111 protein-coding genes, 4 tRNA genes and 1 pseudogene (1 of these 116 only partly in view) are annotated in these 112,458 nt (G+C 66.3%); 61 read left to right on the plus strand and 55 right to left on the minus strand.

Features of this window, described 5'->3' with window-relative positions; all coding sequences use genetic code 11:
- From FHY18_RS10400 to FHY18_RS10455, 12 genes are all read right to left on the minus strand, one after another.
- Positions 1 to 413: GTP-binding protein (locus FHY18_RS10400; RefSeq protein ID WP_259154082.1), on the minus strand; the 413-nt coding region annotated here is incomplete at its 3' end.
- Between the two features lie 47 nt (positions 414 to 460).
- Positions 461 to 536, minus strand: a tRNA-Thr gene (locus tag FHY18_RS10405).
- A 33-nt stretch (positions 537 to 569) separates the two neighbouring features.
- Positions 570 to 643, minus strand: a tRNA-Gly gene (locus FHY18_RS10410).
- Positions 644 to 672: 29 nt separating this feature from the next.
- Positions 673 to 758: transfer RNA gene (locus FHY18_RS10415), tRNA-Tyr, on the minus strand.
- Positions 759 to 911: 153 nt separating this feature from the next.
- Positions 912 to 2,003 (minus strand): redox-regulated ATPase YchF, encoded by a 1,092-nt coding sequence (ychF, locus tag FHY18_RS10420; RefSeq protein ID WP_259154087.1) that lies wholly within the window; start codon positions 2,001 to 2,003, stop codon positions 912 to 914.
- Between the two features lie 77 nt (positions 2,004 to 2,080).
- Positions 2,081 to 2,665: an aminoacyl-tRNA hydrolase gene (pth, locus tag FHY18_RS10425; protein WP_259154091.1), complete on the minus strand. Its 585-nt coding sequence runs from the start codon at positions 2,663 to 2,665 to the stop codon at positions 2,081 to 2,083.
- A 50-nt stretch (positions 2,666 to 2,715) separates the two neighbouring features.
- On the minus strand, positions 2,716 to 3,351 hold the full coding sequence (locus tag FHY18_RS10430) for a 50S ribosomal protein L25/general stress protein Ctc (protein WP_259154092.1): 636 nt from the start codon (positions 3,349 to 3,351) through the stop codon (positions 2,716 to 2,718).
- 110 nt (positions 3,352 to 3,461) lie between these two features.
- The gene (locus FHY18_RS10435; protein WP_055851346.1) at positions 3,462 to 4,421 is read right to left on the minus strand and encodes a ribose-phosphate diphosphokinase; all 960 of its coding nucleotides are present in this window, start codon (positions 4,419 to 4,421) and stop codon (positions 3,462 to 3,464) included.
- Positions 4,422 to 4,549: 128 nt separating this feature from the next.
- Positions 4,550 to 4,626, minus strand: a tRNA-Gln gene (locus tag FHY18_RS10440).
- Between the two features lie 3 nt (positions 4,627 to 4,629).
- The gene (ispE, locus tag FHY18_RS10445) at positions 4,630 to 5,514 is read right to left on the minus strand and encodes a 4-(cytidine 5'-diphospho)-2-C-methyl-D-erythritol kinase (protein WP_259154106.1); all 885 of its coding nucleotides are present in this window, start codon (positions 5,512 to 5,514) and stop codon (positions 4,630 to 4,632) included.
- Positions 5,496 to 6,149 (minus strand): lipoprotein insertase outer membrane protein LolB, encoded by a 654-nt coding sequence (gene lolB / locus FHY18_RS10450; RefSeq protein WP_259154110.1) that lies wholly within the window; start codon positions 6,147 to 6,149, stop codon positions 5,496 to 5,498. Before lolB ends, ispE begins: the two co-directional genes overlap by 19 nt.
- On the minus strand, positions 6,146 to 7,834 hold the full coding sequence (locus tag FHY18_RS10455; protein WP_259154111.1) for a tetratricopeptide repeat protein: 1,689 nt from the start codon (positions 7,832 to 7,834) through the stop codon (positions 6,146 to 6,148). The genes lolB and FHY18_RS10455 overlap by 4 nt, the downstream gene beginning before the upstream one ends.
- Positions 7,835 to 7,899: 65 nt before the next feature.
- Between FHY18_RS10455 and hemA the strand changes: the two are divergent.
- From hemA to ppk2, 5 genes and pseudogenes are all read left to right on the plus strand, one after another.
- Positions 7,900 to 9,199, plus strand: a pseudogene (hemA, locus tag FHY18_RS10460) (glutamyl-tRNA reductase).
- Positions 9,177 to 10,262, plus strand: coding sequence for a peptide chain release factor 1 (gene prfA, locus FHY18_RS10465; RefSeq protein WP_259154112.1), 1,086 nt, complete (start codon positions 9,177 to 9,179; stop codon positions 10,260 to 10,262). The pseudogene hemA and the gene prfA overlap by 23 nt, the downstream one beginning before the upstream one ends.
- Positions 10,259 to 11,965: a tetratricopeptide repeat protein gene (locus FHY18_RS10470; protein ID WP_259154113.1), complete on the plus strand. Its 1,707-nt coding sequence runs from the start codon at positions 10,259 to 10,261 to the stop codon at positions 11,963 to 11,965. Before prfA ends, FHY18_RS10470 begins: the two co-directional genes overlap by 4 nt.
- Before the next feature lie 638 nt (positions 11,966 to 12,603).
- Positions 12,604 to 13,122 carry a molybdenum cofactor biosynthesis protein B gene (gene moaB, locus FHY18_RS10475; protein WP_259154114.1) on the plus strand — a complete coding sequence of 173 codons (519 nt, stop codon included), beginning with the start codon at positions 12,604 to 12,606 and terminating at the stop codon, positions 13,120 to 13,122.
- Between the two features lie 30 nt (positions 13,123 to 13,152).
- Positions 13,153 to 13,935: a polyphosphate kinase 2 gene (ppk2, locus tag FHY18_RS10480; protein WP_259154116.1), complete on the plus strand. Its 783-nt coding sequence runs from the start codon at positions 13,153 to 13,155 to the stop codon at positions 13,933 to 13,935.
- Here the strand turns inward: ppk2 and FHY18_RS10485 are convergent.
- From FHY18_RS10485 to FHY18_RS10500, 4 genes are all read right to left on the minus strand, one after another.
- A complete protein-coding gene (locus FHY18_RS10485; protein WP_259154118.1) occupies positions 13,917 to 15,146 on the minus strand; it encodes a hypothetical protein in 1,230 nt (409 codons plus the stop codon). The two genes, ppk2 and FHY18_RS10485, sit on opposite strands and share 19 nt — an antisense overlap.
- 84 nt (positions 15,147 to 15,230) lie before the next feature.
- Positions 15,231 to 15,497: an acylphosphatase gene (locus tag FHY18_RS10490; protein WP_259155952.1), complete on the minus strand. Its 267-nt coding sequence runs from the start codon at positions 15,495 to 15,497 to the stop codon at positions 15,231 to 15,233.
- Entirely contained in the window at positions 15,497 to 16,105 is a 609-nt protein-coding gene (locus FHY18_RS10495) for a TlpA disulfide reductase family protein (RefSeq protein ID WP_259154123.1), read from the minus strand. The genes FHY18_RS10490 and FHY18_RS10495 overlap by 1 nt, the downstream gene beginning before the upstream one ends.
- The gene (locus FHY18_RS10500; protein ID WP_259154126.1) at positions 16,102 to 17,379 is read right to left on the minus strand and encodes a YihY family inner membrane protein; all 1,278 of its coding nucleotides are present in this window, start codon (positions 17,377 to 17,379) and stop codon (positions 16,102 to 16,104) included. The genes FHY18_RS10495 and FHY18_RS10500 overlap by 4 nt, the downstream gene beginning before the upstream one ends.
- Before the next feature lie 110 nt (positions 17,380 to 17,489).
- Between FHY18_RS10500 and wrbA the strand changes: the two genes are divergently transcribed.
- From wrbA to ybaK, 4 genes are all read left to right on the plus strand, one after another.
- Positions 17,490 to 18,086, plus strand: coding sequence for an NAD(P)H:quinone oxidoreductase (wrbA, locus tag FHY18_RS10505; RefSeq protein ID WP_259154128.1), 597 nt, complete (start codon positions 17,490 to 17,492; stop codon positions 18,084 to 18,086).
- The gene (locus FHY18_RS10510) at positions 18,083 to 18,427 is read left to right on the plus strand and encodes a DUF2069 domain-containing protein (RefSeq protein ID WP_259154136.1); all 345 of its coding nucleotides are present in this window, start codon (positions 18,083 to 18,085) and stop codon (positions 18,425 to 18,427) included. Before wrbA ends, FHY18_RS10510 begins: the two co-directional genes overlap by 4 nt.
- An 86-nt stretch (positions 18,428 to 18,513) precedes the next feature.
- A complete protein-coding gene (locus FHY18_RS10515; protein WP_259154139.1) occupies positions 18,514 to 18,999 on the plus strand; it encodes an asparaginase domain-containing protein in 486 nt (161 codons plus the stop codon).
- A 4-nt stretch (positions 19,000 to 19,003) separates the two neighbouring features.
- Positions 19,004 to 19,477, plus strand: coding sequence for a Cys-tRNA(Pro) deacylase (ybaK, locus tag FHY18_RS10520; protein WP_259154146.1), 474 nt, complete (start codon positions 19,004 to 19,006; stop codon positions 19,475 to 19,477).
- Between the two features lie 30 nt (positions 19,478 to 19,507).
- On the opposite strand, the gene FHY18_RS10525 is transcribed toward ybaK, so the two are convergent.
- The 5 genes from FHY18_RS10525 to sufT form a co-directional block, all read right to left on the minus strand.
- Positions 19,508 to 21,205 carry a S8 family peptidase gene (locus FHY18_RS10525; RefSeq protein WP_259154149.1) on the minus strand — a complete coding sequence of 566 codons (1,698 nt, stop codon included), beginning with the start codon at positions 21,203 to 21,205 and terminating at the stop codon, positions 19,508 to 19,510.
- Between the two features lie 341 nt (positions 21,206 to 21,546).
- Complete coding sequence (locus tag FHY18_RS10530) at positions 21,547 to 22,956, minus strand: S8 family peptidase (RefSeq protein WP_259154150.1); 1,410 nt, start codon at positions 22,954 to 22,956, stop codon at positions 21,547 to 21,549.
- A gap of 260 nt (positions 22,957 to 23,216) precedes the next feature.
- Entirely contained in the window at positions 23,217 to 24,962 is a 1,746-nt protein-coding gene (locus FHY18_RS10535) for a S8 family peptidase (protein ID WP_259154151.1), read from the minus strand.
- Between the two features lie 316 nt (positions 24,963 to 25,278).
- Positions 25,279 to 26,364 carry a branched-chain amino acid aminotransferase gene (locus tag FHY18_RS10540; RefSeq protein ID WP_259154152.1) on the minus strand — a complete coding sequence of 362 codons (1,086 nt, stop codon included), beginning with the start codon at positions 26,362 to 26,364 and terminating at the stop codon, positions 25,279 to 25,281.
- Between the two features lie 66 nt (positions 26,365 to 26,430).
- Positions 26,431 to 26,985, minus strand: coding sequence for a putative Fe-S cluster assembly protein SufT (sufT, locus tag FHY18_RS10545; RefSeq protein WP_029219190.1), 555 nt, complete (start codon positions 26,983 to 26,985; stop codon positions 26,431 to 26,433).
- Positions 26,986 to 27,168: 183 nt separating this feature from the next.
- On the opposite strand from sufT, the gene FHY18_RS10550 reads away from it, so the two are divergent.
- Complete coding sequence (locus FHY18_RS10550; protein ID WP_259154153.1) at positions 27,169 to 27,588, plus strand: hypothetical protein; 420 nt, start codon at positions 27,169 to 27,171, stop codon at positions 27,586 to 27,588.
- Positions 27,589 to 27,735: 147 nt separating this feature from the next.
- Here the strand turns inward: FHY18_RS10550 and FHY18_RS10555 are convergent, their stop codons facing one another.
- The 3 genes from FHY18_RS10555 to FHY18_RS10565 are packed head-to-tail and all read right to left on the minus strand — an operon-like array spanning position 27,736 to position 29,952.
- Entirely contained in the window at positions 27,736 to 28,146 is a 411-nt protein-coding gene (locus FHY18_RS10555) for a DUF6714 family protein (RefSeq protein WP_259154154.1), read from the minus strand.
- A 49-nt stretch (positions 28,147 to 28,195) separates the two neighbouring features.
- Positions 28,196 to 29,653, minus strand: a complete 1,458-nt coding sequence (locus FHY18_RS10560) for an NAD(P)(+) transhydrogenase (Re/Si-specific) subunit beta (protein WP_259154157.1) — start codon at positions 29,651 to 29,653, stop codon at positions 28,196 to 28,198.
- Entirely contained in the window at positions 29,650 to 29,952 is a 303-nt protein-coding gene (locus tag FHY18_RS10565; RefSeq protein WP_259154160.1) for an NAD(P) transhydrogenase subunit alpha, read from the minus strand. The genes FHY18_RS10560 and FHY18_RS10565 overlap by 4 nt, the downstream gene beginning before the upstream one ends.
- 113 nt (positions 29,953 to 30,065) lie before the next feature.
- Between FHY18_RS10565 and FHY18_RS10570 the strand changes: the two genes are divergently transcribed.
- Genes FHY18_RS10570 through FHY18_RS10580 form a run of 3 tightly spaced genes read left to right on the plus strand, consistent with a single transcriptional unit; the run spans position 30,066 to position 31,476 of the window.
- Positions 30,066 to 30,629 (plus strand): RNA polymerase sigma factor, encoded by a 564-nt coding sequence (locus FHY18_RS10570; RefSeq protein WP_259154161.1) that lies wholly within the window; start codon positions 30,066 to 30,068, stop codon positions 30,627 to 30,629.
- On the plus strand, positions 30,626 to 30,979 hold the full coding sequence (locus FHY18_RS10575) for a hypothetical protein (RefSeq protein ID WP_259154162.1): 354 nt from the start codon (positions 30,626 to 30,628) through the stop codon (positions 30,977 to 30,979). Before FHY18_RS10570 ends, FHY18_RS10575 begins: the two co-directional genes overlap by 4 nt.
- A 5-nt stretch (positions 30,980 to 30,984) precedes the next feature.
- The gene (locus tag FHY18_RS10580; RefSeq protein WP_259154169.1) at positions 30,985 to 31,476 is read left to right on the plus strand and encodes a DUF3106 domain-containing protein; all 492 of its coding nucleotides are present in this window, start codon (positions 30,985 to 30,987) and stop codon (positions 31,474 to 31,476) included.
- 185 nt (positions 31,477 to 31,661) lie between these two features.
- Here FHY18_RS10580 and FHY18_RS10585 read toward each other — a convergent pair whose 3' ends face one another.
- Positions 31,662 to 32,753, minus strand: a complete 1,092-nt coding sequence (locus FHY18_RS10585) for an NAD(P) transhydrogenase subunit alpha (RefSeq protein WP_259154170.1) — start codon at positions 32,751 to 32,753, stop codon at positions 31,662 to 31,664.
- A 156-nt stretch (positions 32,754 to 32,909) separates the two neighbouring features.
- Positions 32,910 to 33,509 (minus strand): TetR/AcrR family transcriptional regulator, encoded by a 600-nt coding sequence (locus FHY18_RS10590; RefSeq protein ID WP_259154172.1) that lies wholly within the window; start codon positions 33,507 to 33,509, stop codon positions 32,910 to 32,912.
- A gap of 120 nt (positions 33,510 to 33,629) precedes the next feature.
- Between FHY18_RS10590 and FHY18_RS10595 the strand changes: the two genes are divergently transcribed.
- A complete protein-coding gene (locus tag FHY18_RS10595) occupies positions 33,630 to 34,493 on the plus strand; it encodes an alpha/beta hydrolase (RefSeq protein WP_259154173.1) in 864 nt (287 codons plus the stop codon).
- Between the two features lie 183 nt (positions 34,494 to 34,676).
- Here the strand turns inward: FHY18_RS10595 and FHY18_RS10600 are convergent, their stop codons facing one another.
- Together FHY18_RS10600 and FHY18_RS10605 are read right to left on the minus strand one after the other, a co-directional pair.
- Entirely contained in the window at positions 34,677 to 37,034 is a 2,358-nt protein-coding gene (locus FHY18_RS10600; protein WP_259154174.1) for a DUF1631 domain-containing protein, read from the minus strand.
- A gap of 222 nt (positions 37,035 to 37,256) precedes the next feature.
- Entirely contained in the window at positions 37,257 to 39,491 is a 2,235-nt protein-coding gene (locus FHY18_RS10605) for a DUF1631 domain-containing protein (protein ID WP_259154176.1), read from the minus strand.
- A 133-nt stretch (positions 39,492 to 39,624) separates the two neighbouring features.
- Between FHY18_RS10605 and FHY18_RS10610 the strand changes: the two genes are divergently transcribed.
- From FHY18_RS10610 to FHY18_RS10625, 4 genes are read left to right on the plus strand one after another with little or no spacing between them, the layout of a single operon-like run.
- Positions 39,625 to 40,200, plus strand: a complete 576-nt coding sequence (locus FHY18_RS10610) for a nitroreductase (RefSeq protein WP_259154177.1) — start codon at positions 39,625 to 39,627, stop codon at positions 40,198 to 40,200.
- Entirely contained in the window at positions 40,197 to 41,177 is a 981-nt protein-coding gene (locus FHY18_RS10615; RefSeq protein WP_259154178.1) for a 5'-3' exonuclease H3TH domain-containing protein, read from the plus strand. The genes FHY18_RS10610 and FHY18_RS10615 overlap by 4 nt, the downstream gene beginning before the upstream one ends.
- A gap of 2 nt (positions 41,178 to 41,179) precedes the next feature.
- Positions 41,180 to 41,731 carry an NUDIX hydrolase gene (locus tag FHY18_RS10620; protein WP_065466011.1) on the plus strand — a complete coding sequence of 184 codons (552 nt, stop codon included), beginning with the start codon at positions 41,180 to 41,182 and terminating at the stop codon, positions 41,729 to 41,731.
- Positions 41,712 to 42,509: an N-formylglutamate amidohydrolase gene (locus FHY18_RS10625; RefSeq protein ID WP_259154181.1), complete on the plus strand. Its 798-nt coding sequence runs from the start codon at positions 41,712 to 41,714 to the stop codon at positions 42,507 to 42,509. The genes FHY18_RS10620 and FHY18_RS10625 overlap by 20 nt, the downstream gene beginning before the upstream one ends.
- 178 nt (positions 42,510 to 42,687) lie before the next feature.
- Here the strand turns inward: FHY18_RS10625 and pip are convergent, their stop codons facing one another.
- Together pip and prmC are read right to left on the minus strand one after the other, a co-directional pair.
- The gene (pip, locus tag FHY18_RS10630) at positions 42,688 to 43,629 is read right to left on the minus strand and encodes a prolyl aminopeptidase (protein ID WP_259154183.1); all 942 of its coding nucleotides are present in this window, start codon (positions 43,627 to 43,629) and stop codon (positions 42,688 to 42,690) included.
- Between the two features lie 135 nt (positions 43,630 to 43,764).
- Complete coding sequence (prmC, locus tag FHY18_RS10635) at positions 43,765 to 44,619, minus strand: peptide chain release factor N(5)-glutamine methyltransferase (protein ID WP_259154189.1); 855 nt, start codon at positions 44,617 to 44,619, stop codon at positions 43,765 to 43,767.
- Between the two features lie 202 nt (positions 44,620 to 44,821).
- On the opposite strand from prmC, the gene ahpC reads away from it, so the two are divergent.
- The 6 genes from ahpC to FHY18_RS10665 all read left to right on the plus strand — a co-directional run bounded on the left by ahpC (position 44,822) and on the right by FHY18_RS10665 (position 51,059).
- Complete coding sequence (gene ahpC / locus FHY18_RS10640) at positions 44,822 to 45,385, plus strand: alkyl hydroperoxide reductase subunit C (RefSeq protein ID WP_259154190.1); 564 nt, start codon at positions 44,822 to 44,824, stop codon at positions 45,383 to 45,385.
- 189 nt (positions 45,386 to 45,574) lie between these two features.
- The gene (gene ahpF, locus FHY18_RS10645; RefSeq protein ID WP_259154191.1) at positions 45,575 to 47,167 is read left to right on the plus strand and encodes an alkyl hydroperoxide reductase subunit F; all 1,593 of its coding nucleotides are present in this window, start codon (positions 45,575 to 45,577) and stop codon (positions 47,165 to 47,167) included.
- A gap of 90 nt (positions 47,168 to 47,257) precedes the next feature.
- On the plus strand, positions 47,258 to 48,199 hold the full coding sequence (locus FHY18_RS10650; RefSeq protein ID WP_046964394.1) for a LysR substrate-binding domain-containing protein: 942 nt from the start codon (positions 47,258 to 47,260) through the stop codon (positions 48,197 to 48,199).
- Positions 48,200 to 48,608: 409 nt separating this feature from the next.
- On the plus strand, positions 48,609 to 49,049 hold the full coding sequence (gene rnk, locus FHY18_RS10655) for a nucleoside diphosphate kinase regulator (protein WP_055851460.1): 441 nt from the start codon (positions 48,609 to 48,611) through the stop codon (positions 49,047 to 49,049).
- 53 nt (positions 49,050 to 49,102) lie between these two features.
- Positions 49,103 to 50,071, plus strand: a complete 969-nt coding sequence (tal, locus tag FHY18_RS10660) for a transaldolase (RefSeq protein WP_259154202.1) — start codon at positions 49,103 to 49,105, stop codon at positions 50,069 to 50,071.
- A gap of 418 nt (positions 50,072 to 50,489) precedes the next feature.
- A complete protein-coding gene (locus tag FHY18_RS10665) occupies positions 50,490 to 51,059 on the plus strand; it encodes a type 1 glutamine amidotransferase family protein (protein ID WP_259154205.1) in 570 nt (189 codons plus the stop codon).
- A gap of 320 nt (positions 51,060 to 51,379) precedes the next feature.
- On the opposite strand, the gene msrA is transcribed toward FHY18_RS10665, so the two are convergent.
- On the minus strand, positions 51,380 to 52,030 hold the full coding sequence (gene msrA, locus FHY18_RS10670; RefSeq protein ID WP_259154214.1) for a peptide-methionine (S)-S-oxide reductase MsrA: 651 nt from the start codon (positions 52,028 to 52,030) through the stop codon (positions 51,380 to 51,382).
- Positions 52,031 to 52,126: 96 nt separating this feature from the next.
- Entirely contained in the window at positions 52,127 to 52,642 is a 516-nt protein-coding gene (locus FHY18_RS10675) for an SgcJ/EcaC family oxidoreductase (RefSeq protein WP_259154217.1), read from the minus strand.
- A 125-nt stretch (positions 52,643 to 52,767) separates the two neighbouring features.
- Between FHY18_RS10675 and FHY18_RS10680 the strand changes: the two genes are divergently transcribed.
- Genes FHY18_RS10680 through FHY18_RS10690 form a run of 3 tightly spaced genes read left to right on the plus strand, consistent with a single transcriptional unit; the run spans position 52,768 to position 55,843 of the window.
- Positions 52,768 to 53,475, plus strand: coding sequence for a response regulator transcription factor (locus FHY18_RS10680; protein ID WP_259154223.1), 708 nt, complete (start codon positions 52,768 to 52,770; stop codon positions 53,473 to 53,475).
- Complete coding sequence (locus FHY18_RS10685; RefSeq protein ID WP_259154225.1) at positions 53,472 to 55,382, plus strand: ATP-binding protein; 1,911 nt, start codon at positions 53,472 to 53,474, stop codon at positions 55,380 to 55,382. Before FHY18_RS10680 ends, FHY18_RS10685 begins: the two co-directional genes overlap by 4 nt.
- Positions 55,379 to 55,843 carry a response regulator gene (locus FHY18_RS10690; protein WP_104614945.1) on the plus strand — a complete coding sequence of 155 codons (465 nt, stop codon included), beginning with the start codon at positions 55,379 to 55,381 and terminating at the stop codon, positions 55,841 to 55,843. The genes FHY18_RS10685 and FHY18_RS10690 overlap by 4 nt, the downstream gene beginning before the upstream one ends.
- A 91-nt stretch (positions 55,844 to 55,934) precedes the next feature.
- Here FHY18_RS10690 and FHY18_RS10695 read toward each other — a convergent pair whose 3' ends face one another.
- Complete coding sequence (locus FHY18_RS10695) at positions 55,935 to 56,165, minus strand: DUF2007 domain-containing protein (protein ID WP_259154235.1); 231 nt, start codon at positions 56,163 to 56,165, stop codon at positions 55,935 to 55,937.
- Positions 56,165 to 56,806, minus strand: a complete 642-nt coding sequence (locus FHY18_RS10700) for a glutathione S-transferase family protein (RefSeq protein ID WP_259154238.1) — start codon at positions 56,804 to 56,806, stop codon at positions 56,165 to 56,167. The genes FHY18_RS10695 and FHY18_RS10700 overlap by 1 nt, the downstream gene beginning before the upstream one ends.
- Before the next feature lie 303 nt (positions 56,807 to 57,109).
- Here FHY18_RS10700 and FHY18_RS10705 point away from each other — a divergent pair, with 303 nt between their 5' ends.
- The 6 genes from FHY18_RS10705 to rlmM all read left to right on the plus strand — a co-directional run bounded on the left by FHY18_RS10705 (position 57,110) and on the right by rlmM (position 62,674).
- Entirely contained in the window at positions 57,110 to 58,849 is a 1,740-nt protein-coding gene (locus FHY18_RS10705) for a glutamine--tRNA ligase/YqeY domain fusion protein (RefSeq protein ID WP_259154240.1), read from the plus strand.
- 364 nt (positions 58,850 to 59,213) lie between these two features.
- A complete protein-coding gene (locus FHY18_RS10710; protein ID WP_259154243.1) occupies positions 59,214 to 60,143 on the plus strand; it encodes a DMT family transporter in 930 nt (309 codons plus the stop codon).
- Positions 60,144 to 60,183: 40 nt separating this feature from the next.
- A complete protein-coding gene (locus FHY18_RS10715) occupies positions 60,184 to 60,456 on the plus strand; it encodes a hypothetical protein (protein WP_259155987.1) in 273 nt (90 codons plus the stop codon).
- Between the two features lie 176 nt (positions 60,457 to 60,632).
- A complete protein-coding gene (locus FHY18_RS10720; protein ID WP_259154245.1) occupies positions 60,633 to 61,049 on the plus strand; it encodes a hypothetical protein in 417 nt (138 codons plus the stop codon).
- Positions 61,049 to 61,609, plus strand: coding sequence for a nucleoside deaminase (locus FHY18_RS10725; RefSeq protein ID WP_259154247.1), 561 nt, complete (start codon positions 61,049 to 61,051; stop codon positions 61,607 to 61,609). Before FHY18_RS10720 ends, FHY18_RS10725 begins: the two co-directional genes overlap by 1 nt.
- A 21-nt stretch (positions 61,610 to 61,630) precedes the next feature.
- Positions 61,631 to 62,674 (plus strand): 23S rRNA (cytidine(2498)-2'-O)-methyltransferase RlmM, encoded by a 1,044-nt coding sequence (gene rlmM / locus FHY18_RS10730; protein ID WP_259154249.1) that lies wholly within the window; start codon positions 61,631 to 61,633, stop codon positions 62,672 to 62,674.
- Between the two features lie 224 nt (positions 62,675 to 62,898).
- Here rlmM and FHY18_RS10735 read toward each other — a convergent pair whose 3' ends face one another.
- On the minus strand, positions 62,899 to 64,008 hold the full coding sequence (locus FHY18_RS10735) for a Gfo/Idh/MocA family oxidoreductase (protein WP_259154250.1): 1,110 nt from the start codon (positions 64,006 to 64,008) through the stop codon (positions 62,899 to 62,901).
- 256 nt (positions 64,009 to 64,264) lie between these two features.
- Here FHY18_RS10735 and FHY18_RS10740 point away from each other — a divergent pair, with 256 nt between their 5' ends.
- The 7 genes from FHY18_RS10740 (at position 64,265) to FHY18_RS10770 (ending at position 71,262) form a co-directional block, all read left to right on the plus strand.
- Positions 64,265 to 65,170 carry an SMP-30/gluconolactonase/LRE family protein gene (locus tag FHY18_RS10740; protein WP_259154256.1) on the plus strand — a complete coding sequence of 302 codons (906 nt, stop codon included), beginning with the start codon at positions 64,265 to 64,267 and terminating at the stop codon, positions 65,168 to 65,170.
- An 82-nt stretch (positions 65,171 to 65,252) separates the two neighbouring features.
- Positions 65,253 to 65,975 carry a hypothetical protein gene (locus FHY18_RS10745; RefSeq protein WP_259154257.1) on the plus strand — a complete coding sequence of 241 codons (723 nt, stop codon included), beginning with the start codon at positions 65,253 to 65,255 and terminating at the stop codon, positions 65,973 to 65,975.
- A gap of 176 nt (positions 65,976 to 66,151) precedes the next feature.
- On the plus strand, positions 66,152 to 66,547 hold the full coding sequence (locus FHY18_RS10750) for an EF-hand domain-containing protein (protein ID WP_259154258.1): 396 nt from the start codon (positions 66,152 to 66,154) through the stop codon (positions 66,545 to 66,547).
- Between the two features lie 144 nt (positions 66,548 to 66,691).
- Positions 66,692 to 67,165, plus strand: a complete 474-nt coding sequence (locus FHY18_RS10755) for a MarR family transcriptional regulator (RefSeq protein WP_259154261.1) — start codon at positions 66,692 to 66,694, stop codon at positions 67,163 to 67,165.
- Positions 67,166 to 67,197: 32 nt separating this feature from the next.
- On the plus strand, positions 67,198 to 68,025 hold the full coding sequence (locus FHY18_RS10760) for a p-hydroxycinnamoyl CoA hydratase/lyase (RefSeq protein WP_259154262.1): 828 nt from the start codon (positions 67,198 to 67,200) through the stop codon (positions 68,023 to 68,025).
- Between the two features lie 83 nt (positions 68,026 to 68,108).
- Entirely contained in the window at positions 68,109 to 69,578 is a 1,470-nt protein-coding gene (locus FHY18_RS10765; protein ID WP_259154272.1) for an aldehyde dehydrogenase, read from the plus strand.
- A 205-nt stretch (positions 69,579 to 69,783) separates the two neighbouring features.
- Positions 69,784 to 71,262: an AMP-binding protein gene (locus tag FHY18_RS10770; protein ID WP_259154274.1), complete on the plus strand. Its 1,479-nt coding sequence runs from the start codon at positions 69,784 to 69,786 to the stop codon at positions 71,260 to 71,262.
- A 257-nt stretch (positions 71,263 to 71,519) separates the two neighbouring features.
- Here FHY18_RS10770 and FHY18_RS10775 read toward each other — a convergent pair whose 3' ends face one another.
- From FHY18_RS10775 to FHY18_RS10785, 3 genes are all read right to left on the minus strand, one after another.
- Positions 71,520 to 72,521 carry a LysR substrate-binding domain-containing protein gene (locus FHY18_RS10775; protein WP_259154284.1) on the minus strand — a complete coding sequence of 334 codons (1,002 nt, stop codon included), beginning with the start codon at positions 72,519 to 72,521 and terminating at the stop codon, positions 71,520 to 71,522.
- A 63-nt stretch (positions 72,522 to 72,584) separates the two neighbouring features.
- A complete protein-coding gene (locus tag FHY18_RS10780; protein ID WP_259154287.1) occupies positions 72,585 to 72,944 on the minus strand; it encodes a protocatechuate 3,4-dioxygenase in 360 nt (119 codons plus the stop codon).
- 10 nt (positions 72,945 to 72,954) lie between these two features.
- Positions 72,955 to 73,851: a gallate dioxygenase gene (locus tag FHY18_RS10785; RefSeq protein ID WP_259154297.1), complete on the minus strand. Its 897-nt coding sequence runs from the start codon at positions 73,849 to 73,851 to the stop codon at positions 72,955 to 72,957.
- Between the two features lie 231 nt (positions 73,852 to 74,082).
- Here FHY18_RS10785 and FHY18_RS10790 point away from each other — a divergent pair, with 231 nt between their 5' ends.
- Complete coding sequence (locus tag FHY18_RS10790) at positions 74,083 to 74,757, plus strand: GntR family transcriptional regulator (RefSeq protein ID WP_259154303.1); 675 nt, start codon at positions 74,083 to 74,085, stop codon at positions 74,755 to 74,757.
- 165 nt (positions 74,758 to 74,922) lie between these two features.
- On the opposite strand, the gene FHY18_RS10795 is transcribed toward FHY18_RS10790, so the two are convergent.
- The 5 genes from FHY18_RS10795 to ubiH form a co-directional block, all read right to left on the minus strand.
- The gene (locus FHY18_RS10795) at positions 74,923 to 75,957 is read right to left on the minus strand and encodes a transporter (RefSeq protein ID WP_259154305.1); all 1,035 of its coding nucleotides are present in this window, start codon (positions 75,955 to 75,957) and stop codon (positions 74,923 to 74,925) included.
- A 118-nt stretch (positions 75,958 to 76,075) separates the two neighbouring features.
- Positions 76,076 to 76,504 (minus strand): nuclear transport factor 2 family protein, encoded by a 429-nt coding sequence (locus FHY18_RS10800; protein ID WP_259154307.1) that lies wholly within the window; start codon positions 76,502 to 76,504, stop codon positions 76,076 to 76,078.
- 83 nt (positions 76,505 to 76,587) lie between these two features.
- Positions 76,588 to 77,307: an alpha/beta hydrolase gene (locus FHY18_RS10805; RefSeq protein WP_259154309.1), complete on the minus strand. Its 720-nt coding sequence runs from the start codon at positions 77,305 to 77,307 to the stop codon at positions 76,588 to 76,590.
- Between the two features lie 122 nt (positions 77,308 to 77,429).
- The gene (locus FHY18_RS10810; protein WP_259154310.1) at positions 77,430 to 78,611 is read right to left on the minus strand and encodes a UbiH/UbiF family hydroxylase; all 1,182 of its coding nucleotides are present in this window, start codon (positions 78,609 to 78,611) and stop codon (positions 77,430 to 77,432) included.
- A complete protein-coding gene (ubiH, locus tag FHY18_RS10815) occupies positions 78,608 to 79,816 on the minus strand; it encodes a 2-octaprenyl-6-methoxyphenyl hydroxylase (protein WP_259154314.1) in 1,209 nt (402 codons plus the stop codon). The genes FHY18_RS10810 and ubiH overlap by 4 nt, the downstream gene beginning before the upstream one ends.
- 194 nt (positions 79,817 to 80,010) lie before the next feature.
- Between ubiH and FHY18_RS10820 the strand changes: the two genes are divergently transcribed.
- The 9 genes from FHY18_RS10820 to FHY18_RS10860 all read left to right on the plus strand — a co-directional run bounded on the left by FHY18_RS10820 (position 80,011) and on the right by FHY18_RS10860 (position 89,392).
- Positions 80,011 to 80,589 (plus strand): hypothetical protein, encoded by a 579-nt coding sequence (locus tag FHY18_RS10820; protein WP_259154315.1) that lies wholly within the window; start codon positions 80,011 to 80,013, stop codon positions 80,587 to 80,589.
- Between the two features lie 4 nt (positions 80,590 to 80,593).
- Positions 80,594 to 81,151 (plus strand): cob(I)yrinic acid a,c-diamide adenosyltransferase, encoded by a 558-nt coding sequence (locus tag FHY18_RS10825; protein WP_259154321.1) that lies wholly within the window; start codon positions 80,594 to 80,596, stop codon positions 81,149 to 81,151.
- Positions 81,152 to 81,189: 38 nt separating this feature from the next.
- Entirely contained in the window at positions 81,190 to 82,098 is a 909-nt protein-coding gene (locus tag FHY18_RS10830; protein WP_259154322.1) for a histone deacetylase family protein, read from the plus strand.
- A 125-nt stretch (positions 82,099 to 82,223) separates the two neighbouring features.
- Complete coding sequence (lptD, locus tag FHY18_RS10835; protein ID WP_259154324.1) at positions 82,224 to 84,647, plus strand: LPS-assembly protein LptD; 2,424 nt, start codon at positions 82,224 to 82,226, stop codon at positions 84,645 to 84,647.
- Positions 84,644 to 86,035, plus strand: a complete 1,392-nt coding sequence (locus tag FHY18_RS10840) for a peptidylprolyl isomerase (RefSeq protein ID WP_259154326.1) — start codon at positions 84,644 to 84,646, stop codon at positions 86,033 to 86,035. The genes lptD and FHY18_RS10840 overlap by 4 nt, the downstream gene beginning before the upstream one ends.
- Before the next feature lie 7 nt (positions 86,036 to 86,042).
- Positions 86,043 to 87,011: a 4-hydroxythreonine-4-phosphate dehydrogenase PdxA gene (gene pdxA, locus FHY18_RS10845; RefSeq protein ID WP_259154327.1), complete on the plus strand. Its 969-nt coding sequence runs from the start codon at positions 86,043 to 86,045 to the stop codon at positions 87,009 to 87,011.
- Between the two features lie 115 nt (positions 87,012 to 87,126).
- Positions 87,127 to 87,915: a 16S rRNA (adenine(1518)-N(6)/adenine(1519)-N(6))-dimethyltransferase RsmA gene (rsmA, locus tag FHY18_RS10850; protein ID WP_259154330.1), complete on the plus strand. Its 789-nt coding sequence runs from the start codon at positions 87,127 to 87,129 to the stop codon at positions 87,913 to 87,915.
- A 36-nt stretch (positions 87,916 to 87,951) separates the two neighbouring features.
- Positions 87,952 to 88,335 carry a Co2+/Mg2+ efflux protein ApaG gene (gene apaG, locus FHY18_RS10855; RefSeq protein ID WP_259154333.1) on the plus strand — a complete coding sequence of 128 codons (384 nt, stop codon included), beginning with the start codon at positions 87,952 to 87,954 and terminating at the stop codon, positions 88,333 to 88,335.
- A 28-nt stretch (positions 88,336 to 88,363) separates the two neighbouring features.
- Positions 88,364 to 89,392, plus strand: coding sequence for a symmetrical bis(5'-nucleosyl)-tetraphosphatase (locus FHY18_RS10860; protein ID WP_259154335.1), 1,029 nt, complete (start codon positions 88,364 to 88,366; stop codon positions 89,390 to 89,392).
- 34 nt (positions 89,393 to 89,426) lie between these two features.
- On the opposite strand, the gene sfnG is transcribed toward FHY18_RS10860, so the two are convergent.
- Entirely contained in the window at positions 89,427 to 90,548 is a 1,122-nt protein-coding gene (gene sfnG, locus FHY18_RS10865) for a dimethylsulfone monooxygenase SfnG (RefSeq protein WP_259154336.1), read from the minus strand.
- 849 nt (positions 90,549 to 91,397) lie between these two features.
- Here sfnG and msuE point away from each other — a divergent pair.
- The 7 genes from msuE (at position 91,398) to FHY18_RS10900 (ending at position 98,274) form a co-directional block, all read left to right on the plus strand.
- A complete protein-coding gene (msuE, locus tag FHY18_RS10870) occupies positions 91,398 to 91,961 on the plus strand; it encodes an FMN reductase (RefSeq protein ID WP_259154339.1) in 564 nt (187 codons plus the stop codon).
- Positions 91,962 to 92,008: 47 nt separating this feature from the next.
- Complete coding sequence (gene ssuD / locus FHY18_RS10875) at positions 92,009 to 93,172, plus strand: FMNH2-dependent alkanesulfonate monooxygenase (RefSeq protein ID WP_259154341.1); 1,164 nt, start codon at positions 92,009 to 92,011, stop codon at positions 93,170 to 93,172.
- A gap of 11 nt (positions 93,173 to 93,183) precedes the next feature.
- Positions 93,184 to 94,188, plus strand: coding sequence for an aliphatic sulfonate ABC transporter substrate-binding protein (locus FHY18_RS10880; protein WP_259154352.1), 1,005 nt, complete (start codon positions 93,184 to 93,186; stop codon positions 94,186 to 94,188).
- Between the two features lie 8 nt (positions 94,189 to 94,196).
- Positions 94,197 to 95,051, plus strand: coding sequence for an ABC transporter permease (locus FHY18_RS10885; protein WP_259154354.1), 855 nt, complete (start codon positions 94,197 to 94,199; stop codon positions 95,049 to 95,051).
- On the plus strand, positions 95,048 to 95,803 hold the full coding sequence (locus FHY18_RS10890) for an ABC transporter ATP-binding protein (protein WP_259154356.1): 756 nt from the start codon (positions 95,048 to 95,050) through the stop codon (positions 95,801 to 95,803). The genes FHY18_RS10885 and FHY18_RS10890 overlap by 4 nt, the downstream gene beginning before the upstream one ends.
- Before the next feature lie 120 nt (positions 95,804 to 95,923).
- Entirely contained in the window at positions 95,924 to 97,111 is a 1,188-nt protein-coding gene (locus tag FHY18_RS10895) for an acyl-CoA dehydrogenase family protein (protein ID WP_259154366.1), read from the plus strand.
- An 89-nt stretch (positions 97,112 to 97,200) separates the two neighbouring features.
- Positions 97,201 to 98,274 (plus strand): sigma-54 dependent transcriptional regulator, encoded by a 1,074-nt coding sequence (locus FHY18_RS10900; protein ID WP_259154367.1) that lies wholly within the window; start codon positions 97,201 to 97,203, stop codon positions 98,272 to 98,274.
- Between the two features lie 91 nt (positions 98,275 to 98,365).
- Here FHY18_RS10900 and FHY18_RS10905 read toward each other — a convergent pair whose 3' ends face one another.
- The 8 genes from FHY18_RS10905 to FHY18_RS10940 all read right to left on the minus strand — a co-directional run bounded on the left by FHY18_RS10905 (position 98,366) and on the right by FHY18_RS10940 (position 104,291).
- On the minus strand, positions 98,366 to 98,860 hold the full coding sequence (locus tag FHY18_RS10905; RefSeq protein WP_259155953.1) for a dihydrofolate reductase: 495 nt from the start codon (positions 98,858 to 98,860) through the stop codon (positions 98,366 to 98,368).
- Between the two features lie 2 nt (positions 98,861 to 98,862).
- Positions 98,863 to 99,411 (minus strand): hypothetical protein, encoded by a 549-nt coding sequence (locus tag FHY18_RS10910; RefSeq protein ID WP_259154369.1) that lies wholly within the window; start codon positions 99,409 to 99,411, stop codon positions 98,863 to 98,865.
- A 25-nt stretch (positions 99,412 to 99,436) separates the two neighbouring features.
- Complete coding sequence (locus tag FHY18_RS10915) at positions 99,437 to 100,231, minus strand: thymidylate synthase (protein WP_259154370.1); 795 nt, start codon at positions 100,229 to 100,231, stop codon at positions 99,437 to 99,439.
- Entirely contained in the window at positions 100,228 to 101,118 is an 891-nt protein-coding gene (gene lgt, locus FHY18_RS10920; protein WP_259154374.1) for a prolipoprotein diacylglyceryl transferase, read from the minus strand. The genes FHY18_RS10915 and lgt overlap by 4 nt, the downstream gene beginning before the upstream one ends.
- A gap of 53 nt (positions 101,119 to 101,171) precedes the next feature.
- The gene (locus FHY18_RS10925; protein ID WP_259154376.1) at positions 101,172 to 101,663 is read right to left on the minus strand and encodes a TPM domain-containing protein; all 492 of its coding nucleotides are present in this window, start codon (positions 101,661 to 101,663) and stop codon (positions 101,172 to 101,174) included.
- Positions 101,663 to 102,559 carry a TPM domain-containing protein gene (locus tag FHY18_RS10930; RefSeq protein WP_259154379.1) on the minus strand — a complete coding sequence of 299 codons (897 nt, stop codon included), beginning with the start codon at positions 102,557 to 102,559 and terminating at the stop codon, positions 101,663 to 101,665. Before FHY18_RS10930 ends, FHY18_RS10925 begins: the two co-directional genes overlap by 1 nt.
- Positions 102,560 to 102,875: 316 nt before the next feature.
- Positions 102,876 to 103,511, minus strand: a complete 636-nt coding sequence (locus FHY18_RS10935; protein ID WP_259154386.1) for a LemA family protein — start codon at positions 103,509 to 103,511, stop codon at positions 102,876 to 102,878.
- Positions 103,512 to 103,910: 399 nt separating this feature from the next.
- Positions 103,911 to 104,291 (minus strand): diacylglycerol kinase, encoded by a 381-nt coding sequence (locus FHY18_RS10940; protein WP_259154388.1) that lies wholly within the window; start codon positions 104,289 to 104,291, stop codon positions 103,911 to 103,913.
- 183 nt (positions 104,292 to 104,474) lie between these two features.
- On the opposite strand from FHY18_RS10940, the gene FHY18_RS10945 reads away from it, so the two are divergent.
- Positions 104,475 to 105,185: an SGNH/GDSL hydrolase family protein gene (locus tag FHY18_RS10945; RefSeq protein ID WP_259154392.1), complete on the plus strand. Its 711-nt coding sequence runs from the start codon at positions 104,475 to 104,477 to the stop codon at positions 105,183 to 105,185.
- Positions 105,186 to 105,495: 310 nt separating this feature from the next.
- On the opposite strand, the gene FHY18_RS10950 is transcribed toward FHY18_RS10945, so the two are convergent.
- The 3 genes from FHY18_RS10950 to FHY18_RS10960 all read right to left on the minus strand — a co-directional run bounded on the left by FHY18_RS10950 (position 105,496) and on the right by FHY18_RS10960 (position 108,380).
- The gene (locus tag FHY18_RS10950; protein WP_259154393.1) at positions 105,496 to 106,767 is read right to left on the minus strand and encodes a HAMP domain-containing sensor histidine kinase; all 1,272 of its coding nucleotides are present in this window, start codon (positions 106,765 to 106,767) and stop codon (positions 105,496 to 105,498) included.
- Between the two features lie 142 nt (positions 106,768 to 106,909).
- A complete protein-coding gene (locus FHY18_RS10955; protein ID WP_005408123.1) occupies positions 106,910 to 107,623 on the minus strand; it encodes a response regulator transcription factor in 714 nt (237 codons plus the stop codon).
- A gap of 88 nt (positions 107,624 to 107,711) precedes the next feature.
- Positions 107,712 to 108,380 carry an arylesterase gene (locus FHY18_RS10960; protein ID WP_259155954.1) on the minus strand — a complete coding sequence of 223 codons (669 nt, stop codon included), beginning with the start codon at positions 108,378 to 108,380 and terminating at the stop codon, positions 107,712 to 107,714.
- A 103-nt stretch (positions 108,381 to 108,483) separates the two neighbouring features.
- Between FHY18_RS10960 and FHY18_RS10965 the strand changes: the two genes are divergently transcribed.
- The 3 genes from FHY18_RS10965 to FHY18_RS10975 all read left to right on the plus strand — a co-directional run.
- Complete coding sequence (locus FHY18_RS10965) at positions 108,484 to 109,089, plus strand: ATP-binding cassette domain-containing protein (protein WP_023902758.1); 606 nt, start codon at positions 108,484 to 108,486, stop codon at positions 109,087 to 109,089.
- Complete coding sequence (locus FHY18_RS10970) at positions 109,086 to 111,569, plus strand: FtsX-like permease family protein (RefSeq protein ID WP_259154408.1); 2,484 nt, start codon at positions 109,086 to 109,088, stop codon at positions 111,567 to 111,569. Before FHY18_RS10965 ends, FHY18_RS10970 begins: the two co-directional genes overlap by 4 nt.
- Before the next feature lie 247 nt (positions 111,570 to 111,816).
- Positions 111,817 to 112,458: the 5' portion of a TauD/TfdA family dioxygenase gene (locus FHY18_RS10975; RefSeq protein WP_259154411.1), read on the plus strand. It continues 276 nt past the right edge of the window; only the first 642 of its 918 coding nucleotides appear in the window; its start codon is at positions 111,817 to 111,819; its stop codon lies off the right edge, out of view.

A 112,458-nucleotide genomic window follows, 5' to 3' on the forward strand; every position in this document is an offset into this window, starting at 1 on the left:
GCCTTGTTCAGGAACACGACGATGTGCGGCACACCGACCTGACGCGACAGCAGGATGTGCTCACGGGTCTGCGGCATCGGGCCGTCAGCGGCCGAGCACACCAGGATCGCGCCGTCCATCTGCGCCGCACCGGTGATCATGTTCTTGACGTAGTCGGCGTGGCCGGGGCAGTCAACGTGGGCGTAATGGCGGTTCGGGGATTCGTATTCGACGTGTGCGGTCGAAATCGTGATGCCGCGCGCCTTCTCTTCCGGCGCTGCGTCGATCGCGTCGTACGCCTTGAACTCGCCACCGAAACGCTCTGCACCGATCTTGGTCAGCGCAGCGGTCAACGTGGTCTTGCCATGGTCAACGTGACCGATGGTGCCGACATTGACGTGCAGCTTGGTGCGCTCGAATTTAGCTTTTGCCATGGGTGCAAGTTCTCGGTAATCGTTTGGAGTTTAAGACGATTGAGTAATGGTGCTCACGAAAGGAATCGAACCTTCGACCTCCTCCTTACCAAGGAGGTGCTCTACCGACTGAGCTACGTGAGCGAGTTTTGCATTATGCCATGCATTTGCGTTCAATGGAGCGGGAGACGGGAATCGAACCCGCACCATCAGCTTGGAAGGCTGAGGTTCTACCGTTGAACTACTCCCGCGCCGGGAACTGCATACCACAACGTGAAACTGGTGGAGGGAGGTGGATTCGAACCACCGAAGGCGTAAGCCAGCAGATTTACAGTCTGCCCCCGTTGGCCGCTTGGGTATCCCTCCAGCTTTTACTACCGGACCGTGGCGCGGTGAGGCGATTCGGTTCGGGGTGAAGCAGCCCGTTATTTTGTTGTGGGACGCACCCGGTGTCAACAAATATTTTGAACTCTTCGTCACTACTGAATGCGCGCGACGATCAGCGCCGCGCACACCGGATCAGACGTTGAAACGGAAGTGCAGCACGTCGCCTTCCTGGACCCGATATTCCTTGCCTTCCAGACGCAGACGGCCCGCATCGCGCGCACCGGCTTCGCCGCGATACTTGATGAAGTCATCGAAGCCGATCGTCTCGGCGCGGATGAAGCCCTTCTCGAAATCGGTATGGATGACTGCCGCCGCCTGCGGTGCGGTGGAGCCCGCCCTGACCGTCCAGGCACGCACTTCCTTGACGCCTGCGGTGAAGTAGGTCTGCAGGCCCAGCAGCGTGTAGGCCGCGCGGATGACGCGATTCAGGCCGGGCTCGCTCAGTCCGAGATCGGCCAGGAAGGTGTCACGATCTTCGTCGTCGAGCTGGGACAGCTCCTCCTCAATCGCAGCCGAGACCGGCACCACTTCGGCGCCTTCGGTCGCGGCGTGCGCGCGCACCGCGTCCAGGTGCGGATTGTTTTCAAAACCATCCTCCAGCACGTTGGCGATGTACATCACCGGCTTGAGCGTCAGCAGGAACAGATCGCGTATCAGCGCCTTTTCCTCTTCATCCAGCCCGGCCGCACGGCCGGCCTTGCCGTCGGCCAGCGCAGCCTGCAACTTGACCAGCACCGGCTTGCGTGCCGCCGCGTCCTTGTCGCCGCCCTTGGCGCTGCGTTCGGCGCGATTGAGCGCCTTTTCCACGCTATCCAGGTCGGCCAGCGCCAGCTCGGTATCGATAGTTTCGATATCGGCGATCGGGTCGACCTTGTTGTTGACGTGGATGACGTCGTCGTTCTCGAAGCAGCGCACCACATGGGTGATCGCATCGACTTCGCGGATGTGCGCCAGGAACTTGTTACCCAGGCCTTCTCCGCTCGCCGCACCGGCCACCAGGCCGGCGATGTCGACGAACTCGACCGCGGTAGGGATCAGCTTCTGCGGCTTGACGATCTCGGCCAGCTGATTGAGACGCGGATCCGGCACCGGCACGATGCCGACGTTCGGCTCGATGGTGCAGAACGGGAAATTGGCCGCAGCGATGCCCGCCTTGGTCAGCGCGTTGAACAGGGTCGACTTGCCGACGTTGGGCAGGCCGACGATGCCGCATTTGATACCCATGGGTTACATCCGGGATTTGGGATTCGGGATTGGAGATTCGTCATGCAGCATGGCCGCGGCGAATCCCCAATCCCCAATCACGCACCCCTACTTGTATGCAGGCGCTTCATCGCTTCGTTGAAATTGCCGTCCATCGCCAGCGGCAGGACATCGATGGCCGCATCCACCGCAGCACCGATCGCAGCATCGTCCTCGCGCCCTGCCCGCCCCAGCACCCACGGCACCACGCGATCCTTGTGACCGGGATGGCCGATGCCGACCCGCAGGCGGTGGAATTTGCCGTGCCCCAGCAGGTGAATGGTATCGCGCAGACCGTTCTGGCCGCCGTGGCCGCCATCGAACTTGAGCCGCGCCGTGCCCGGCGCCAGATCCAGTTCGTCGTGTGCGACGAGCAGTTGCTCCGGCTCGATCTTCCAGAACCGCAGGGCGGCGGTGATCGATTTGCCACTGAGATTCATGAAGGTGGCCGGCTTGAGCAGCCAGACCGATTGTCCTGCGATATCGACCTTGGCCGTTTCACCGAACAACTTGCTGTCCAGCCCCCAGCGGGCGCCACTGCGCTCGACGAGGGCATCGACGAAACGAAACCCGGCGTTGTGCCGGGTTTGCGCGTGTTCCGGACCCGGATTCCCAAGCCCGACGATCAGCCGAAGTGCAGACATGCCAGTCACCGCAGCCGATTCCCCGCGCATGCGAGGAATCGGCCGACGGATTACTTGGTTTCTGCGCCTTCGCTGCCTTCTTCACCGGCAGCGTCTTCTTCTTCAACGCGCACGTGCTTGGCAGCAACCACGGCAACATCGTGTTCCTTGCCCAGCTTCAGCTCGGGGATTTCGACGCCAGCCGGCAGCTTGATTTCGGACAGGTGGATCACGTTACCCACTTCCAGGGCACCGAGGTCGACTTCGATGAACTCAGGCAGGTCCTTCGGCAGGCAGACCACCTGGACTTCGTTGAGCTCGTGGGTCACAACCACTTCGCTCGACTTGCCGGCCGGCGAGGTCGCTTCGTTGATGAAGTGCAGCGGCACGGCAGCGCTCAGCTTCTCGTTGGCGCTGACGCGCTGGAAGTCGATGTGCATGATCAGCTGCTTGAACGGATGGCGCTGCATGTCACGCAGCAGTACCTGCTGCACGTCGCCATTGAGGTTAAGGTCCAGGATCGACGAGTAGAACCACTCGTTCTGCTGGGCGAGCCAGATCTGCTCATGGTTGAGCTGGATGCTGACCGGCTCGAGTTCGCCACCGTAGACGATGGCCGGAATGACGCCAGCGTGACGCAGGCGGCGGCTCGCACCCTTCCCCTCGTATGCGCGGCGCTCGACCTTGATTTCGTGAGTCTTTGCCATGTTGTTTCACTACCTAGATTGGAATACCGCCTCGCGGCGATGAAGCGTCTCACCCGCGACCAGGAGAGACGTAGTACCGGCACCCGGAAATCCGGGCACCGAATGCGGGATCAGTCGACGTAGAGCGAGCTGACCGATTCGCCGAAGGCGATACGGCGGATCGTCTCGGCCAGCAGTTCTGCCACGCTCAGCTGACGAATCTTCGGGCAGGTGCGCGCCGCTTCGTTCAACGGAATCGTGTCGGTCACCACCAGCTCGTCGAGCTGCGAATTATTGATGTTGTCCACTGCCGGGCCGGACAGCACCGGGTGGGTGATGTAGGCCACCACCTTGAGCGCGCCGCGCTGCTTGAGCGCTGCGGCAGCCGCACACAAGGTACCGGCGGTGTCGACCAGGTCGTCGACTAGCACGCAGGTCTTGCCCTGCACGTCGCCGATGATGTTCATCACTGTGGCGACATTGGCGCGCGGGCGGCGCTTGTCGATGATGGCCAGGTCGGCATCGTCCAGGCGCTTGGCGACGGCGCGCGCGCGCACCACACCGCCCACGTCCGGCGACACCACGATCAGATTGTCGGTGCCATAGGCGCGCCAGATGTCGGCCAGCAGCAGCGGCGAGGCATAGACATTGTCGACCGGCACATCGAAGAAGCCCTGGATCTGGTCGGCATGCAGGTCGACCGTCAACACGCGGTCGGCTTCCATCGCGCAGATCATCTTGGCGGCAACCTTGGCGGTGATCGGCACGCGCGAGGAGCGCATACGGCGGTCCTGACGCGAATAGCCGAAGTACGGGATCACCGCAGTGACGGAGGCGGCACTGGCGCGCTTGAGCGCGTCGATCAGCACCAGCAGTTCCATCAGGTTTTCAGCGCTCGGCGCGCAGGTTGGCTGGATCACGAACACTTCCTGCCGGCGCACGCTCTCTTCGATCTCCACCTGCACTTCGCCATCGGAAAAGCGCGTGACCAGCGCCTTGCCCATGCGCACGCCGAGCTCCTTGCAGATGCTCTGGGCAAGCGGCTTGTTGGCATTGCCGGAGAACACCAGCAGGTTACGTTGGTCTTGCATGGGATCTCTCGGGCGGTGGCAAAGAGCGTGCGGGCGATGATGGGACTGGACAAAGCCGACCAAATGCCGGGCTTTTCGTTGAATCCCCGCACATGGATGTGCGAGCTGCTGCAGAGGGATCTGCATATTGGCAGGGGCGGTAGGATTCGAACCTACGAATGCCAGGATCAAAACCTGGTGCCTTGGGCCTCTTGGCGACGCCCCTGCATCAAAACCTTGTTGCGTCCAGTACGTCGAGCAATGGCGAGTGCGCTGCACCTTCCACGACCCACGCCCGCAGGCTGTCCGGCAACTGCGCCAGGGCCTGCTCTGCAGCAGCGCGCGTGGCGAATTCGACGAAACACCCACTTCCCGACCCGGTCAAACGTGGCGTGCCGATCTGTGACAACGCCTGGAACACGGCCTCGACGGCGGGTTCGCGGCGCCGCAGGACCGGCTCGAACGCATTGTCGAGCAGAGAACCGGAAGCGAAGTCCGCTATTTTCACGGGCGCAGCATCCCGCGTCAATTCCTGTGATTGAAATAACGCCGGCGTGGGCACATGAACGCCCGGATCGACCAGCACATAGGCGGCCTGCGGAAGGACGATCGGGGTGAGTTGCTCGCCCACGCCCTCGGCCCAGGCATTGCGCCCGCGCACGAACACCGGCACGTCCGCACCCAGCCGCAGCCCCAGCTCGGCCAGCGCATCGACCGGCAAGCCCAGGCCCCATAAGGCATTGAGCGCCACCAGCACGGTCGCCGCGTCCGACGAGCCGCCGCCAAACCCGCCACCGGCGGGGATGCGCTTGTCGAGGCGAATCTCCGCGCCGGCCCGTGCGCCGGTGGACGATTGCAGCAGGCGCGCGGCGCGGATCACCAGATCATCGTCTTCGGCGACGCCGGGCAGACTTTCGCCGATGCGGCGGATCAGGCCGTCACTGCGCACACGAAGATGAATGGTGTCCCCCCAATCCAGCAGCCGGAACACGGTCTGCAGCAGGTGGTAGCCATCGGCGCGGCGCCCGATGATCTGCAGAAACAGGTTCAGTTTGGCCGGCGCAGGCCATGCCGACCAGCCGTCCGGCGCTACCATCAGGGCGATACCGTCCACTGATCGACCAGCAGGCGGACCTTGGCGCTGCCGTTATGGGCTTCGATGCGCTGCGGCAGCTCGGGCTGGCCGTCGCTGACAGGTGCCCAGGCAAGAAATTCGATGGTCCAGCCATCCTGTTGCACGGTACGCGGGCGCCCGGCAGCGTCGAGATCGACGCGTTGCGCGCCGGCATCGGCAATGCGCAGCGCGCGCACCCAGTCCGGCATCTGGTTGACCGGGATGGTCCAGCCGGTCGCCTCCTGCAAGACCTGTTCGGCATCGGGGCCGCTGCGCGGACCGCCGTCCAGCCCCTCAAGCCGACCGGCGCCGGTGGTGGTATCGCCAGTGAGCACCCAGCTCTGGCGGGTCACCGGGGCACTGAGCTGCACGCGGTAACGGGGGCCATCCTGCTGCCAGTCGATGCGCCCGCTACCACCGTTGCGGTCCTTGCTGATCGCCACCCGCCCCTGGAACGACCACTGCGGATGGGCCTGCAACCAGGCCTGGCGCGCAGTTTCGGCCGTGCGCGCTTGATCGGACACGCGCTCGACCACCGCCGCGCCACCGCCCTGCCCGCGCGGCACGCTGACGCAGCCGGACAGGGCGAATAGCACCAGCCCGCTCAGGGCCAGCGTCCGTCTTGCGGCGCTCATAGACCGAACTTCTCCGTGGCGCGTTGCAGCGCGCGATTGTCCGGATCCAGCCGACGCGCTTCGTCGAAGTAGCGGCGTGCCTCATCCTGCCTGCCGCTGACCCAGAGCACCTCGCCCACGTGTGCGGCGATCTCCGGGTCCTTGGCCAATGCCCAGGCGCGGCGCAGCTGCACCAGGGCTTCCTTGGTGCGGCCCATGCGGTACAGCACCCAACCGTAGCTGTCGACGATGGCCGGGTTGTCCGGGTCGGCGGTGCGGGCGCGGTCGATCAGCGCCAGCGCTTCCTTGTAGCGGCTGGTGCGGTCGGCCAGGGTGTAGCCCAGCGCGTTCAGTGCCGCGACGTTTTCGGGTTCGGCCACCAGGATCTTGCGCAGGTCGGCCTCGGCGCGCGCCACGTCGTCGCGACGCTCCCAGGCCAGGCCACGGGCGTACAACAGCGCACCGTCGTCCGGGTAGGCGGCCAGGCCACGCTCGAAGGCATCCAGCTCGCCCGGTGCGTCGTCGGCACGCTGATGCAGCTCGGCTTCCAGCACATAGGCATCGCGACGGGCATCGTCGTCGGCAGTGGCATCGCCCTGCAATGCGCGCACTTCCGCCAACGCTTCGGGCTTGCGGCCCAGCTCGTACAGGGCACTGGCCGCGCGCAAGCGCGCTTCGCTCAGCTGCGATCCGCCGGGCACGCCGCGGTACCACTCCACCGCTTCGTCATAACGCTTGAGGAATTCGGCGATCTTGCCCAGCAGCAGGCGGCGGTCCGGGTCGGGCTTGGTGGCGTTGCTCTTGAGCTCGCCATAGAGCGCCTCCAACGCTGTGCGGTCCTTCTCTTTGGCGAGCATGGACGCGCGCAACCCATAGGTCTGGGTGTCCTGCGGCCCGGTGGACAGCACGCGCGCGGCCGCTTCGGTCTGGCCCATGGCATCGTAGGCGAAGGCCAGCGCGCCACGCAGTTCGGAATCCTTCACGGCCTTCGGTTCGACGTTCTTCAGCAACGCCAGCGCTTCGTCGTTTTTGCCTTCCTGTTGCAGCTGGGTGGCGTGCAGCAAGGCCACGCGCGGCTCCTCGGGGAAGCGGCGTACCACCTCGTCGACGATGCGCTTGGCCAGCGCCGGGCGCTCCATGCGCAGCGCGAGCCGGCCAAATTCCTGCCAGACCTCGATCTGGTTGGGGATGGCGCCGGCCTTGACCAGGTCTTCGAGGACGTCGGCGGAGGCTTCCGGCTCGCGGCCGCCGTTGGCCAGCGCAATCAACGCAAAGCGCCAGCCACGCGGGTCGGGCTCCTTGAGCAAGCCGAGCAGGTCGCGGCGCGCGGTGCGCAGGTCGTTACGGCGCAGGGCCAGCGAGGCTTCGGTGCTGCGCATCGACATCGACGACGGCGCGCGGGCGCGCCACAGCGCCAGGGCCTCGATGGCACGCGGGTCGTCGTTGGCCAGCATGGCGATGCGGGCAGCGCGCTCGGCCAGGCCGGCGTCGCCGGCTTCGGCCTTGGCAGCGTCCAGATAGGCGCGGGCGGCATCGTCCAGTTGCCCGGCCTGCAAGGCGAATTCGCCGGCGAGCACAGGTTCCAGCGAGGTGGCGCCGGCACTGCTGGCCGGTGGAGCGGGCGGTGCTTTCTTGGGTGCTGCCGTGGCGTTGGCGGACACTGCTACCAGCAAAAGAACACTCAGGATGCGAATCGGTACAGGCATCGGGGGCAACCGGGCCGTAAAATGGGGCCCTGAATGGCCGCCAGCTTATCGCAAGCAACTGAACAATGACGTTGTGGGTGCTCGGACTGAATCACCAGACCGCACCTGTGGACCTGCGCGAACGCGCGGCGTTCGCAGGTGACGCGCTGCCGCGCGCGCTCGAATCGTTGCGCGCCTTGCCGCAGGTACGCGAGGCCGCGCTGCTGTCGACCTGCAACCGCACCGAGCTGTACGCGATGGCCGACGATGCGCAGACGCTGGCCGGCTGGCTGGACGCGCATGCGCCAGGACTGAGCGGCTATCTGTACCAGCATCAGGACGCCGACGCGGTGCGTCATCTGTTCCGGGTCGCCACCGGGCTGGACTCGATGGTGCTGGGCGAGCCGCAGATCTTGGGCCAGGTCAAGGACGCCTGGGCGGTGGCGCGCGCGCACGGCGCGCTGGGCAGCGGGCTGGATCGGCTGTTCCAGCAGACCTTTTCGGTGGCCAAGCGCGCGCGCACCGATACCCGTGTCGGCGCCAACCCGGTGTCGGTGGCCTCCACCGCGGTGCGGCTGGCGCAGGAATCCTTTGCGCGGCTCAACGAATCGACCGTATTGCTGATCGGCGCCGGCGAAACCATCGAGCTGGCCGCCAAGCATCTGAGCGAAGGCCGGGTGCGCCGGTTGCTGATCGCCAATCGCACCCTGGCGCATGCGCAGACACTGGCAAGCCAGCACGGCGGCTATGCCTTGCCGTTGACCGATCTGGAACGCCATCTGGCCGAGGCCGATGTGGTGTTCTCGGCCACCGCCGCGCGCGAGCCGATCGTGACGCGGGCGCAGGTGGAACAGGCGCTGCGCGCGCGCAAACGCAAGCCGATGCTGTTGTTCGACCTGGCGGTGCCGCGCGATATCGAAGCCTCGGTGGCGACACTGGGTGATGCCTATCTGTACACCGTGGACGATCTGGAGCGCGCGGTGGAAGACAACCGCCGCAGCCGCCGCGAAGCCGCAGACCAGGCCGAGGCCATCATCGACCTGCAGGTGGCGCGCTATGTCGAGACCGTGCAGGCCAACGCACGCCAGGCACCGCTCAAGCGGCTGCGTGCATTCGGCGACAGCACCCGCGACGAACTGCTGGCCAAGGCACGCCAGCAATTGAGCAACGGCAAGCCGGCCGACGAGGTGCTGGAGCAGCTGGCGCATGCGCTGACCAATCGGCTGCTGCATCCGCCCACCGCCGCGCTGCGCGAGGCCGCGCTCAGCAACGACCTGGAATTGACCAGTGCGGCCGACCGGCTTTTCCCGGAAAAACCCGGTTACCAACATCCCCCCTGTAGCTACCCCGATCGTGAGGACTGATGACGCCGACCCTGCGCCGTAAGCTCGAAGCGCTGGCCGAGCGCCGCGAAGAACTGCAGCACCTGTTGTCCGACCCGGACGTGGTGAGCAACAACGACAGGTTTCGCACACTGTCGCGCGAACTGTCGCAACTGGAGCCGGTGGCGGTGGCGCTGGAAGACGAGGCGCGCGCCAAGGCCGATCTGAGCGCGGCCGAAGCCATGCGCAACGACCCGGAAATGCGCGAGCTGGCCGAAGAGGAAATCGCCGCCGCACAGGCACGCCTGGACGAACTGGATGCGCAGCTGGCGTTGCTGCTGGTGCCGCGCGACCCGCGCGACGACGGCAACCTGTTTCTGGAAGTGCGCGCCGGCACCGGCGGGGACGAGGCGGCGATCTTCGCCGGCGACCTGTTTCGCATGTACGCCCGCTATGCCGAGCGCCAGGGCTGGAAGGTCGAGATCGAATCCGACAGCCCCGGCGAGCACGGCGGCTACAAGGAAGTGGTGGCACGGGTGGTCGGGCGCGGCGCGTATTCGCGCCTGAAGTTCGAATCCGGCACCCATCGCGTGCAGCGCGTGCCGGCGACCGAGTCGCAGGGCCGCATCCACACCTCGGCGGCGACGGTGGCGATCATCCCCGAGGCCGACGATGTGGAAGAGATCGTGATCAACCCGGCGGACCTGAAGGTGGACACCTTCCGCTCCTCCGGCGCCGGCGGACAGCACGTCAACAAGACCGAATCGGCGATCCGCATCACCCACGTGCCCAGCGGCGTGGTGGTGGAATGCCAGACCGAGCGCAGCCAGCACGCCAACCGCGACAAGGCGATGAAGCGGCTGAAGGCGCAACTGGTGGAAGCCGAACGCAGCAAGGCGGCAGCCGCCGAGGCGCAGACGCGCAAGTTGCAGGTCGGCAGCGGCGACCGCAGCCAGCGCATCCGCACCTACAGCTTCCCGCAGGGCCGCATCACCGACCACCGCGTGGAAGGCCTGACCTTGTACGACCTGCCCAACATCATCGAAGGCGATCTGGATGCACTGATCGCACGCCTGCTGCACGAGCATCAGGCCGACGAACTGGCACGGTTGAGCGACAGCCCGTGAGTGCGCAGGTCCCGCGCGAGCTGCTGCAGCTGCGCGAGGCGGTGCGGCGCCAGCCGGGCGATTTCATTGCGTGGTTGATGCTGGCCGATGCCGAACTCGGCATGGGCGGCATCGCCGCCGGCGAGTTGGCCGTGCAACGCGCATTGGCGTTGCATCCGGGCCACCCGGAAGCGATCGCACGGCTTGGCCGCGTGCGCTGGGCGCAACAGCGGCATACAGAGGCCTCGCGTTTGCTGCAGCAGGCATCGGACCTGGTGCCACAGCATCCGGGCATTGCGCTATGGCTGGGCCATGCCTTGGAAGACGCCGGTCAGCCGGAGCAGGCGGCGGCAGCCTACACACGCGCGCATCAGCTGCTGCCCGACGAGCCGTATATCGCCGCGCAGCTGCTCAACTGGCGCCGTCGCTTATGCGACTGGCGCGATCTGGATGCCTTGGCCGCGCAGGTGCGCAACGCCGTGGCGCACGGCGCAGCGGCGGTGGAGCCGTTCGCGTTCCTGAGCGAGGACGCCACTGCGGCCGAGCAACTGGCCTGTGCGCGAACGCGCGCGCAGGCGATCGCCTCAAGCCTGCAACCACTGCCGCCGGTCAAGGTACGCAGCTGCGGTGCGTTGCGTGTTGGCCTGGTGTCCAATGGCTTCGGCGCGCATCCCACGGGGCTGTTGACGGTGGCGTTGTTCGAGGCATTGCAGCAACGCCAACCGGCGCTGCAGTTGCAGCTGTTTGCGACCAGCCAGGACGACGGCAGCGCGATTCGCGCGCGCCTGGCTCAGGCCACCACGCTGCACGATGTCACCGCGCTCGGGCACCTGGCCACCGCGCAGCATATCCGCGCGCAGGGGATCGATGTGTTGTTCGATCTGCGCGGCTGGGGGGGTGGCGGGCGCCCGGAAGTGTTCGCCCTGCGGCCGGCGCCGGTGCAGATCAATTGGCTGGCATACCCGGGCACCTCCGGTGCGCCGTGGATGGATTACGTGCTGGGCGATGCATTCGCATTGCCGCCGTCGCTGGCGCCGTTCTACAGCGAGCATGTGCTGCGCTTGAACCGCGTGTTTCAGCCGTCGGACATCACGCGCACGCTTGGTGAGCCGCCGTCGCGCACCGCGTGCGGCTTGCCTGCGCATGGCGTGGTGTTTTGCTGCTTCAACAACAGCTACAAACTCAACCCGCGCAGCATGGTGCGCATGCTGGCAGTCTTGCGTGCGGTGCCCGGCAGTGTGCTGTGGCTGTTGTCGGGGCCGGGCCAGGCCGATGCGCGCTTGCGTGCGTCAGCACAGGCGCAGGGCGTGGATGCGCAGCGCCTGGTCTTCATGCCGAAGTTGCCCCACCCGCAGTATCTGGCACGTTACCGGCACGCCGATCTGTTTCTGGATACGCATCCGTACAACGCGCATACCACCGCCTCCGATGCGTTGTGGACGGGTTGCCCGGTGCTGACCACGCCCGGCGAGACGTTTGCCGCACGGGTGGCGGGCAGCCTGAATCATCATCTGGGGCTGGATGAAATGAATGTGGCCGACGACGCCGCGTTTGTGGCCAAGGCGGTGGCGTTGGCGAGTGATCCAGCCGCGTTGAGTACGTTGCGTGCGCGGGTGGCGGAGCGTCGGCGCGAGTCGGGCGTGTTCGATATGGATGGGTTTGCCGACGGGTTCGCGGACCTGATGCAAGCACTCGCGCGCCAACATGGTTGGTCAGGTAACTAGCGGCCTGCTTGCCTTTCCAAAGTAGATGGCTGTCTTTTGCTCCCCACCCCAACTCCCGCTCCGTGCCCCGGCACGCGCTTGCGGCGCGGGCGCTCCAAGGCACGCGCGCCCAGCTGTGCCTCCTCGTCCCTGCGGGAGAGGTGCTTGAAAGCGTCATTGAATTTCTTCGAGACCTTTTCAGGTCATGGAAACAACGTGCAGAGCGGCAGCGTGGCCGGGGATTGGCGGAGAGCGGCACACGGATGTGCCGCGGCGGCGCGTAAGACAGGATGTGCCGCGCCGAGGAGCCAATCCCCGGCCGCGCTGTCGCCCTGACCGAAGCGAGTACCGACAGGCATCTTGCTTCGCCGTACCCTCACCCCAACCCCTCTCCCGGCGGGAGAGGGGCTTCAAGCGGCGCTTCACTAGCTTGTTCAAGCTTTTCAGGTCATGGAAATAACGCGCCGAGCGGCAGCGTGGCCGGGGATTGGCGGAGAGCGGCACACGGATGTGCCGCGGCGGCGCGTCAGACAGGATGTCTGCCGCGCCGAGGAGCCAATCCCCGGCCGCGCTGCCGCCCTGACGAAGCCAGTAGCTGAGTTGTGCGGCTTCACACCGTGGTGCTGTACCCGCGCGTCCCGGATCGCTAGGCTTGGGCCATGCCTTCCAATCTCGACTTCATTCCCTTGCACCTGTGCGTGCTGACGGTATCCGACAGCCGCACGCTGGCCGATGACCGCTCCGGCGACTATCTGGTTGATGCCCTCACTCACGACGGCCACGTACTACACGAGCGTGCCCTGTGTCCGGACGAACGTTACCGCATGCGCGCGATCGTTTCTGCATGGATTGCCGATGCGCAGGTGGACGGCATTCTGGTCACCGGCGGTACCGGCTTCACGGGCCGCGACAGCACGCCGGAGGCGATCACGCCGTTGCTGGACAAGATCATGCCGGGCTTCGGCGAGATGTTCCGGGCTATCAGCGTGGAAGAAATCGGCACGTCTTCGCTGCAATCGCGTGCGTTTGCGGGCTTGGCCAATCACAGTTTCGTGTTCTGCCTGCCCGGCTCCACCTCGGCCTGCCGCACGGCCTGGGAGAAGATCGTGCGTGCGCAGCTGGATGCGCGTACCAAGCCCTGCAATCTGGCGACACTGCGTCCACGCCTGGGCGAATAGCCTGCGCGCTTCATCGATGTCGGAACGCGCATGTCGCACCTGAAACGCAAGGCCTACAAGAAGTTGCTGGCACCGCTGCAGCTGGAACTGGTCAACATGGCGCGCTGGCTGCGCCATACCAACCAGCGCGCACTGGTGCTGGTGGAGGGCCGCGACACCGCCGGCAAGGGCGGCGTGATCCAGGCCATCGCCAGCCATCTGAACCCGCGCCAGTGCCGGGTGGTGGCGTTGCCGACACCCAACGACCGCGAAGGCACGCAATGGTATTTCCAACGCTATGTGGCGCATCTGCCGGCGGCCGGCGAATTGGTGCTGATGGACCGCAGCTGGTACAACCGCGCCGGCGTGGAACGGGTGATGGGCTATTGCACCGACGCGCAGTACGAAGCGTTTCTGGAGCAAGCGCCACGCTTCGAACAACTGCTGGTCGACGACGGCATTCTGCTGTTCAAGTACTGGCTGTGCGTGGATCAGGCCGAGCAGGAACAGCGCTTTGCCGAACGCCAGGAAGATCCGCTCAAGGGCTGGAAGCTGTCGCCGGTGGACCTGCAGTCACGCAGCAAGTACGAGGACTACACCGCCGCACGCGAGCGCATGCTCGAGGCGACACATACGCCGGACGCACCGTGGACGCTGGTGGATTTCAACGACCAGAAGCGGGGCCGGCTGAGCCTGATCCGCAACCTGCTGGATCGGCTGCCGGACACCGCGGTGCCCGATGACACGTTGCAGCTGCCACCGCTGGATGGCAAGCCGCACAAGGAGCGCTACGGCGTACTGGAACCGATCGACGATTACGCCGGCCAGTCCTGAGAGACCTCGTCGCTGGCCGTGGTGGCGCGCGGCAGCGGATGCAGGCCGGCCCGACGTTCGGCCTGCTCGGCCTGCACCACCAGCTGGCTCAGGCGCTGACTGAACAGCTGCATGAAACCGCGGTGCAGCGGGCGCATGGCTTCCATGTAGTCCACATCGTCGGCCTGCGCGCCGAGCGGGCTGCAGGACGACAGCAGCACTTCGTCCAGGCGCAGGGCGCTGTCGGGCAGGCGCACCAGCGCAGCGCGACGCAACCAGTCGCGCATGCCTTCGCGGTATTCGGCGGCCAGGATGTAGGCCACTTCGACCTGGTCCAGGTCCACGTCCGGGTTCCATGCCAGCACCTGGATCACCTGCGAGCGCTCGTCGAGCATGCGGCCTTCGGCGACCAATGCATGCAATTGCTGCAGCAGCCGCCACTGCACGCCGGCCGCATCGCGTTGCGCGGCCGGCATCGCTTCGATGGCCAAGGCCAGGCGGCGCGCGAACAGCGCCGGCACGTCGGCCAGGACGATCGGGCCTGCATCGGCGCCCAACAGGAAGCGCTCGGTGCGCAGCGCAGCGGTGTCGGGCAGGTAGCCGTCCTGCAGCGGGCGCATCACGCCGTGATCGAGCAGCGACAGCACCACGTCGAGCCAGTAGCGACGCTCCTGCTGCAGCGTGCGGTTGACCGACGCGTTCTGCCAGGCGCTGCGTACTTCGTCCAGGCGTGCGATGCAGGCCTGGGCATCCATCGCATCCCACGGCGCACGGGTGGCATCGTTGGGGTCGAAGGTTTCGGCGCTGAGCATGCCGGCGCCGAAGCGGTGCCAGGCAGCGCCACGCTGGGTGTCGGCCGGGTCGAGGCGGGGCGCGACCACTGCGGCCGGAGCCGCCGGGCGCAGCAACGCAGCATAGGCATCGGTCCACGATTCTGGCAGGCGTGCCGACATCGGGTAGGTTGCCGATGGCTGCGCCAGATCCTGCCGCGCCAGACGCAGGCTCCATGCCACCGCGCCGATCACGATGCCGACAAACGTCCACGCCAGCAGCCAGCTGGTAGCCGCCTGCTCGGGTTGCAGGACGCGAGTGGACGGCTGCACGAACAGCAACCAGCCACTGCCCAGCAGCGCGCCGAGATACAGCCAGGGTCCGAACTGCGCCAGCTGGCGATTGCGGCGAGATGCCGCCAGTTCGTGCCCGTCGTTGTGATCTTGAGATGGAGCGGCCATTACATTCCCCTGAACGCCTGATCGCGTTGAGAAGGTTATCGGCGAGGCAACGCAACTCTTTTGCCCCGCCATGGCGGCACGCACTCAGCCAGTTACAAATTCTTCAGTCGCCGGAATGGCGCACGCCGTGCGCGTCACCGACGTCACCTGCGCCGCTGCCGGGCCCTGCCATAGCCACGCTTCCAGCACCTCCAGCGCGGCCTCACTGCCGGCGGCGACCACCTCCACGCTGCCGTCCGGCTGGTTGCGCGCATGCCCGTGCAGGCCCAGCGCCAGCGCGCGCTCGCGGGTGGAGCCGCGGTACCACACGCCCTGCACTCTCCCGCTGACCACAAAGCGCGCCGCCTGCATCATCCCGCCTTGCCGGTGATGCCGACTGCCGCTTCGATGTCGTGTGCGGTGACCGGGCCGAGGAACTGCTTGGCCACCTTGCCGTCCGGGCCGATCAGATAGGTCATCGGCAGGCCGCGCGGGGTGGCGAAGTCCTGCGGCGGCTGATACGGGTCCAGGATCGCCACCGGGTAGGACACCGGGTGATCCTTCAAAAACGCCTGCATGTCGGCGGCGGTGATGTCTTCATAGGCCAGGCCAACCACTTCGACGCTGTCGCGCATGGTGTGCAGTGCCGACAGCTCCGGCATTTCCTTCAGGCAAGGCGCGCACCAGGTCGCCCAGAAGTTGACCACCACCCACTTGCCGCGATGCGCAGCCAGGTCGTAGGTCTCGCCCGACACCGTCGGCAGCGACAGCTTGGGCATGTCGGCGGTCTGCTGCACCACCGAGGTGTTGGCTGCACCTGCCGGGTCGGCGGCGGGTTTTTCGGAGGTCTGGGGAGCCGTGGCAGGCGCGGCCGTCGAATCGGCCGCAGCAGGGGTGCCCTGCCCGGTGGGCTTGCAGGCGGTCAGTAGCAACAACGGCAACAGCAGCGCGCACGCGCCGCGCACAAGGCGCATCGTCATGGAGGGTCTCCGGGGAGGTGGGTGTAGAGGTCGCCGACCGGTTGCGCCAGCACGCCGCGCAACGGTTGACGCAATTGTTCCAGCGCGGCGGCGGCGGCCTGGCCGTAGGCATCGTCGCGGCATGGCAGCGGGCGGTCTTCGATCGGCACGCGCAGCTGGCAGTTTTCGTAGAGTTCGGCCAATGGCACCACATCCAGGTCGCGCGCCAGCAGCCATTGGCCGCGCTCGTCGCGGCGCAGCAAGCGGATGCGTTTGAGCTCGCACAACAGCTCCTGCATCAGCGTGTCGGTGAGCATCGGCTCCAGCGCAAGAATGCGGTCCTCGTCCAGGCCGTTGCCGTGGATGCGCGCCTGCCGGAACCGGCCGAGCAGACGCAGCAGGCCGTAGATTTCGAAACCCGGTGGCAGGCGCATGGCTTCGGGCTGATAGCGAAACGCCGACATCGACGATGCCAACGACGCGCCCAGCAACACCGACACCCAGCTCAGATAGATCCACAGCAGCAGGATCGGCAGCGCCGACAATGCGCCGTAGATGCGTTGATAGGTCTGGAAATTTCCCAGGTAGAAGCCGAAGCCCCATTTGACGATTTCCATCAGGATCACCGCCAGCAGCGCGCCCGGCAGCGCGTGCCGCAGCCGCACCGCATGCTGCGGCACCACGCGGTAGATCAGCACGATGCAGACGAACTCCACCGCCATCGGCGCCAGCCGCCAGGAAAATTCGGCCAGCCATTGGCCTTCGGTGGTACGGAACAGCGGCAGCGCGAACACATACGCGGCCATCGCCATCGAGGCGGCGGCGAGCATCGTGCCCAGGGTCAGCACCGTCCAGTAAATCAAAAAACGCGTCACCTTGGGCCGGGCGGCTGCCACCCGCCAGATGCTGTTGAAGGTCTGCTCGATGCTGTGCAGGGTGATCAGTAGCGAAGCCACCAGCGCCACCATGCCGGCGACGGTGAACTTGCCAAGATCTTCCAGCGAGCGGTTGAGATAGTTCTGGACCGAGCGCGCGGCGCCGGGCACGAAATTGTTGAAGATGAAGTCGGTGAGCGCGTCCTTCCACTCGTTGAATGCGGGAAACGCCGACAACACGCCGAACACCACGATGGCCAGCGGTACCAGCGCGAAGACCGTGGTGTAGGCCAGCGAGGCCGCTGCCTGGAACAGGCGGTCGTCCAGAAAGCGACGCCACAGAAAGCGCCCGAAGCTCACCGTCCGCGCGCGATCGCGCAGACGCTCTTTCCATTGGTGGAGTTTGTTCACACGCGACATCGCGCAAGGGTACCCGATGCGCCGTCATCGCGGCCTTGCCGCACCTGCGGCGTGCAGGCAGGCGGTGGCATGGCCGATACTGCGGCAACTCAACAGGCGGCAGAGGCACGATGGCGGAGATTCTGGTGCTGTATTACAGCCGTGGCGGCTCGGTGGCGCGGCTGGCGCGGCAGATCGCGCGCGGCATCGGCGAGGTGCCGGGCATGAGCGCGCGGCTGCGCACGGTGCCGCCGGTGGCTGCGGTCACCCAGACCAGCGCCCCGCCGGTGCCGGACGAAGGCGCGCCGTATGTGGATCGGGCCGATCTGGCCGAATGCAGCGGCCTGCTGCTGGGCAGCCCGACCCGCTTCGGCAATATGGCCGCACCGATGAAGCACTTCCTCGACAGCCTGGGCGCCGAGTGGGCCACCGGCACCCTCGCGGGCAAGCCGGCAGGCGTGTTCACCTCCACCGCCTCGATGCATGGCGGCCAGGAATCGACCTTGCTGTCGATGCATCTGCCGCTGCTGCACCACGGCTGCCTGATCGTGGGCATCCCGTTCACCGAGGCCGCACTCAGCCACACCACCAGCGGCGGCACGCCGTATGGCGCCAGCCATGTCTCCGGCGCTGGTGGCGACCCACAGCCGAGCGAGGACGAAGCCCTGCTGGCGCGCGCATTGGGGCGGCGGGTGGCCGATGTCGCACGGCGGCTGGCACCTCCGTGAGCGTGCGCGCCATGCATTGGCTGCTGACCGCGGCGCTGCTGGCGCTGGCGGCGTTGTTCGCGGTCTGGTTTCACGACGACCCGCGCCCGCTCGCCGCGCTCATCGTGTTCGTGCTGCCGGCAGCGCTGACCGGCGTGCTGGCGGTGCGCAGCGCGCGTGCGCGTTTCTGGGCCGGCGTGTTCGCGCTGGGCTGGTTCAGCCACGGCGTGATGGCGGCCTGGAGCCAGCCCCAGGCCCGCGGACTGGCCTGGCTGGAATTGCTGCTCGCGCTGGCCGTGGTGGCCCTGGTGGGTGGCCCCGGGATGGCGGCGCGCTTCGGCCGCCCTCGCCCTCAACGTTGACCCAGCTTGGGCAGCGCACGCGCCGGGGTCGTATCATGACGGCCCTCGCGCGGCCTGCACCGCGCACGTTTGAAGGATTGGCAGCAATGGAAGACCTCCTGATCGTCACCACCGGTGGCACGATCGACAAGATCTACTTCGACGACAAATCCGACTACCAGATCGGCGACCCGCAGATCGGCCAGATCCTCAAGGAACTGGGCGTGACCTTCCGCTTTTCGGTGATTCCGATCATCCGCAAGGATTCGTTGCACATCACCGAGGCCGATCGCGAGCTGATCCGCGCCACCATCGCCGCCCAGCCGACCCGCCACGTGCTCATCACCCACGGCACCGACTCGATGGTGGAAACCGGCAAGGTGCTGCAGTCGATCGCCGACAAGACCATCGTGATGACCGGCGCGCTCAATCCGGCGCGGTTCCGCGGCTCGGATGCCGAGTTCAATATCGGCTGCGCGGTCGGCGCGGTGCAGTCGCTGCCGGCCGGCGTGTACATCGCCATGAACGGACGCATCTGGAATCCCGAGAAAGTGCGCAAGAACGTCGCAGCCAACCGCTTCGAACCGGTCTGAGGCCATGAGCAAGGCCACCCGCGCGACCAAGGCATTGGACGCTGCCGGCGTGGCCTACGCGCTACACCCCTACGACTATCAACACGATGCAGACGCCAAAGGCCTGCAGGCGGCAAACGCGCTTGGGCTGGCACCGCAGACGGTGCTGAAGACCTTGATGGCCTGGGTCGACGACCTGGCCGTGTGTGCGGTCATTCCCTGCGACCGGCGCCTGTCGCTGAAGAAACTGGCCAGCGCGTGCGGCGGAAAGTCCGCACGCATGATGGACGTGGCCGATGCACAACGCCGCACCGGCTACAAGGTGGGCGGTATCAGCCCGCTCGGTCAGCAACGGCAGACGCCGGTGCTGATCGAAGCCACGGCGCTGGACGCACCGGCGCTGTGGATCAACGCCGGCCAGCGCGGGTTGCTGCTGGAATTGCCCGGCGCACAGCTGCTGCAGGCACTCAGTGCGCGGGCCTGCGCACTGTGCGACTGAGCCGCGGCGGCATCACCGCCGCCACCCTGCTCAGTACGCCGCCGTGACGCTGACGCCTGAAAACGCCAATGTCGCCTTCAACCGCACGTAGTACGTACCGGCCGCCGGTGCGTTGACTGTGCAGCTGTCGGCATTGCCGGGCAGCAGGCTGCGGCAGCTGTAGGCGGTATCGGTCGGCAGTGCACCTGCGCGTAGCGACAGATCGGCATTGCCGCTGCCACCGTTGAGCGTCACCTTCAGCGTGCGCGTGCCGGCCGGCACGTTGATCTGGTAATACAGCACATCCGACTGCGCCGCACTCAAGCCGGTACGCGCCACATTCCGGGCAAGGGTGGTCGACTCGATCACCGCAGCAACCGCGCCATCGGCATTGACCAGGCCCGCACCGCAGCCCTGCGTACAGGCAACCGGCAACGGCCGGGCGCTGCTCTTGAGCAGGGCTTTCACCGTGGCCGGCGTCAGCGGATTCAGCGCCACCGATTGCATCAACGCCACCACACCGGCCACATGCGGTGCAGCCATCGAGGTACCGCTGTACGACGCATACGCCGCATTCCCCGGCACCGTAGTGCCGCTGTTGAGCGTGGAGACGATGGCCTGTCCCGGCGCCGCGATATCCACGCCCTTGCCGAAGTTGGAGAAGCTGGCCTTGGCGCCCGCCGAGGTAGTGGCCGCCACTGCGATCACGTTCGGGCAATTGGCCGGCACGCTGGTGGACACATCCATATTGCTGTTGCCCGCCGCCACCACCACCGAACTGCCCCGCGTCACCGCACCGGCAATGGCCGTGCTGAGCGTTGTCGAACAACTTCCCGCGCCGCCCAGCGACAGGTTGATCACCGTGGCAGGATTCGGGTTGGCCGGCACACCGTTGACCTTGCCGCCCGATGCCCAGACGATGGCATCGGCGATGTCGGACATGTAACCGCCGCAGCGGCCAAGCACGCGCAGCGGCAGCACCCTGGCATTGAACGCGGTACCGACCACGCCGACCGCATTGTTGCCGACCGCCGCCACGATGCCGGCCACATGCGTGCCATGCCAGCTGGAGCTGGACGCGGACGCACCCGGCCCGCACTCGTTGGCGGCGGTCCAGTCGCCCTGGTCGGCGGCACTGGCATCGCGCGCATTGCCATCGCGCGCCGTCGCCGGGTCGATGATGAAGTCGTAGCCGGGCAGGACATTAACGTCCAGATCCGGATGCTTGGTGATGCCGGTATCGATCACCGCCACCACGATGCCCTTACCGGTGGTGCGATCCCACGCCGGTCGGATATTCATGCTGGCGGCGGTGGCGCCCATCGCCCATTGCTGCGGCACGCCCGGATCGTTGGGCACCAGCAAGGGGCGCATCAACACGTCCACTTCCACGCGCTTGACGGCCGGGTCGGCGGCAAGGCGCCGCATCAGGCTTTCTGCGTCCACGCGGTCCAGTTTGCGATCGGCCACCAACAGCATCGGGCCCGTGCTGAGCCGGCGAGTGGCCGACAAGCCCAACGCGCGTCCGCGCTGTGCAGGCACGGCGCTGGCGATCTCGCGCCATGGCGCAGACAAGCCGGTCGCACGGCTGCTGCCGACGCGGTCCTTGTAGCTGACGATGAAACGTTGATGGGTGGAGCTGGACGCCAGCCCTTGCAGGCTGACCTCGCCAGCAGTGGCATAAAACGTGCACGACAACGCGCAGACCAAGACAGCGTGGCGCAGCGCACCAAGCGAGACATACGACATGGATCAACCCTCCCCAAGGCGTTGAACGTTCGGAAGACAACGCGCTGACGCCCTCTGCGACGCGCACTGCCTGATCGTGGGGCGGTTGCACACGGCCATGCCTCACGTGGGCTGGCTATCGGCGTGCCATCTGCATGGCTGAAGCGGCCGGACGGCAGTGCCACACGCTTTGTTCAGCCATTGCCGCCGCCGGTTGGCCAACGCCCAGGCGTGGCCGAGGCCCAAACGCACACTGCCCCGCCGAAGCGGGGCAGTGCAGGTTTCAAAACACCGACAGCGATGTCGGGGCTGGCCCGACGTCGATGCCGGCGGTCAGGCCGGCATCGCGCATGGCCTTCGCCTTACGGGGTCTGGCTGACCGCGCCCGCCGCATTGACGATGCCGGCACCGCAGCCGCCCGAGCAGGTGCCCGGCAACGGACGCGCGGTGTTCTTCAGCAGGGTTTCCACTGCCGCCGGGGTCAGCGGACGGCTGGCTGCCGACTGCACCAGCGCCACCACGCCGGCCACATGCGGGGCCGCCATCGAGGTGCCGTTGTAGGACGCGTAGCTGGCGCTACCCGGCGTGGTGGTGCCGCTGTTCAAGGTCGACAGGATCGCCGAGCCAGGGCCGGAGATATCGATGGTGCTGCCGAAGTTGGAGAAGCTCGAACGCGCGCCGGCCGAGGTGATCGACGCCACCGAGATCACGTTGGCGCAGCTGGCCGGGGTGAAGTTGGCTACGTTGGCGTTGCTGTTGCCAGCCGCCACCACCACCGTGGTGCCGCGCGACACCGCGCCGTTGATGGCGTTCTGGTAGGTGCTGGAACAGGTGCCACTGCCGCCCAGCGACATGTTGATCACCTCGGCCGGGTTGGCATTGGCCGGCACGCCCGAGACCGTGCCGCCGGAAGCCCAGACGATGGCATCGGCGATGTCGGAGGTGGTGCCGCCGCACAGGCCCAGGGCGCGGATCGGCACGACGCGCGCATTGAACGCGGTCCCGGCCACACCGGTGCCGTTGTTGGTGACCGCGGCAATGGTGCCGGCCACATGGGTGCCGTGCCAGCTGGAATTGGCGGCCGGCACGCCGGACCCGCACTGATTGGCAGCACGCCAGTCGCCCTGGTCGGCCGGATTGTTGTCGCGGCCATTGTTGTCGCGCGCACGCGCCGCGTCGCTGATGAAGTCGTAGCCCGGCAGCACGTTCGCATTGAGGTCTGGGTGGCTGGTGATGCCGGTGTCGATCACTGCCACCACCACGCCGGTGCCGGTGGCGGTGTCCCAGGCCGGGCGCACGTTGATGCTGGAAGCGGTGGTACCGAAGCCCCATTGCTCGGACAGCCGCGTGTCGTTCGGGGTCAGGGTCGGATACATGATCTGGTCGACTTCCACGTAGTCCACGCTCGGGTCGGCGGCGATGCGGCGCATCAGCGTTTCGGCCTCGGCACGGTCCAGGCCACGGCTGGCCTTGAGCACTTCCGACCCCAGCGCGGTGCGGCGCACGTGGCTCAGGCCCAGCGCGCGACCGGCGCGGGCCGGCACTGCGGTGGCGACGGAATTGAGCGATGCGCGCATCGACGTCGGGCTCACTGCCGGGCTGCTGCCGTCCTTGTACTTGACGATGAAGCGGTCCAGCGTGGGCTGCGATTCCAGGCCGGACAGGTTGACCTGACCGGCAAACGCCGGCACGGCCAGCAGGGAGGTCAGCGCGGAAACACCCAGCACCACCAGTGCGCGTGCAGGTGCACGACGTTGCGACACATTGGACATCGATCGTTCCTCAGTTTTTTATGAAGTGCCGCGGTTGCGGCGAGATGGCCGCCCTTGCCGCAGAGTGCGGATCGGGTCGGAATGGACGGGCACGGGCGCCCGTCGAAACGACTGACCGGTGTCCATTCCGGCCGAGCGGCAATGCCTCGCCAGCGCCTGCCGAAACGGCAGACGTGGACGGACATCGCAGATGGGAGGCAGCGCTAGGCGGCGCTGCCTGGCCAGGCGGCCAGACAGCGCAACAGCGTCGAACGACAGGCTTAGTAGCTGGCGCGCAAGGTCACACCGGAGAACGTGCTGTACGCCTTGACCCGCACGTAATACGTGCCCGAGGGCGCAGTGATGCTGCAGGTTTCGGCATTGCCGCTGCGGTACGGGCGGCAGGTGTAGGTGGTGTCGGTCGGTGCACTGCCGGCACGCACGTACAGATCCGCATCGCCGGTACCGCCGCTGATCGCCACGGTCAGCGTGCCGCTGCCGGCGGGAACGGCGATGGTGTAGTTCAGCTCCGCACCGCTGGCCGCACCCAGGCCGGTGACGGGCGTGCCGTTGATCAGCGTATTGCCGGTTCCGCCACCGCCCCCACCGTTGCTGCCGCTGATGGCCGCCGTCACTGCGGCATCGGCATTGACGATGCCGGCGCCGCAACCGCCGGAACAGGCACCCGGCAACGCGCGTGCGGTGTTCTTGAGCAAGGTCTCGACTGCGGCAGGCGTCAACGCGGTCGGCGCAACCGACTGCACCAGCGCGACCACGCCAGCCACATGCGGGGACGCCATCGAGGTGCCGTTGTAGGACGCGTAGCTGGCACTGCCCGGGGTGGTGGTGCCGCTGTTGAGCGTGGACAGGATCGCCGAGCCCGGTGCGGATACATCGATACCGGCGCCGAAGTTGGAATAGCTGGCCTTGGCACCGGCCGAGGTCGTTGCGGCCACTGCGATCACGTTGGCGCAATTGGCCGGCAGCGAGCCGGACACGTTGGCCGAGCTGTTGCCGGCTGCCACCACCACGGTGGTACCGCGCGATACCGCCCCGCTGATCGCGTTCTGCATGGTGGTCGAGCAGGCGCCGCCGCCGCCGAGCGACATGTTGATCACTTCGGCCGGGTTGGCATTGGCCGGCACGCCGCTGACGCTGCCGCCGGAAGACCAGACGATGGCGTCGGCGATATCCGACAGCGAACCGCCGCACTTGCCGAGTACGCGCACCGGCACGACCTTGGCGTTGTAGGCGGTACCGGCCACGCCGGTGCTGTTGTTGGTCACCGCGGCCACCGTGCCGGCGACGTGGGTGCCGTGCCAGCTGGAGTTGGCAGCGGGAATGCCGGTGCCGCATTCGTTGGCGGCATACCAGTCGCCTTCGTCGGCCGGGTTGCTGTCGCGTCCATTGCCATCGCGCGCCGTGGTGGCGTCGCTGATGAAGTCGTAGCCCGGCAGGATGTTGGCATTGAGGTCGGCGTGCGTGGTGATGCCGGTATCGATCACCGCAACTACCACGCCGGTCCCGGTGGCCTTGTCCCAGGCCGGACGGATGTTGAGGCCGGCGTTGGTGGTGCCAAAGCCCCATTGCTCGGACAGCCGGGTGTCGTTGGGCGTCAGCGTGGCATGCAGGATCTGGTCGACTTCCACGCTCTGCACGTTGGGATCGGCGGCCAGCTGGCGCATCAGGGTTTCGGCTTCGGCGCGGTCCAGCGCGCGGTCGGCCTTGATCAGTTCCGGCCCCAGTGCAAGACGGCGGACGGAGGCCAGGCCCAGCGCCTTGCCGGCCTTGGCCGGCATCGCACGTGCGGCGGTACGCAACGAACTGCTCAACGCGCTCGGACTGGCCAGCGCAGTGCTGCCGTCCTTGTAGGTCACGATGAATTTCTGATGGGTTTGGGCAGTTGCAAGACCATCCAGGTAGACCTCACCGGCAAACGCAGGCGTTGCCAGCAACAGGGAGGTCAGCGCGGCAGCGCCCAGGACGATAAGCGTGCGAGGACGCTTGCGGAAAGACTCGTTCGACATCGAATTCCCTTCCAAATCAAAGAGAACCGCCTTGGCGGTGTAATCCGGCACCGCCTGCACAGGTCGGCGCCGAGTCCCCGGCATCGATCCCCTGTTATCGATCCGTTCAGCGAACCTATCCCACTGCAACCAGACTGGACAATACGAAATCGACACTTTTGAAACTTAAATATCAGTTTTGTGACAAGCATCATGTCTGTTCAGTCCGCTTCCCACAGTTTTTTGACGGTGCACGTGTCGCTGTTGCTGCACGGCAGCCAAAAAAAAGCCCCTGCGCTGACGCGCAGGGGCCTGTTTTTGACGATGTGCCGCTGACTCAGGACAAGCGCACCAGCCACCCATGCCGGTCGGGCACGCGGCCGTACTGGATATCGGTCAATTCCTGACGCAGCGACATGGTGACTTCGCCGGCACGAGCCGACAGGTCGCCCACCGCAAAGCCGTCGCCCTTGAGCTCACCGATCGGGGTGACCACTGCGGCAGTGCCGCACGCGAATACTTCGCTGATCTCGCCCGACGCCACGCCCTGCTTCCATTCGTCGATGGACACCTTGCGCTCGATCACGCGCATGCCGCGGTCGCGCGCCAGCTGCAGGATGCTGTCACGGGTGATGCCTTCCAGAATGCTGCCGGACAATTCCGGCGTCACCAGCGTGCCGTCCTTGTAGACCAGGAACACGTTCATGCCACCCAGTTCCTCGATGTACTTGCCTTCCACCGGGTCCAGGAACAGCACCTGCGAGCAGCCCTGTGCATAGGCCTTCTGCTGCGGCAGCAACGAGGCGGCATAGTTGCCGCCGCACTTGGCCGCGCCGGTGCCGCCCTTGGCCGCACGTGCGTACTCGGTGGACAACCAGATCGACACCGGCGCCACGCCCTTGGCGAAATACGGGCCGGCGGGACTTGCGATGACGTAGTAGGAGGCCTTGTGCGCGGCGCGCACGCCCAGGAAGGCCTCGTCGGCAATCATGAACGGACGGAAATACAGGCTGGTTTCCGGCGCCGACGGCACCCAGCCGGCATCCACGGCCACCAACTGGCGCAGCGATTCGACAAACAGGTCCACCGGCAGTTCCGGCAGCGCCAGACGGCGCGCCGAGCGCTGCAGGCGCTCGCCATTGGCCTGCGGACGGAAGGTCCAGATCGAGCCGTCGGCATGCCGGTAGGCCTTGATGCCTTCGAAGATTTCCTGGCCGTAATGCAGCACGGAGGCAGCCGGGTCCAGCTGCAGCGGCCCGTAGGCGCGCACCTGGGCGTCATGCCAGCCCTGCTCGTTGTTCCAGGAAATGGCGACCATGTGGTCGGTGAAATGCAGCCCGAAACCGGGCGCGGCCAGGATCACGGACAGTTCGTCGGCGCTGCGCGGCGACGGAGAACGGGTGGAAGCGAAGGACACGGACACCGGAAGATTCCTGTATGGCGGGCGATAAGGACGCGGCGCCACATCTACGGACATGGCGCCTGACGGTCAGAGCATGCCGGTCTCGAGACGGGCCGCTTCGGACATCATATGCCGGCCCCACGGCGGGTCGAACACCAGCTCGACGTCGGCCTCGGCAATGGTCGGGATCATTTCCACCTTGCTGCGCACGTCGTCGACCAGGATCTCGCCCATGCCGCAACCGGGCGCGGTGAGCGTCATCTTGACGTCCACCCGGCGCTGGTCGTCCTCTTCGCGATGGCTGACCACCGCCTCGTAGACCAGGCCCAGATCGACGATGTTGAACGGGATTTCCGGGTCGAAGCAGGTGCGTAGCTGCTGCCACACCAGGGCTTCCACTTCCTCGTCGCTGGCGTTGTCGGGCAGCTCCAGCCCCGGCGGGGCCTCCTTGCCGATCGCATCGCCATCCTTGCCGGCAATGCGGAACAGATTGCCTTCGACAAAGACCGTGTAGCTGCCACCCAGGGCCTGGGTGATATAGCCATAACTGCCTGCGGGCAGGGTCACCGAATCGCCCTGCGGCACCATGACGGCATCGCAATCGCGTTCGAACTGGACGGGTTCGCTGCTACGGGAGTACATGGGCTGGATATGGGGCCGCGCCGGACGCGCGCAAGTCGGCCATTCTAGCCGACCGCAACCCCGCCGCCGGCCGCCGCGCCAGTTGGCGACGACGCTGCATTCCATCAGCCGCACTGCCGTAGCGTGCCACGCGTCGCAAACGCCGGCTTGCGCTCTATCATGTGCACACTGTCAGGAGCTCCAATGCCGTCCACCACCGCGTCCGCCAGAACTGCCCACTGGCTCTGGCCCCCGCTCCTGCTGCTGGGAGGCGTCACCGCCCTCATCGCCTGGCTGCTGATCGCCCTTGCGCTGGGCAACCAGGCCGGCTGGATGGCAGTGCTGGTTGCGCTGGAAGTGGCGTGGATGCTGCGCCTGGGTACGTTGCGCGCCGGCCGGTTGCGTATCGGGGTGACAGTGGCGACCACCGCACTGATCATCGTCGGCGCCAACTGGGGCATCGCGTCGGCGCAACTGGGCGGATCGCTGGGTCTGGACCCATGGACCTCCGCGCAGAAAATGGGCCCGCGCCTTGCCTGGACGCTGCTGCAACTGGCCAACAACGCGTTCGATCTGCTGTGTTACGTCGCGGCAGTGGTCGTGGCGTGGTGGGCCGCGCGTTGATCTGATTGCAGCGCAGCGGCCACTGCCAGGCTTGTGTGACCACCGGCTTACAACCGCTGACATCCGCCGCTGGCGGCCGGCGCGATTGGCCGACAGCCACGAGCGTGCGTCCGAAAGCGTTCGGCGTTGCCCAAGGACCCGAAGACCTCAGCGATAGATGGCGCCGGGGCCCCAATACTCTTCGAGCGCGCATTGCGCAGATTCGGTCCATTCGGACCCGTCGGTAAATGCCAGCGTGTCCAAGGTCGCTATTACCATGCGTTCTTCGGCAGCGGACAGGCTGCGGAAACGCGGTGGCTCCCGATCCGGCGGGCGCAGCGACTCCAACAATGCATCCGTGGCATTGGATGCCGCATTTCCACAATTGCGCAGCGCGTGCTGCAGCAGATGTGGCAAATAGAAGCGCCACGAAACACTGTCCAGGTGATGGATCCCGCAACAGTAACGCTCGAGATACTGTGCCGTTACCTCGTCACGCACGGTGTCGAACGGCGGCACCTCGTCATGATCGTCAATCGCGTTCCCGGCACGCAGCGACATGGGTGGGCGTTCGCTCATCGCAGGCACACCTGCGTCGTGCGCGGCCAGGCGAATAGCTCCTTGCACATCAATGCCCGCCCCCATCCAGCGCCTTCAACTCACTGACCAGCGCGCCGGCTGCTTCCGCACCGTCGCCATACAACATGCGGGTGTTGTCGGCGTAGAACAGCGCATTCTCGATGCCGGCAAACCCGGTGCCCTTGCCACGCTTGATCACCACGGTGTTGCGTGAATTGACCACGTCCAGGATCGGCATACCGTAGATCGGGCTGGCCGGGTCGGTCTTGGCGACCGGGTTGACCACATCGTTGGCGCCGATCACCAGCGAGACATCGGTGCTGGCGAACTCGGGGTTGATGTCGTCCATATCGGCGATGAGGTCGTAGGGCACGCCGGCTTCGGCCAGCAGCACGTTCATGTGCCCCGGCATGCGCCCGGCCACCGGGTGGATCGCGAACTTCACCTTGACCCCGCGCGCGATCAGCCGCTGCGCCAGCTCCCAGATCTTGTGCTGTGCCTGCGCCACGGCCATGCCGTAACCGGGTACGATCACCACCCGCTCCGCGAAGGCCATCATCGCCGCCACATCACCGGCCTCGATCGGCTTTTGCGTCCCACTGATTTCTTGCGCCTGTCCGCCACCGCCGAAGTTGGAAAACAGCACACCGCTGATCGGCCGGTTCATCGCCTTGGCCATCAGCCGGGTCAGCAGGATGCCCGCCGCACCGACCATCATGCCGGCGATGATCAAAGCCTCGTTGCCCAGCACATAGCCCTCGAACGCCACCGCCAATCCGGTAAAGGCGTTGTAGAGCGAGATCACCACCGGCATATCGGCGCCACCGATCGGCAGCGTCATCAGCACGCCCAAAGCAAGCGCCACCACGAAGAAGGCGATGATCGCCAGCGGCTGCAGGCTGCTTGCCGCCCAGATGCCGAGGACCAGCACCGCCACTGCCACCACCAGATTGAAAACCTGCTGACCGGGGAAGGTCACCCGCCGGTCGAGCCGGCCGTCGAGCTTGGCCCATGCAATGATCGATCCCGACAACGACACCGCCCCGATCGCCGACCCGATCACCGCCAGCACCACGGTGGTGGTGTCTGGCCGCCGCGCCGCCAGCTCGGCGATCGCCTGCGCGCTCCAGTGCGCGGTGTCGCGATTGGCGAAGAACGAAAACCGCAGCAGCTCCACCGCCCCGATCGCCGCCGCCGAGCCGCCGCCCATGCCGTTGTACAACGCCACCATCTGCGGCATGTCGGTGATGGCCATCTTCTTGGCCGACCACCACGCAACCCCGGTGCCGATCGCCAGTGCGGCCAGGATCAACGGCACGTTGTGCAATTCGGGCAGGAAGAACGTGGCCACCGTGGCGATCAGCATGCCCAGCCCGGCCCAGCGGATGCCGCTGCGCGCGGTCAGTGGCGAGGCCATGCGCTGCAGGCCGAGCAGGAACAGCGTGGCTGCAATCAGGTAGCTGGACTTGACCAGCCAATCCAGCAATTCGGGGGTGGAGACGTTCATGGCGCATCTCCGCCAGGCTTACGGCTGGATTTGAACATCTCCAGCATCCGCTCGGTCACCACGTAGCCACCGGCCGCGTTGCCCGCACCCAGTACCACCGCGACGAACCCCAGTGCTTTCTCCAGGGTGGTATCGGCATGCCCCAGCACCACCATCGCACCGATCAGCACGATGCCGTGGATGAAGTTGGAACCGGACATCAGCGGGGTATGCAGGATCACCGGCACCCGCGAGATGATGACGTGGCCGGCGATGGCCGCCAGCATGAAGATGTACAGCGCTACGAATCCGTCGCTCATCGTCTTTCGCTCCACTGGCCGTTGCGGCCCGCCGATCATACCCACGCATCGGCTATGTCAACCGAATCGGCGCTGGGCCGTTGACGTCGTATCGTCCTCGCGGAAGCTACGCTGTGCTGGTGGGAACCCCTTTCGATCCGCAGCCTTCTGCAACGGCCGCCGCCGTCCCGGTGTCGCTGGACGCCTTCCTGGCCGGCATCGGCCCGCGTGCGTTCCGGTTTGCCGAGGCCGGTCTGCGTCACCGCGAAGACGCGCTGGATGCCGTGCAGGACGCCATGGTCAAGCTGCTCGGCTACCGCGAACGGCCGGCAGAGGAATGGACGCCGTTGTTCTGGAGCATCCTGCGCAGCCGCATCATCGACCTGCAGCGCCGCCGGAGCTTCCGCCTGAAATTCTGGGCGCCGGCCGAGCGAGCCGATGACGAGGGCCCGATCGATTGGGCCGACCCCGGCATTGGACCGGTCGGCGAGCAGCAACATCAGCAGGCCTACCAGCGACTGGTCCAGGCGCTGCGCAACCTGCCGGCACGCCAGCGCGAGGCATTCACGCTGCGCGTGCTGGAAGACCTGGATGTGGCCACCACCGCCAAGGCGATGGGCTGCTCCGAAGGTTCGGTCAAGACTCATCTGTCGCGCGCACGCGACGCGTTACAAAAACAGTTCGAGGATTTCCTGTGAACCGCTCCCACGATCCGGCCCAGTTCGATGCGCAACTGCGCCAACTGCATGCCGCCGCGCTCACCAGCCTGCCACCGCAGACCCTGGCACGCCTGCGCCAGGCCCGCCAGGCGCCGGCCGCCCGCGCGCGCCGCGGTTACTGGTTGCTGGCCACCGCCTGTTCCGGCTTGCTGGCCATCGGCATCGGCCTGCAACTGCGACCGGGCGACAACGCCCCCGCAGGCGCGTCCGCGACCCCGGCCACGACCGTGGCCGGCAATGCCGCCAGTACCGACACCGACGACCTGCTGACCCAGAACCCCGACCTGTATGTCTGGCTCGGGTCCGATACCGCCCTGGCCATGGAATGAGCACGATGACCCGCACCACCCGCCTGCTGTTGACCCTGTTGCTCTGCGCCGGGCCATGCGTGCCGCTGTTGGCGCAGGACCGCCCGCCAGGTCCCCCGGCGGGGCCTGGGCCGATGGACGGACCCGGCCCGCATGGCCCGGGACCGCGCAACGAGACCCCGATGCCGGAGTGGGACAAGCTGACCCAGCAGCAGCGTCAGGTACTGATCGATGCGCTGCGCGAGCGCTGGAACGATGTGCCCGAAGAACGCCCGCGCATGTACCGGCACGCCAGTCGCTGGCTGGACATGACCCCCGACCAGCGCAAGCAGGCCAAGGCCGGGATGGACCGCTTCCGCAACATGAGCCCGGACCAGCGCCGCGAGGCCAAGGCCTTGTTCGACCGCATGCGCACGCTCAACCCGCAGCAACGCAACGAGCTGCAACAACGCTGGCAGAAGATGAGCCCGGCCGAACGCAGCGCCTGGCTGCGCGAGCACCCGCCGACGGAGGATTGAACGCAGCGCCGTCGCGGCGAGCGCGACACGCCATCGCATGGGTGCACCCCGGTCGCAGCGGACAGGCGCGCGGCCACCGTAGGAGCGCGCTGGCGCGCGATGAAGCCTTACCGATAAAGCTCCATCGCGCGCCAGCGCGCTCCTACCTGGAACGCCAATGTTCGAGGTACATGGACCCGGCGTGGCTAAGCAGTCGATGGCGCCGACCAGCGCGTCCTGGCCAGCAGTTCGTCGTCCCAGTCGAACGACAGAGCGCCTCCCTTGATCAACAACGCCGCGAACGCGTAGACGTTGCGCGCAAACATCTCGCTGGCATGCACCGCGCCCTGGCTTGCCAGATTGAGCGGCCCGGCGATCACCAAGCCATCGAGCTCAAGGGTTTCGCCCGGACGCGTGGCCGCGCAGTTGCCGCCGGTTTCCGCGGCCAGGTCCACCAGCACGCTGCCGGCGCGCATGCCCTGCACCATTTCGGTGGTCACGATCTTTGGCGCAGGCCGCCCCGGCACGGCCGCGGTGCAGACCACCACATCCACGCCCTTGAGATGCTCGGCCAGGCGGCGCTGCTGCTCGGCGCGTTCGTCGTCGGTGAGTTGGCGTGCATAGCCGCCTTCGCCGGCAGCGCTCACGCCCAGATCCAGAAAGCGCGCGCCCAGGGACGCGATCTGTTCGCGGGTTTCCGGGCGCACGTCGAAGCCTTCCACCTGCGCACCCAGCCGTTTGGCCGTGGCGATCGCCTGCAGGCCGGCCACGCCCGCGCCGATTACCAGGACCTTGCTGGGGCGCATGGTGCCGGCGGCTGTGGTGAGCATCGGGAAGAACCGCGGCGCCAGTTGCGCGGCGATCAGCACTGCCTTGTAGCCAGCCATGCCGGCCTGCGAACTCAGCACGTCCATCGCCTGCGCGCGTGTGGTGCGCGGCAGGCGCTCCAGCGGAAACGCAACCAGCTCGCGCGTGGCAAATGCCTGCGCACGCGCCGGGTCGGCATCGGGGGCGAGCATGCCGATCACCACCGCCTGCGGCTTGCAGTGCAGCAGCACCTCGGTCGGCGGCGCCTGCACGCACAGCACGACGTCGGCCTGGGTTAGCGTCTGCGGGTCGGCAAGCTGCGCACCGGCCGCGATATATGCCGCATCGTCCATGCTGCTGGCGTGGCCGGCAGCCGGCTCGATCCACACGCTGGCGCCGAGCGCGACCAGCTTCTTGACCGTTTCCGGCGTTGCTGCCACCCGGCGTTCGCCTGCCGCCCGTTCTTTCAGCACCAGCACCTGCACAGCCATGGGTTGCTCCGGTCGCGCGCTTCAGTCGCCGCGATGCTAGCAGAGCGCACCGGCCGCGCCGGCGGTGATGCACGGGTGTGCCATTGGAAGGCAGATCGCCAGCGCGTGGGCTGTGCGATCGCCTGGCGGCAGCGAGCCTGGCGCCCTGCAACTGCGTTACGGCTCCAGCAACCCCTTCAACAGGGGCGCCATCACGGTTTCCGGCGCGAAGGCGCGCAATCGCTCGTGCCTGCCGTCGATCACCAACGAGGCATACCCGTGCACCGCGCTCCAGCTCAACAGGGTGCGTTGCTCCAGCACCGCCGGATCCGGGTCGCTGCCATGGCGAGCGATCCACTGGGCGCGCACCGTGTCGCGCAGGTAGGCCATCGCCGCCTCGCTGATCTGCACCAGCCGTGGCAGGCCGCTGGCACGCACGTCCAGTCCCAGCATCAAGCGGAACTGCTGCGGATAGTCGACAGCAAAGCGGATATAGCCCAGCCCGCAGCCCAGCAGCGGGTCGTTCACTTCCTGCTGGGTGGCGCGGATGCGATCGAGCATGCGCGCGTAGCCATCGGCCGCCAGCTCCGCCAGCAGCCCATCCAGCGAGCCGAAGTGATGCGCCGGTGCGGCGTGCGACACGCCCGCGCGCCGCGCGCACTCGCGCAGGGTGAGTCCACGCAGGCCGGATTCACCCAGCAACTCCCACCCGGCACGCCGCAGCGCGGCCGGCAGGTCGCCGTGGTGATACGCAGCCGGGGCGTCTGGTCGTGGCATGGCGGTTCGCTTATCGGGCCCCCAGTGCAGCAGATAATCTTGACGCTGACAAGATTCAGGCACCAGACTCTGCACGCATCTTGTCATCGACAAGATGGCTCACTCCCCCAAGGAACGCCCATGAGCTCATCACTTACCAAGCTGCGCGCGAGGTTGCTGCGCAGCCTGATGGCCGGCGCCAGCCGCCTGGCTCCTGGTCCGACCGGCCGCTACCTGGCACGCCGCTTCGTGACCCCGGGCCCGGCCGGACGTCGACAGGCTGCCGCTATCGCAGCCACGCTGGACGATGTGCAACGCCAGACGCTGCGCATCGAAGGTTTCGACATCGCGGTGTACCAGTGGGGCGACCCCGCCCGGCAGCCGTACGTACTGCTGTCGCATGGCTGGGCCAGCTACGGCCTGCGCTTTGCCGCCTGGGTTCCGCAGCTGCGGGCGCTCGGGTATGCGGTGCTGGCCTTCGACCAGGCTGCACACGGCTTGAGCAGCGGGCAGATCAGCAATCTGCCGCATTTCGTGAAGATCCTGCGCGAGATGGGCAGCCGCTTCGGGCGCCCCGCCGTCTTTATCGGTCACTCGCTGGGCGCCGCCGCTGCGGTGTTTGCCGATGATCCGGCCTGGCGCCCTGCGCGCTATGTATTGATCGCCCCGCTGGTGGAGCCTGCAGGCAGCGCAAGGCGCCAGTTCCAGACGGCCGGCCTTGCGCCTGCGACCTTTGTGCCGTTCGAGAACTGGCTGATCGAGCTGACCGGCACCTGTTTTGCCGACTTCGACGCGTCCTCGCATCTGCCGCAGTTCGATCGCCCGGCGCTGGTCATCCACGACCGCCGCGATCGCGAAACGCCCTGGGAAGAAGGCGCACGCTTTGCCGCACTCTGGCCGGGCGCGCAGCTGTTCAGTACCGAAGGGCTGGGGCATAACCGCATGGTCGATCACCCCTCGGTGATCACGCGCGCATTGGAGTTTGTCGGGCCGGCAGCGCCGTAGGCACACACCGCCAGGGCATCCGGGTTGACCTGGCCGCAGGCCTTAGATGCGATCCGCATCGGTGGACTGCGCTGGCCGACGCGGTGCCGCACGCACGCACGCCAATCGCGAGCAGGCACGTGGGTGATGTGAGTTCTGCAGTCGTTCCACCGGCCTGCCGGCCAGGGCAACGCCAGCGTGCCTTCAGTGCACCGTGCCGTTGGTGTGCAGCGGATCCAGCCGATCGATCACGCCCTGCATCGCACTGTCGAACGCGCCGTCGTTGATGTGTTCGCGCAGGCGGCCCAGCCGCACCATCACTGCCAGCTCTTCGGGCGAGGCGACGCAGAAACGCACACCGCGGCGGTTGACGAACAACAGCCGCTGCGAGATCGGGCTTACCCACGATAGCTTGCCGGCCTGGACCTTGCCGTCCTTGTCGACAAAATCCAGCCAGGTACCGATGTCCATCGCACGGAAACGTTCGGCGTCGGCACTGTCGATGCTCTGCGCCACCGCTTCGGCACCCAGCACCACGCTGACGCTTTCGGCGGCCGGCGGCGGCAGGTTGACCTGCGGCAGTTCCGGCAGGGCCTTTTCCAGCTCCGGGCGCGCCTCGGCAATGGCCTGCAAGGTGTCGTGCAATGCGGTGATCGCCACCACCACCGCGTCGCCATGCAGGCCCACGCTGGCAAATACGCGATGCAATGCCGGTTGCCAGACCTGCAGCCATGGCTTGCCTATGATGTGGCGGCGCGCCTCACCCAGTTCTTCCAGCACGCCATCGGCCAATGCCAATGCCTCCAGCGTGCCGGGGCCTTCGTCGCCGTCGCGCAGGATGGCCATGGTCAGATGATGCAGCCACGGCTGGCGCAGGAAGTCTTCCACCGCCTTGGGCAACGGCGCACCGGCCAGCACGCGCTGCTCCAGCTCCCTCAGCGCGCGGCTGCGCGCGAGCTCGAGCTTTTCCTGGCCGCGCTGGGTTTCGGTGGCGCGGCGCTCGGCAATTTCCACACGGCGACGGTGCTGCGACAGGAAGTCGCGGAACTCTTCTTCCAGGGTCAGGAAGATCGCCAGGTTCTCGTTAAATTCGGCCACCAGGCGGTCGACGATTTCCTCGACCTTGCCCATCAGCACGCGCTCGGCGGCACTGTCGCCGTTGTTGCCCTCGCAGGCCTCGGCCAGCGAATTGAGCAGACGCCGCGCCGGGTGGGTCTTCTGCACGAACATCTTGCGGTCCAGCAGCGCCACCTTGACGAATGGCACCACCAGCCGGCCAATCATCTCGCGCGAGCGGTTCTCCAGGTCGCGCTCGTCCAGCATCACGTCGAACAGCATGCCGACCAGATCGATCGCATCCTCGTCCATCGGGTCCAGCTTTGCGGTAGCCGGGTCCACGCCAAGACGCGTGGCGCTGTTGAGCACTTCGTTCTTCAAACGCTGCGCAAGCGATTCGTTGTCGTCGCCGATGGCCGCCTGCAGCGTCGCGCTGGGGGTGGCCTGCAGCAGCGACAACACCGACATCATTTCGCGCTGACTCAGCGGGCGTTGCTGGCCCACCGCCACCGACGCGGCCGACGCCGTGCTGTCGCGCACGCTACGGGTCTGCTGCAACAGCTCATGCAGCGCATCCAGCAGCATGCCCTGGCTGCCGCCCGGATGATCGGCGTCGCCGTCCATGCCGCCGGCGCCAGACCCATCGGCATGGCCGCGTTGCGCGGCGGCCTGCATGCGGCCACGGCTATGCGCCCAACGGTCCAGGAAGCGATTGGCCCAGGCCGGCGCGTATTGATCGTTCTGATCGTCGCCGTCCATCTCGGCGTTGCCGCCCTGCGCTTGGGCCTGCGCATGCTCTTCGGGCGTCTGCCCGCGCGGCTGCATGCGCGGTGGCGGGCGCTTGGGCTGCGAAATCTCCGGCATCACGCCGGCCTTGGCCAGGGTTTCGTCCAGGCGCGCGTACAACTTGCCGATCGGCTCGGCCAGGTCGCGTTCGCACAGCTTGATCAGCACCAGCCGCACTTCCGGGGCCAGGTCGCAGGTGGCGAACGCTTCGTGGATCGCCACGCCCAGATGTTCCGGACCGATCGGGTTGGTGTCGGCCACCAACTCCAGGCCACCGGCAACCCAGCCCAGGCGGCGGTCGACACGCGCCAGCACCTGCTTGAAGTCGCGCAGCAACACGGTGGCAAGGTTGCGCACCGCCAACCGCGATTCGAGCACATGCTCGGGCACCAGGCTGAGCGGGCCGGTGCCCATGTCGCCGGCCAGCACCACTTCGGCCGATAGCGGCGTGCCCAGCAGTAGCGCCTGCCAGCCGTCTTCCAGCTGTTGGCGGAATTGCGTTGTCACGTCTTCGCGCTTGCGGCGCAACTCGCGCATGCCATCGAGAAAAAGCAACTGTGACGCGCCAGCGGATTCGGCGCGATCGAACAGCACATCATCGAAATGCGCCACTGCAGCTGCAAACACCTGCACGAGCGCGGGCACGAACACGTCGCGCGCCTGTTCGAGCAAGCGTTGGTCACGGCCCGGGTGTCCCGACGGACTGGGCTGAAAAGTCATGCGCAAAGGCTCCCCGCCTCTGCAGGCGTGAAAATATTCAAACGAGGAAAAACAGACGCGGCCCCAAATTCCGCCTTCGCATGGTAGGCGTTTCGCTCGTTCGTTAAGTGTGACGCAGCTCTCACTTTACTCGTGACCGCCCAGGGTTTGCGTGTCAAGCCGACATCCTAGCTCGCAACGCTACGGTGGAGCCTGTCGTGGCTCCTTGTACGCCTGCGGGGGTTAAGGCTTCAGGTTGGCAGTCGCATCCAAGCCGTCGACCACGTCCTGCATTGCGCTGTAGAAGGCGTCCTCTTCGCGGTGCAGACGCAGCCGGTCCAGCCAGACCATCATGGCCAGCTCTTCGGGCGAGGACACGCACAGCCGCCCGCCACGGCGATTGACGAACATCAGCCGCCCGGAGATCGGGCTGATCCACGACAGCTTGCCAGGTTGGACGCGGCCTTCGCGGTCGACGAAATCCAGGCTGGTGCCGATCGCCAGGGCGCGGAAGAAATCGGCAGTGATGCGGTCGAATTCCACCTGCGCCCCGGCATCGAGCATCGGCGTCAGCGGCTCTGCCACCGGGTCGGCCGGGCTGGGCGCCAGGCTCAACGCGCTCAGGGTGGGCGCGAGTCGTTCCGCATCGGCGACAGCCGGCGTGGGTGCCAGCGCGCGCAGCAATTCCAGCAAGGCCTGCTCGGCCTCGCGCGCCCCAAGGCCGGCCAGCGCAAACGCCTGCAGCAGCGCCGTCCGCTGCTGCGCGTCCAGCCCGGTGTCGCTGCGTGCAGGCGTCAACTGCGCCAGCACGGCATCGCCCACTGCAATGGCAGCGTCCAGGGCCGGGCCGGCGCCATCGGTGCGCAGCGCGGCCTGTTGCACGCTCGGATGCCAGACGCGGCTGAGGAAGTGCTCCACCACCGGCGGCAGCGGTCCGCGCGCCAGGCGCTCGGCCAGCGCCTGGGCGGCAATGCCGCGCGCGCGTTCGCGGCGTTCTTCGGCACGTTGCAGCTCATTGGCGCGGCGCTCGGCAATGTCCACGCGTCGCCGGTATTGCTCGTAACCGGCGCCGAACTCGGCTTCCAGCGCCAGAAAGACCGCTGGATGCTCATCGAAGTCGCGCACCACGGTGGCAACGGCAGACTCCACCTGCGCCAGCAAGGCCTGTTCGGCGGCGGTTTCGCAGCCGTTGCCGTCGCAGGCATCCACCAGCAGATTGAGCAGGCGGCGCGCCGGATGCCCATCGCGCACGAACAGATGGCCGTCGAGCATCGCCATCTTGGCCATCGGCACCAGCAGCTGCCCCAGCAGGCGACGTTGCGCCGCAGAGAGCTGGCTCTGCACCAGGATCGCGTCGAACAGCAGCGCGATCAGATCCAGCGCGTCGGCATCGTTGGGGTCCAGGCAGGTGGTGGCCGGGTCGACGCCAAGCGAGGCAGCCGCGCGCATGAGGTGCTGACGCAGCGCAGACGGCAGGCCCCGCTGGCCGTCGTCGATGCTGTCGAACCCGGCGCCGGGCATGGTCTGCAGCAGCGACAACGCCGAGACCACCTCGCGTGGCGACAGCCGCCGCAGCGCGGCCGACTCCGACCGGCCAGCCTCGGGCTCGCGCAGGCGGCGCGCCTGTTGCAGGCGCTGGTGCAATGCTGCCGGCAGCACTTCGCGGCCACTGCGCAGATGCACGTCGATCACCGCCACGCCGACCAGCGCCCCCTGCCCGCCGGACCAGTCGGCAAAGAAGCGGGCGATCCAGTCCGGCGTGTCGGCGCTGTCTTCGCCACCGGCCTGGCCCTGCCGCGGGATGCCGCTGCGGCGCAGCCGCGCCTGCGGCAGCTCGCGCAGACGGGCAACCTGCGCCAGGGCCTGCTCCAGCTCCGCATAACGCTGGCCCACGCGCGGCATCAGCTGCTGCTCGCACACCTTGATCACCGCCAGATGCACCTTCGCCGCCAGCGTCACGCCCTGGAAGGCCTCGTATAGCGCCACGCCCAGATGCTCGGGACCGAACGGGTTGCTGTCGCCATCGATGCGCAGCCCGCCGGCGATGAAGCCGAGATAGCGATTGAGCCGCATCAGCTCCGGCCGCCACTGATGCTGCAGGGCGCCGGCCAGATTGCGCACCGCCAGCCGGACTTCCAGATCCTGTTCGGGCAACAGGCTCAGCCCCGCCGCGCCGCGCGCCAGGGTGCGCTCGGCCGAGAGCGGGCGCGCGGACTCCAGGCCCTGCCAGGCCTTGGCCAGATGCCCGCGAAAGCGCGCGGTGATCGGCTCGCGCTGCTGCCGCAAGGCCTGGATGGCTTCCATGAAATCGTTCTGCGCCGCGCCAGCATCGGCCGCCAGCCGGAACAGCGCCTCGGCCAGCGCATCCTGCACATCGATGAATGCATCGGCCAGCGGCAGCAACACGATTTCGCGCACCTGATCGAGCAGTTGCGGGTTGCGACTGGGTAGCGGCTCGGCGGAAACGAACTGGGTCATCGGACAACGCTGAAAGAGCGGGCAGGAAGGGGCGATGCCATGACTGCAGACATCCCGGGGCCGGCCATCATGCGGCCGGCGTTGGGAAGGGCCCGTCTATAATTGGCGCATTCGTTGCCCAGAACCGCAAATTATGCACGCACCCTATTCGCTCCAGGCGCTGGACGCACGTCGGTCGGTCCCTTCCAAACAACTGGGTGAGCCCGGGCCGGATGAAGACACCTTGCTGCGCATGCTGACATCGGCCGTGCGCGTGCCCGATCACGGCAAGCTGGTGCCGTTCCGTTTCCTGCGCATCAGCGGCGACGCGCGGCATGCCTTGGGCGACTTTCTGGCCGAACGCACCCAGGCCGCCGATCCGCTGGCACCACCGGCGGTGGTCGAGAAAGACCGTAACCGCTTCAGCGATGCACCGCTGGTGATCGTGGTCGTCGCCACGCTACGCCCGGAGCACAAGGTGCCCGAGCAGGAGCAACTGCTCACCGCCGGTTGCGTGTGTTTTGCATTGCTGCAGGCCGCGCAGGCGCATGGCTTCGGCGCGCAGTGGCTGACTGCCTGGATGGCCTACGACCCGGCCGTGACCGGCTATCTGGGCCTGGGCGAAAACGAGCGCATCGCCGGCTTCATCCATGTCGGCACGCCGCGCATGCAGGTGCCCGAGCGCGAGCGTCCGGACCCGCGCACCTTGCTGCGCGACTGGACCCCGTGAGCACGCTGCCGGGTGCCATTGCCGCGGCGCTGCCGGGCGGCCCGCGCCCGGAGCCGTTGTACCTGATCGATGCCAGCCTGTACGTGTTCCGTGCCTGGCACTCGATTCCGGACGAATTTCAGGACGCGCAAGGCTGGCCGACCAATGCGGTGCACGGCTTTGCGCGTTTTCTGCTGGACCTGCTGGAACGCGAGCGCCCGCAGCACATCGCCATCGCCTTCGACGAAGCACTGGACAGCTGTTTTCGGCACGCGATCTACCCCGCTTACAAGGGCAACCGCGAGCCGGCACCGGATGCACTGCGACGCCAGTTCGCGCACTGCAAGGCGCTGTGCGCAGCCCTGGGCCTGAGCGTGCTGGCCCACCGCGAGTACGAGGCCGACGACCTGATCGGTAGCGCCTTGCACAGCGTGCGCGCGCACGGCCTGCGCGGGGTGATCGTGTCGGCCGACAAGGATCTGTCGCAGCTGCTGCTCGAGCACGACGAACAGTGGGATTACGCGCGCAATCTGCGCTGGGGCATGGACGGAGTGAAGGCACGCCATGGCGTGCACGCGCACCAGATCGCCGACTATCTGGCGCTGTGCGGCGATGCGATCGACAACATTCCCGGCATCACCGGCATCGGCGCCAAATCGGCGGCCGTGCTGCTGGCGCATTTCGGCAGCCTGGATGCGCTGCTGGAACGCATCGACGAGATCCCGTTCCTGCGCTTGCGCGGCGCTGCGCAAATGGCCGTACGGCTGCGCGAACAACGCGATCATGCGTTGCTGTGGCGCCAGCTCACCACCATCGCACTGGATGCACCGCTGGGCGTGACCGACGCCGGTTTCGCGCGCGCGCAGGCCGATGCGGACATGCTGATCGGCTTGTGCGACAGCCTGCGCTTCGGGCCGCTCACGCGCCGCCGCCTGCTGGCCGTGTGCGACGGCGCCGCGCTGCCCCCACCTCCCGCTTCCCTGTCTCAAGGCGCCTGACCATGAACCGACACGACACCCCGCCCACCGTGGTCTACGAAGGCAAGTACCAGCGCATGGTCGTGCGCGGCACCTGGGAGTACTCCGAACGCGTGCATGCCGGCGGCCTGGCCGCGATCATCGTGGCGGTGACCCCGGACGATGCGATGTTGTTCGTCGAACAGTTCCGCGTGCCGCTGCAGGCGCGCACCATCGAAATGCCGGCCGGCCTGGTCGGCGATGTGCATGCCGACGAGTCGATCGAGCTGTCGGCGATCCGCGAACTGGAAGAAGAGACCGGATGGACCGCCGCGCACGCCGAAGTGCTGATGATCGGCCCCACCTCGGCCGGTGCCAGCAGCGAGAAGATCGCCTTCGTGCGCGCCACCGGGCTGCGCAAGGTCGGCGCCGGCGGCGGCGATGCCAGCGAGGACATCACCGTGCACGAAATCCCGCGCGCGCAGGTCGGCGCCTGGCTGGTGCAGAAGATGGCCGAGGGCTATCAGATGGACCCCAAGTTGTGGGCCGGGCTTTACCTGGTCGATCACGCCCTGGATGGCACGCCGCGTGGTTGATGCCGCCGTGGACCCATTGCTTGGCCCAGAAGACCCGCCGGCGTTTACCGTGCACAACGCGCGGGCGGCGTCGCCGTGGCTATTGATCGCCGACCACGCCGGCCAGCGCGTGCCGGCACGGCTAGACAACCTGGGCCTGCCGCAGTTCGAGCTGGACCGCCATATCGGCTGGGATATCGGCATTGCGCAGGTCACCCGTCTGCTGGCCGAGGCGCTGGATGCCATCGCCTTCGCCCAGACCTATTCGCGCCTGGTGATCGACTGCAACCGGCCCGATGACGCGGCCAGCCGGATGCCGAAGGTCAGCGACGGCACGTCGATTCCCGGCAACCTGGCGTTGACCGCCGCCGATCGCCAGCAACGTATCGATGCGATCTTCGCGCCATACCACGCGCGCATCGCGGCCGAACTGGATGCACGCGCGCAGCGCGCGCAACCGACGCTGCTGGTGTCGATGCACAGCTTCACCCCGGTGATGGCCGGCAACGCGCGTCCCTGGCATGCCGGCGTGCTGTACCACCGCGACACGCGGCTGGCGCATCGTTTGCTGGATGCCTTGCGTGCGGAGCCGGACCTGGTGGTGGGAGACAATCAACCGTATGCGGTCAGCGATGCCAGCGACTACGCCATCCCGGTCCATGGCGAAGGCCGCGGCCTGCTGCATGTGGAACTGGAAATCCGCCAGGACCTGATCGGCGACGCCGCCGGTCAACAGGCATGGGCAGATCGATTGGCGCGCATCCTGCCGCCACTGGCGGATGCGCTACTGCCGCGCTAAAAACCGGCAAGCAGGGTAGGAGCGCGCTAGCGCGCGATCGGGCTTTACCGGTAACGCCCTGTCGCGCGCTAACGCGCTCCTACTGACGACGAGGCTTTACCGGTAGCGCCCCATCGCGCGCAAGCGCGCTCCTATGGGTCATGCAAGGGCATGGCCCGTCTGCGTCCGACATGGTCGCTCAGGCAAACCCGTCGGTCGCGCGTACCAAGGCATCGACATTTTCCGGCTCGAACGCCGAGTGCCCCGAGGCCGGGCTGATCTGCAACTGTGCCTTCGGCCAGGCCTTGTGCAGATCCCAGGCGCTTTGCAGCGGGCAGACCACATCGTAACGGCCGTGCACGATCACCCCGGGGATATCGGCAATGCGGTGCGCGTCGCGCAGCAACTGGCCTTCCACCTCGAAGAAGCCCTGGTTGACGAAGTAGTGGTTCTCGATGCGTGCGAACGCCAACGCAAAGTGCGCGTCCTCATGCCCGGTGACGAAGTCTTCGTCGACGTGCAAAAAGCTGGTGGCGCCTTCCCACACGCTCCAGGCCTTGGCGGCGGCCAGCCGCGTGGCTTCGTCGTCGCTGGTCAGGCGGCGATGGAATGCGGCGATCAGATCGCCATGTTCGTCGGCCGGGATGGCGCTGATGTAGTGCTCCCATGCGTCCGGGAACAGCCGGCTGGCGCCTTCCTGATAGAACCATTCCAGCTCGAAACGACGCAGCAGGAAGATGCCGCGCAGCACCAGCTCGGTGACCTGCTGCGGGTGGGTCTGCGCATACGCAAGCGCCAGCGTCGAGCCCCAGCTGCCGCCGAACACCTGCCAGCGCTCGATGCCCAGGTGCGTGCGCAGGCGCTCGATGTCGGCGACCAGATCCCAGGTGGTGTTGTCGGTGAGATCGGCATGCGGGGTGGACCGGCCCGAGCCGCGCTGGTCGAACAGCACGATGCGGTACTTGGCCGGGTCGTGGAAGCGCCGCATCTTGGCGTTGCAGCCGCCGCCGGGGCCGCCGTGCAGCATCACCACCGGTTTGCCCTGCGGGTTGCCGCACTGTTCGAAGTACAGCGTGTGGCGGTCGTCGACCTTCAGGCTGCCCTGCTCGTAGGGCGTGATCTCGGGATAGAGCGTGCGCATGCGTCGGTCCTGGGCGAAAACCCGCATTGTAGCGATCGACGATGGAGCCAACGGCCGTGTCTTCCCGCAGCGGTGAGTGCCCGGGCACGCCGGCACGCATTGACTGCACCGTCAGCGACACTGCAGCAGACAACCTTATTGCGTCGCGCCCGCCTCCCAGCATCCCAACGTCACCCGATCGCGCTGTTCCAGATCCTGATGCGTGGCCACCTGCGCAAACCCGCGCGCGCGCAGCAGCTCGGCCACGGCCGCACCCTGATCCCAGCCATGCTCGAGCAGCAGCCAGCCGCCTGCGCGCAGATGCGCGGGCGCATCGGCCACGATCGAACGGATGTCGTCCAGCCCATCGCTGCCGGAGGCCAGCGCGCTGGCCGGCTCATAACGCAGATCGCCCTGCGCAAGATGCGGGTCGCCGGCCGCGATGTATGGCGGATTGCTGGCGATCAGATCGAAGCGCTCGCCGGCCAGCGGCGCGAACCAGCTGCCGTGGCGGCAGTGCACGTTCGATAGACGGTGACTGTCGGCGTTGCGCTGGGCGATGGCGAGCGCGGCCGCACTGGCGTCGGTGGCGATCACCTGCGCCTGCGGCCGCTCGCTGGCGATCGCCAGGGCGATCGCGCCGCTGCCCGTTCCCAGATCGGCCACGCGGCGGCCGGGCGTGTGCTCCAGCCGCTCCAGCGCCAGCTCGACCAGCGCTTCGGTATCGGCACGTGGAATCAGCGTGGCGGTGGAGACAGCCAGGTCCAGGGTCCAGAACCCGCGCGAACCGGTCAGGTAGGCCACCGGCTCGCCAGCCTGCCGCCGCTGCACCAAGGCTTCGAAGGCCTGCGCCATGGTCGGCGGCACCGGGTCACGGCCGTGCGCGAACAGCCAGGCGCGGTCGCGGCCCAGCGCGTGCAACAGCAGCGGTTCGGCGTCTCGACGGTCGATCCGCAGCGCGGCCTGCCGTAGCAGCTGTTCGGCAGGGATGCCTGCAGGATCGTCGCTCATACGGATCATTCACTCATGCGAAACATCGGCCGACCATTATCGGAGATGGGACGGCCCACCCGCAGCGGCAGATGCCGTCTGCAAAATCGATAGCCAAAAACTATCTATCCAATTCCATCAATCGATTTGAGAAATCTATCGATCCTGCCTACCATGGCGACTGTTCCATCCCCCGCCCCCCTTCATCGCACGAGGAAACTCAATGTCTCTCATCAACACTCAGGTCCAGCCGTTCAAGGCGAATGCGTACCACAACGGCAATTTCATCGAAGTCACCGAGGCCAGCCTGAAGGGCAAGTGGTCGGTGATGATCTTCATGCCCGCCGCATTCACCTTCAACTGCCCGACCGAAGTGGAAGACGCCGCCGACAACTATGCCGCGTTCCAGAAGGCAGGCGCCGAGGTCTACATCGTCACCACCGATACGCACTTTTCGCACAAGGTGTGGCATGAAACCTCGCCGGCCGTGGGCAAGGCGCAATTCCCGCTGATCGGCGACCCGACTCACAAGCTGACCCGCGCCTTCGGCGTGCACATTGAAGAAGAAGGCCTGGCCCTGCGCGGCACCTTCATCATCAATCCGGAAGGCGTCATCAAGACCCTGGAAATCCACGACAACTCGATCGCCCGCGACGTCACCGAGACGCTGCGCAAGCTGACCGCGGCCCAGTTCGTCGCCAACAACCCTGGCCAGGTCTGCCCGGCCAAGTGGAAGGAAGGCGCCAAGACCCTGGCTCCGTCGCTGGACCTGGTCGGCAAGATCTAAGTCGCTGCGCATCCCTGGTCCGGTTCATCGGGCCGGGGGTGAACCGGAGCCGGTGCCGGGCTGCACGCCAGCCATCGCCAGCACGCATCCCGACATGCGCCGGCTGCGGTTCACCTCCTTCCTCCCCCGGCGACCTGCGCTTGCGCAGCGACGCCACGCTCTCCCCTTGCCCATTCCCAGGAGTTTTCCATGTTGGATGCCAATCTCAAGACCCAGCTGACCGCCTACCTGGAACGGGTTACGCGGCCGATCCAGATCAATGTCTCGATCGACGACAGCGCCGGCTCGCGCGAAATGCTCGACCTGCTCGAGGACCTGGTGTTGCTCTCGGACAAGATCAGCCTGGACATCCACCGCGACGACAACCAGCGCAAGCCCTCGTTCGCGCTGACCACGCCTGGCCAGGACATCTCGCTGCGCTTTGCCGGCCTGCCGATGGGCCACGAGTTCACCTCGCTGGTGCTGGCGCTTTTGCAGGTGGGCGGGCACCCGTCCAAGGCTGCCGCCGAGGTGATCGAGCAGGTGCAGCACCTGGATGGCGACTACCAGTTCGAAACCTATTTCTCGCTGTCGTGCCAGAACTGCCCGGATGTGGTGCAGGCGCTGAACCTGGCCGCCGTGCTCAACCCGCGCATCAAGCATGTGGCCATCGACGGCGCGTGGTTCCAGGATGAAGTCGAAACCCGCCAGATCATGTCGGTGCCCACCGTGTACTTGAACGGCGAGCTGTTCGACCAGGGCCGCATGACGCTGGAGCAGATCGTCGCCAAACTCGACACCAACGCGGCCAAGCGCGACGCCGCCAGGATCGCGGCCAAGGACGCCTTCGACGTGCTGGTGGTCGGCGGCGGCCCGGCCGGCTCGGCAGCAGCGGTGTATGCCGCACGCAAGGGCATCCGCACCGGCGTGGCCGCCGAGCGTTTCGGTGGCCAGGTGCTGGACACCATGTCGATCGAAAACTTCATCTCGGTACCGGAAACCGAAGGCCCGAAGATGGCCGCCGCACTCGAACAGCACGTGCGCCAGTACGACGTGGACATCATGAACCTGCAGCGCGCCGAGCAGCTGATCCCGGCCGGTGCCGATGGCCTGATCGAGATCAAGCTGGCCAATGGCGCCTCGCTCAGGAGCAAGACCGTGATCCTGTCCACCGGCGCCCGCTGGCGGCAGATGAACGTGCCGGGCGAAGACCAGTACAAGAACAAGGGCGTGGCCTATTGCCCGCATTGCGATGGCCCGCTGTTCAAGGGCAAGCGCGTGGCGGTGATCGGCGGCGGCAATTCCGGTGTCGAGGCCGCGATCGATCTGGCCGGTATCGTGGCGCATGTCACGCTGGTGGAATTCGACGACAAGCTGCGCGCCGACGAAGTGCTGCAGCGCAAGCTGCGCAGCCTGCACAACGTGCGCATCATCACCAGCGCGCAGACCACCGAAGTGCTCGGTGACGGGCAGAAGGTCACCGGCCTGGTCTACAAGGACCGCACCGGTGGCGACATCCAGCACGTGGATCTGGAAGGCGTGTTCGTGCAGATCGGCCTGCTGCCAAACACCGAGTTCCTGCGCGGCACGGTGGAGCTGTCGCCGCGTGGCGAGATCATCATCGACGACCGAGGCCAGACCAGCGTGCCGGGGGTGTTTGCGGCAGGCGACGCCACCACGGTGCCGTACAAGCAGATCGTGATCGCGATGGGCGAAGGCTCCAAGGCCGCCCTGAGCGCATTCGATCACCTGATCCGCTCCAGCGCACCGGTCAGCGCCGAAAACGTTGCGCAAGCCGCATAAGCGCAACCGCAGCCATCGCCCGGCCATGCCGGGCGCTAAGCTGCATCGCACGTCAGTCGTTAACCGTCACCGCCTTGAGGGCTGCTGCACATGAATCTGCGTGACCTGAAATATCTGGTAGCCCTGGCTGACCACAAGCATTTCGGCCGCGCCGCGACGGCGTGTTTTGTCAGTCAGCCGACACTGTCCACCCAGATCAAGAAACTCGAGGACGAGCTGGGTGTGCCGCTGGTGGAGCGCGCCCCGCGCAAGGTGATGCTGACCCCGGCCGGCCGCGAAGCGGCCATGCGTGCGCGCGGCATCGTGGCCGAGGTGGAACAGATGAAGGAAGCCGCACGGCGCAGCCAGGACCCGGAAGCAGGCACGGTGCGGCTGGGCATCTTCCCCACCCTGGCGCCGTATCTGTTGCCGCATGTGGTGCCGCGCATCCGCGAGCGTTTCCCGCGCCTGGAGTTGCTGTTGATCGAGGAAAAAAGCGACCAGCTGATGCACCAGTTGCGCGAGGGACGCCTGGATGCGGCGCTGCTGGCGCTGCCGTTGCAGGACGACCAGTTGCATGCCGAGTTCCTGTTCGAGGAGCCCTTCGTGCTGGCGGTGCCGGAAGGCCATCCGTTGGCGCGCCACGACAGCATGACGCTGGACGATCTGTCCGAACAGCGCCTGTTGCTGCTGGAAGACGGCCACTGCCTGCGCGAACAGGCGCTGGATGTCTGCCATCTGGCAGGAGCGTTGGAGAAGTCGGAATTCCAGGCCACCAGCCTGGAAACCCTGCGTCAGATGGTGGCTGCCAATGTCGGCGTCACCCTGCTGCCGCTGCTGGCAGTCAAGCCGCCGGTTGCCCGCTCGGAAAACATCCGCCTGATCCGCTTCCGCGAAGACAAACAACCCAGCCGCCGCATTGCCATGGCCTGGCGTCGCAGCTCGGCGATGACCGCCTTCCTGGAGCAACTGTCGCAGTTGTTCAAGGAACTGCCGGACAGCCTGTTCACGCTGGAGCAGCCTGTGACGGGTCCCAAGGCGGTTGCGGCTTAGGGATTCGGGATTCGGGATTCGGGATTCGGGATTCGGGATTCGTAAAAGCGTTCCACGGTTGTGGCCGCTTTTGGCGACATTTGTAGATGACAAACAATGGCGGCGCGGAAGCGGCGCCTTTTTTTCTTCTTGCACCGTTGTTTTTCCACCGCTGCAGATTCATGCGTGCGGCTGCTTCCATCTGGCGGCTTAGATGCGCAGGCGTTGCTCCTGCCATCTGTGCCATGAGCCTCTTTCGCAGCGCTCGCTTGATCGACTTCCAATCCTGGCGCCCTGCAACGTCGCCTCGACCTTCGCAAGTCAGTCCCAGCGTTGCGCCGGGCAGCATGTATTGGGATCGGCCGACGGTGCCCTCATCTTGTCGATGCCGCTTGCCGTGTTGGCGAGCCGTATTCGTCAGGAGAGTGCCATGACTTCGCAACATCACAGCGGCTTGCCGCCATCGATTCTTGTCTCCAGCCACGACCTCGCACGTCTTGAGGCCTTGCTCGATTCCCCCGCGTTCAACAAACACCCCGCCGCCACCGCGCTGAGCGACGAACTGGGCCGCGCACGCGTGCTGCCGCCCGACCAGATTCCCGGCGATGTCGTCACCATGCACTCGCGCATCGAATGCGAAGACCAGCTGCACGGCGAACGGCATACGCTCACCCTCGTGTACCCGCATGAGGCCGATGTCCAGCACAGCCGCATCTCGGTGCTGGCGCCGGTCGGCAGTGCGCTGCTTGGCCTGTCGGTCGGCCAGAGCATCGACTGGCGCACGCCCGACGGGCGCGACCTGCGCCTGCGCGTGACGGCCGTGCACGATCAACCCGCTGCCGCGGGCGACTTCCAGCGCGCGGCGCGCTAACGTAGCGCGCTGCGTCCTATCCACGACCCGTTCCACGATTCGAGAGAACCCGCATGACTGCATCCCCCTCCAAGCTTGCCCAACTGCGCGACCTGTCCGTGGTCGTTGCCGACACCGGCGATTACGACGCCATCAAGCGACTGAAGCCGGTCGACTGCACCACCAATCCCACCCTGGTCAAAAAGGCGCTGGACCTGCCGGTCTATGCCGATCTGATCGAGCGCGAACTGGCCTGGGGCCGCGAGCACGGCGGCGAAGACCGCACCGCCACCGTCAACGAGGTCGCCGACCGCCTCACCATCGGCGTGGGCGTCAAGCTGGCCGAACTGGTGCCGGGCCGTGTCTCCACCGAAGTCGATGCCGACCTGGCCCACGACACCCAGGCCACCATCGCCAAGGCGCGCAAGTTCATCGCGATGTACGCCGAGCGTGGCGTTTCCAAAGACAAGATCCTGATCAAGATTGCCGCGACCTGGGAAGGCATCGAAGCTGCCCGTCAGCTGCAGCGCGAAGGCATCGACTGCAACCTCACGCTGATTTTCAATCGCTCCCAGGCGCTGGCCTGCGCAGAAGCCGGCGTGTTCCTGATTTCCCCGTTCGTCGGCCGCATCCTGGATTACTACGTCGCCCAGGGCCAGACCCCGGCCAGCATCGACGAAGATCCGGGCGTGGTGTTCGTGCGTACCGTCTACAACGAATTCAAGCGGCGCGGCTCGTCCACCGTGGTGATGGGCGCCTCGTTCCGCTCCACCGCGCAGATCGAAGCGCTGGCCGGCTGCGACCGCCTGACCATCTCGCCGGACCTGCTGGAAAAGCTGGATGCCGAACACGGGCAGTTGCCGCGCAAGCTCTCGCCAGCGGCTGCCGACAACGCGCAGATCACCCCGATCAACAGCGACAGCTTCGCCACCGACCTGGCCGCCGACCCGATGGCCACCGAAAAGCTGGCCGGCGGCATCGACACCTTTGCCAAGGACCTGCAGGCCCTGCGCAAGACCATCGCCGACAAGCTCGCCGGCTGATCGTCCTGACGTAAAAGCACGACCACCAGCGCCCGCAGCCGATGCTGCGGGCGTTGTCGTGTTCGGGAGTGCAGCGAGGATCGCAGCACAGCGTTTTTTCATCCTGCTCGCACACCACCGCCCGCGCATCCGATGCACCGCTTGCAGGTCGATACCGCTGCTCGGCGCGCTTCCCCGGCGCCGGCACACGCTGTCTGTTGAGGTAACGCAGGTAACGCGACGGATCCGATCCACACTGCGTGCCTCGCACATGGCGGCCACCGTCTGCTATCCCGCCTATCTCGCAGGCAGCCTCCGCTCGGCTAGCCGATGAACCCGGTCGCGCTACCGCCCGCTCCCTGCGCATCTCCACACCTTGCTTACAATCGCCGCACGCGCACTGCCTAGAATCCAGATACCTCAACTGGCGTAACGGACAATGGCAAACATTGCAGTGGTGATGGTCGACGGCGTGGCCGACTGGGAAATCGGCGTGGTGCTGCCAGCGGCGCGCGAATGGTTTGGCGACCAGGTGGCCATTGCCAGCATCGATGGCCAGCCGGTGCAGTCCATCGGCGGTCTGCGCATCACTCCGGAATTTGCGCTCTCGGATCTGGCGCCGCTGGATGCCGACCTATGGATCCTGCCCGGCAGCGAGCGCTGGCAGGCGGGCGAGATTCCGGGCTTGAGCGGGCTATTGGTGGAGCGCGTGCAGCACCAGCGCCCGGTCGCGGCGATCTGCGGCGCCACCATCGCGCTGGCCTATGCCGGCCTGCTCGACAACCGTGCCCATACCAGCAACGCGCTGGCGTTTTTGCAGGAACACGTGGTGCCGTATGCCGGTGCCGCGCAGTATCGCCACGAAAAAGTCGTCACCGCCGACAGCGTGATTACTGCGCCAGGCACCAGCCCGGTCGGCTTTGCGCTGGCCTGCATGCGATTGCTGCATCCCGAACGTACCGACATGCTTACGCAGCTGCGCGGCATGTTTGCCGGCGAATTTGTCTGATCCAACGGATGCAGGCACACCTGGCACATTGGCTGCGCTGGCCGGATGCAGTGGTTCGCCGCACCGATTCATTGCACCGGTTGGCTGTCGTGATTGACCGCAATTGCACCGGTTAGTTGCTCAGCCACACGCGGCGGCGGCGTGTCTGGCGCACGCCGCAAAAAAAGATGGCCACGTCGTCTCCGACGTAGCCATTCAAGTTGCCTGGCATGCACTCCCATGCGCTGCCTGATCGTGATAACGCTGCCGGTCACTATTGGCCATCGGCGCGCTGCCACGATCACGTGGTTGGCAGCGTTTCAATCCGGCCCGCCTTTCCGTCAGGCATCCAGCCCGATCGGGCAGCTCACTCCCGTGCCGCCAAGCCCGCAATAGCCATTGGGGTGCTTGGCGAGATACTGCTGGTGATCGTCTTCGGCGTAGTAGAACGTCGGCGCCGGGAAACGGATCTCCGTGGTGATTGCGCCATACCCTGCAGCATCCAGCTGCTGCTGATAGGCATCGCGGCTGGCGAGTGCCGCGTCGTATTGCGCCTGCGTCGTGCAGTAGATGGCCGAGCGGTACTGCGTGCCGACATCGTTGCCCTGCTGCATGCCCTGGGTGGGGTCGTGGCTTTCCCAGAACGTGCGCAACAACTGTGCGAACGACACCGACGCTTCGTCGTACACCACCAACACCGCTTCGGTATGGCCGGTCTGTCCCGAACACACTTCGGAGTAGGTCGCATTGGGTGTCTCACCGCCGGCATAACCCACTGCGGTGGTGTACACCCCCGGCACGTTCCAGAACTTGCGTTCCGCGCCCCAGAAGCAACCAAGCCCGAATTGCACCTGGGCCAGGCCGGTAAATTCCCCGCGCAACGGGTGACCGTTGATCAGGTGCGTGTTATGCAACGGCAGCGCTTGCTCGCGTCCAGGCAGTGCCTCGCCCGGACGTGGCATACGTTGTTTGAAGGCGCCGATTCCCAGCATGGTGCAACTCCGCAATCGTGAGGATTGCCTGCTGGATGGCGCCGGCCGCGGCAGCTTTCAAGCCTGCCCGGCCGGCACCCGTCGCCGATGCGGCGCTTACTTGGTCTTGGCGACCGCCGCGCGCGTGTCTACTTCCGGCATCGCCGAGCTGTGGTGGTTGATGATCAGCCACTTGCCGTCGCGCTTTTCGTAGACGAAGGTGTAGCGCGCCTGCACATCGCTCTTCTTACCGTCCTTGTCGGTCAGCGTGAAGGTGTACACACCGGCATCCACCGCGCTGTCGTCATCGAGCACGCGCACGGTGCGGTAATTGACCACGCCCTGAGGCTTTTTGGTCAGGAACATCTCGAAGTACTTTTCGATCTGCTGGCGCGAGGCGCGTACTTCGTTGGACACGGTCGGCAGCAGCACGCCATCGGGCGCATACAGATCGGCCACCTTGTGCGGGTTGCCCGTGGCCAGCGCGGCGTTCCAGGTGTCGAACAGCGCAGCGACTTCACGCTCTTCGCCGCCAGCAGGCAGCGTGGCCTTGTCGGCGTAGTGCATGACGCCGCCGGCCAGCGCCGGGGTGGCAGCCAGAGCCAGAACCAAAGAGGACAGAGTGCGACGCATGGGAAATCTCCGTTGGGTTGTGGTGGGGTGCCTCAGCGGGCGAGCTCAGTATCGAAATCGAGCGACCCCAACAATTCTGCCGAGTGGCATATACTCAAATATGCTGATCGGCCTAGAGCGAATCCATGGAAACCCCTACCAATGCTGGCGATTGGCGTCTGAGCTTGCGGCGCGAGGCTTCCGATAGCGCGCGCTGGCAGGCGTTATGGGAGGCGGCCGTGGCCCTGCGTCAGGCGCACACGCCCGAGCACGCCTGCGATGCAGTGCTTGGCCGCGTGCTGCTGTTGCTGGGCCTGGAACACGGCGCCGTGCTGGCGCAGCGCGGGCCGCGCGCGCAGGTGCTGGCCAGCCGCGGACGCGCACTGCCGCCCGGTGCCAGTGCAGCCGGTGACGGCCACGAAGCGGCCTGGCTGATGCCGCCGCGCCCCAGCGACATGCGCGAAGCCAAGGTGCCGATCCATGCGATGGGCACGACCCACGGCATGCTCTGCGTGGCCTGGCACGACAACCGCCCCGCGCCCGGCAACGACGACGTGCAGGCGCTGCAGGCCTTCGCGCTGTTGTTGCCGGCGATGGTGGCCGAACCGGCCAAGCCGATCGCCACGCGTCGGCGCAAACCGATACAGGACGACCGCCTCAGCGCGCTGAGCAAGCGCGAAAAACAGGTGCTGTCGCTGCTGCCGCGCGGGCTCACCAACGCCACCCTGGCAGCTGAACTGGGGATTTCTCCCGGCACCGTGAAAGTGCATGTGGAGCGAATCCTGCAGAAACTTGAGGTAAAAGATCGCACCCAGGCCGCGGTGTACGCGGTCCAAGCCGGACTCGCGCTATGAATGCATTGGCAGTGCGTTGGAACGATTGGCCGATCACCCGCAAGAGTCTGGCGGTGGTGACCCTGCCGCTGTTGTTGCTGGCGGTGGCGCTGATGGCGATCTACAGCGTGGAGCGGCAGAACATCGCCGCCGAAAACGACGTGCGCCAGACGCTGGAAGTGTTGAGCGACCTGTACGAAGCGCATGCGTTGTTGGCCGAAACTGCGGCCGGCGTGCGCGGCTACCGGCTGGTGCGCCGCGACGAATTCCTCACCCCGTACCGCGATGCCGAACCGCGGCTGCAACGCGTGGCCGAGCGCCTGTCGCAACGCATCACCGACCCGGGGCAGGCGCAGCGGTTTGCGCGCATCAAGCCGTTGTTTGCGGAAAAAATGCAGGGTTGGCGCCGCTTGCTGGCCCCGGATCTGAGCCGCGAGGAAGAGATCCGCCAGCTCTGGGACGGCAAGTACAAGCTCGACATCCTGCGTGCCGAGCTGCGCGAGCTGCGCAATTACGAAACCGCGCAATTGCAGGTGCGCACCGCCAAGGCGCAGGGCTTGCGTCAGCGCAATCTCATCATCACCCTGAGTGCGGCCATGCTCGGTGGCCTGGGCGCGGTGTTCGCGGTAGCGTGGTTCGCCTCGGCCTTGTCCGGGCGGCTGCGCACCCTGGCGGCCAACGCCGACCGACTGGGCGAAGGCCTGCCGCTGGCACCGCAGCCGCGTGCCGGCGATGAATTGGGCCAGGTCGGTCAACGCCTGGCGCAGGCCAGCGAGCTGCTGGCCGCACGTGCGGCCGAAGCGCAGCTGGCACGGCGCGAGGCGGAAACCGCCAACCGCGCAAAAACCGAATTCCTCTCGCGCAGCAGCCATGAACTGCGCACGCCGCTCAATGCGATCCTGGGCTATGCGCAGGTACTGGAAATGGATCTGCCCGAGCCCGGTCCCCGCCGCCATCTGCAGCACATCCTGGGCGCCGGCCGGCACCTGTTGGGGCTGATCACCGAGCTGCTGGACATCGCGCGGATCGAGGCCGATCAACTGGATCTGAGCCCGGAACCCATCGCGGTGCGCGCAGCCGTGCACGAGGCGCTGGGCCTGATCGCGCCAGATGCCGACAGGTACGGCATTGCGTTACAACCGGCCGCCATCGACGGGCCATGGACGGTCCGCGCCGACGCGCAGCGGTTGCGTCAGGTGCTGCTGAATCTGCTGTCGAACGCGGTCAAGTTCAATCGCCCCGGAGGCCAGGTGCAGGTCACCGCACAGGCAGATGGCGAACAGGTGCGTATCACCGTGGCCGACCAGGGCACGGGGCTGACGCCGGCGCAGATCGAGCGCCTGTTCACACCGTTCGAGCGACTGGGCGCCGAGCGGTCGGCCGTGGAGGGTACCGGTCTGGGCCTGGCGTTGAGCAAGCGCCTGATCGAGGCGATGGGTGGGCAGATCGGCGTGGACAGCAGCCGCGATGGCGCACGCTTCTGGATCGCACTGCCGCAGGGCGAGCCGCAGCGCAGCGAGCCGGCGCGCACCCTGCTGCCCCCCAGCACCAGCGGCAGCGGGGTGTGCCGGCTGCTGAGCATCGAAGACAACCCGTCCAACCAGGCGCTGATCCGCACCCTCACCGAGCGTCGCCCGCAGTGGCATTTGCTCGAAGCCGCCAGCCTGGCGCAGGCACGCGAGCTGCTGCAGCAGGGCGTTCCGGATCTGATCCTGCTGGACCTGCACCTGAGCGATGGCAACGGCGAAGAACTGCTGCGCGAGCTGCAGGCGCAGCCGGCCACGGCACAGGTGCCGGTGGTGGTGATCAGCGCCGATGCCACCACCGCCACCCTGGCGCGCGTCGGCAATCAAGGCGTGCGTGCGTATCTGACCAAACCGCTCGATGTAGCGGAATTCTTCACCGTGATCGACGGGCTGCTGGCATGACACGCGACGAAATCCTCGGCTCCCGCATTCTCATCGTCGACGACGAGCCGGCCAATGTCCGGCTGCTCGAAGACCTGCTGCAGCGCGAAGGCTTCCAGCAGGTCATCGCCACCACCGACCCGCTACGGGTGATGGGGCTGGTGTCGGCGTTCGCGCCCGACCTGATCCTGCTGGACCTGAAGATGCCCGAGCTGGACGGCTATGCGCTGCTGGAACAGCTGGCGCGGCTGTCCGACCCGGGGCATTTCCTGCCGGTGATCGTGCTCACCGCCGACCCCAGCCGCAGCGCGCGTCACCGCGCATTGGGCCTGGGCGCCAAGGACTTCCTGACCAAGCCACTGGACACCTTCGAGGTCGCGCTGCGGGTGTGGAACGTGGCCGAAACCACGGTGCTGTTCAAACGCCTGCGCGCACTGGCCGCGCCGGAGGCCGCGCCGCCAGGGTGGCGTCAGCCGGAATGATGGTGCATGTCGCAGGAGCGCGCCCGGGCGCGACGAGGCTTTATCGGTAACGCCCGTCGCGCCAGGGTGCGCTCCTACGACTGGCGCTGCGCTACAGCGCGCGGGTGACCTGCCCGCACAGGCCGATGTCGGCCAGCACCGCTTGCGCCTGGCTCAGATGGATGTCGGCCACGCACACCTGCAGCACGCCGAAGGCCGGCAATTCGCCGGCGCCGCCCAGCAGCGATTCGCCGAACACGAAAGAAGTGATGCCGGCATCTTCCAGCGCGTGCTTGGCCAGATGCGCATCGATGATATGGCTGGCGCGATAGGCAACCTGCATCAGCCACGCTCCGCGCGTTCGCGTTCTGCGCCGTTGCGCCATTCGCGCAGCGCCGGCAGCGCATCCAGGGCGGCCAGGTAATCGCCGGCAGCCTCGAACAGCGGTACGCCATAGCTGGCAAAGCGCAGCGCAACCGGGGCATACATCGCATCGACGATACCGAAGTTGCCGCACAGGAAACTGCCGGCATGGCCGTGCTCGGCGCGCAGGCTGGCCCACAGGGCCTGGATGCGGGTGATGTCGCATTCGGCCGCCGCATCCCACTGCGCCGGACCAGGCGGACGCGCCAGATCCATCGGCAGCTGCATGCGCAAGGCGGCAAAACCCGAATGCATTTCGGCCGCGGCCGCGCGCGCCTGGGCCCGCACCGTCAGATCGGCCGGCCAGCCGCGGCCGTCGAGCCAGCGCTCGTTGATGTATTCGCAAATCGCCAGCGAGTCCCAGACATGCAGGGTGTCGTCCCACAGCACCGGCACCTTGCGGGTGGGCGAATAACCGGCGATGCGCGCCTGGAACTCGGGCGTATCCAGCGGCAGGCGAACTTCGTCGAACGGCACCTGGAAATGCCGCAGCAGCAGCCACGGCCGCAACGACCACGAAGACAAGGTTTTGTCGCCGATCACCAGGCGGGGCAAAGGCATGCGCTGCTCGCTGCAGAGGGTCGGCGCAGCGTACGCGTCGGGGCCGGCCACCGCCAGCAGTGCCGACCGGGCGCAGCCGCACTCCTTCTGGCAGCCTCGCGGCGGCCTGACGGCTCGCCGCAGCTTGCGGCCTTGGGGATGCCCGTTGCGCCAGCGAAGTGCGCTGATGGCAGGGATGCGGGGGCCTTGCCGGCACTTCACGCCGCCGTAAACCGCATCAGCCGAGCGCGCAACACCCCCGCCGCCTACCCCTAACCGGTGCCACCGCCTAAACTTGCGGTTTACTTATTGCCGATGCCCCGCATGTCCGAGATTCCAGCCACCGACGCCACCGCCCCGGCGGAGAAGAAAGACTTCATCCGCCAGATCGTTCGCGAGGACCTGGCCAGCGGCAAGCACACGGTCATCCGCACCCGCTTCCCGCCTGAGCCCAATGGCTACCTGCACATCGGCCACGCCAAGGCGATCTGCCTGGACTTTGGCCTGGCAGCCGAGTTCGGCGGCCTGTGCAACCTGCGCCTGGACGACACCAACCCGGCCAAGGAAGACCCCGAATTTGCAGCCGCCATCCAGGATGACGTGCGCTGGCTGGGCTACGCGTGGGCGCAGCTGCGCCACGCGTCGGATTACTTCGAGGTGTATTACCTGGCTGCGCAGAAACTGATCCGCGATGGCCATGCCTTCGTCTGCGATCTGAGCGCGGAGCAGGTGCGCCAATACCGCGGCACCTTGACCGAGCCCGGCCGCAATTCGCCGTACCGCGAGCGCAGCATCGAGGAAAACCTGGACCTGTTCGGCCGCATGCGCGCCGGCGAATTCCCCGATGGCGCACGCACGCTGCGCGCCAGGATCGACATGGCCAGCGGCAACATCAACCTGCGCGACCCGGCGCTGTATCGCATCAAGCATGTCGAGCATCAGAACACCGGCAACGCCTGGCCGATCTACCCGATGTACGACTTTGCGCACTCGCTGGGCGATGCGGTGGAAGGCATCACCCACTCGCTGTGCACGCTGGAGTTCGAAGACCACCGCCCGCTGTACGACTGGTGCGTGGACAAGGTGGACCTGGCCGGGCATCCGGAGTTGCTGCAGCCGCTGCTGGACAAGGGCCTGCCGCGCGAGGCCGCCAAGCCGCGCCAGATCGAATTTTCGCGCCTGAACATCAACTACACGGTAATGAGCAAGCGCAAGCTCACCGCGCTGGTGGAAGAACAGCTGGTGGATGGCTGGGACGACCCGCGCATGTACACGCTGCAGGGCCTGCGCCGGCGCGGCTACACACCGGCGGCGATGCGCCTGTTCGTGGACCGGGTCGGCATCAGCAAGCAGAACTCGCTGATCGACTTCTCGGTGCTGGAAGGCTGCCTGCGCGAGGATCTGGATGCCGCGGCGGCGCGCCGCATGGCGGTGATCGACCCGCTCAAGCTGGTGCTGAGCAACCTACCCGACGGCCATGCCGAGACACTGCAGTTTTCCAATCATCCCAAGGACGAGAGCTTCGGCACGCGCGAGGTGCCGTTCTCGCGCGAGCTGTGGATCGAGCGCGAGGATTTTGCCGAGGTCCCGCCCAAGGGCTGGAAGCGCCTGGTGCCGGGCGGCGAAATCCGTCTGCGTGGCGCGGGCATCGCGCGCGTGGATGAGGTGATCAAGAACGCGGACGGCGAGATCGTCGAGCTGCGCGGCTGGCTGGATCCGGAATCGCGTCCGGGCATGGAAGGCGCCAACCGCAAGGTCAAGGGCACCATTCACTGGGTCAGTGCGGCGCATGCGGTGGAGGCGGAAATCCGCCTGTACGACCGACTTTTCTCGGTAGAAAAGCCCGACGACGAATCCGAAGGCAAGACTTACCGCGACTATCTCAACCCCGACTCCAAGCGCAGCGTGCGCGGCTATGTGGAGCCGTCGGCGGCGCAGGCAGCACCGGAGCAGGCGTTTCAGTTCGAACGTACCGGGTATTTCGTGGCCGACCGCCGCGACCACAGCGCGGCCACGCCGGTGTTCAACCGCAGCGTGACCTTGCGCGATACCTGGGCCAAGTAATCGCGGCAACCACGTCGGCGACGCCTGCGATACGGCAGGCGTCGCCGATTGTTTGATGGGCAGATGGAATCGTTCGCCCGCCTTGTTCGAACAACCGGCTTGCGGCCGTCCGGCTGCTGATCGCAGCGGTGTCGTTGCCCACGACGCTCACCCGTGCATGCGGGGGCCAATCATCCTGCATGACGCATGCAAGCGGACGATCGTGAGAGGCATGAAAGATCGCGTCGGGCATGTTGCTTGCGGGCGCACCGCTGTGGACTGCTTCATTGTGGACAGAGTGCCGCGGGCATGCGTGCGAGCGGCGAGCTTGATCAACGCAGCGCTGCACTGCACGCTGCAGCGCATTGCATAAAGGAGAAGCACGATGCGTGAGCGCCTGACGATGGGCGTGGCCTGTGGCATCGGTGCGGGCGCGTTATGGGGGCTGGTGTTTCTGGCACCGCAGTTGTTGTCGGCGTTCACCCCGCTGCAATTGGCAGTGGCGCGCTATCTGTCGTATGGCGTGGTGGCCGCGCTGGTACTGGCCCCGCGCGCGCGACGGACCGCTGCCCGTCTGGGTCGCGCCGAAGGGTGGGCGCTGGTTCGCCTGAGCCTGATGGGCAATCTGATTTATTACGTATTGCTCGGCAGCGCGGTGCAGTGGGCCGGTAGCGCGGCCACGGCGCTGATCATCGGGCTGCTGCCGGTGGTCGTCACCGTCATCGGCACGCGCGCCGCCGGCGCGGTGCAACTGCGGCGGCTCGCCGCGCCATGCCTGCTCTGCGTCATCGGCGTGGCATTGGTCGCGCTGGACACCGTGCAGGACGACTCCGGGCAGCAGGCGAACGACCGCCTCACCCGCATTGCCGGCTTGCTGTGCGCAGTCGGTGCACTGGTCTCGTGGTCGGCCTATTCGATCGCCAATGCACGCTGGTTGCGTCGCCGTCCCGACCTGTCAGGTGGCGACTGGTCGCTGCTCACCGGCGTGGTCACCGGCGCATTGGCGCTGTTGCTGGCGCCGGCCGCACTGATCGGCAGCGGGCCACATGCGCCGCTCGACTGGGCAGGTTTCTGGGGCATTTCGCTGTTGCTGGGCATCCTGGCCTCGGTGATCGGCAATGCCTTGTGGAACCGGGCCAGCCGCGTGCTGCCGCTGACCCTGGTCGGGCAGATGATCGTGTTCGAAACGATCTTTGCGCTGCTGTACGGCTTTGCCTGGGAAATGCGCCTGCCCACGCCACTGGAGCTGGCCGCCATCGCCTGCCTGCTGGTCGGCGTGCTGTGGTGCGCAGCACTGCATGCGGAAGCGAAATGACGCCGGCAGCTGATGCACCCATTGGCCTAGATTGCAGGCTGTGTCCGCCAACAACGCCGCCATGTGCCTCCCACAACCACGTTTACGCTCACCCGCAAACACGTTGCGCAGCGCGGTGTTTTCGCTGTCGATCGGCCTGACGGCCTGCTCGCCGCAGCTGCCAGTCTCGAACGCGACGACTCCGGCCGAGGTGTTCTGCACGCTTGTTCCGGGGCGGGCAGATGAGGATCTGCCCAGCGATCGCCGCGACGAAAGCATGCAGCAACTGGACCTTGCCACACGCTGCAACCGGGCGCTGCGCAGACAGCACTGACTGCACGGACGCCGCAGGCGTATTTCGATCACATGCCAAGCCCTGGCCAGAGTCAGCCGCCGCAACGCGCGCAGGACAGGGATCCCCGGGTTTTCCACGGCTGATCCAGCGCTCGCCACATTCGGCGCATCCGGGGCTTACCATGGCCGCTCACCTGTCCTGATCGGAGCGGCCGCATGTCCCGTCTGTTATCCCGGTGTCTGAGCACGATGGTGCTGCTGGCCTGCCTTGTGTCGATCGGCTGTGTGGCCGCACCACAGGCCGGGACGTCCACGCCGCCTCCGGCGACCGGCTCGGCAAGCGGCCCGGCAACAGGCAAACCGATCACCGTGACGACCACCTGCCGCACCGACGCCGATTGCACGGTAAAGAACGTCGGCAACTGCTGCGGCGCATTCCCGGCCTGCGTCAACGTCAACAGCGCCACCGATCCCAAGGGCGTGCAGGCGCAGTGCCAGGCCAGCGGCATGATGAGCGTGTGCGGCTTCCGCGAGATCAGCGCCTGCCAGTGCGTGGCCGGGCAATGTGCCGCAAAGGACGCCCAGGCCGATACACTGCGCCCCGCTCCCCCTTCTACCGAAATGGTCCACTGATGCTCTACGCGCAAGTCCACCTCACGCTGCCCGACTGGATCCACGCGCATGTCGACGACAGCCGCGCCTATCCCAGCGACGAGGACAAGGTGGCGCTGGCAATCGACCTGTCGCGAATGAATGTGCGCGAGCGCAGCGGCGGCCCGTTCGGTGCGGTCGTGTTCGGCCCGGACCACCGCATCATCGCTGCGGCGGTGAATCGCGTGGTGCCGCAGACCACCTCGCTGGCGCACGCCGAAAACATGGCCTACATGCTCGCGCAGCAGCGCCTGCAGACGCCGCGTTTGAACGATGTGCTGTCGCCGGTGACGCTGGCCACTTCCGCGCAGCCGTGTTGCCAGTGCTATGGCGCCACGGTGTGGGCCGGGATCGACCGCCTGTTGATTGGCGCGCGCGCCGAAGACGTGATGGCACTGACCGAATTCGACGAAGGCCCGCTGCCTGCCGACTGGGTGGGCGAACTCACCCGCCGCGGCATCGAGGTGGTCCGCGATGTACAACGCGAACACGCCTGTGCGGTGCTGCGCAGTTACGGCGAGGGCGGCGGTGACCATTATTGACCGCTCGCCGCGAGCGCCGCGATGAGCGGGCTGCTCTGCTATTGCCGCCAGGGCTTTGAACCGGAGCTGGCCGCCGAACTGAGCGCGCGCGCCGCATTCGTCGGCATCGCCGGCTATGCACGCACCCAGCGCAACGATGGCTATGTACTGTTCGTCTGCGATGAGCCCGCGCAACTGGCCGCAAAACTGCACTGGCGCGAACTGATCTTTGCGCGGCAGAAGCTGGTGGTGCTTGCCGAGCTCAAGGGCATCGACCCCAAAGACCGTATCACCCCGATCCTGGCCGCGCTGGAAGGGCAGGCGCGCTTTGGCGATCTGTGGGTGGAGCACCCGGATTCGGACGCCGGCAAACCGCTCGCTGGCCTGGCGCGCAGCTTCGGCAACGCGCTGCGGCCGGCACTGCGCAAGGCCGGCCTGCTCACCGACAAGCCGCAGCCGCGTCTGCCGCGCCTGCACGTGTGTTTTCTCGATGGCGACCACGCCTTGCTGGCGGTGGCCGATGCCGACGACAGCGCGCCGTGGCCGCTGGGCATTCCACGGCTGAAACTGTTACCCGAAGCACCGTCGCGCTCGGCGCTCAAGCTCGACGAAGCACTGCTCACCCTGCTCACGCCCGAGGAGCGCGAGCGCCTGGTCAAACCCGGCATGCGCGCGGCCGATCTGGGCGCCGCTCCCGGCGGCTGGACCTGGGTCCTGACGCGCCAGCATCTGCATGTCACCAGCGTCGACAACGGCCCGCTACGCGAGCATGTGCTGGAAACCGGCCTGGTCGAGCATCTACGCGCCGACGGCTTTCACTGGAGGCCTGCGCAAGCACTGGACTGGATGGTCTGCGACATGGTCGAGCAACCGCGCCGCGTGGCCGAGCGCATGGCCACATGGATCCGCGAAGGCTGGTGCCGCCACACCATCTTCAACCTCAAGCTGCCGATGAAAAAGCGCTGGGACGAGACGCGCCTGTGCCTGGACCTGTTCGAGCAGCAGGCCGAAAAATCGCTGACCGTACGTGCCAAGCAGCTGTATCACGATCGCGAAGAGATCACCGTGCTGGCGATGCGGGACTGAGAGCCGGGATTCGGGAATCGGGAATCGGGAATCGGGAATCGGGAATCGGGAATCGGGAATCGTAAAAGCCGGGGACCGGCGGCGGGATCGCTGGCGACGCTTTCGGTAGTGAACTGCACGGGCTTTGGGTGCTTCATCGTGGCGGGTGGGTGCGCCCGCCATCCTCCCCGCCTGCTCGCCTGGCTTGGGCGGGCCTGCTCCGTCGATGACGGAGCCAGGCGCGATCAGAGCACGATGCGCTTGCTGCCTTCGCGCGCGGAGCGATAGATCGCATCGACGATGCGGATGTCCCGCAGGCCTTCTTCGCCCGGTGCACGCAACGGTGTGCCATTGATGATCGCCAATGCGTCTTCGTCCATCTGCAAGGCCTGCTGATGCGGCACCTTGGCGTCGAATACGCGGCCGTCGCTGGCCTTGCCGGTCACGCCCTGGTAGCTCTGGAACGGCGACAGCTCGTACCAGCCACGCTCGCATTCGGCACGCAGCACATTCATGTTGGCGCCGAAGCTGGTCTTGCATGCCGCACGCACGGAATTGGGAAATTCCAGCGTGAAATCCATATGCTCATCGACTTCATCGAACAACTCGGGACGATCGGTCCAGCGCCTGGCGGTGACTGCCAGCGGCTCGGCACCCACGGTGTAACGCGCGGCATTGAGCGGATACACACCCATGTCGTACATCGCACCGCCACCGAATTGCGAACGCAGCCGCCACGGGCGATCGGCCTTGGTCGTATCGCGATAACCGTTGTAGCCGGCCTCGGCACGCACTCGCTGCATCGCGCCGAACGGCTTCTCGCTGGCCATTGCAATCAGCCGCCGCGTATTGGGTTCGTGCTGCATGCGGTAGCCGATCGTCAGCGCCACCTTGTTGCGCTTGCAGGCCGCGATCATCGCCTCGCATTCGCCTGCGTGCATCGCCATCGGCTTTTCGCACCACACATGCTTGCCGGCCGCCGCCGCACGCAGTGCCAGCGGTGCGTGCATGTGGGTCGGTGTGACGATGTAGACCACATCGATGTCGTCGTTGTCGGCAATGCGGTCGAAGTTGTCGTAGTTGTAGACGTTGCGATCGGCAATGCCGTACTTGGATTGCCACGGCGCAATCTTCGACGGCGTACCGGTCACGATACCGGCCAGTTTGCAGTGCTTGGTCAACGCCAGGCCTGGCGCGAGTTGCTCGCCGGCATAACTTCCCAGCCCGGCCAGGGCCACATTGAGCGGCTTTCCGGGCTTCTTTTTCGGCAGCGCCCATGCAGGTGCGCCAAGCAGGATGCCCGCACTGCCGAAGGCGGCAAGCAAGCGGCGACGCGTCAAGGATTCCACAGACATGCAAACCTCCTTCGTAGAGAGAATAGCGACCGGCGTTGACCAGCGGCATCATGCAGGCAGCGTCAGCGCGATGGACGTTGCGATGCGCGCACGACATCGGCATGCATCGACCACCTCTGCCTGGCCACACGCCAGCATTGCCCAGCTGCCCTGGTCCGGTACTGCCCGCGCACCTTACTTGATCGCACGTGATCATCGCCATGGTCGGGCTGCATGTTCTGGCACACTGCAAACGATCACATCTGGAGCACTGCGCATGACCATTGCCGCCCGCCGCCGGCTACTGCCACTGGCGTTTTTATTGTCCAGTTCGCTCGCCATCGCCGACGACACCCCGTTTGTTGCACGCGACCTGATTGGCGATGGCGCATTCACGCATAACGCCGAAGGCCCGGCAGCAGGCCCGGATGGCGCGCTGTACGCCGTGAATCTGGGCAAGGACGGCACCATCGCGCGCATCGCGCTGCAAGCAGACGGCAGCGCAACTGCCGAGGTGTTTGTCACCTTGCCTGCCGGCAGTACCGGCAACGGCATCCGCTTTCGTGATGGCGCGATGTACGTCGCCGATTACACCGGCCACAAGATCCTGCAAGTGAACCTGCAGACGCGCGTGGTGAGCACCTTCGCCTCGCTGCCCGATTCCGATGGACCCAACGACTTGGCGCTGGCGCCAGATGGCAGTTTCTATGCCAGCGACCCGAACTGGAAGGACAATAGCGGGCGCTTGTGGCACATCCGTCGCGATGGTGCGGTGCAGCTGATGGAATCGGGCATGACCACGCCGAACGGTCTGGACGTCAGTCCGGACGGCAAGCGCCTGTATGTCAACGAAAGCGTCTCGCGCAAGGTGTGGGTATATGACCGGCGAGACGATGGCAGCCTGCGCAACAAGCGCCTGCTGATCGCCTTCCCCGATTTCGGCATGGACGGCATGCGCTGCGATGCCGACGGCAATCTATATATCGCCCGCTACGATGCCGGGCAGATCGCGGTGGTCTCGCCGGCGGGCAAGTTGCTGCGCACCATCGCGCTCAAGGGCCGCAAGGCCAGCAACGTCGCCTTCGGTGGCAGCGATGGCAAACAGGTGTTCGTCACCCTGCAGGATCGTGGCGCAGTTGAAACGTTCAGATCCGATCGCCCAGGGCGCGAAACCGGACACTGAAATTGCTGCGCGCGTCGCATCGGTTCTCAGGTCGCGCAACAGCATCCTGGCATCCTGCAGGTCACCCGCGGAGGACTCCCCCATGCAACCGATCGAACTCAAGGATGCGGCCGCCTTCGGCAGCGAATTCCTGCGACTGACCCTGTTGCAGGGGTTCCAGTCACTGACCAAACGCGACCTGGAACTGCTGATCTTCGTGCTGCTGGAGCGCGATGGTGCGATCTCGCGCAATAGCTCCAACGCCCTTGTCGCCCTGCAGTTGCGCGTCACCTCGGCCAAGGTCAAGGCCTTGCGTCGCGATGGCTATGCCCGTTGGCGTGCCCTGGTGCCTGAAGAAGGCGACGCGGCAATGCAGCGCATCGTGGCCAACGTGTTCACCGAAGACAATCTGCGCTCCGGTGCCAAGCATGTCAGCGAGCGCAGCCGCAAAGAGGGATTTCTGGCGGTGCGGATCGAGCACCCCGACGACGCACAGCAGTTCGAGCAGGCGATTCTCGATGTCGGCGCATTGCCGGTGTACGAACGCAATCGCGAGGTGGTGGCGGTGCGCTTCGACACGCTGCTGAAGATCGCCGAACGCTGGGGCTATCTGCAGCAGGACCCGCAGGCGGCGATACGCGAACTGCAAAAGCTCACGCCCACTGCCGAAGAAGTGGCGGACCTGCTGAAAAAGGACATCGCGCAGCTGCGTTGGGAAGACGTGCGCCGCGCACTCAACAGCCTGGGCGCCAAGGCCGTGGCCAGCACGGCCGAAGGCGGCTTGAAGGGCCTGCTCAAGATCGTGTTTCCCTTCATCCCCGGCTGAGTGGCCTGCAAGGCGACGGCAACGCTGTCGCCTTGCAAGATCCGCCGTTGACGCCAATGCCGCGACTGCCAACTCGTGCAAGGAAGCTGGCGATGCGCCGCCTTCACCCAACGCGCCCCACCGCAAGTGGCCCACACCCTCTATCCTTACCGGCTGTTCCACATCAGGGGGATCTGATGACCATCCGCTGTCTCGCCACATGTACCGTACTGCTGCTCGTTTGCGGCGTCGCATCCGCCCAGCAGGCACCCACGCCGGCCAGCAGCATGCCGCTGGTCGATGTGCCCACTGTCATCCGCACCCAGCCGCTGTCCAGCGGCGAGGTCACCCATCAGACCCGGCTGGAACGCCCGCGCGACGAATCCAGCGTGATCGTGCGCTCGATCCAGCCCAGCAGCGTGGTCGGCAGCTACCGTATCGACTTCCAGGCCATGGACGTGGACGGCGACGGCCGCATCAGCCGTGCCGAAGCCCAGGCCAACCCCGCGCTGGCCGACGAATTCGATGCTCTCGACAGCCGCCACAGCGGCTACCTGACACGCGAGCAGCTGGCCGGCTGGCTGGCTCCGTGATCACGCCGCACACCTGAGCGGCAGGCAGGCGCACCGGCATGACGCAGGTGCGCAACAGCGCTTCGGCTTTCGACATCGCCCCCTCTTGCAGCGCCCGCTTCGGTCGGCTAGATTGTATTTAACGGATACAATTTGGATGGATCGATGACCGCTCTCCTGGCACTGGCCAAAGACCTCGGCTACCAACTGCAACTGGCCACCTTGGCGTCCAGCCATGCCGCCCGCCAGGAACTGGCCGAGCTGCATCTCACCCCGGCACGCGTCACCGCGCTGATCCACATCCGCGACCAGCCCGGTTGCGACCAGACCGAACTCGGCAACCGCCTGCTGGTCAACCGCGCCGCCGGCATGAAGATCGCCAATGCGCTGGCCGAGCAGGGCCTGATCGAACGCCTGGCCGGCCGCGACCGTCGCAGCAAGGGCCTGTACCTGACCGACCATGGCCACCGCACGCTGGAGGTGGCGCAAGCCTGCCTGGCACGCGCCGTCGCACGCACCTGCACCGGCCTACAGGCCGGCGAACAGCAAACCCTGCTCCGCCTGCTGTGCAAATTGAACGCCAGCGCCACGCTGGAGCGCACAGCCGTGGCAGAGGCCGCGCTGGCCGAAGACCTCTGATCCCGCAGCCCCCGACTTGAAGGAGACGCCGCTTGAACGAGCATGACGTGGTATCGGTTCGCATCGAAAACCGCATTGCCTGGGTGAAGTTCGCACGCCCGGACAAGCGCAACGCGATGAGCCCGGCGCTCAACCGCCGCATGATGGACGTGCTGGACGAGCTGGAGTTCGACGACGACGTCGGCGTGCTGGTGCTCGGCGGCGAAGGCACCGCCTGGTCGGCCGGCATGGACCTGAAGGAATACTTCCGCGAAACCGAAGCGCAGGGCCTGCGCGGCGTGCGGCGTTCGCAACGCGAATCCTATGGCTGGTTCCGTCGCCTGCGCTGGTATCAGAAGCCCACCATCGCGATGGTCAACGGCTGGTGCTTCGGTGGCGGCTTCGGCCCGCTGTTCGCCTGCGACCTGGCCATTGCCGCCGATGAAGCGCAGTTCGGCCTGTCGGAGATCAACTGGGGCATCCTGCCGGGCGGCGGTGTGACCAAGGTTGCGGTCGAGCTGCTGTCCATGCGCGATGCGATGTGGATGACGCTCACCGGCGAAATGGTCGACGGCAAGAAGGCGGCCGAATGGCGCCTGGTCAACGAGAGCGTGCCGCTGGAACGGTTGGAGGCACGCACGCGCGAAGTGGCCGAGCTGTTGCTGCGCAAGAACCCGGTTGCGTTGAAATACGCCAAGGACGCTGTGCGCCGCGTGGGCACCATGACCTACGACGAAGCCGAAGATTATCTGGTGCGCATGCAGGAAGCGGCCAACTCGTTCGATAACAACGCCCGCAAGGAAGGCATCCGTCAGTTCATCGACGAGAAGAGCTACAAGCCCGGCCTGGGCGAGTACGACCTCAAGAAAAACAGCGCCTAGGCACGTCCGACGGCGCCCGAAGCGATGCGTGCGACCCACGCACCGCTGGCGCTGCCAGTGGTTTTCTGCACCGAGGAGGGAGTATGGAAGCCTTATCCGCAACGCTGCGCGGGATCGCCGCGCGTGGACCGCTGGGCCTGTTCATCGACGGCCAGTGGCGCGCAAGCAACGGCGATCGCCATGTCGATGTGATCGCCCCGCATACCGAAGAACGCCTGCTGCGCTACACCGAACCATCGCACGCAGATACCGAGGCCGCCGTGGCCGCGGCGCGTGCCGCCTTCGACACCGGCCCCTGGCCGCAACTGTCCCCGCCCGAGCGCGGGGTGATCCTCAAGCGCGTTGCCGACCAGCTGCGCGCACGCATGCCGGAGCTGGCCGAAGCCTGGACCGGCCAGGTCGGCGCCACCATCGGTTTCAGCCGGCGCGCCTCGCAGCAGGCGCCCGGCCTGTTCGACTACTACGGCGATCTGATCGCCACCCATCCGTTCGTCGAACCGCGCGCCCGCGCCGATGGCGGACGCGTGCATGTGGTGCAGGAACCGGTCGGCGTGGTTGCGGCGATCACGCCCTGGAACGCGCCACTGGTCTTGCTTTGTTACAAGGTCGCCGCCGCGCTGGCCGCCGGCTGCACGGTGGTGGCCAAACCCTCTCCGGAGACCCCGATCGATGCGTGCATACTGGCCGAATGCATCAGCGCCGCGGGCGTGCCCGACGGCGTGTTCAACCTGTTGCCGGCAGGCCGCGAGGTCGGCGAGCAGCTGATCCGGCACCCGCTTGTCGACAAGGTCAGCTTCACCGGCTCCACCCAGGCCGGGCGCCTGATCGGCGTGGCCTGTGCCGAACGCCTGGCGCGGGTCGGCCTGGAGCTGGGCGGCAAATCGGCCGCCATCGTGCTCGACGATGCCGACCTGGCCAAAGTGCTCCCCAGCCTGGTGCCCTACTCCATGCCGATCACCGGCCAGGTGTGCTTTTCGCTGACCCGTGTACTGGTACCGGCGCAACGGCGCGACGAAATCCTGCAGGCGTATTGCGCAGCACTTGGCGCACTCAAACTCGGCGACCCGTTCGCCGCCGACACCGGCATGGGGCCGTTGGCGCTCGGCCGGCAGCTGGAACGCGTGCAGTCCTATATCGCCCAGGGCAGTGCCGAAGGCGCGCGGCTGGTGATGGGGGGCAACCGCCCGGCGCATTTGCCGCGTGGCTTCTTTATCGAGCCGACGGTGTTCGCTAACGTCACACCGGACATGACCATCGCACGCGAAGAAATCTTCGGCCCGGTGGTGAGCTTCATCGACTATCACGACGAGGCCGATCTGATCGCCAAGGCCAATGCCAGCGACTATGGCTTGCACGGCACCGTCTATGGCGAGGATGTCGATCGCGCGTATCGCATTGCGCGGCGCGTGCGCAGCGGCAGCCATTCGATCAACGGTATGTGGGTGGATATCGAAATGCCGTTCGGCGGCTTCAAGCACTCGGGCATGGGCCGCGAAGGCGGCATCGAAGGCCTGCATGCGTTTCTCGAAACCAAAACCGTCTATCTCAGTTGAGCCTTACCTCAGCGGCATTGCGGCGAGCCTGCCTGCGTCGCCGCAATGCAGCGCACTGCACATCAGGACATGTCGTCTCCCGTGGTGCGCGAGCAACCTGTCTGTGAACGCGTACTGCGCCGTTGCGCACGCGCATCAACCTTCCTGCCATCTCTGTCGCACTCACGCCAGTCACTCCCCCACTTTGCATTCGGAAGACAGCGCCATGACCATGCCGACCGACTCGATTTCCTTCCATGCCCGCCTCACACCGCAACGGCTTGCCGCGCGCGACCTGTTGCTGGAGCAGGAATGGACATATGCCGAACTGGACACCTTGATCGGCCAGCTCGCCGCCTTGCTGCAGACGCGCGGCTGCGTCGACGGCGAACGGCTGGCGGTGCTGGCCCGCAATTCGGTGTGGCAGGTCGCGCTGCATTTTGCCTGTGCGCGGGTCGGCGCGATCTATGTGCCGCTCAACTGGCGGCTGAGCGCCACCGAGCTGGACACCTTGCTGCAACGCGCGCAGCCGCATCTGTTGCTGGGCGATGACGTCGCGGCCGGGCGCGCACATGTGGAAGCCCTGGCCAGCTTCATCGACAATGCCAAGGTGCTGGCACCGGCCGAAACGTCGTACATCCCGCCCGAGCGCGTGAGCCTGATCCTGTTTACCTCGGGCACGTCCGGCCAGCCCAAGGGCGTGATGTTGAACGAGCACAATCTGCAGCAGGTGGCGCATAACTTCGGCGTCACCACACGTGTGGATGCCAACAGCAGTTTTCTGTGCGAGGCGCCGATGTTCCATATCATCGGCCTGGCCACCAATGTGCGGCCGGCATTGGCGGTGGGCGGGTCGATCCAGGTGTCGAGCGGCTTCGAGCCGAAGCGGACATTGAGCTGGCTCGGCAACCCGGCGCTGGGCATTAGCCACTATGTCGGCGTGCCGCAGATGATGCAGGCGTTCCGCAGCCAGCCCGGTTTCGATCCGGCAACGCTGCGTCACCTCACCGCGCTGGTCAGCGGTGGCGCGCCGCACGCCGCAGACGATCTGCTGGGCTGGCTGGACGATGGCATCCCCATGGTCTGCGGCTTCGGCATGAGCGAAGCCGGCACGGTATTCGGCATGTCGGTGGATTGCGATGTGATTCGTCGCAAGCTCGGCGCAGCAGGCATTTCGTCGCCCAACGTGCAGACCCGGGTGGTGGACGGGGATGGCAACGACTGTCCGGCGGGAGTGCCTGGCGAGTTGTTGTTGCGCGGCCCCAACCTCAGTCCCGGCTACTGGCGCGATCCACAGGCCACCGCACAGATGCGCGATGCACAAGGCTGGTTTCGCACCGGCGATATCGTCAGGCGCGATGACGAGGGCTTCTTCTGGGTGGTGGACCGCAAGAAGGACATGTTCATTTCCGGCGGCGAAAACGTATATCCGGCCGAGATCGAAGCCGTGCTGGCCGATCACCCCGACATCCGCGAGTGCGCCGTGGTCGGCATGGCCGACCCGCAATGGGGCGAGGTGGGGTATCTGGCGATCGTGCCCGCCGCCGAAGCGACGGATCTGGAGCAGATCCGCAGCTATCTGATCGAGCGCCTGGCCAAGTACAAGGTCCCCAAACACCTGCGTCTGGTGGAGGCGTTGCCACGTACGGCGACCGGCAAGCTGCAGAAGGCGCGGTTGAAGGATGCCTTGGCCAAGGAAGCCTGATGGCGTTGGCAGCCGACGGAGACGAGCGTGCGCATCAGCGCGCACGCCCGGACTACAGCGATGTCGGCTATCGCTGTGCAAGCCACTCGATCAGCCTGGCGAAGGATCACCCGAGCGCGGCGCGGGCTTCAATCAAACGTATGCGGCAGTCGAGCCCATCCACGGCCGCAGTCGAACAGCGCAACGGTCCAAGCAAGCGACGCACCGCACGCGTCCCGCCCGGCGATGCACCTCGCGCGTGTCACTGCGATCATCCTTTATGCAGAGGCATCCAGCAGCATGTCGTCCTCGCCGATGTGCTCGTCCACCCATACCGCACCTTGCTGCGCCATCAGCGCCAGCTGGTGTTCCAGCTCGCGCATCAACAACCGTACGCCGGGTTTGAGGATGGCGCTGCTGTCGCGATAGATCACGCCACCTGCGCGCGCCTGCGAGGGCTGCTGTAGCTGGAAGGCCCGCAGTTCGCCGCGTGCGATATCGCCGGCGACCATCATGCTTGGCATCACCGCAATACTGTCGGTACCAAGCAGGATCTCGCGGGTGAAACTGGCAGAACTGGACCGCAGTTGATCGCGCGTGGCCAATCCGTGCTCGCGCATGACCTGCGCCACGTCGCGCTCCACGTGCTGACTCAGGGTTGGCAATACCTGTCTGTAGGCAGCCGCTTCGGCGATTCGCACCGGGCCATTGGCAAACAACGGATGGTCGCTCCGCGCCACCAGCGCAATCGGATCCTGGTACAGCACCTTGCGCACCAACGCGTCGTAGCGCGCCAGCGGATACAGGCGGCCGACGACCAGATCCACCTCGTTTCCGGCAAGCTTTGGCAGCAATTCATCGGTGCGCCCATGCAGCAGGCGCACCCGCAGCGTCGGCTCGGTGCGGTACAAGGCTGCCAGCACTGCCGGTAGCAGGCCGCTCGCGGCCACCGGCAGGGCACCGACGGTGATGGTGAGCGCATCGTCCTGCAACAAGCCTTCGAAGGTGTCCTGCGCGCGCCGCAGCTGGCCGAGCACGACGTGCGCGGTCTGGACCAGCACCTCGCCCATCGCGTTGGGACGCACGCCACGCGAATGGCGCTCGAACAAGGGCGCGCCGACGATCTCTTCGATCTCCTGCAAGGCACGCGTAAGTGCAGGCTGGGTCACATTCAATACGCGTGAGGCGCGGAGCAGGCTTTTTTGCCGGTCCAGCGCCTCGATGACACGTAGATGCCGGACCTTGATGCGGTGTTCGAAGAACACGGAGGACATGGTCATGGGGGTGGGCCTTACGTTGGAAAATCGGGGGGCAGCACCCGGCCAGCGGCCGGGACGCACAGATCAGCGTGCCTCGGGCACACGCCTGGTCTGCATGAAGTCTTCGAACGACTCGCCGCGCATGATCGCGTAAACCTGCAGATTGGTCATGCGCACCACGCGGGCGAACTTTTCGATCACAAAAAAATTGGCGCCGTACTGCACCAGTCCAAGCCAGTCGCGCGCGCGCACCAGCGCTTTCTCGTGCTCGGTGAGCTCGGCTTCCTGCATCAACACTTCCGCCTCCTGCAAAAAGCGATCGCGCCATGGGGCGCGGATCATATGCCAGAAGAAGCGATTGAGGCGTAGTGCGCGGTTGCTGGTGCGCAGATCGAACAGATAGGTGCCGTCGATCTTGTCCATGTCTTTTACTTGCGGATTCATCAGCAGGCCCTCATGCCGCGTTGGCGGTGCGCGCCAGCAGCTCTGCCGAGCGCGGCGCGTCGGCGCGTTCTTCGCCCGGCTCGTACAACACCACGGTCATCGCGGTGGTCGTCATCAGGTAGTAGTTCTGATGCAGCTTGCGGATCGGCCCATCCAGTGCCCCGCGCATGGCCAGCCACATGATCTGCTCCACGCTCTCGGCACCGCCCAGGCGCACGTAGTCGGTGTGGGTCAGATCGGTCAGCGTTTCCGGCGCGTGCTGGAAGCGGTCCAGAAACTCCATGTCCCAATCGGTGTTGTTGAAGCCGGTGCGCTCGCCATGGATCTGGTGCGACAGCCCGCCGGTGCCGACCACCACCACCCTGAGGTCTTCCGGATACGACTCGATCGCACGACGCACCGCCTGGCCCAGCCGGTAGCAGCGGCGTGCGGTCGGCAGCGGGTACTGCAGGACGTTGATCGCAATCGGCACCACCGTGCCCGGCCAGTCCGGTACATGCGGCCACAGCAGCGGCAGCGGCGCCGCACAGCCGTGGTCGATCGGCTTGTCCTGGAACACGGTCAGGTCGAATTCGTCGTTGACCAGGCACTCGGCGATATGCGCCTGCAGCTGCACGTCGCCGCGGATCGCAGGCAGATTCCGCAGCCCTGCGCCTTCGTCTGCGACCGGAAAGCGCTCGCCCACGCCCAGCGCAAAGGTCGGATACAGATCGAAGAAGAAGGTCGTGCAGTGGTCGTTATAGAAAAACACCAGCACGTCGGCCCGTTGTTCGGCCAGCCACTCGGCCACCGGCGTGTAGCCGTCGAACAACGGCTTCCATACCGGATCCTGTTGCTTGCCCTTGTCGTAGGCCACCCCGATGGTGGGAACGTGCGAGGTTCCGATGCCGCCGATGATGCTAGCCATGCTTTGCTCCTGCGATGCAGCGCTGCCAGCGAAGGCAGCGCGCACGTCATTGATTGAGTCAGGATTGACGATGCAATGGATCCCAACACGGGTGGCCAACCACCCCGGATCGCCAAAACGGTATCCTTGGGATCCAAATTGCCATCAAGCGATCTCATCTGCAAGGTTTTTGTACAGGTAATTGCGAGTTTCCCCTTCGAAGGAACGTGCGCTGCGGTACGGCGCGAGAGAATGGAGCCAATGGCGAACAACCACCGATTGCAAGCGGTCCAGCAACTACGCGAATTGATCCTGTGTGGCACCTTTGCCCCGGGCGAGCGCATCACCGAGGCGGCCCTGGCCGAGCGTCTGGCCATTTCGCGCACGCCCATCCGCCAAGCGTTGCCGGCGTTATGCCAGGAGGGCCTTCTGGTGCAGGTCGGCAACCGTGGCTACGCGGTCCGAAGTTTCAGCCAGCAGGAAAGCCTGGATGCCCTGGCAGTGCGAGCGCTGATGGAGGGAATGGCGGCGCGCACGGTGGCCGAACAGGGCGCGTCGGCGAGCTTGCTTTCCACCCTGCACGATTGTCTGTGCGAGGGCGACCGGCTGTTTGCCAAGCGTAGCCTCGATGCCGGCGATGAGCAGACCTACGGCGCGATCAATGCGCGCTTCCATCGCGCCATCGTGGTGGCGGCCAACAAACCGATCCTCACCGAAACGGTGGACCGCTGCACGCTGGTGCCCTTCGTCAGCCCGGTCAACGTGGTGTTCGGTCAGCGCTCGGCCACCCTGGCCTATGACGATCTGTATTACGGGCACCGCCAGCATGGCGCGATTGTCGCTGCAATCGAACAACGCGATGGCGCACGTGCGGAACTGCTGTTCCGCGAACATGCCAATACACAGCGACACAGCATGGGACTGTGAGTCTAGCGGATGCACGGTGCTGTGTGCCGGGTAGAGCAATGGCATCGATGTGCGCGCAAGGACCGTCTGTTGTATCCGACGCATGCCCCCACGAACAGCGACACACGGCTTCATCCATCCCGCACGCCGACCACGACGGCCGGCGTGCGTGGCAGATTGCATGCGCTATAGCGAGTGCACGAACATCAGATTGAAGCTGTTGCCGGCCACCGAGTTCTCCACCTTCAGCGGCATGTATACGTTGAAATTGAACACGTTCTTTTGGTCCATGCGCCAGGACAGGCCCGGGCCCAGATAGACCTGCATGCGCTTGCTGTCCGGTACGCGCTGGTCATTGGTACGGTTGTCTTTCAACTGCTGCAGGTAGTAACCGTTCAGACCCACGCGCCATTGCTCGTTGAGTTTGAGCGACGTAGCCAGATTGACCCACACCGCATCGCCGGCCTGGCCATTGCGAAAACGGAATCCTGGAATCGGCGGCACCCCGCCGGCGCGACTGGTGCGAAAGTTGTACAGGTAATTGATGCGCGCGCTGATTTCCCAGTCGTCGCTGGGTTGCACGGTGAATGCCCAATGCGGCGCCACCGACCAGAACCCGGTGCTCTGGTTGATCGCGGTGTCGCGGTCGAACTTGCCCACCGGCGCAAACGCGTCGATCGCGAAGCGCTGAAAGAAGAACACCCGCCCATCGCGCATCACCGGCGGCATCTGCAGTGCCGGCCCGAACGAAATGTCGCCCATGCCGAAGCCGTTGCTGCTCAATCGCACCGGGCTGTCAGCGGCGAATGCGGTGTCGTAATTGACCAAAGGCACGATGGCATTGAAACTCAGCGAGCCGCTTTTCCAGGTGTAGGGCGTCACGTAGATGAGCTGTGTGAGCAGCACGCTGACATCGACTTGCGGATCGCGAAAGGCTGGCGAGTCGTCGCCGCTCGCGTTCTTGATGGCATTCAGGTTGTAGTGACGCAGATACTCGATGACGGTCCAGCCGGGCGTCATCGAACCGAAGCCGTCCATGAAACTGGTACCGCCAAGATTGATGCCTTGTGGAGGCGCGGCTGTCTCCGGTAGTGCTTGCGCCAGTGCCGCATTCGGCAATGCGACGGCGAACAACGCCCACGCAACCAATGAACACGGCCGGCGTGACAGTGCGCGAGACAGGACAGAGCGACGACGGGCGGGGATGCGAACGCGTTCCACTGGGCGAATCTCCAATGCGAAGGGATGGATGACTGCGAGCGCGACGTGGGGAAGAAAGCGGGACGGCAACGCGCGGCGCGAACCCGGCGCCAGCACCATGCCTGGAGGGGAATGCGGCTCAGCTGCCGATGCGCAGCAACAAGGTTCCAAGGCGTTGCTTGAACAACCAACGCTCCTGCTCGAAGACCAGCACATCGTCGAAACTGCCCAGCAACGCGGGCGATTGCGCGCTCCATGGCGGCGACATCGACGTATCGCCGGCGATGTAGAGCAGCACGTTGCTGTGCGCATGCGCCAATGTGGGCGATTGAATGTCGACCAGGGTGTTGAGCATCAGATGACAGGTGGTGCGCGGCGGGCGCTCGCGAAAGGCCTGCAGAATCGCCGCGCGGCCATGCGCCGGGGCATCGGGCGCGCTGGGGCGCGCGAACACGCCATCGTCGGTGAACAATGCCGCGAGTTGCTCATGGTCGTGACGATCGTTGTACAGCGCGAACCGGCGGATCAATTGCTCGCAGGCAATGATGATCGAGACATCGTCGTGCATGCAGCCTCCTTTATTTCCAGCAAACACCGGTTGGCGCGGTCAGCGACTGCAGCAGTGACCCACGCGCCGTTTCCTCTGCGCCATCACGCGGCCTGCAACCAATCGCGCAACGCCGCCGTCACCGCAGCAGGCGCTTCCACCGGCGCCATGTGCCCGCAGTCTTCGAACACGCTCAGGCGTGCCTGGGGAATCTGCCGCGCCATGTCCTGATGCCGGGCCAGCGGGCTCCAGGCATCCTGGCGCCCGACGCCCAGCAAGGTGGGGCAGCGAATCTGCGCAAGCACCGGCGCGGCATCCGGACGCTCCAGCAACGCGTTGACCTGGCCCGCAAAGCTTTGCGCGCTTTGCCGCTGCACCATCGCGCTGAGGCCTTGCATCAAAGCGGAATCGGCAATGCGTGCGGGGTGCAGCATGGGCGGCAGCCAGGCCAGCGCCAGCGCATGCATGCCCTGCGTTCGCGCCAGATCCACCAGCGCCTGACGTTCTTCGCGTTCTCCATCGCGCCGCGGCGCGATGCCGGTATCGAGCAGCGCCAGCTGCGTCACCCGTTCTGGCGCCTGACGCATGATTTCCAGCGCAACCCGCCCGCCCATCGAATGCCCGGCCAACGCGAACTGCGGCGGTGCGCCAGCCAACACGTGGGCGGCCATCTGCACGATGCTGTCGAATCCGGGGAAGTCCAGCACCTGCACATCGGCCAGATCCGCCAGCGCGTCGCGCTGCGGTTGCCAGATGGCAGCGTCGCAAAGCAGGCCGCAGAGCAGCAGCAAGGTGGGTCTGGACGTATGCGCAACGGAAGTCATGGCGCGACTGTAGCCACGCCGGACGCGTGCGTCGTATGGAAGATGCGGCCTACGCTATAATCCAGAAGGCATATAACGTCAGTATTGCCGCCTGGCGGACCGGCCTGCGGGCGCGAGGCCGGTCACGCGCCGCCGGACGCGCGTTTCCACAACGCATCGACCAATGGCGGCAGTTTGCCGGCCAGGCCGAGCACCGATCCGCGCAGCAGGGTCAGGTGCATTTCGTCATTGGAAAACACGCTGTTGATCGCATCGAAACCGTAGGCGGCCACCGTATTTTCGCTGCGGCGGGTGCGCGCCCAGCGCTGCAGCCGATGCGGCGCGGCCCAGTCCGCACGTTTGGCAAGCGCTGCGCGCACTTGCGCGCGCAGCGCAGCGACATCGCGCAGGCCCAGGTTGACGCCCTGCCCCGCCAGCGGATGCACCACATGCGCGGCGTCGCCAAGGGCCAGCACGCGGCCGCTGACGTATTGCTCCACCAATTGCCGTTGCAGCGGAAATGCAGTGCGTGCGGACACCACACGCACCTGCCCCAGGCGCGCGGCAAACGCCTGGGTCAGCTGGTGCGAAAACGCCGCATCGTCCAGTTCCAGTACGCGCTCGGCATCGCTATCGGGCAACGTCCAGACAATCGAACTGCGGCCGTCGGCAAACGGCAGAAACGCCAGCGGCCCGGTGGTCAGAAAGCGCTGCCAGGCAGTAGCCTGGTGCGGCTGTTCGGTCTCTACAAAGGCAACCACGCCACGCTGTGCGTAGGCGTGCCGCGACACCGGCAGGCCGGTCAGGTCGCGCAAGGTGGACGCTGCGCCATCGGCCGCGATGGCAATCGCAGCTTCCAGCCGACTGCCGTCGTCCAGGCGCAGGCGCACGCCGTTGGCGTCCTGCTCCAGTTCGGCCACGCGCGCCGGGCAATGCACTTCGATCCCAGCACTGTGCACGGCCGCCCAGAGGCGATCGACCAGCAGCGCATGCTCGACGATCCAGCCGAGTTGTTCGCGGCCCAACGTGTCGGCGTCGAAACGCAGCTCGCCGCCACCACCGGCATCCCAGACCCGCATGCGCCGATATGGCTGCACGCGCCCGGTGCGCACGCTGGCCCATACGCCAAGACTGTCGAGCAGCGCGGCGTTGTCGGCGGCGAAGGCATACACACGCAGATCGGGCTGATCGGCATGCCAGCGCGCGGGCTCGCGCCCTTCCACCAGCGCAACGCTCAAGCCGGCGTCTGCCAGCGCCAGCGCGCAGGCGGCGCCGACCACACCACCGCCGACGATCACCGCATCGCGCGTACTGCGGCGGCTCATGCGCTCCCCCGGCATAGTTGCGGCACATCGCCACGAAAACCCATCGCTCCGCCGACCAGCATCGATTGCAGCGGCGCGGCCTGCGAGGTCGCGAGCAGTCCCAGGCTGCGTAGCGGCCGCAGCAACGGTGCCGGGTTTCCGGTCAGCCGCGCCAGCCCGCTGGAGAAGCCGATCGTCTGCTCGCGGTCCACGCGCCGACGCGCCACATAGTCGGCCAGCAGCGCGCCGGACCCGGTATCGCTGCGATCGTGTTCGATCAGTTCGGCCAATGTCAGCGCATCGCGCAAGCCCAGGTTGAAGCCCTGCGCGCCGATGGGGTGCAGCGTCTGCGCCGCGTTGCCGAGCAGCACCACGCGCTCGGCGATCAGGTGGTTGGCAAGCACCTGCACCAGCGGATAAGCGCTGCGTTCGCCGCTGGCGACAAAGCGCCCGGCACGCCAGCCGGCCGCACGCTGTAGCCGGGCCAGCCAGCCGGCCTCGTCGAGCGCGGCGACCGCCTCGGCCTCGGCGCGCGCGACGCAATGGATCGCGCCGTAGTGGCGGTCGCCCCGCGGCAGCAGCGCAGTCGGCCCATGCTCGCCGAAGCGCTCCCATGCGGTGCCATCCGGCGGCCGGGAGGCGCGCACGCGGGCCACGAACAGGGTCTGCAGGAAATCGTGCGTGTCGGTGTCGATATGCAGCAGTTCGCGCACGGCGCTGTGCGTGCCATCGGCACCGACCACCAGCCTGGCCAGGACGCGCTGTTCGCCATCGGCAGTTGCCACGCGCACCGCGCGCATGCCGTCCTGTACCGGCTCCACACCGATGCAGCGCGCCGGGCGGTAACGGCGCACGCCAGCCGTTTCGTCCAGACGTGCCTGCAAGGCGTCGCCGAAGTCGCGCGCCACCACCACCTGGCCAAAGCTGTCGCGCCCGTAGTCGACGGCCTCCAGCTGCACGCGCCCGAAATCGCCGGCGCGGCTGACGTGGATGCGCCGGATCGGGCCGGGCGGGCTGCGCAGCTTGGCCATCACCCCCAGCACGCCGAGCGCGTTGACGGTGGCCGCGGCAAAACTCAGGTTGCGTTGGTCGAACACCGCCGGCGGCGCGCCGGCCGGGGTGGCTTCGACCAGCCCGACATCCAGGCCGAGGCGGTCCAGTGCAATCGCCAGGCTGGAGCCGACCAGGCCGCCGCCAACGATCAGAACGTCATGTGGGTGTGTCATCCGGTCATGATAAGCCTTCGCCCCCGGCCCGGTTGCGCCGCTGCATGGGACATCTTGCCGCGTCTGCCGGTGCGCGCGTCGCCGCAGTCGGCGCCGGTCTTCCCACCGCCCAGCACGGCGTCGGTCAGACCGCGGCGCGGGCGCGCCGGCTTCCACGCTACACTTCCCCCTCTGCAACCCGGCCCTTCCCGCACATGACGCCTCGCTCGCACGACACCTGGATCCTGAGCCTGCTGGCCGTGCTGATGGCGGCTACGCGGATCAATCACTTCGCCCCGGTGCCGGATGCGTCGTGGGCGGTGTTCTTCATAGGCGGATTCCATCTGGCGGCGCGCACCCGGCTGGCATTCCCGCTCTTGATGGGGCTGGCGGTTGCGGTGGACTGGCTGGTGATCACCGGCCAGGGCATGAGCTTCTGGCAGCACTACTGCGTGTCGCCGGCGTACTGGTGCCTGATTCCGGCGTATTTCGCGTTGTGGGCTGGCGGCGTCTGGCTGCGTCGGCATTACCACGGTGCGCAGTGGAGCGCGTTGGCCTGGCTGGTTCCCACCCTGCTGGTCGCCGTGGCGCTGTGCCAGCTGATCGCCCAGGGCAGCTTCTACTGGATCAGCGCCAGCGTGAGCGAGCCCACCGTGGCCGGCTGGTTCAAGAACTACACCGACTGGCTGGGGCCGTACCTGCGCAGCGCTGCGCTGTACGTGGCTGCGGCGGCGCTTGTCCAGGTCGTGGCCGAGCGCGTGATTGCTCCGCCGCGCCAGACCCACGCAGGTTGAGGTCATGGGCAACCGTCTTTCTCGTATCTATACGCGCACCGGCGACGATGGCAGCACCGGGCTGGGCGACGGCAGCCGTACCGGCAAGGATGCCTTGCGCGTCAACGCCTACGGCACCGTGGACGAAGCCAATTCGGCCATTGGGGTGCTGCTGGCGGCACCCAGCGTCCCGCCCCAGATCGCCGAGCTGCTGACCACCGTGCAGCATCAGTTGTTCGATCTGGGCGGCGAGCTCTGCATCCCCGGCCACGCCGCGATCGAGGCGGCCGATATCCAGGCGCTGGAACACCATCTGGACCACTTCAACGACAGCTTGCCGCCGCTGCAGGAATTCATCCTGCCGGCCGGTGGCGAGGCGGCCGCACGCTGCCATCTGGCCCGCACCATCGTGCGCCGGGCCGAGCGCGAAACCGTCGCCCTGTCGCGCCAGGAAACGGTGCGCAGCGAGGCGATCGGTTACCTCAATCGCCTGTCCGACCTGCTGTTCGTGCTGGCACGAGTACTGGCCCGTGTCGATGGCCAGCAGGAAGTGCTGTGGCGGCACGACCGGCGTCGCGCTTGAGCATGTGCCCGGCGCCGCGGAGAGGCTAGAGTTGCCCCATGCTGGTCTTTACCCACCCCGCCTGCCTCGGCCACGACGCCGGCCCTGAGCACCCCGAGAGTCCCGCCCGCCTGGAAGCGGTGGTCGATGCCCTGCGCGCCGCCTTCCCCGATCTGGACTGGCGCGAGGCGCCACTGGCCAAGCTCGGCGACCTGTGCCGCGTGCACGAGCGCGAACAGGTCGACGCCGTGTTGGAAACCCCTTTCACCGGCTACCGCCAGCTGGACGTGGACACCCGCATGGTGCCGGCCTCGCGCGCAGCCGCCTTGCGCGCCGCCGGCGCCGGCATCGCCGCCGTGGATGCGGTGATGCAGGACCTGACCCGCACCGCCTTCTGTGCCGTCCGCCCGCCCGGCCACCACGCCACCGCGCAGGTGTCGATGGGCTTCTGCCTGTTCAACAACGTCGCCGTGGCCGCCGCCCATGCGCGCGACCGGCATGGCCTGGAGCGCATCACCATCGTCGATTTCGACGTGCATCACGGCAACGGCACCCAGGCCATCTTCGAACGCGACCCGGCCGTGCAGTACCTCAGCACCCACCAGTCCGGGCTGTACCCGCATTCGGGCAGCGTCCATGAGCGCGGCGTCGGCAATGTCCACAATCTGCTGTTGCCGCCGGGCAGCGACGGGCTGCGCTTCCGCAATGTCTGGGAGGACGAAATGCTGCCGCTGATCGATGCGTTTCGTCCGCAACTGATCCTGATCTCGGCTGGCTTCGACGCCCATCTGCGCGACCCGCTGGCCGACCTGATGCTGGACGACGACGATTTCGGCTGGCTGACCGCCGCCCTGCGCACCCTGGCCGAACGCCATGCGCGCGGGCGCGTGGTCTCTCTGCTGGAAGGCGGCTACGACCTGCAGGCACTGCGCGAAAGCAGCGTGGCCCACGTCGCTGCGCTGCGCTGACCGGCAGTTGGCCCCGGTCGCCTCGATGCTGGCGATGAACCTCTCCCTCTCCGCGCCGGCGCTCTTCATTGCCCCTATGCGGGGTATGCGGCAAGCTAGTCGCCATTTTATTGGTTGAACCACGCGTGCGCCGAGCTCTCCGCCTGCTGCCCCTGCCCTTGAGCATCGCCATCTGCCTCCCGGCCATGGCTGCCGACAAGCCGTTGAACTGGGGTTTGTGCCCGGCCGTGGACCCGCTACCAGGCTTCGACGGCGCCCCCGCCGCCGACGCCAAGGCGGCCGAAATGCGCCAGCAGCTGCCGACCGACATCGAAGGCGACCAGCTGTCCGGCACCAGCACCACCCCGCAATACCAGGGCAACGTGGCGCTCAAACGTGGCGATCAGTTCCTGGGCGCAGACAACCTGCGCATGGACACCGAGACCGGCAACTACATCGCCGAAGGCAATGTGCGCTACCAGGACACCTCCTTCCGCATGGTCGCCGACCGTGCCGAAGGCAACCAGGACACCGACGCCCACAAGGTCACCAACATCCAGTACCAGCTGGTGGACCGGCGTGGCAACGGCGGCGCCGAATCCGTGGACCTGCAGGGCCAGGTCGGGCAGATGCACCGCTCCACCTATACCACCTGCGATCCCTCGCAGCCGATCTGGCGCGTGCGCGCGCCGGAGATCGATGTCGACAATGAAGAGGGCTTCGGCACCGCACGCAACGCCGTGCTGCAGATCGGCAAGGTGCCGGTGCTGTACTTCCCGTGGTTCAAGTTCCCGATCGACGACCGTCGCCAGACCGGCCTGCTGTTTCCGCAGTTTGGCCTGTCCGGACGTAACGGCTTCGATTACCTGCAGCCGATCTACCTGAATCTGGCGCCGAACTACGATGCCACCTTGCTGCCGCGCTACATGAGCAAGCGCGGTTTCATGTTCGGTACCGAGTTCCGCTACCTGTACGACGGCGGTCGCGGCGAAATCACCGGTAACTACCTGCCCAACGACAAGTTGCGCGATAAGGACCGTGGCAGCGTCTTCTACAGCGGCTACCATGACGTTAACAAATACTGGCAGGCGCGCAGCAGCATTTCCTGGGTCAGCGATACCCGCTATGTGGAAGACTTCACCAGCCGCCTGAACGGCATGGGCTCGGCGTCCAGCCTGCAGAGCACCATCGGTATCTACGGCACCGGCGAAACCTGGACCGCCGGCCTGATGGCCGACCGCTGGCAGCTGACCGACTACACCCTGGACGAGCGAGCCCTGCCCTACAACCGGCAGCCGCGCGCCTATTTCACCTGGGAAAAGCCGTTCGGCATTTTCGAAGCCGGTGTCTATGCCGAGGCGGTGCGGTTCACGCATGACGATTCCTATCAGGTGAACTTCGTCCCGAACACCAACGGCAACAACAACAACAACGGCGACGAATACGTCCGCACCAACATCCGCAACCAGGACTATGGCAGCGGCTCGCGCCTGGACGTCAAACCCTACATCTCGATGCCGCTGTCGGGCGCGGCCTGGTTTCTGACGCCTACGGTGGCCTGGCGCTACACCGCTTATCAGCTGGATTCGACCGTGGCCACCACGCCGCCGCTGACCGGAGATCGCACGCCCACCCGCAGCCTGCCGATCGCCTCGCTGGACGCCGGCCTGTATTTTGATCGCGAGACCTCGGTCTTCGGCACCAACTATCTCAACACGTTGGAGCCACGCATGTACTACCTGTACGTGCCGTACCGCGACCAGGACGATCTGCCGGTCTTCGATACGCGGCCGTTCACCTTCAGCTACGGACAGCTGTTTCGCGACTCGCGTTACACCGGCGCCGACCGCCAGAACGATGCCAACCAGCTGACCCTGGCGGTGACCTCGCGCTGGCTGCGCCAGGACGACGGGCGCGAGAAGTTATCGCTGAGCGCCGGTCAAATTCTGTACTTCAATGACTCGCTGGTCACGATCAACAATTCCACCGCCAATAGCGAACAACCCATTGAGCAGGGCAAGTCCGCCTGGGTTGCAGACGCCAACTACATGATCAACGACCGCTGGTCGATGGGCGCCACGTATCAGTGGAACCCGAACTCGCGCAAGGAAGACCTGGCCAGCCTGCGCACGCGCTATCTGCTGGGCAACGACGGCATCATCAACTTGGCGTATCGCTACCGTCGCAACCTGATCGACAACAGCGACCAGCTCAAGCAGGCCGACTTCTCGTTCCTGTATCCGATCAACCCTACCTGGAGTGCGGTCGGACGCTATTACTACTCGCTGCTGGACCGCAAGCCGCTGGAAATCATCGGCGGCGTGCAGTGGGACAGCTGCTGCCTGGCGGTGCGCGCGCTGGTGCGCCGGTTCGTACGCAACCGCGACGGCGAGATGGACAACTCGATCCAGTTCGAGTTCGTGCTCAAGGGCTTGAGCTCGTTCGGCCAGAACACGGACCGCACTTTGCGCCGTGCTATTCTCGGTTATTACCGCGACGACCTGTACCTGGTCCCGCCCAGCAACACCACGACCAATCCGGACGATTACGATCCGAACCTGATTCCATGACCAAGCCTTTCTCTGTTCTTCTTGCCTCGTTGCTGGTAATCACCAGCACGGTCTCGCCGCTGGCATCGGCGCAGCAATCCCAGCCGCTGGATCGTATCGCCGCTATCGTGGACGAAGACGTGGTGCTGCAGAGCGAGCTCGATCGCGCTGTGCGCAACGTCAAGTCGCAGTACGCCGGTCGCGAGAACCAGCTGCCGCCGGACGATGTCCTGCAGCGGCAGGTGCTCGAGCGCCTGGTCCTGGTCAAGTTGCAGGTCGGCCGCGCCGACGGCAGCGGCATCCGCGTCAGCGACGAGGAACTCAACCGCGCCATTGCCAGCATCGCCCAGCAGAACGGCACCACCGTGGATGGCCTGCGCCAGAAGCTGGCCGCCGATGGCATGGCCTACGGCGATTTCCGCGCCTCGGTGCGCGACGAAATCATCGTGCAGCGCCTGCGCCAGAGCTTTGCGCAGAGCCGCATCAGCGTGAGCGAAGGCGAAGTGGATACCGCGCTGGCCCAACAGGCCACGACCGGTAGCCAGTACCACCTGGCGCATATCCTGGTGGGCCTGCCGGAAGGCGCGACTGCCGACCAGATCGCCACCGGGCAAAAGAAGGTCGATGGCGTCAAGGCCCTGATCGACAAGGGCGAACTGGACTTCTCTGCGGCAGCGGTGCGTTATTCGGATAGCCCCAACGCGCTGGAAGGCGGCGACCTGGGCTGGCGTAGCCTGGACGAAATCCCCAACGCATTTGCCCAGCTGATCCGCGACATGCAGCCCGGCCAGGTTGCAGGCCCGCTACGTGGTCCCAGCGGGTTCCAGCTGCTCAAGCTGGTGGAAATGCGCGACGCCAATGCCGGCGGCGAAAAGAAGATGGTCACCGAATACAACGCGCGCCACATCCTGGTCCGCATCGGCGACAACCAGACCGACGCACAGGCCAAGGCCAAGATCGACACGCTGCGGGCACGCATCGCCGGCGGCGCCGACTTCCAGGCAACGGCCAAGGAGTCCTCCGAAGACACCAATAGCCGTGGCCAGGGTGGCGATCTGGGTTGGTTCCCGGCCGACGCGTTCGGCCCGGATTTCGGCAAGCAGGTCGAAGGCCTGGCCGACGGTGCGGTGTCCGAACCGTTCCGCACGCAGGCCGGTTGGCACATCGTGCAGCGCGTCGGCAGCCGTCAGACCGACGTCAGCGCGGAAAACCAGCGTGCGCAGGTCCGTGAAACCATCGGCCGCCGCAAGCTGGAAGAGGAATACAACCGCTACCTGCAGGAACTGCGCGGCGAGGCATATGTGAGCTACCGCACCGGCGATCGCGCCGACGGCAACGCGACTGCCGAGCCGACCAAGAGCGCAGAACCGGCTGCCCCGACCCCGCCGCCGGCACAGCCGGCGCGCTGAGTCAGTGATGGTGCCGTCGCTCGCGCTGGTGCCAGGCGAGCCGGCCGGAATCGGGCCGGAGCTGTGCATCCGGCTCGTCCAGCAGCCGCGCTCCGATGCGCAGCTGATTGCCTACGCCGACCCCGATACCCTGAACAGCGCCGCCAAGGCGCTGTCCTTGTCTGTGCGCCTGCTCGATCCAGACCAGCCGGCACGCATGCCCGGCGATCTGCCGCTGTTTCCGATTCGTCAGGCCGTCCCGACCCGCTTCGGCACCGCCGACCCGGCCAATGCAGCGGCCGTCGTTGCCGGCCTGCGTACCGCCGCCGGCGACTGCCTTGCCGGACGTCTGCAAGGCATCGTGACCGGCCCGGTGCACAAGGCGATCATCAACGCCGGCGGGATCGCCTACACCGGCACCACCGAATTGCTGGCCGAACAGGCCCACTGCCCGGTGGTGATGATGCTGGCCAACAGCATCGTGCGCGTGGCACTGGTGACCACGCACCTGCCGCTGCGCGCGGTGGCCGATGCGATCACCGCCGACGCGGTTGCGCGCTGCCTGCGCATCACCCATGCCGCGATGCGCCGCGACTTCGGCCTGGAAAACCCGCGTCTCGCCGTGCTCGGCCTCAACCCCCACGCAGGCGAAGACGGTCACCTGGGCCGCGAAGAACTGGACATCATCATCCCGGTGCTGGAGCGGCTGCGCGACGAAGGCATGCAGCTGATCGGCCCGTTGCCGGCCGACACCGCCTTTCTGCCGCAGAAGCTGGGCGGTTTCGATGCGGTGGTGGCGATGTACCACGACCAGGGCCTGCCGGTACTCAAGTACAGCGGTTTCGAGCAGGCGGTGAACATCACCCTGGGCCTGCCCTACCCGCGCGTGGCGGTGGATCACGGCACCGCGCTGGACCTGGCCGGGCGCGGCATCGCCGATCCCTCGAGCCTGATGGCGGCAACGGCGTTGTGCGCACGCCTGGCGGCACGCAGCTAACGTCGCGTCGCTGCTGCCCGATCGCCGCAGGTTAGGGATGACTTCCCTCGCTATCACGGCGGCCACACGCAGCACCGACACCGCGTGCAGCCGCCGGCTCCGTTAAACTGCGCGCATGAATCCTTCCTTCAGCGCACCGGCCAAGAAGTCGCTTGGCCAGCACTTTCTTGCCGACCGGTATTACATCGACCGGATCGTCCAGGCGGTGGCTCCGCGCGCCGGCCAGCACCTGGTCGAAATCGGTCCCGGCCAGGGCGCCATCACCTTCCCGCTGCTGCGCAAGCATGGCGCGTTGACGGTGATCGAGTTCGATCGCGACCTGATCGCACCATTGACCGAGGCGGCCGCACCGATCGGCGAGCTAAGCATCATCCACCGCGACGTACTCAGCGTGGATTTCACCGAACTGGCCAACGGCACACCGATCCGGCTGGTCGGCAACCTGCCTTACAACATCTCCTCGCCGATCCTGTTCCATGCGCTGGATCACGCCCCTGCAGTGGCCGACATGCACTTCATGCTGCAGAAGGAAGTGGTCGACCGCATGGCCGCCGGTCCCGGCAGCAAGGTCTATGGCCGGCTCAGCGTGATGCTGCAGGCGTATTGCGAGGTCACCGCACTGTTCGTGGTGCCGCCAGGCGCGTTCCGACCGCCGCCGAAGGTGGACTCGGCAGTGGTGCGGCTGGTGCCGCGCGATGCGGCCACGGTCATGATCAACGACCGCCGCCGCTTTGCCGATGTGGTGCGCGCCGGCTTCGGGCAGCGTCGCAAGACGCTGCGCAATGCCTTGTCCACCGTTTGCGAACCCGCGCATTTCGAGGCGGCTGGCGTGCGGCCGGATGCCCGCGCCGAACAACTCGAGGTCGCCGATTTCATCCGGCTGGCCAATGTCGAGCTGGCTTGAGCGCCGCTCCCACGCCGTTTTATTTAGACTTTCCCCATGCAAGATGATCCACGCTATCGGGTCGAGGTCGAGGTGTCGCCGCGCTTCCTCGCCCAGCAATCGACCCCGGAAGAAGGCCGCTTTGCCTTCGCCTACAGCATCCGCATCCACAACGCGGGTGCCGTGCCCGCGCGCCTGATCGCACGCCATTGGCAGATCACCGACGCCAACGGCCGCACCGAGCAGGTGGACGGCGAAGGCGTGGTCGGCGAGCAGCCGTGGCTGCGCCCCGGCGAAGCCTTCCATTACACCTCCGGTGTACTGCTGGAAACCGAGCAGGGCCAGATGCAAGGCCATTACGACATGGTGGCCGACGATGGCACCGAATTCACCGCCCCGATCGCCGCCTTCGTGCTGAGCGTACCCAGGACGCTGCACTGATGACTGCTGGATTGATGGAGCGCACGCGATGAGCGTCTGGGCAATTGGCGACCTGCAAGGGTGCTACGACATTACCCAGCGATTGCTGGAGAAGATCAATTTCGACCCGGCACAGGACACGCTGTGGTTCTGCGGTGATCTGGTCAACCGCGGCGGGCAATCGCTGGAAACGCTGCGGCTGGTGCATTCGCTGCGCGCGCACAGCGTGGTGGTACTGGGCAATCACGATTTGTCGCTGCTGGCGATCGGCGCGCGCTCGGAAGAAGAGCAGCGCAAGGTCAACCCGGACCTGCAGCGCATCGTGCTGGCCGAGGACCGCGACGTGCTGCTGGACTGGCTGCGCATGCAGAAGCTGGCGCACGTGGACCGCGAACTGGGCTGGATGATGATCCACGCCGGACTGGCGCCGAAATGGACCACGCAGCTGGCCGAAAAACATGCGCGCGAGGTCGAGCAGCAGCTACAGGGCGGCGGCTATCGCAAACTGTTGCGCAACATGTATGGCGATCAGCCGGGCTGGTCGCCAGGTTTGAGCGGATACGACCGCAGCCGCGCGATCATCAACCTGTTCACGCGCATGCGCTATTGCACGCCGCGCGGGCGCATCGCCACCGACGACAAGGGCACGCCGGGCACGCAGGCACAAGGACTCTACCCGTGGTTCGAGGTGCCAGGCCGGGTCGAGCGCGATCTCAAGATCGTGTGCGGCCACTGGTCCGCGCTGGGGCTCACCATCACCCAGGGCGTGCATGCCATCGATACTGGCGCGGTGTGGGGCGGCAAGCTCACCGCCCTGCAGCTGGATACCGAGGAGCTGCGTGTGGTGCAGGTGCCGGGGCGCGAAGTCACCGTCCCCGCCGCCCCTGCTGCAAACGCGCCGCGGCGTCCACGCGAAGGCCAGGGCCGCCCGCGCGGGCGTGGCCGTGGACGTGGCGGAAACGGCACCGGCGGTGGCGCTGGTGGCAGCGGCGGCGCCAATGGCAAGGGCACCGCCGCGCCCAATGCCGGCGAAACCGGCGCCGGCACCACACGTCCAGCCGGCCCGGCAGCGGAATAAGCCTCCGGCCGCCGTCGCGGCCTGGGCGTGGTGCTCAGGCCAGCGCCGACTGCGCGCGTTGCGCTTCCAGCGCGCGTTGCGCTTCCAGCGCGCGCACACGCGGCAGCACTTCTCGGCCGAAGTACTCCACCTCTTCGATGAAGTGCAGGAAGCCGCACAGCACCAGATCCACGCCCACCTCCTGCAGGGCCAGGATGCGCTCGGCGATCTGTTGTGGCGTACCGATCAGGTTGGTGCGGAAACCGTCGTTGTACTGCACCAGGTCCTCGAAGGTGGAGGTGGCCCAATTGCCCTCGCCCTCCGGCGAGGCCTGCCCGGCCTGCCGCGCGGCATCGGCGAACGCCCTGACCGCATCGACATGCGCATGCGCGATGATTTCCTGCAGCACCGCCTGCGCCTCCTGTTCGGTCTCGCGCGCGATCACGAAGGCGTTGACGCCGACACGAACGCGGTGGCCGTTGGCGGCCGCCTTGGTCTGCAGGTCCTGGATCTGTATGCGCAACTGCTCCGGCGTGTTGCCATTGGTGAAATACCAATCCGACACGCTTGCCGCGTTGTCGCGCGCCGCGCGCGAACTTCCGCCTTGAAAGATCTCCGGGTGCGGCTTCTGCAGCGGTTTGGGACTGAGGGTGTAGTTGTTGAAACGGTAGAAATCGCCATGGAAACTGAAGGCATCCTGGGTCCAGATCCCCTTCAGCACCTGGATGAATTCCCTGGAGCGCCGATAGCGCTCGTCGTGTTCCAGCCACGGCTCCCCAATGGCAACGAACTCGCCCTTGAACCAGCCGCTGACCACATTGATCGCAATGCGTCCGTTGCTGATGTGGTCGATGGTGGCGATCTGCTTGGCCACCACGGCCGGCGCCCAGGGGCCGGGCAGGATAGCGGCCAATACCTTCAGGCGCGAGGTGGAATGCAGCAAGGCCTGACTGAAGGACACCGACTCATGCTGATGCTCGGCGCCATAGCCGGCGGTAAAACGGATCTGGGTCAGCGCGTAATCGAAGCCGGCGTGTTCGGCGGCCTGCGCCAGCCGCACGTTATAGTCCAGGCTCCAGTCGGTGCGCTGCTCGATCGTGCTGACGACCAGCCCGCCGCTGACGTTGGGAACCCAGTAGGCGAAGCTCAGCGGCGCAGCGTTGGACGAATGGCTCATTGGAAACTCCTGCGAGGATAAGGATTGGACGGCGGACTGCACGCTGCCGGTCTTCTTCGGTGCTGGAAAGCACATGCATTGCGCTTTGCAAATACGACGCGCGTACGCGGGTCACCGCCATCGCATGCAACGCACATCGCGTGCCATGCTTATCTCTGCGCGACATGTCGACATGCCCGCCGTGCGATCCACATCGCGTTGACCAACATCGCGCGCCGCGCGAAAACAATTGACTCGCCAGCGAACGACCCAATACGACAACGCGATGCAACCTTGCGGGCTACGCAAACAGGCTCTGGCTGCGCGATACCACGCCGATATCGGTGATGTACACGCATCCACGCGACCTTGTTCGTAAAGCCCGGGCGATCACTCCAGCAGCCACGTAGCTACCCGGCGCGTGACTGCACTGCACGCACCGGGCGTTATTGAAACGAACAATGTCACGCGTGTGATTCGTCCTGCATGCCGCACTGTATGAATTTATCCAACCAGGAAAATGCGCAAACTGCTGATCCAATGTTTCCCTGCAAACAGTTTTTGGGCGCTTATCTCCACGCGCTCTATGCTCATACTCGTTACGTCATGAAGACCGCATCGAAAATAGCTTGAAACAGCTCATTTTCTGCAATTTCATTAGATCATTCTCAATTCTGCTAAGCGCACGCCATCGCTGATGGCGCTTTGCCATTGCACTGCATCGCGCCATGCAGTCAGATGCAATTGCTCGTGATTGACACGTCGACGCATGTTGCTTCCGCGTTTTATGTCGCTGCAGCAACAGCAAGCATGTCTGGATGGCACGGAGTTTGCGTGACAGCTCGACACGCCCCCCTACAGGAATCTCGCATGCGCACTCCGTTGAATGTCGTTGCCGTCTCCGGCAGCACCTCGCGCCCTTCGCGCAGCCTGGCCCTGGCAGAGGCCACCCTGGCAGAGCTGGCGCAGCACTTGGCCATCAAGCCCAGCATCATCCAGCTCGGCGATATCGCAAAGCCCTTGGGCACGGCGCAATGGCGCAGCGACGTCGACGCAACCACGGAACAGGCCTTGCGCCAGGTCGAAACGGCAGACCTGCTACTGGTTGTCGCACCGGTGTATCGCGGATCGTATCCAGGCTTGCTCAAGCATCTGTTCGACCTGATCGACATGCACGCACTGATCGACACGCCGGTGTTGCTGGCCGCTACCGGCGGCAGCGAACGGCATGCATTGGTCATCGATCACCAACTGCGGCCATTGTTCGCGTTCTTCCAGGCGCTGACGCTACCGATCGGCATCTATGCCAGCGAAAGCGATTTCCACGATTACCGGGTGGTCGATCAAGCGCTGTGCCAGCGTATCGCACTGGCCGCCGAACGCGCTGCCGGCGTGCTGGGCGTGCGCCCCGATGCGCGACTGCGCATCGCCTGATCCGGTTCGCCGGCGCGATGCCGGCAGCCCACCTGAAGGAGAGTGCGATGGAGATGTTCTGGTTCATTCCCACCCACGGCGACAGCCGCTATCTGGGCACCAGCGAAGGCGCGCGCCAGGTCAGTGCCGACTACGTGACACAGGTGGCCGTAGCGGCGGACACGCTGGGCTATGAAGGGGTACTGATTCCCACCGGGCGCTCCTGCGAAGACCCGTGGGTGATTGCGTCCAGCCTGATCAATGCCACGCGCCAGCTGAAGTTTCTGGTGGCGCTGCGCCCCGGGCTGATGGCGCCCGCACTGGCAGCGCGCATGGCGGCCAGCTTCGACCGGCTGTCCGGAGGGCGCCTGCTGGTCAATCTGGTCACAGGCGGCGACCGCGGCGAGCTGGAAGGCGATGGCGTGTTTCTCGATCACGCCGACCGTTACGATGCCTCGGCCGAATTCATCCGGATCTGGCGCGAGATCATCCGCCACAGCCATGACAGCCAGAGCTACGACTTCGATGGCAAGCATCTGCAGGTCAAGGCGGCGCAACTGCTGTATCCCACCGTGCAACGGCCGTATCCACCCGTGTGGTTTGGCGGCTCGTCCGATGCGGCGCACGATCTGGCGGCCGAGCAGGTGGACACCTACCTCACCTGGGGCGAGCCACCGGCTGCGGTGGCGCAGAAGATCGCTACCGTCCGCAGCAAGGCGGCCGCGCTTGGGCGCACCTTGCGCTTCGGCATCCGCCTGCATGTCATCGTGCGCGAAACCGACGCGCAGGCCTGGGCGGCCGCAGACGCACTGATCCGCCATCTCGACGACGACACCGTGGAGCGCGCACAGCGCGCCTTCGCGCGTATGGATTCTGTCGGCCAGCGGCGCATGGCCGCCTTGCATGGGCGTGGCCAGGGCCGCACGCGCGCCGATCTGGAAGTCAGCCCGAACCTGTGGGCCGGGGTTGGCCTGGTTCGCGGCGGTGCCGGTACCGCCCTGGTCGGCAGCCCGCAGACGGTGGTGCAGCGGATCGAGGAGTACGCGGCGCTCGGCATCGACACCTTCATCTTTTCCGGCTATCCGCACCTGGAAGAGGCCTATCGCTTTGCCGAACTGGTGTTCCCGCTGCTGCCACGCGCACGCCGGCAACAACTGCCCGGGCAACCACTGAGCGGCCCCTTCGGCGAGGTCATCGCCAACACCATCGTGCCACGCGCTTCGGCGCGCTGAGAGGAGTACTCATGAAGCGTCGCAACCTGCTCAAACTCGGAACGCTGGCCGGAGTCGCGCTCGGTGCCCCGCCACTGCTGTCCGGCGCCGCAGACGCACCGCGCAAGATCGCCGTTCCCGAGCGCCTGCGCATGGATTACGCCTACTACTCGCCCACCTCGCTGGTGCTCAGGCACTTCGGCTGGCTGGAAGAGGCGCTCAGGCCGCAGGGCACCGAGGTCACCTGGGTGTTATCGGCCGGCAGCAATCGCGCACTGGAGTATCTGGCCGGCAACAGCATCGACTTTGGCAGCACCGCCGGCCTGGCCGCGCTGCTGGGGCGCGCCAACGGCAATCCGGTCAAGGCGGTCTATGTGTACTCGCGCCCGGAATGGGTGGCCCTGGTCGTCGGCAAGCAATCGCCAATTCAGCGCGTGGCCGAACTCAAGGGCAAACGGGTGGCCGCCACCAAGGGCACCGACGCGTATCTGTTCCTGTTGCGCGCGCTGCGCGAGGTCGGGTTGCACCGGAACGACGTCGACATCGTCCATCTGCAGCATCCGGATGGGCGTATTGCACTGGAACGCGGCAATGTCGATGCCTGGGCAGGACTGGACCCGCATATGGCTGCCAGCCAGCTCGAAGCCGGCTCACGGCTGCTCTATCGCAACGTCGCCTTTAATTCGTACGGCTTCTTGAACACCAGCGAAAAATTCGCCGCCGCCTACCCCGAGCAGATTCCGCTGGTGCTGCAGGCCTATGAGAAGGCACGCCGTTGGGCCATCGCGCATCCGGACGCGTTGGCGAGCCTGATCGCCGAGCAGGCCAGGCTCTCGGTGCCGGTTGCGCAACTGCAATTGCGGCGCACCGATCTCAGCCGGCCACTGATTGGTGCCGAGCAATTGGCGGCCTTGCGCAGCGCCGCGCCGATCCTGCTGGAAGAAGGCCTGGTGCGGCCGGGAACCGACCTGACCCAGGTGCTGGGCACCTTGATCGATCCACGCTATGCCACGCGCGCACGCGTGGCGCAGGGGTGACCGCCACCATGAATCAGACCTCGCTCCGCCTGTCGCGCACCCTGCCACCGTCCCGCCGCCTGCTTCGACACTGGCGCCTACCTGCCGGCAGCCTGGGCCTGGTGCTGCCGATCAGCTTTTTTGCGGCACTGGAAGTGTGCTCGGCGCTGGGGTGGACGCCACGCTATCTGCTGCCGCCTCCCAGCCAGATCCTGACCACGCTGGCAGACGAAGCGGGCCGGGGACTGGCCGGCCATCTCGGCGCCAGCGTGCTGCGGGTGCTGGTGGGCTTTGCGCTGGGTGCCGGGCTGGGGCTGCTGATCGGCATCGGCGTCGGCTTGAATCGCTGGCTGGAGCGCTTGCTGGATCCCAGTTTCCAGGCGCTGCGCGCGGTTCCCAGCCTGGCCTGGGTGCCGTTGTTGTTGCTGTGGATGGGCATCGACGAAGCGCCGAAGATCACCCTGATCGCGATCGGTGCGTTCTTCCCGATGTATCTGGGCGTGGCCAATGGCCTGCGCCAGGTCGACCGCACGCTGATCGAGCTGGGCGAGACCTATGGCCTGCCCTGGGGGCGCATGGTGCGGCGGATCCTGCTGCCGGCCGCGTTGCCATCCATCTTCACCGGGTTGCGTACCAGTCTGAGCCTGGCCTGGATGTTTTTGGTGGCCGCCGAACTGATCGCGGCCACGCGCGGGCTGGGCTATCTGCTGAGCGACGGGCGCGAGACCTCGCGGCCGGACATCGTCATTGCCGCCATCGTGTTGCTGGCCCTGCTCGGCAAGCTCAGTGACAGCGTGCTCAAGACATTGGAAACCCGCACGCTGCACTGGCGCGACAACCTGCAGAACCGCCGCGCCCACCCGCACGCGGCGCACGCGGCATGAGTGCCGGCCTGCAGATCCAGGTAGCGAACAAACGCTTCGGTGCACGCAGCGTGCTGCATGACATCGAGCTGCGCGTGGCACCGGGCGAAATCCTGGGCCTGATCGGACCCAGCGGTTGCGGCAAAAGCACCTTGTTACGCATCGTCGCCGGCCTGGAGCGCGACTACGGCGGCGAAGTATTGCTGGATGGCAGCCGCGTGCAGGGAATCGACCGCCGTATCGGCTTCATCTTTCAGGAGCCGCGCCTGCTGCCCTGGCTGGACGTGGCAGCCAATGTCGCCTTCGCCGACGACACCGCCGTTTCGCCGGCGGCAGCGCGGCAATCGCCGCGCGTGCAACAGTTGCTGGCCGAGGTTGGCCTGCTCGACCACGCGCAGGCGTTGCCCAAGCAACTCTCCGGCGGCCAGGCGCAGCGGGTGGCACTGGCGCGCGGGCTTTACCGTCAACCGCAGGTGCTGTTGCTGGACGAACCCTTCAGCGCGGTGGATGCGTTCACCCGCATCCGGCTGCAGCAGCTGTTGCTGCGCCTGGCCGGCGAGCACGGCTTCACCGTGCTGCTGGTGACGCACGATATCGACGAGGCGGTCTATCTGAGCGACCGCGCCATCGTTATCGGCGGCCAGCCCGGGTCCATCGTGCATACCCAGGTACTGGACCCGCCGCGGCCACGCGACCGCCGGGCGCACGAGGCGGCGCTGCGTGAGGCGCGTGAGGACCTGCTGGCTGCGCTGCACGACATCCATGCGGTGTAAGCATGCGGCGTTCGCCTGCAGGCCACCCCGACACATACGGCTGCCAACCGGCACGGGCCGGCGGCACGCGCGCCACCGGGTACCGATCATCTCTCTGCGACTGGAACGAGGCCACCGCGCATGACAAGCCACCAACTGCAACCCACCGTACTGAATCCGCTGCACACGGCCCGCCGCCTGGCCAACGACTTCGCAGCCACCGCAATCGAACGCGATGCGCGTGGCGGCACCCCCAAGGCAGAACGCGATGTGCTGCGCGCCAGCGGCTTGCTGGGCCTGAGCATCCCGCTGCAATACGGCGGTCTTGGCGCCAGCTGGAGCGAGGTGCTGACCATCGTGCGCGAATTCGCCAAGGCCGATAGTTCGATCGCGCACGTGTTCGGCTTCCACCACCTGATGCTGGCCACCGTGCGCTTGTTCGGCCAACCGGCGCAGTGGCAGCCGTGGTTGGAGCAGACCGCGCGCAAGCAGTGGTTCTGGGGTAACGCGCTCAATCCCCTGGATACCCGCACCGTCGCCGTGCAGTACGAGGGCTGGCGCGAATTTTCCGGCAAGAAGAGTTTCTGTTCCGGCGCTCTAGATTCGCAGATGCTGATCGCCTCCGCACTGGACGAGCGCAGCGGCAAGCTGTTGATCGGCGCCGTGCCCACCGCGCGCAGCGGCATCACGCTGGGCCACGACTGGGACAACATCGGCCAGCGCCAGACCGACAGCGGCAGCACTACCTTCGAGCGCGTGCGGGTGGAAGAAAACGAGCTACTGCTCGATCCCGGCCCGCTGAGCACGCCATTCGCGTGCCTGCGCCCCTTGCTGGCGCAGTTGCTGTTTGCGCATGTCTTCCTGGGCATCGCCGAAGGCGCGTTCGAAGAAGCACGCACCTATACCTTGACCGAAACGCGTCCCTGGCATCGCTCCGGGGTCGAACGGGCCAGCGACGATCCCTACATCCTGGCCCATTACGGCGAGTTCTGGCTGGGGCTGGAAAGCGCACGCCTGCTGGCCGGGCGCGCCGCCGATCTGCTCGATGCCGCCTGGCGCAAGGAACACGCGCTCACCGGCGACGAACGTGCACAGGTGGCCCTGGCAGTGGCCGCCGCCAAGGTCGCCACCACACGCGTGGGGCTGGAGGTGAGCAGCAAACTGTTCGAGGTCACCGGCGCACGCGCCACCCATGCGGCGCTGCGCCTGGACCGCTACTGGCGCAATCTGCGTACCCAGACCCTGCACGATCCGGTCGACTACAAGGTGCGCGAACTCGGCGAATGGGCGCTACGGCAACAGGCGCCTACACCCAGCTTCTACTCATGAATCGCTGTGGCGGCATGCTCGTCACCGCGAGTTCGCCTGCGCATCTCGGTACTGCGTAGCTCCCTCTTCTCTCTCCTAGCACCCGGCCCATGTCCGATTTCCGTCTGCTGACCCTACCGTCGTTGCCGCAACGCGTCGCTGCCGGCAACCGCACGACCGCCGCCGCGCACGTGTTCGAAGACCCGGCATCGCAGGCATTGCTGGCACACCTGGAACGCGTGGCGCCCAGCGAAGCCAGCGTACTGATCATCGGCGAATCCGGCACTGGCAAGGAGCTGGTGGCGCGTCATATCCATAGCCTCAGCGCGCGTGCGCAGCAGCCGTTCGTGGCGGTCAACTGCGGAGCCTTCAGCGAATCGCTGGTCGATGCAGAATTGTTCGGGCACGAAAAAGGCGCCTTCACCGGCGCACTCAGCGCCAAGGCCGGCTGGTTCGAGGAAGCCAATGGCGGCACGCTGTTTCTCGACGAGATCGGCGATCTGCCGATGCCGATCCAGGTCAAGTTGTTGCGCGTGCTGCAGGAGCGCGAAGTGGTGCGCCTGGGGTCGCGCCGCAGTATCCCGATCGACGTACGGGTGCTGGCCGCCACCAACGTGCCGCTGGAACAGGCAATCGGCCAGGGGCAGTTCCGCCAGGACCTGTTCTACCGGCTCAACGTGGTCGGCGTCGGGCTCAAGCCGCTACGCGAACGGCCCGGCGACATTCCACCGTTGATCCGCCATTTCGTGCAGATCTACAGCCAGCGCCTGGGCCATGGCCAGGTCATGGTCAGCGCGGAGGCCGAGCGGCTCCTGGTGCAGTACCCGTGGCCGGGCAATATCCGCGAGCTGGAAAATGTCATCCACCACACCTTGCTGATCCACCGCGACGGCGTGGTGCGCGCTGACGACATCCGGTTGTCGCCACTGCGCCTGCCCACCCCGTCCACCAGCGATGCGCAACCCGATGCCACGGCTCTGCTCGCACGCGCCTTCGACACCTTGTTCGAGAGCAATGACGGCGCGCTGCATGCCACCGTCGAAGCGCAGCTATTGCGTGCCGCCTACCGGCATTGCCACCACAACCAGGTCAGGACCGCTGCCCTGCTGGGACTGAGCCGCAACGTCGTGCGTGCGCGCCTGATCGAACTGGGCGAGGTGGTGGTGAACAAGCGCGTCGATTGACGCGCCGGGTGTTCGATCCACGCTTGCCACGCTGCCTCGCAGTGCAGCGTCGCACCTTCGTCAGCCTTGCCCGGCGTGAAAATCCGGCCGCTCAGCGGCGCCGATAATCCACGTAAGAAAATGCGAAGGCGTGGCGCGCATCGGCTGCATGCTCCTCGCGCTGCACCGGCACCCACACAGCCGGGTCGATCGGCGGGAAGTGCGTATCGGCATGGTCGACCACGGTGTCCACCTCGGTGACAGCCAACAGGTCTGCGCGTTCCATCGTCAGGCGATACACCTCGCCGCCTCCGATCACGCACAACTCCTGCGCGCCCTCGTGCCCGGCACGCTTTATCGCCTGATCGATTGATGCCACCGCCTGCATGCCCGCGAACGGCACCTGCCCTGAGCGCGTCAGCACCAGATTCAGGCGCCCTGGCAAGGCGCGCCCCAGCGATTGCGCGGTCTTGCGCCCCATCAGGATCGGCTTGCCCAGCGTCAGCGCCTTGAAGCGCTTGAGATCGTCCGGCAACTTCCACGGCAGATCGTTGTCGCGGCCGATAGCGTTGTTGCGGTCCAGCGCCACGACAAGCGCAAGCTTCAACATCACCGGACCTTGTTGCTTTCAGGCGTGGAGCCGCACAGGAGTTTGATCCCGGCGATGGCATTCAACACGTCCTGCTCGAGCGGCGAAGCGCCCGGCCGGTCGAACTTGATCCAGGCAAACGCGCTCCCTGACGGCACCAGCCATTGTGTCAGCCGCGTCCCATCGGCACGCGAGGCATCGGCACGGTAAGCCTGCCGGGTATCGAGTTCGATCCACTCGGCCTTTTCGCGTTTCAGCTTCTTGTCCAACTGAAACGTCACCGCTGCCAATCGCTCCATGCCCTTGGCCGAATTCAGTTGACCGAAAGCCGGTGCGCAACTCATTTCAAGCGTGACCGGCCCAAGCGCATCAGCCTGCGCCGCGGTCAAAGTGATGATCGCGCTGGTGTCGATACTCGGATGCGCCGGATTGGATGGCGCGACCGTCGCGGTCACGCCATCGGGCAGCTGCAGGCTGCCGGCCGGACCACGCACGGTTTCAGCGAGCGCCATGGCGTTTGTCGACGCCAGCCCGAGCAACGCGATGAAAACCGGCAAACGCCTCTGCATACCGTCCTCCTTGATGAGCTGATTTCTAAACCGCGACCGGCGCCTTGATCGCCGGATGCGGGTCGTAGCCGTCGATCGCGATGTCCTCGAAGCGGAACCCGAACAGGTCGGTGACTTCGGGATTCAGGCGCAAGGTCGGCAATGCGCGCGGGGTGCGCGTCAGCTGCTCGCGGGCCTGCTCGAAGTGATTCGAATACAGATGCGCATCGCCCAGCGTATGCACGAAATCGCCCACGCCCAGGCCGGTGGCCTGCGCCACCATATGGGTCAGCAGCGCATAGCTGGCGATGTTGAACGGCACGCCCAGAAAGATGTCGCCGCTGCGCTGGTAGAGCTGGCAACTGAGCTTGCCGTCGACCACGTAGAACTGGAACAGGCTATGGCAGGGCATCAATGCCATCTGCGGCAGTTCGCCGACATTCCAGGCGCTGATGACCAGCCGGCGCGAATCCGGATTGCGTTTGATCTCATCGACCAGCCACTGCATCTGGTCGATCTCGACGCCGTCCGGGCCGGTCCAGCGCCGCCACTGCTTGCCATAGACCGGGCCAAGATCGCCATTGTCGTCGGCCCATTCGTCCCAGATACGCACCTGGTTGTCTTTCAGATACCCGATGTTGGTATCACCCTGCAGAAACCACAGCAGCTCGTGGATGATCGAGCGCAGGTGCAGCTTCTTGGTGGTGACCAGCGGAAAACCGGCATTGAGATCGAAGCGCATCTGCCAGCCGAATACGCTGCGCGTGCCGGTACCGGTGCGATCGGACTTTTCGGCGCCGTGTTCCAGCACGTGTTGCAGCAGATCCAGGTACGGCTTCACTTGGCCGCCTCCACGGTTGCGGCAACCGGGACCACCGGCTGCAACACCGGCGCGCGGCGCGACATCGCCAGCAAGACCAGACCCACCGCAATCAATGGCAAGCTCAGAATCTGGCCCATCGTCAGCCAGTTGAAGGCCAGATAGCCAATCGGCGCATCCGGCACCCGCACGAATTCCACGATGAAGCGGAACACCCCGTACAGCAGCGCAAACAGCCCCGACACCGCATAGCGCGCACGCGGCTTCATCGAGAATGCCCACAACACGACGAACATCACCACGCCTTCCAGCGCGGCCTCGTACAGCTGGGACGGGTGACGGGCGAAGCGATCCAGTGCGCCGGCGGCGTACTGCGCGTGAATCTGCGCTGGTGCGGTGTCAGCCAGCTCCGGTGCATGCGGGAAGATCACACCCCAGCCGGCCTGGGTGAACTTACCCCACAGCTCGCCGCCGACAAAATTGCCGAGCCTCCCGAAGCCAAGGCCCAACGGCACCAGCGGCGCGACGAAATCCATCACGTCGAAGAAGTGCAGGCGATGCTTGCGTGCCCACAGCCAGCAGGCGATCAATACGCCCAGCAGCCCGCCGTGGAAGCTCATGCCGCCCTCCCACACCTTGAACAGGATCAGTGGATTGGCCAGGAAGGTCTCGAATGCATAGAACAGCATGTAGCCGATGCGCCCGCCCAGCACCACGCCGAGCATGCCGTAGAACAGCAGGTCGGAAAAACCGTCCATATCCACGCCGGGCAGACGGCCGCGCAGGATGCGCGAGCGGCCCAGCGCCCAGGCCGAGAAGAAGGCGGCCAGATACATCAAGCCGTACCAGTGCACCTGCACCGGGCCGAGCGAGAAGGCGATGGGGTCGATGGCGTGCAGATAGATCATGCGGACCGCGTATGACGAAAAGCGAGGCCGCTATTCTGACACCTCGAGCGCGCTCAGCCTAAGAGCTGTGGCCGATCGGGCAGCTCGTCTTCATGCTGCACGTCGCCGGTGGCCGGGAAATGCGCGACCAGCAGCTCGGTCACCGCCTCGATCCCGGCCAGGACCGCGGCCTCGTGCTGGCCCTCACGCAGGAACTGCTGCATGCGCCGGCACACCTCCGCCCACTGTGCCTCCGGCACCTGGCTGCGCAGGCCGCGGTCGGCGACCACTTCGATGGCATGGTCCGCCAGCAGCAGATAAATCAAGACACCGTTGTTGGCTTCGGTGTCCCAGGTGCGCAGCTGCGCGAACGCCTGCTCGGCGCGCTGGCGGGCCGTGTGCCCACGCCACAGCGCCCCGAGCGGCAGGTCCGCATCCACCGCCACCATGATCTGGCCGGTATGGCTGCGTTCGCTGGCGGCCACGGCCGCAGCGATGGTGTCCATGCAGGCAGCCGGAAACCTGCGCTGCGCCGAGGGCGCGAAAAAATGCCTGAACCACCGCATTACCAGCTCCCCGAGGCGCCACCGCCTCCCGATGATCCACCGCCGCCACCCCAGCCGCGGCCGCCAAAGCCACCACGGCCACCGCCCCCGAATCCTCCGAACCCACCGCCGCCCCAGCCACCGCCACCGACGAAGCGCCCAGGCGAGCCGGAGACCAGGCCCGCCAACAGGCCGATGATGGCTGCACCGACGCTGGCGAACAGCAACGAGGTAAACAGCAGGGCGGCAGCGCCGGCGGCGACACCGGTCAACACAGCGCGCAACGGCCGCGGCAAGGCGCCGAGAATGCCGCGCGCCACCATTGCGACCACAAATCCAATGAACAAGGCCATGATCCAGCCGCCACCGCCTGCACCGTTGCCCACGCCACCATCGGCGTGCCCGCTGACCGGTTCCGGCAGGGCTTCTCCCTCGATCAGGCCGGCCAGCGTCGCGGTCGCATCGCGAATGCCGCCGCCGTAGTCGCCCTCGCGAAAGCGCGGCGCCAGATACTCCTGGATGATGCGGTTGGCCACGATGTCGGGGATGGCGCCTTCCAGGCCATAACCGGGCTGGATCCGCACGCGGCGATCGTCCTTGGCCACCAGCAGCAGCACGCCATCGTCCACGCCCTGGCGCCCGATCTTCCACTGATCGAACACGCGCTGGGCGTATTGCTCGATCGCCTCCGGCTGGGTGGTCGGCACGATCAGGATCTGCAGCTGCGCGCCCTTGCGCTGCTGCAACGCCAGCGCCTGCTGCTCGAGCTGCTGGATCTTCGCCGCATCGAGGGTGCCGGTGACATCGACCACTGGCGAGCGCAAGGGGGGAATGGCCGCAAGATCCTGCGCCAGCACCGAAGCGGGCAGCAGCAGTAACGCCATTATCCAGCACACCCACCTGTCCATTTTCCGCATTACCGACTCCTACCTGATAAGCACTGACAATTCATCAGCACCGACACTTGGCTGTCCCTTCTCCGTGCGGGAGAAGGTGCCCCGCAGGGGCGGATGGGCGCGCGAGCGACGCCACGCGCAATTGGAACGATGCAAGGGCGTCGCTGCGTCCCCTCACCCAGCCCCTCTCCCGAGGGGAGAGTGGCTTGATATACCGCATCTACAAATAGGTCTTGATTAAGCAAGCGACAGATGGATCGACATGGCCAACGTAGCGACTGCCTCGACGTGCCGTGCAGCACACCGCGCAGCATTCGGTACTGCGCAGTGCAGGGATTCAATGCGCAGGCTGCGGTTGCTGCTGTGGCGGCTGCTGCTGCGGCGCTTGCTGATTGCCGAAATCCACCTGCGGCGCGCGCGAGATCTGCGCTTCGTTTTCCACGCTGAAATTCGGCTTGGGCTGATAACCGAAGATCTTGGCGGTGATCACCTGCGGAAACGAACGGATGTAGGTGTTGTAGTCCTGCACCGTCTGGATGTATCGGCCGCGGGCCACGGTGATGCGGTTTTCGGTGCCTTCCAGCTGCACCTGCAGGTCGCGGAACGACTGGTCGGACTTGAGCTGCGGGTAATTTTCACTGACCACCAGCAACCGTGACAACGCGCTGCCCAGTTCGCCCTGCGCCTGCTGAAAACTCTTGAGCGAGGCTTCGTCATCGGCATTGACCTGGATCTGCCCGACGCGCGCACGCGCATTGGTGACTTCGGTCAGCACCTGGCGCTCCTGCTGTGCGTAACCCTGCACGGTGCGCACGAGGTTGGGAATCAGGTCGGCACGGCGCTGGTACTGGTTCAGGACTTCCGACCAGCCGGCTTTGACGCCCTCTTCCTTTTGCTGGATCGCGTTGTACCCGCAACCCGACAGAGAGGCGGTCAGGAGCAGCAATACCAGGGCACGCATCAGGACAGACATGCAGGCGATTCCGTTGAAAGAGAGCCGCAGCATGCCACGCGTCGGGTCAAGCCGGCATACACACGCCTGCGCCTGGCGTGCGCGGCGGTGCTGCACACCAAAGCGACCGGCGGTGCGCAATGCGCAACGCTGTCGATCAGCGCTCCATCGCGACAGCTCTAGCGCCCAAGCCCCCTGCCAGCCGATGCATCGCAGCACCTGTCACCACGCCGATCCTGCGCTACGCGAACCGGCGGACATCTTCAACCCGAGTGCCCAACGCGTCATTGCCCATCGCGTGCGTCCGAGCGCGGCATGCAACGCCCAGGGAGCAATAGCGTCCGATCCCGGGCGGCACCAGCGAGCAGTTGCCGCAGCAGCCACCGCATACGGGAGGGCTCTAAAGCCCGATAAAGTCCTTCACAGCACCCGCGGCACCAGAATCACCCCCCAGCACAGCAGCACATTGAGCAGCAGCAGAAACACCGCTGCCGAGCCCATGTCCTTGGCGCGGCCGGCGAGCACGTGGTGCTCGGGACCATAGCGTTCGATCACCGCTTCGATGGCCGAATTCAGCAGCTCGGCGGCCAGCACGATCAACAACGGCGCGACCAGCGCAACGCGTTCCAGCGGCGACTGACCCAGCCAGATGCCCAGCGGGGCCATGACCACGGCCAGGCAGACTTCCAGCCGGAACGAGGATTCGTGCAGCCAGGCTGCACGCAATCCCTGCCACGACCAGATCGCAGCCTTGAGCATGCGGCGCGGTCCGCGCGGCACGTGTCCCAATTGATCGGCCATGCGTCAGTGCTTCCGGCCGCAAGGGCGCGTCGGGGGACAAGGGGGACGCATGGCATGGTCGCTGCTGGGGAAAGTGCGAATCTTGCACCGTGGCGCTGCACACCGCCAGCCACGGTCCGGTTTGCCCTCAGCTCGCAGACTGCTGCACCATGGGCAGCCCGCTTGATTGCTGCAGGTTTTCGCATGACTCGATCCGCCTTGCGCGCACTGCTGTGCGCCCTCGCACTGTTCTCCGGCCACGCCATCGCCCAGGCCCATCAGGCGCCACACGCCGCACCTGCGGTGCCCGCGCAGATCTCCAACGCGGCCTGGGAAGAAGACATGCAGCGCTTTGCCGCCAACGACGCGCGCCAGCCGCCGCCCAGGCACGGCATCGTGTTCGTCGGCAGTTCCTCGATCCGCTTCTGGGACACGCTGGCGCAGGATTTTCCCGGCAAACCGGTCATCAATCGCGGGTTCGGCGGCTCGGAAGTGCGCGACAGCACCTGGTACGCCGACCGCATCGTGATCCCGTATGCGCCACGCCAGGTGCTGCTGTATGCCGGCGATAACGATCTCAACAGCGGCCGGACGCCCGAGCAGGTGCGCGATGACGTGGTCGCGTTCGTCGCGCGCATTCGGCGCGACCTGCCCGATGCACGCATCAGTTATCTGTCGATCAAACCCAGTCCCTCGCGTGCGCAATTGCTGCCGTCGGTGATCGCCGCCAATCGCCTGATCAAGGACGCACTCGCGCCGCTGCCGCGCGTGGATTTTGTGGATGTCTACACACCCATGCTCGATGCCAGGGGCAAGCCGCGCCCTGAGCTGTTTCGCGAAGACATGTTGCACATGACTGCAGACGGCTATGCACTCTGGCGCAAGGCAGTGGCACCGGTATTGGAGCAAAAGTAAGGGTTGGCCAAGCGATCTGATGGCGCAGGCCATCGGATCGGGGCAGTGGCCGCGGAGGTGACCGGCCGCCGCGAAAGCCTCATGCACCGCAGGCGCAGCAAGGACGCAGCGCATGGCAACGGGTGCACTCACCGTCCTGCGTCGTAGAGGCGATGCGCGTTCTCACCACGGCACGCAACGCCAGCGGATGAAGCGAGACGCATCGGCTTGAGGCATCCCGCACCTGGTCACCCATGCACGGATGGTGCGTGAGCGCCTTCATGCCGAAGCGATCGACCGACAACGCCGCGCCTGGCGAACAGCCACCGGCTTACGCCACCACGACCGCCACCGACGTTCCCACACCTGCCTCGCTGTGCAGTTCGATCCGCCAGCCGAAGCGATCGCACAGCCGGCGCACGATCGACAATCCCAGGCCGGTGCCCTGCGGGCGCGTGGGATCGGCGCGAAAAAACGGTTCGAACGCACGCGCACGCGCTTCTTCGCTCATGCCGATGCCGGTATCGCGCACCACGATGCGGTCCTGGGTCACTTCAACTTCGATGCTGCCGGTATCGGTATAGGCGCAGGCGTTGCGCAACAGATTGCTCAGCACCACCCGCATGACCCGTGGCGGCGCAAACATCTGCAGGCTGCGGTCGCCGACCATGTGCAAGGACACCGGCTTGTCGCCAAGCAATTCGCGGGCGCTCTCCACCTCTTCGCTGGCCAGCTCTGCCGCATCGAAGGTTTCGCTTTGCGGATCGATCTCTGCTTCGCGTGCCAGGATCAGGAACGCGTCGATGACCGCTTCCATGTCGCGGCCGGCGCGCTGGATGCGACGCAGGCTGCGCTGGGTACGCTGCGATAGCTCGTCGTCGGCCAGCGCCATGTCGCTGGCCACCCGGATCACCGTCAGCGGTGTGCGCAACTCGTGACTGGCATCGCGGGTGAAATTGCGTTCGCGCGCGACGTGGTCGCTTACCCGCTGGCCGAGCGCATGCAATGCGGCGGCCAGTTGTCGGGTTTCGCCCTGCAACTCTGCGGGCAAGCGCTCCGGCGACAATTCATCCACATCGGGGTTGCGCGGGTCCCAGTGCGATACGCGTCGCGCGAGCCAGCTGATCGGCGACACCAGTCGCTTGGACACGCGGTAGGTGAACCAGGAAACGCCGTAAATCCCCAACAGCACGACGATGGCCGGCACCACGCCGAACCACAGCGTCAGATGCGCGGCACGCGAGCGCGGAAACACCAGATACAGGCGCCCCTCGGGGCGCTGATCCACATAGACCAGCGCATCGGCAGCAGCCACCTCGCTAAAACCCGGCGACAGCGTTTGCAGTGCGCGCGGCGCGGCATCGGCGGCATTGCCCGCAGGCGAGAAATACCCTTGGATATTGCGTGTGTTCGGCGGCCGGTTGTCCGGTGTGCTCTTGTGCATGCGCCAGAAGTGCACGGCCTCGTCGGCAAGCACGGTGCGCACCAGGCTGTACTTGATCACGAAGGAAATCAAATACCCGCCAAGCACAATCGCCAAGCTCGCCAGCGCGACCTGCAGCAGGAAGGCAAGACGTATTTTTCGCGGGAGCCCGTGTGGCATTGCTGCATCCAGGGGAGAGCGCCGGATTATAGGCAACGCTTCCGTGAGTCCATCGTGCAACCAGCCGGCGGCACGGGAGAACGAGCGGCGCGTCTGCGCCTACAGGAGCGGCCGGCCGCCAGTCGGCAGCCGGCCGGCGACATCAGGTCATCGGTTGGGCGATGTCGGCAATGCGATAGCCGGCGCTCTGCACGGTGTGCAGCAGCGGGCGATCGAACGGCTTGTCGATGATCTTGCGCAGGTTGTACAGATGGCTGCGCAGGGTGTCCGAATCCGGCAACCCATTGCCCCAGATTTCGCGCTCGATTTCCTGGCGGGTGACCACGCGCGGCGATTCGCGCATCAGGATGGTGAGCAGGCGCAGGCCGATTGGCGAGAGCTGCAGCTCGGTGCCGGCACGGGTGGCGCGCATGCTCACCGGGTCCAGCACCAGGTCGGCGACCTTGAGCACTTCCGAGCCCACCTGACGACGTTCGCGGCGGATCAGGGCACGCAGGCGCGCTTCCAGTTCCTGGATCGCGAACGGCTTGGTCAGGTAGTCGTCGGCGCCGAAACCCAGGCCGGTGAGCTTGTCGTCCAGCGTATCGCGGGCGGTCAGCATCAGCACCGGGGTGGACTTGCGTGCGTCGTTACGCAGGCGGCGGCACACTTCGATACCGTCCAGGCGTGGCAGCATGAGGTCCAGCACGACCACGTCGTAGCTGTTCTCGGCGGCCAGACGGTAACCGTCCAGTCCATCCTGCGCATAGTCGACCTCGAAGCCACGGCCTTCCAGGTATTCGCCGATCATTTCGGAGATATTGCGGTTGTCTTCGACGACCAGCACGAGGCCGGACGTTTCCTTGGTCTGACGCATGGACTTTCCTCGGTCTTCAGCTTTGTGAAACATGCCGGATCGGCGGTGCAAGCGACGTGAAGGCCGAATAACGTTTCATGTCATCCGATCAACGCCCCAGCAGTGGTCGCAGCGCCGGCCACACCGTCTCCAGCACCTTGGGCTGGGCCGCCGCGGTCGGGTGCAGGCCGTCGGCCTGCATCAACCCGGGCTGCAGGGCCACCTTCTCCAGAAAGAAAGGCACCAGCGCGGTGTTGTACTGTCTGGACAGGTCGGCATAGGTGGCCTTCAGGCGCTCACGGTAGGCCGGGCCGTAGTTCGGCGGCACGTCGATGCCCAGCAACAGGACCTTGGCGCCGGACGCTTGACTGAGCTTGATCATCTTCTCCAGGTTTGCCTTCAGCTGGGCCGGGGTCAGCCCACGCAGCGCATCGTTGCCACCCAGCTCGATCACCACCACGCCGGGATGGTGCTTTGCCAGCAGGCCTGGCAGCCGCGTCAATGCGCCCGAGGTGGTTTCGCCGCTGATGCTGGCATTGACGACCGCCGGTGGCGTCGCCATGTCACGCTTGAGGCGTTGGTCGAGCAAGGTGACCCAGCCGGACTGCACCGGGATGTTGTGCGCAGCGCTCAGGCTGTCGCCGACGACCAGGATCGGCGCGGTCGTCACCGGACTTTTGGCAGAGGCAAATCCCGGCGCGAGCAGGGACAGTGTCAGCAGCCACAGGACCAGCGCGCCATATCGCAGTGTTCTTTCACGCATTCGGAGATTCCTCATCGACAGTCTGGCCCCCCGCTCCAGCACCCGCACCGCCATCGACGTCCGCGAGGTCGGTAAATCCGTCAGTGGACCGGAGGGAACACTCCACATCCTCGACAACGTGAGCTTGACGGTCAGTGAAGGCGACAGTATCGCCATCGTTGGGGCCTCCGGTTCGGGCAAGACCACCCTGCTCGGCCTGCTTGCCGGGCTGGACCTGCCCAGCCGCGGCAGCATTGCGCTGTCCGGCCAGGACTTGGGGCAGCTGGACGAAGAAGCGCGTGCCGCCCTGCGCGCGCGCGAAGTCGGCTTCGTGTTCCAGAGCTTCCACCTGCTGCCGGCGCTGACGGCAGAAGAAAACATTGCGCTACCGCTGGAACTGGCCGGGCGCGAAGACCCGGCGCGGGTGCGCGAGGTGCTGGAGGCGGTCGGCCTGAGCGCGCGTGCGCGGCATTACCCGCGCCAGCTGTCCGGTGGCGAGCAGCAGCGCGTGGCGCTGGCACGCGCATTCGTGGCCAGACCGCGTATCCTGTTTGCCGACGAGCCCACCGGCAGCCTGGACCAGACCACCGGCGCGCAGATCAGCGACCTGCTGTTTGCGCTCAATGCCACCAGCGACACCACCCTGGTGCTGGTCACCCACGACATGACCCTGGCACAGCGCTGCCATCACATCTACCGCATCGACAGCGGCCGCCTGCACGCACAGACCGGTCCGGCCGCATGAACGTACTGCGACAGGCCGCGCGCGCGGTGCGCCGCGAATTCCTGGCCGGCGACCTGCTGACCGTGTTCGCCGCGCTGGTGCTGGGCGTTGCGGTGATGACGGCGGTGGGCACCCTGGTGGACCGGGTGACGCTGGCATTGACCTCCAGTGCGGCAGAGGTGCTCGGTGGCGATCTGGGCGTCACCGGGCGCCAGGAGATTCCGGCCGGCTTTGCCGAGGAGGCACAGCGACGCGGGCTGCAGAGTACCCGCATGGTCAGCTTCCCCAGCGTGCTGTTCCATGGCGATGCCAGCCAGATGGCCAATATCCGCGGCGTGGGCGCCGGCTACCCGCTGCGTGGGCAGTTGCTGGTGTCCAAGCACGGCAGCGGCGGCGAAGGCAGCCCTGCCACCGCACCGCCGCCGGGCCAGGCCTACGCCGACCCGCGGCTGCTGGAAGCACTGGGCCTGCGCGTGGGCGAGCAGCTGGAATTCGGCGCCGGCCATCTCACCATCACCGGCGTGCTGCGCGCCGAGCCGGATGCCTCGGGCGAGTTGATGCAGCTGTCGCCGCCGCTGCTGGTCAATCGCGCCGACATCGAGGGCGCCGGCCTGCTTGGCCCGGGCAGCCGCGCCTCCTACCGATTGATGTTTACCGGTGCGCCGGACGCGATCGCCGACCTGCGCGCCTGGCTCAAGCCGCGCGCTAGCGAATACCGCCTGGTCGGTATCGAAGACACCCAGCGCGGTATGCGCGCCGCGTTCGATCGCGCCGGGCGTTTCCTGGCCCTGTCGGCCTTGCTGGCGGTGTTGTTGTCCGGCGTCGCCACTGCGCTGGCGGCCAACCGGTTTGCGATGCGGCGCATCGACACCGTGGCGGTGCTGCGCTGCCTGGGCGCCAGGCAGCGCGACATCCTGGCGATGCTGTCGCTGCAGTTGCTGTTGACCGCGATCCCGGCCTGCCTGGTCGGCATCGGCTTGGGGATGCTGGCGCAGGAAGGCCTGGTGCAGGCGCTGGGCAGCCTGATCCCGAACCGGCTGCCGCTGCCCCAGGCCACGCCGGCCCTGGCCGGTGCAGGCATCGGCCTGGTGCTGCTGCTGGGCTTCGGCCTGCCGCCGCTGCTGCGGCTGCGCAACGTGCCGCCGATGCGCGTGCTCAACCGCAGCTTTGCCGCGGTGCCGCCGAGCTCGTTGCTGGTATATGCGGCCGCATTGGCCGCTACGCTGGCGCTCACCGTCTATGCCACCGGCAACCTGGTGCTGGCCGGCTGGGTGCTGGGCGGCCTGGCCGCGCTGGCGCTGGTGGCGATGCTGCTGGGGCTGGGCTTGCTGGCATTGCTGCGGCCGATCCAGCACCGTCTGCGCGGGGCCTGGAAGCTGGGCCTGGCTTCACTGACGCGCCGACGCGGGTTAAGCGTGGTGCAGCTGGTCGGCCTGTCGCTCTCGTTGTGCGCGCTGCTGCTGCTGGCGGTGGTCGGCCCCGGCCTGCTGGGCCAATGGCGCGACCGCCTGCCTGCGGACACGCCCAACTACTTCCTGATGAACATCCAGCCCGAGCAGACCGAGCCGGTGCTGCAGACCTTGCGAGGCCTGGGCGTGGATAACGCTGCGGTGGAGCCGTTTTCCACCGGCCGGCTGGTGGCGATCAACGACAAGCCGCCGGTGCGCGGCGACCGCGACCCGCAGGACGATGGCGACGGCGACAACCGCCCGGTCAACTTTTCCTGGCGGCATGCATTTCCGCCGGCCAACACCTTGCTGCAAGGCAAGTTCTGGAGCGCCGACAGTACGCAGGCCGAGGCGTCAGTGGAGGAAGGCTGGGCACAGCGCTATCAGCTCAAGCTCGGCGACCGCATCACCTTGTTGCTGGGCGAACAACAGCGCAGCTTCACCGTCACCAGCATCCGCAAGGCCGATTGGGATTCGTTCCGGGTCAACTTCTTCCTGCTGCTCAACCAGGGCGCGGTGGGCGATGCGCCGTACAACCTGATTTCCGCCTTCCATCTGCCGCCCGGCAATGCGCCCAAGCTGGCATCGCTCAGTCGCGACTACCCCAATATTTCGGTATTGGACATCGATGCAATTCTCGGCCGCGTACGCGAGGTGATCGACCAGGTGGCGCAGGCCGTGCAGCTGGTGATGGGCTTCAGCCTGCTGGCCGGCGTGCTGGTGCTGCTGGCCGCGCTGCAGGCCACCGCAGGCGAGCGCCGCTACGACAGCGCAGTGCTGCGCACGCTGGGCGCGCGGCGCGGGCAGTTGCGTGGCGCCGTGCTGGTGGAGTTCGGCGCATTGGGGCTGCTGGCTGCGGGCCTGGCGGTCACGGCTGCGGCCGTCATCGGCGCGGTGGTCGGGCAGCAGGCGTTCGACATCGCGCTGGCGCCGGATTGGCCGCGGCTGCTGCTGGGCGGCGCGTTCGGGCTGGCATTGAGCCTGCTCGCAGGCTGGTCGGGCACCCGGCGCATCCTGTCCACGCCGCCGGCATTGGCACTGCGCACGGAATAAGGCCGGCCAAGAGCCGGCCCTGTGGTGGCGATTGGCCAAGGATTGCGCCACCAGCTGCGCGCCATGACCCACCGGCATGGAGCGCTGCGCCTTGCGCAGCGTCGGGCATCGCGCATGTTGCAGTGCATATACCTGCAGCGCATAAGCACCTTGCCAATCGTACGTTCGCAGCGGCGGCATGACTGCCTAGAGTGACCAGTCCGGTCGCCGTTCGGGCGGCCTCTGCTGTTGTCGAGGTGCCAACGTCATGGCTAGCGTGAATTCTGCAGCGCGCGTGCAACCGCCGCGCAACGATGCCACCGCCGCGCAGGCGTCGGCCGTGCGGATCGTGCCGTTCGACGCGCCACTGGGTGCGGAAGTTTTGGGGCTGGATCTGTCGCAGCCGCTGGATGCCGCTACCTTCGCGCGCATCCACGCTGCGCATCTGGACCATCACGTACTGGTGTTCCGCGATCAGCGCATCACGCCCGCGCAGCAGGTGGATTTCAGTCGTCGTTTCGGACCGTTGCAGATCCATGTGCTGCGCAACTTCCAGCTGCGCGGGCATCCGGAAGTGCTGGTGGTGTCCAACATCAAGGAGAACGGCGAGCCGATCGGGCTCGGCGATGCCGGGCATTACTGGCACTCGGATCTGTCGTACAAGCAAACGCCCAGCCTGGGTTCGCTGCTGCACGCGCAGGAACTGCCCAGCGAAGGTGGCGACACCTTGTTCGCCAATCAACATCTGGCCTGGGAAACGCTGCCCGCGCCGCTCAAGCGCCGCGTGCAGGACCTGCAGGCCGAACATAGTTATCTCGCCAAGTACGAAGAGCTGCGCGCACGCAACCCGTGGCGCCCGGCGCTGACACCCGAACAGATTGCCGAAGTAGTACCGGTGCAGCATCCCATC

Source organism: Xanthomonas sp. 3793 (genome assembly GCF_024806835.1).
GTDB classification, from domain to species: Bacteria; Pseudomonadota; Gammaproteobacteria; order Xanthomonadales; family Xanthomonadaceae; genus Xanthomonas; species Xanthomonas arboricola_F.

Coding starts and splice junctions, on each gene's coding strand:
- ychF (WP_259154087.1), bottom strand. CDS start 2,003: ATGGGTATCAAATGCGGCATCGTCGGCCTGCCCAACGTCGGCAAGTCG.
- pth (WP_259154091.1), bottom strand. CDS start 2,665: ATGTCTGCACTTCGGCTGATCGTCGGGCTTGGGAATCCGGGTCCGGAA.
- FHY18_RS10430 (WP_259154092.1), bottom strand. CDS start 3,351: ATGGCAAAGACTCACGAAATCAAGGTCGAGCGCCGCGCATACGAGGGG.
- FHY18_RS10435 (WP_055851346.1), bottom strand. CDS start 4,421: ATGCAAGACCAACGTAACCTGCTGGTGTTCTCCGGCAATGCCAACAAG.
- lolB (WP_259154110.1), bottom strand. CDS start 6,149: ATGAGCGCCGCAAGACGGACGCTGGCCCTGAGCGGGCTGGTGCTATTC.
- FHY18_RS10455 (WP_259154111.1), bottom strand. CDS start 7,834: ATGCCTGTACCGATTCGCATCCTGAGTGTTCTTTTGCTGGTAGCAGTG.
- prfA (WP_259154112.1), top strand. CDS start 9,177: ATGACGCCGACCCTGCGCCGTAAGCTCGAAGCGCTGGCCGAGCGCCGC.
- moaB (WP_259154114.1), top strand. CDS start 12,604: ATGCCTTCCAATCTCGACTTCATTCCCTTGCACCTGTGCGTGCTGACG.
- ppk2 (WP_259154116.1), top strand. CDS start 13,153: ATGTCGCACCTGAAACGCAAGGCCTACAAGAAGTTGCTGGCACCGCTG.
- FHY18_RS10485 (WP_259154118.1), bottom strand. CDS start 15,146: ATGGCCGCTCCATCTCAAGATCACAACGACGGGCACGAACTGGCGGCA.
- FHY18_RS10490 (WP_259155952.1), bottom strand. CDS start 15,497: ATGCAGGCGGCGCGCTTTGTGGTCAGCGGGAGAGTGCAGGGCGTGTGG.
- FHY18_RS10495 (WP_259154123.1), bottom strand. CDS start 16,105: ATGACGATGCGCCTTGTGCGCGGCGCGTGCGCGCTGCTGTTGCCGTTG.
- FHY18_RS10500 (WP_259154126.1), bottom strand. CDS start 17,379: ATGTCGCGTGTGAACAAACTCCACCAATGGAAAGAGCGTCTGCGCGAT.
- wrbA (WP_259154128.1), top strand. CDS start 17,490: ATGGCGGAGATTCTGGTGCTGTATTACAGCCGTGGCGGCTCGGTGGCG.
- FHY18_RS10515 (WP_259154139.1), top strand. CDS start 18,514: ATGGAAGACCTCCTGATCGTCACCACCGGTGGCACGATCGACAAGATC.
- ybaK (WP_259154146.1), top strand. CDS start 19,004: ATGAGCAAGGCCACCCGCGCGACCAAGGCATTGGACGCTGCCGGCGTG.
- FHY18_RS10525 (WP_259154149.1), bottom strand. CDS start 21,205: ATGTCGTATGTCTCGCTTGGTGCGCTGCGCCACGCTGTCTTGGTCTGC.
- FHY18_RS10530 (WP_259154150.1), bottom strand. CDS start 22,956: ATGTCCAATGTGTCGCAACGTCGTGCACCTGCACGCGCACTGGTGGTG.
- FHY18_RS10535 (WP_259154151.1), bottom strand. CDS start 24,962: ATGTCGAACGAGTCTTTCCGCAAGCGTCCTCGCACGCTTATCGTCCTG.
- sufT (WP_029219190.1), bottom strand. CDS start 26,985: ATGTACTCCCGTAGCAGCGAACCCGTCCAGTTCGAACGCGATTGCGAT.
- FHY18_RS10550 (WP_259154153.1), top strand. CDS start 27,169: ATGCCGTCCACCACCGCGTCCGCCAGAACTGCCCACTGGCTCTGGCCC.
- FHY18_RS10555 (WP_259154154.1), bottom strand. CDS start 28,146: ATGAGCGAACGCCCACCCATGTCGCTGCGTGCCGGGAACGCGATTGAC.
- FHY18_RS10560 (WP_259154157.1), bottom strand. CDS start 29,653: ATGAACGTCTCCACCCCCGAATTGCTGGATTGGCTGGTCAAGTCCAGC.
- FHY18_RS10565 (WP_259154160.1), bottom strand. CDS start 29,952: ATGAGCGACGGATTCGTAGCGCTGTACATCTTCATGCTGGCGGCCATC.
- FHY18_RS10580 (WP_259154169.1), top strand. CDS start 30,985: ATGACCCGCACCACCCGCCTGCTGTTGACCCTGTTGCTCTGCGCCGGG.
- FHY18_RS10585 (WP_259154170.1), bottom strand. CDS start 32,753: ATGGCTGTGCAGGTGCTGGTGCTGAAAGAACGGGCGGCAGGCGAACGC.
- FHY18_RS10590 (WP_259154172.1), bottom strand. CDS start 33,509: ATGCCACGACCAGACGCCCCGGCTGCGTATCACCACGGCGACCTGCCG.
- FHY18_RS10595 (WP_259154173.1), top strand. CDS start 33,630: ATGAGCTCATCACTTACCAAGCTGCGCGCGAGGTTGCTGCGCAGCCTG.
- FHY18_RS10600 (WP_259154174.1), bottom strand. CDS start 37,034: ATGACTTTTCAGCCCAGTCCGTCGGGACACCCGGGCCGTGACCAACGC.
- FHY18_RS10605 (WP_259154176.1), bottom strand. CDS start 39,491: ATGACCCAGTTCGTTTCCGCCGAGCCGCTACCCAGTCGCAACCCGCAA.
- FHY18_RS10610 (WP_259154177.1), top strand. CDS start 39,625: ATGCACGCACCCTATTCGCTCCAGGCGCTGGACGCACGTCGGTCGGTC.
- FHY18_RS10620 (WP_065466011.1), top strand. CDS start 41,180: ATGAACCGACACGACACCCCGCCCACCGTGGTCTACGAAGGCAAGTAC.
- FHY18_RS10625 (WP_259154181.1), top strand. CDS start 41,712: ATGGCACGCCGCGTGGTTGATGCCGCCGTGGACCCATTGCTTGGCCCA.
- pip (WP_259154183.1), bottom strand. CDS start 43,629: ATGCGCACGCTCTATCCCGAGATCACGCCCTACGAGCAGGGCAGCCTG.
- prmC (WP_259154189.1), bottom strand. CDS start 44,619: ATGAGCGACGATCCTGCAGGCATCCCTGCCGAACAGCTGCTACGGCAG.
- ahpC (WP_259154190.1), top strand. CDS start 44,822: ATGTCTCTCATCAACACTCAGGTCCAGCCGTTCAAGGCGAATGCGTAC.
- ahpF (WP_259154191.1), top strand. CDS start 45,575: ATGTTGGATGCCAATCTCAAGACCCAGCTGACCGCCTACCTGGAACGG.
- FHY18_RS10650 (WP_046964394.1), top strand. CDS start 47,258: ATGAATCTGCGTGACCTGAAATATCTGGTAGCCCTGGCTGACCACAAG.
- rnk (WP_055851460.1), top strand. CDS start 48,609: ATGACTTCGCAACATCACAGCGGCTTGCCGCCATCGATTCTTGTCTCC.
- tal (WP_259154202.1), top strand. CDS start 49,103: ATGACTGCATCCCCCTCCAAGCTTGCCCAACTGCGCGACCTGTCCGTG.
- FHY18_RS10665 (WP_259154205.1), top strand. CDS start 50,490: ATGGCAAACATTGCAGTGGTGATGGTCGACGGCGTGGCCGACTGGGAA.
- msrA (WP_259154214.1), bottom strand. CDS start 52,030: ATGCTGGGAATCGGCGCCTTCAAACAACGTATGCCACGTCCGGGCGAG.
- FHY18_RS10675 (WP_259154217.1), bottom strand. CDS start 52,642: ATGCGTCGCACTCTGTCCTCTTTGGTTCTGGCTCTGGCTGCCACCCCG.
- FHY18_RS10680 (WP_259154223.1), top strand. CDS start 52,768: ATGGAAACCCCTACCAATGCTGGCGATTGGCGTCTGAGCTTGCGGCGC.
- FHY18_RS10685 (WP_259154225.1), top strand. CDS start 53,472: ATGAATGCATTGGCAGTGCGTTGGAACGATTGGCCGATCACCCGCAAG.
- FHY18_RS10690 (WP_104614945.1), top strand. CDS start 55,379: ATGACACGCGACGAAATCCTCGGCTCCCGCATTCTCATCGTCGACGAC.
- FHY18_RS10695 (WP_259154235.1), bottom strand. CDS start 56,165: ATGCAGGTTGCCTATCGCGCCAGCCATATCATCGATGCGCATCTGGCC.
- FHY18_RS10700 (WP_259154238.1), bottom strand. CDS start 56,806: ATGCCTTTGCCCCGCCTGGTGATCGGCGACAAAACCTTGTCTTCGTGG.
- FHY18_RS10705 (WP_259154240.1), top strand. CDS start 57,110: ATGTCCGAGATTCCAGCCACCGACGCCACCGCCCCGGCGGAGAAGAAA.
- FHY18_RS10710 (WP_259154243.1), top strand. CDS start 59,214: ATGCGTGAGCGCCTGACGATGGGCGTGGCCTGTGGCATCGGTGCGGGC.
- FHY18_RS10720 (WP_259154245.1), top strand. CDS start 60,633: ATGTCCCGTCTGTTATCCCGGTGTCTGAGCACGATGGTGCTGCTGGCC.
- FHY18_RS10725 (WP_259154247.1), top strand. CDS start 61,049: ATGCTCTACGCGCAAGTCCACCTCACGCTGCCCGACTGGATCCACGCG.
- rlmM (WP_259154249.1), top strand. CDS start 61,631: ATGAGCGGGCTGCTCTGCTATTGCCGCCAGGGCTTTGAACCGGAGCTG.
- FHY18_RS10735 (WP_259154250.1), bottom strand. CDS start 64,008: ATGTCTGTGGAATCCTTGACGCGTCGCCGCTTGCTTGCCGCCTTCGGC.
- FHY18_RS10740 (WP_259154256.1), top strand. CDS start 64,265: ATGACCATTGCCGCCCGCCGCCGGCTACTGCCACTGGCGTTTTTATTG.
- FHY18_RS10745 (WP_259154257.1), top strand. CDS start 65,253: ATGCAACCGATCGAACTCAAGGATGCGGCCGCCTTCGGCAGCGAATTC.
- FHY18_RS10750 (WP_259154258.1), top strand. CDS start 66,152: ATGACCATCCGCTGTCTCGCCACATGTACCGTACTGCTGCTCGTTTGC.
- FHY18_RS10755 (WP_259154261.1), top strand. CDS start 66,692: ATGACCGCTCTCCTGGCACTGGCCAAAGACCTCGGCTACCAACTGCAA.
- FHY18_RS10765 (WP_259154272.1), top strand. CDS start 68,109: ATGGAAGCCTTATCCGCAACGCTGCGCGGGATCGCCGCGCGTGGACCG.
- FHY18_RS10770 (WP_259154274.1), top strand. CDS start 69,784: ATGACCATGCCGACCGACTCGATTTCCTTCCATGCCCGCCTCACACCG.
- FHY18_RS10775 (WP_259154284.1), bottom strand. CDS start 72,521: ATGACCATGTCCTCCGTGTTCTTCGAACACCGCATCAAGGTCCGGCAT.
- FHY18_RS10780 (WP_259154287.1), bottom strand. CDS start 72,944: ATGAATCCGCAAGTAAAAGACATGGACAAGATCGACGGCACCTATCTG.
- FHY18_RS10785 (WP_259154297.1), bottom strand. CDS start 73,851: ATGGCTAGCATCATCGGCGGCATCGGAACCTCGCACGTTCCCACCATC.
- FHY18_RS10790 (WP_259154303.1), top strand. CDS start 74,083: ATGGAGCCAATGGCGAACAACCACCGATTGCAAGCGGTCCAGCAACTA.
- FHY18_RS10800 (WP_259154307.1), bottom strand. CDS start 76,504: ATGCACGACGATGTCTCGATCATCATTGCCTGCGAGCAATTGATCCGC.
- FHY18_RS10805 (WP_259154309.1), bottom strand. CDS start 77,307: ATGACTTCCGTTGCGCATACGTCCAGACCCACCTTGCTGCTGCTCTGC.
- FHY18_RS10810 (WP_259154310.1), bottom strand. CDS start 78,611: ATGAGCCGCCGCAGTACGCGCGATGCGGTGATCGTCGGCGGTGGTGTG.
- ubiH (WP_259154314.1), bottom strand. CDS start 79,816: ATGACACACCCACATGACGTTCTGATCGTTGGCGGCGGCCTGGTCGGC.
- FHY18_RS10820 (WP_259154315.1), top strand. CDS start 80,011: ATGACGCCTCGCTCGCACGACACCTGGATCCTGAGCCTGCTGGCCGTG.
- FHY18_RS10825 (WP_259154321.1), top strand. CDS start 80,594: ATGGGCAACCGTCTTTCTCGTATCTATACGCGCACCGGCGACGATGGC.
- FHY18_RS10830 (WP_259154322.1), top strand. CDS start 81,190: ATGCTGGTCTTTACCCACCCCGCCTGCCTCGGCCACGACGCCGGCCCT.
- FHY18_RS10840 (WP_259154326.1), top strand. CDS start 84,644: ATGACCAAGCCTTTCTCTGTTCTTCTTGCCTCGTTGCTGGTAATCACC.
- pdxA (WP_259154327.1), top strand. CDS start 86,043: ATGGTGCCGTCGCTCGCGCTGGTGCCAGGCGAGCCGGCCGGAATCGGG.
- rsmA (WP_259154330.1), top strand. CDS start 87,127: ATGAATCCTTCCTTCAGCGCACCGGCCAAGAAGTCGCTTGGCCAGCAC.
- apaG (WP_259154333.1), top strand. CDS start 87,952: ATGCAAGATGATCCACGCTATCGGGTCGAGGTCGAGGTGTCGCCGCGC.
- FHY18_RS10860 (WP_259154335.1), top strand. CDS start 88,364: ATGAGCGTCTGGGCAATTGGCGACCTGCAAGGGTGCTACGACATTACC.
- sfnG (WP_259154336.1), bottom strand. CDS start 90,548: ATGAGCCATTCGTCCAACGCTGCGCCGCTGAGCTTCGCCTACTGGGTT.
- msuE (WP_259154339.1), top strand. CDS start 91,398: ATGCGCACTCCGTTGAATGTCGTTGCCGTCTCCGGCAGCACCTCGCGC.
- ssuD (WP_259154341.1), top strand. CDS start 92,009: ATGGAGATGTTCTGGTTCATTCCCACCCACGGCGACAGCCGCTATCTG.
- FHY18_RS10880 (WP_259154352.1), top strand. CDS start 93,184: ATGAAGCGTCGCAACCTGCTCAAACTCGGAACGCTGGCCGGAGTCGCG.
- FHY18_RS10885 (WP_259154354.1), top strand. CDS start 94,197: ATGAATCAGACCTCGCTCCGCCTGTCGCGCACCCTGCCACCGTCCCGC.
- FHY18_RS10890 (WP_259154356.1), top strand. CDS start 95,048: ATGAGTGCCGGCCTGCAGATCCAGGTAGCGAACAAACGCTTCGGTGCA.
- FHY18_RS10895 (WP_259154366.1), top strand. CDS start 95,924: ATGACAAGCCACCAACTGCAACCCACCGTACTGAATCCGCTGCACACG.
- FHY18_RS10900 (WP_259154367.1), top strand. CDS start 97,201: ATGTCCGATTTCCGTCTGCTGACCCTACCGTCGTTGCCGCAACGCGTC.
- FHY18_RS10910 (WP_259154369.1), bottom strand. CDS start 99,411: ATGCAGAGGCGTTTGCCGGTTTTCATCGCGTTGCTCGGGCTGGCGTCG.
- lgt (WP_259154374.1), bottom strand. CDS start 101,118: ATGATCTATCTGCACGCCATCGACCCCATCGCCTTCTCGCTCGGCCCG.
- FHY18_RS10925 (WP_259154376.1), bottom strand. CDS start 101,663: ATGCGGTGGTTCAGGCATTTTTTCGCGCCCTCGGCGCAGCGCAGGTTT.
- FHY18_RS10930 (WP_259154379.1), bottom strand. CDS start 102,559: ATGCGGAAAATGGACAGGTGGGTGTGCTGGATAATGGCGTTACTGCTG.
- FHY18_RS10935 (WP_259154386.1), bottom strand. CDS start 103,511: ATGTCTGTCCTGATGCGTGCCCTGGTATTGCTGCTCCTGACCGCCTCT.
- FHY18_RS10940 (WP_259154388.1), bottom strand. CDS start 104,291: ATGGCCGATCAATTGGGACACGTGCCGCGCGGACCGCGCCGCATGCTC.
- FHY18_RS10945 (WP_259154392.1), top strand. CDS start 104,475: ATGACTCGATCCGCCTTGCGCGCACTGCTGTGCGCCCTCGCACTGTTC.
- FHY18_RS10950 (WP_259154393.1), bottom strand. CDS start 106,767: ATGCCACACGGGCTCCCGCGAAAAATACGTCTTGCCTTCCTGCTGCAG.
- FHY18_RS10955 (WP_005408123.1), bottom strand. CDS start 107,623: ATGCGTCAGACCAAGGAAACGTCCGGCCTCGTGCTGGTCGTCGAAGAC.
- FHY18_RS10960 (WP_259155954.1), bottom strand. CDS start 108,380: ATGAGGAATCTCCGAATGCGTGAAAGAACACTGCGATATGGCGCGCTG.
- FHY18_RS10970 (WP_259154408.1), top strand. CDS start 109,086: ATGAACGTACTGCGACAGGCCGCGCGCGCGGTGCGCCGCGAATTCCTG.